The sequence below is a fragment of the Bradyrhizobium sp. A11 genome (genome assembly GCF_042077125.1).
In the GTDB taxonomy this organism is placed as follows: domain Bacteria; phylum Pseudomonadota; class Alphaproteobacteria; order Rhizobiales; family Xanthobacteraceae; genus Bradyrhizobium; species Bradyrhizobium japonicum_B.
This window is the reverse complement of sequence record NZ_CP149509.1, coordinates 3,862,138-3,974,263: the sequence shown is the minus strand read 5'-3', so window position 1 is coordinate 3,974,263 and position 112,126 is coordinate 3,862,138. Positions and strand designations below refer to the sequence as shown.

General features: G+C 65.8%; 111 protein-coding genes, 2 tRNA genes and 2 pseudogenes (2 of these 115 running past the window's edge). 55 read left to right on the top strand and 60 right to left on the bottom strand.

The features are described from left to right. The 3 genes from WI560_RS18575 to blaOXA all read left to right on the top strand — a co-directional run. Positions 1-1,076, top strand: partial view of a flagellar hook-length control protein FliK gene (locus tag WI560_RS18575; protein ID WP_375304340.1) — the 3' portion only. It extends 508 nt beyond the left edge of the window; only the last 1,076 of its 1,584 coding nucleotides appear in the window; its start codon lies beyond the left edge, outside the window; its stop codon occupies positions 1,074-1,076. Further along, positions 1,073-1,336, top strand: coding sequence for an EscU/YscU/HrcU family type III secretion system export apparatus switch protein (locus tag WI560_RS18570; RefSeq protein WP_028136997.1), 264 nt, complete (start codon positions 1,073-1,075; stop codon positions 1,334-1,336). Before WI560_RS18575 ends, WI560_RS18570 begins: the two co-directional genes overlap by 4 nt. Positions 1,337-1,404: 68 nt before the next feature. Next, positions 1,405-2,223: a class D beta-lactamase gene (gene blaOXA, locus WI560_RS18565; RefSeq protein WP_375304339.1), complete on the top strand. Its 819-nt coding sequence runs from the start codon at positions 1,405-1,407 to the stop codon at positions 2,221-2,223. Positions 2,224-2,361: 138 nt separating this feature from the next. On the opposite strand, the gene WI560_RS18560 is transcribed toward blaOXA, so the two are convergent. Further along, positions 2,362-3,357, bottom strand: coding sequence for a dienelactone hydrolase family protein (locus WI560_RS18560; protein WP_375304338.1), 996 nt, complete (start codon positions 3,355-3,357; stop codon positions 2,362-2,364). A gap of 79 nt (positions 3,358-3,436) precedes the next feature. Then, entirely contained in the window at positions 3,437-4,030 is a 594-nt protein-coding gene (locus WI560_RS18555) for a hypothetical protein (protein WP_375304337.1), read from the bottom strand. A 376-nt stretch (positions 4,031-4,406) separates the two neighbouring features. On the opposite strand from WI560_RS18555, the gene WI560_RS18550 reads away from it, so the two are divergent. The 3 genes from WI560_RS18550 (at position 4,407) to WI560_RS18540 (ending at position 6,862) form a co-directional block, all read left to right on the top strand. Continuing rightward, positions 4,407-5,939 carry an acyl-CoA carboxylase subunit beta gene (locus tag WI560_RS18550; RefSeq protein WP_257194200.1) on the top strand — a complete coding sequence of 511 codons (1,533 nt, stop codon included), beginning with the start codon at positions 4,407-4,409 and terminating at the stop codon, positions 5,937-5,939. 138 nt (positions 5,940-6,077) lie between these two features. Next, on the top strand, positions 6,078-6,500 hold the full coding sequence (locus WI560_RS18545) for a hypothetical protein (RefSeq protein ID WP_375304336.1): 423 nt from the start codon (positions 6,078-6,080) through the stop codon (positions 6,498-6,500). Between the two features lie 14 nt (positions 6,501-6,514). Further along, positions 6,515-6,862 (top strand): hypothetical protein, encoded by a 348-nt coding sequence (locus tag WI560_RS18540; protein ID WP_375304335.1) that lies wholly within the window; start codon positions 6,515-6,517, stop codon positions 6,860-6,862. A gap of 28 nt (positions 6,863-6,890) precedes the next feature. Here the strand turns inward: WI560_RS18540 and WI560_RS18535 are convergent, their stop codons facing one another. Together WI560_RS18535 and WI560_RS18530 are read right to left on the bottom strand one after the other, a co-directional pair. Then, positions 6,891-7,043, bottom strand: a complete 153-nt coding sequence (locus WI560_RS18535) for a hypothetical protein (protein WP_257180518.1) — start codon at positions 7,041-7,043, stop codon at positions 6,891-6,893. Between the two features lie 75 nt (positions 7,044-7,118). Beyond that, entirely contained in the window at positions 7,119-7,772 is a 654-nt protein-coding gene (locus tag WI560_RS18530) for a glutathione S-transferase family protein (protein ID WP_375304334.1), read from the bottom strand. Between the two features lie 132 nt (positions 7,773-7,904). Here WI560_RS18530 and WI560_RS18525 point away from each other — a divergent pair, with 132 nt between their 5' ends. Next, positions 7,905-8,219, top strand: coding sequence for a hypothetical protein (locus tag WI560_RS18525; RefSeq protein ID WP_375304333.1), 315 nt, complete (start codon positions 7,905-7,907; stop codon positions 8,217-8,219). Positions 8,220-8,423: 204 nt separating this feature from the next. Then, positions 8,424-8,711, top strand: a complete 288-nt coding sequence (locus tag WI560_RS18520) for a twin-arginine translocation signal domain-containing protein (protein WP_375304332.1) — start codon at positions 8,424-8,426, stop codon at positions 8,709-8,711. Between the two features lie 155 nt (positions 8,712-8,866). On the opposite strand, the gene WI560_RS18515 is transcribed toward WI560_RS18520, so the two are convergent. Continuing rightward, a complete protein-coding gene (locus WI560_RS18515; RefSeq protein WP_257194206.1) occupies positions 8,867-9,115 on the bottom strand; it encodes a GCG_CRPN prefix-to-repeats domain-containing protein in 249 nt (82 codons plus the stop codon). Between the two features lie 258 nt (positions 9,116-9,373). Beyond that, the gene (locus WI560_RS18510; protein ID WP_375304331.1) at positions 9,374-10,072 is read right to left on the bottom strand and encodes an ArsR/SmtB family transcription factor; all 699 of its coding nucleotides are present in this window, start codon (positions 10,070-10,072) and stop codon (positions 9,374-9,376) included. 208 nt (positions 10,073-10,280) lie between these two features. Here WI560_RS18510 and WI560_RS18505 point away from each other — a divergent pair, with 208 nt between their 5' ends. The 3 genes from WI560_RS18505 to WI560_RS18495 are packed head-to-tail and all read left to right on the top strand — an operon-like array spanning position 10,281 to position 11,824. After that, on the top strand, positions 10,281-10,589 hold the full coding sequence (locus tag WI560_RS18505) for an NIPSNAP family protein (protein ID WP_375304330.1): 309 nt from the start codon (positions 10,281-10,283) through the stop codon (positions 10,587-10,589). A gap of 23 nt (positions 10,590-10,612) precedes the next feature. Continuing rightward, entirely contained in the window at positions 10,613-10,963 is a 351-nt protein-coding gene (locus WI560_RS18500; RefSeq protein WP_028136985.1) for an antibiotic biosynthesis monooxygenase, read from the top strand. Positions 10,964-11,014: 51 nt separating this feature from the next. Beyond that, positions 11,015-11,824, top strand: coding sequence for an oxaloacetate decarboxylase (locus tag WI560_RS18495; protein ID WP_375304329.1), 810 nt, complete (start codon positions 11,015-11,017; stop codon positions 11,822-11,824). A 102-nt stretch (positions 11,825-11,926) separates the two neighbouring features. Here the strand turns inward: WI560_RS18495 and WI560_RS18490 are convergent, their stop codons facing one another. Next, positions 11,927-12,319, bottom strand: coding sequence for a hypothetical protein (locus WI560_RS18490; RefSeq protein WP_375304328.1), 393 nt, complete (start codon positions 12,317-12,319; stop codon positions 11,927-11,929). 166 nt (positions 12,320-12,485) lie between these two features. Here WI560_RS18490 and WI560_RS18485 point away from each other — a divergent pair, with 166 nt between their 5' ends. Next, entirely contained in the window at positions 12,486-13,130 is a 645-nt protein-coding gene (locus WI560_RS18485; protein ID WP_375304327.1) for a trimeric intracellular cation channel family protein, read from the top strand. A gap of 48 nt (positions 13,131-13,178) precedes the next feature. On the opposite strand, the gene WI560_RS18480 is transcribed toward WI560_RS18485, so the two are convergent. After that, positions 13,179-14,420, bottom strand: a complete 1,242-nt coding sequence (locus WI560_RS18480; RefSeq protein ID WP_375304326.1) for a c-type cytochrome — start codon at positions 14,418-14,420, stop codon at positions 13,179-13,181. A gap of 282 nt (positions 14,421-14,702) precedes the next feature. On the opposite strand from WI560_RS18480, the gene WI560_RS18475 reads away from it, so the two are divergent. From WI560_RS18475 to WI560_RS18435, 9 genes are all read left to right on the top strand, one after another. Beyond that, positions 14,703-18,194, top strand: a complete 3,492-nt coding sequence (locus WI560_RS18475; RefSeq protein WP_375304325.1) for an indolepyruvate ferredoxin oxidoreductase family protein — start codon at positions 14,703-14,705, stop codon at positions 18,192-18,194. A gap of 910 nt (positions 18,195-19,104) precedes the next feature. After that, positions 19,105-20,262 carry a thiolase domain-containing protein gene (locus tag WI560_RS18470; RefSeq protein ID WP_375304324.1) on the top strand — a complete coding sequence of 386 codons (1,158 nt, stop codon included), beginning with the start codon at positions 19,105-19,107 and terminating at the stop codon, positions 20,260-20,262. Further along, a complete protein-coding gene (locus WI560_RS18465; protein WP_375304323.1) occupies positions 20,262-20,651 on the top strand; it encodes a Zn-ribbon domain-containing OB-fold protein in 390 nt (129 codons plus the stop codon). The genes WI560_RS18470 and WI560_RS18465 overlap by 1 nt, the downstream gene beginning before the upstream one ends. Positions 20,652-20,795: 144 nt before the next feature. Continuing rightward, positions 20,796-21,656, top strand: a complete 861-nt coding sequence (locus WI560_RS18460; protein WP_375304322.1) for a MaoC/PaaZ C-terminal domain-containing protein — start codon at positions 20,796-20,798, stop codon at positions 21,654-21,656. Positions 21,657-21,848: 192 nt separating this feature from the next. Continuing rightward, positions 21,849-22,727, top strand: coding sequence for an SDR family oxidoreductase (locus WI560_RS18455; protein ID WP_375304321.1), 879 nt, complete (start codon positions 21,849-21,851; stop codon positions 22,725-22,727). Between the two features lie 154 nt (positions 22,728-22,881). Continuing rightward, on the top strand, positions 22,882-23,835 hold the full coding sequence (locus tag WI560_RS18450) for a dihydrodipicolinate synthase family protein (RefSeq protein ID WP_375304320.1): 954 nt from the start codon (positions 22,882-22,884) through the stop codon (positions 23,833-23,835). A 4-nt stretch (positions 23,836-23,839) separates the two neighbouring features. Next, entirely contained in the window at positions 23,840-24,655 is an 816-nt protein-coding gene (locus WI560_RS18445) for an NUDIX hydrolase (RefSeq protein ID WP_375304319.1), read from the top strand. 78 nt (positions 24,656-24,733) lie between these two features. Continuing rightward, positions 24,734-25,648: a DMT family transporter gene (locus tag WI560_RS18440; RefSeq protein WP_375304318.1), complete on the top strand. Its 915-nt coding sequence runs from the start codon at positions 24,734-24,736 to the stop codon at positions 25,646-25,648. A 120-nt stretch (positions 25,649-25,768) separates the two neighbouring features. After that, a complete protein-coding gene (locus WI560_RS18435) occupies positions 25,769-28,456 on the top strand; it encodes a PAS domain S-box protein (RefSeq protein WP_375304317.1) in 2,688 nt (895 codons plus the stop codon). Here WI560_RS18435 and WI560_RS18430 read toward each other — a convergent pair whose 3' ends face one another. Next, positions 28,457-28,810 carry a GrlR family regulatory protein gene (locus WI560_RS18430; RefSeq protein WP_028136971.1) on the bottom strand — a complete coding sequence of 118 codons (354 nt, stop codon included), beginning with the start codon at positions 28,808-28,810 and terminating at the stop codon, positions 28,457-28,459. It abuts the gene before it with no gap. Between the two features lie 259 nt (positions 28,811-29,069). On the opposite strand from WI560_RS18430, the gene WI560_RS18425 reads away from it, so the two are divergent. After that, on the top strand, positions 29,070-29,567 hold the full coding sequence (locus tag WI560_RS18425; RefSeq protein ID WP_375304316.1) for a hypothetical protein: 498 nt from the start codon (positions 29,070-29,072) through the stop codon (positions 29,565-29,567). 48 nt (positions 29,568-29,615) lie between these two features. On the opposite strand, the gene WI560_RS18420 is transcribed toward WI560_RS18425, so the two are convergent. Beyond that, complete coding sequence (locus WI560_RS18420; RefSeq protein ID WP_028136969.1) at positions 29,616-29,999, bottom strand: VOC family protein; 384 nt, start codon at positions 29,997-29,999, stop codon at positions 29,616-29,618. A gap of 179 nt (positions 30,000-30,178) precedes the next feature. On the opposite strand from WI560_RS18420, the gene WI560_RS18415 reads away from it, so the two are divergent. From WI560_RS18415 to WI560_RS18405, 3 genes are all read left to right on the top strand, one after another. Beyond that, positions 30,179-30,751: a hypothetical protein gene (locus WI560_RS18415; RefSeq protein ID WP_375304315.1), complete on the top strand. Its 573-nt coding sequence runs from the start codon at positions 30,179-30,181 to the stop codon at positions 30,749-30,751. Positions 30,752-30,922: 171 nt separating this feature from the next. After that, positions 30,923-31,453 carry a hypothetical protein gene (locus tag WI560_RS18410; RefSeq protein ID WP_375304314.1) on the top strand — a complete coding sequence of 177 codons (531 nt, stop codon included), beginning with the start codon at positions 30,923-30,925 and terminating at the stop codon, positions 31,451-31,453. A 148-nt stretch (positions 31,454-31,601) separates the two neighbouring features. Next, positions 31,602-31,678: transfer RNA gene (locus tag WI560_RS18405), tRNA-Arg, on the top strand. Between the two features lie 83 nt (positions 31,679-31,761). Here the strand turns inward: WI560_RS18405 and WI560_RS18400 are convergent. Next, positions 31,762-32,721 carry a helix-turn-helix domain-containing protein gene (locus WI560_RS18400; protein WP_375304313.1) on the bottom strand — a complete coding sequence of 320 codons (960 nt, stop codon included), beginning with the start codon at positions 32,719-32,721 and terminating at the stop codon, positions 31,762-31,764. 450 nt (positions 32,722-33,171) lie between these two features. After that, positions 33,172-33,468, bottom strand: a complete 297-nt coding sequence (locus WI560_RS18395) for a hypothetical protein (protein ID WP_375304312.1) — start codon at positions 33,466-33,468, stop codon at positions 33,172-33,174. 238 nt (positions 33,469-33,706) lie between these two features. Here WI560_RS18395 and WI560_RS18390 point away from each other — a divergent pair, with 238 nt between their 5' ends. Both WI560_RS18390 and WI560_RS18385 read left to right on the top strand, forming a co-directional pair. After that, a complete protein-coding gene (locus tag WI560_RS18390; protein ID WP_375304311.1) occupies positions 33,707-34,117 on the top strand; it encodes a DUF3775 domain-containing protein in 411 nt (136 codons plus the stop codon). Positions 34,118-34,156: 39 nt separating this feature from the next. Beyond that, the gene (locus WI560_RS18385) at positions 34,157-34,618 is read left to right on the top strand and encodes a host attachment protein (protein WP_375304310.1); all 462 of its coding nucleotides are present in this window, start codon (positions 34,157-34,159) and stop codon (positions 34,616-34,618) included. A gap of 31 nt (positions 34,619-34,649) precedes the next feature. Here WI560_RS18385 and WI560_RS18380 read toward each other — a convergent pair whose 3' ends face one another. Next, entirely contained in the window at positions 34,650-34,913 is a 264-nt protein-coding gene (locus WI560_RS18380) for a hypothetical protein (RefSeq protein ID WP_375304309.1), read from the bottom strand. Positions 34,914-35,203: 290 nt separating this feature from the next. Between WI560_RS18380 and WI560_RS18375 the strand changes: the two genes are divergently transcribed. Together WI560_RS18375 and WI560_RS18370 are read left to right on the top strand one after the other, a co-directional pair. After that, complete coding sequence (locus tag WI560_RS18375) at positions 35,204-35,650, top strand: hypothetical protein (protein WP_028136960.1); 447 nt, start codon at positions 35,204-35,206, stop codon at positions 35,648-35,650. A gap of 97 nt (positions 35,651-35,747) precedes the next feature. Further along, complete coding sequence (locus WI560_RS18370) at positions 35,748-36,620, top strand: DMT family transporter (protein WP_028136959.1); 873 nt, start codon at positions 35,748-35,750, stop codon at positions 36,618-36,620. Between the two features lie 58 nt (positions 36,621-36,678). On the opposite strand, the gene WI560_RS18365 is transcribed toward WI560_RS18370, so the two are convergent. Both WI560_RS18365 and WI560_RS18360 read right to left on the bottom strand, forming a co-directional pair. Next, the gene (locus WI560_RS18365) at positions 36,679-36,975 is read right to left on the bottom strand and encodes a histone (protein ID WP_375304308.1); all 297 of its coding nucleotides are present in this window, start codon (positions 36,973-36,975) and stop codon (positions 36,679-36,681) included. A 68-nt stretch (positions 36,976-37,043) separates the two neighbouring features. Then, on the bottom strand, positions 37,044-38,435 hold the full coding sequence (locus WI560_RS18360; RefSeq protein WP_375308866.1) for a cryptochrome/photolyase family protein: 1,392 nt from the start codon (positions 38,433-38,435) through the stop codon (positions 37,044-37,046). 168 nt (positions 38,436-38,603) lie between these two features. Between WI560_RS18360 and WI560_RS18355 the strand changes: the two genes are divergently transcribed. Beyond that, on the top strand, positions 38,604-40,334 hold the full coding sequence (locus WI560_RS18355; protein ID WP_375304307.1) for a methyl-accepting chemotaxis protein: 1,731 nt from the start codon (positions 38,604-38,606) through the stop codon (positions 40,332-40,334). Between the two features lie 139 nt (positions 40,335-40,473). Here WI560_RS18355 and WI560_RS18350 read toward each other — a convergent pair whose 3' ends face one another. Further along, entirely contained in the window at positions 40,474-41,133 is a 660-nt protein-coding gene (locus tag WI560_RS18350) for a peroxiredoxin (protein ID WP_028136955.1), read from the bottom strand. Positions 41,134-41,526: 393 nt separating this feature from the next. On the opposite strand from WI560_RS18350, the gene WI560_RS18345 reads away from it, so the two are divergent. Further along, positions 41,527-42,099 (top strand): hypothetical protein, encoded by a 573-nt coding sequence (locus WI560_RS18345; RefSeq protein ID WP_257180489.1) that lies wholly within the window; start codon positions 41,527-41,529, stop codon positions 42,097-42,099. Between the two features lie 1,004 nt (positions 42,100-43,103). Here the strand turns inward: WI560_RS18345 and WI560_RS18340 are convergent. Further along, positions 43,104-43,385 (bottom strand): hypothetical protein, encoded by a 282-nt coding sequence (locus tag WI560_RS18340; RefSeq protein WP_375304306.1) that lies wholly within the window; start codon positions 43,383-43,385, stop codon positions 43,104-43,106. Between the two features lie 277 nt (positions 43,386-43,662). Between WI560_RS18340 and WI560_RS18335 the strand changes: the two genes are divergently transcribed. Continuing rightward, a complete protein-coding gene (locus tag WI560_RS18335; RefSeq protein ID WP_375304305.1) occupies positions 43,663-44,106 on the top strand; it encodes a hypothetical protein in 444 nt (147 codons plus the stop codon). Between the two features lie 65 nt (positions 44,107-44,171). Here WI560_RS18335 and WI560_RS18330 read toward each other — a convergent pair whose 3' ends face one another. Next, on the bottom strand, positions 44,172-45,011 hold the full coding sequence (locus WI560_RS18330) for a GNAT family N-acetyltransferase (RefSeq protein ID WP_375304304.1): 840 nt from the start codon (positions 45,009-45,011) through the stop codon (positions 44,172-44,174). A gap of 116 nt (positions 45,012-45,127) precedes the next feature. On the opposite strand from WI560_RS18330, the gene WI560_RS18325 reads away from it, so the two are divergent. The 3 genes from WI560_RS18325 to WI560_RS18315 all read left to right on the top strand — a co-directional run bounded on the left by WI560_RS18325 (position 45,128) and on the right by WI560_RS18315 (position 46,791). After that, complete coding sequence (locus WI560_RS18325; protein WP_028136951.1) at positions 45,128-45,832, top strand: SDR family oxidoreductase; 705 nt, start codon at positions 45,128-45,130, stop codon at positions 45,830-45,832. Positions 45,833-45,916: 84 nt separating this feature from the next. Then, positions 45,917-46,303 carry an ArsR/SmtB family transcription factor gene (locus WI560_RS18320; protein ID WP_375304303.1) on the top strand — a complete coding sequence of 129 codons (387 nt, stop codon included), beginning with the start codon at positions 45,917-45,919 and terminating at the stop codon, positions 46,301-46,303. After that, positions 46,300-46,791, top strand: coding sequence for an SRPBCC family protein (locus WI560_RS18315; RefSeq protein WP_375304302.1), 492 nt, complete (start codon positions 46,300-46,302; stop codon positions 46,789-46,791). The genes WI560_RS18320 and WI560_RS18315 overlap by 4 nt, the downstream gene beginning before the upstream one ends. Before the next feature lie 134 nt (positions 46,792-46,925). Here WI560_RS18315 and WI560_RS18310 read toward each other — a convergent pair whose 3' ends face one another. The 4 genes from WI560_RS18310 to WI560_RS18295 are packed head-to-tail and all read right to left on the bottom strand — an operon-like array spanning position 46,926 to position 51,296. Then, the gene (locus tag WI560_RS18310) at positions 46,926-48,146 is read right to left on the bottom strand and encodes an ABC transporter substrate-binding protein (protein ID WP_375304301.1); all 1,221 of its coding nucleotides are present in this window, start codon (positions 48,144-48,146) and stop codon (positions 46,926-46,928) included. 23 nt (positions 48,147-48,169) lie between these two features. Further along, entirely contained in the window at positions 48,170-49,156 is a 987-nt protein-coding gene (locus WI560_RS18305; RefSeq protein WP_375304300.1) for a Bug family tripartite tricarboxylate transporter substrate binding protein, read from the bottom strand. 57 nt (positions 49,157-49,213) lie between these two features. Further along, positions 49,214-50,410 (bottom strand): CaiB/BaiF CoA transferase family protein, encoded by a 1,197-nt coding sequence (locus WI560_RS18300; RefSeq protein WP_375304299.1) that lies wholly within the window; start codon positions 50,408-50,410, stop codon positions 49,214-49,216. Between the two features lies 1 nt (position 50,411). Further along, on the bottom strand, positions 50,412-51,296 hold the full coding sequence (locus WI560_RS18295) for an IclR family transcriptional regulator (protein ID WP_375304298.1): 885 nt from the start codon (positions 51,294-51,296) through the stop codon (positions 50,412-50,414). A gap of 213 nt (positions 51,297-51,509) precedes the next feature. On the opposite strand from WI560_RS18295, the gene WI560_RS18290 reads away from it, so the two are divergent. Further along, on the top strand, positions 51,510-52,352 hold the full coding sequence (locus WI560_RS18290; RefSeq protein ID WP_375304297.1) for a hypothetical protein: 843 nt from the start codon (positions 51,510-51,512) through the stop codon (positions 52,350-52,352). Between the two features lie 17 nt (positions 52,353-52,369). Here the strand turns inward: WI560_RS18290 and WI560_RS18285 are convergent, their stop codons facing one another. Continuing rightward, a complete protein-coding gene (locus tag WI560_RS18285; RefSeq protein ID WP_375304296.1) occupies positions 52,370-53,923 on the bottom strand; it encodes a winged helix-turn-helix domain-containing protein in 1,554 nt (517 codons plus the stop codon). Positions 53,924-54,061: 138 nt separating this feature from the next. Here WI560_RS18285 and WI560_RS18280 point away from each other — a divergent pair, with 138 nt between their 5' ends. Together WI560_RS18280 and WI560_RS18275 are read left to right on the top strand one after the other, a co-directional pair. Next, the gene (locus WI560_RS18280) at positions 54,062-55,039 is read left to right on the top strand and encodes a Bug family tripartite tricarboxylate transporter substrate binding protein (protein WP_375304295.1); all 978 of its coding nucleotides are present in this window, start codon (positions 54,062-54,064) and stop codon (positions 55,037-55,039) included. 22 nt (positions 55,040-55,061) lie between these two features. Next, positions 55,062-55,688, top strand: coding sequence for an MSMEG_1061 family FMN-dependent PPOX-type flavoprotein (locus WI560_RS18275; protein ID WP_375304294.1), 627 nt, complete (start codon positions 55,062-55,064; stop codon positions 55,686-55,688). 153 nt (positions 55,689-55,841) lie between these two features. Here the strand turns inward: WI560_RS18275 and WI560_RS18270 are convergent, their stop codons facing one another. After that, positions 55,842-56,693 carry a fumarylacetoacetate hydrolase family protein gene (locus WI560_RS18270; RefSeq protein ID WP_375304293.1) on the bottom strand — a complete coding sequence of 284 codons (852 nt, stop codon included), beginning with the start codon at positions 56,691-56,693 and terminating at the stop codon, positions 55,842-55,844. 26 nt (positions 56,694-56,719) lie between these two features. After that, complete coding sequence (locus WI560_RS18265) at positions 56,720-58,228, bottom strand: bifunctional 3-(3-hydroxy-phenyl)propionate/3-hydroxycinnamic acid hydroxylase (protein ID WP_375304292.1); 1,509 nt, start codon at positions 58,226-58,228, stop codon at positions 56,720-56,722. A 213-nt stretch (positions 58,229-58,441) separates the two neighbouring features. Here WI560_RS18265 and WI560_RS18260 point away from each other — a divergent pair, with 213 nt between their 5' ends. Then, positions 58,442-59,590, top strand: a complete 1,149-nt coding sequence (locus WI560_RS18260) for an ABC transporter substrate-binding protein (protein ID WP_375304291.1) — start codon at positions 58,442-58,444, stop codon at positions 59,588-59,590. Positions 59,591-59,776: 186 nt separating this feature from the next. Continuing rightward, positions 59,777-60,787: a cytochrome P450 gene (locus tag WI560_RS18255; RefSeq protein ID WP_375304290.1), complete on the top strand. Its 1,011-nt coding sequence runs from the start codon at positions 59,777-59,779 to the stop codon at positions 60,785-60,787. On the opposite strand, the gene WI560_RS18250 is transcribed toward WI560_RS18255, so the two are convergent. Continuing rightward, positions 60,784-61,575, bottom strand: a complete 792-nt coding sequence (locus tag WI560_RS18250) for a DNA-binding transcriptional regulator (protein WP_375304289.1) — start codon at positions 61,573-61,575, stop codon at positions 60,784-60,786. The genes WI560_RS18255 and WI560_RS18250 overlap by 4 nt on opposite strands. 145 nt (positions 61,576-61,720) lie before the next feature. Between WI560_RS18250 and WI560_RS18245 the strand changes: the two genes are divergently transcribed. Further along, a complete protein-coding gene (locus tag WI560_RS18245) occupies positions 61,721-62,704 on the top strand; it encodes a VOC family protein (protein ID WP_375304288.1) in 984 nt (327 codons plus the stop codon). 26 nt (positions 62,705-62,730) lie between these two features. Here WI560_RS18245 and WI560_RS18240 read toward each other — a convergent pair whose 3' ends face one another. After that, positions 62,731-63,393 (bottom strand): response regulator, encoded by a 663-nt coding sequence (locus WI560_RS18240; protein WP_375304287.1) that lies wholly within the window; start codon positions 63,391-63,393, stop codon positions 62,731-62,733. Beyond that, a complete protein-coding gene (locus WI560_RS18235; protein WP_375304286.1) occupies positions 63,390-64,775 on the bottom strand; it encodes a histidine kinase in 1,386 nt (461 codons plus the stop codon). Before WI560_RS18235 ends, WI560_RS18240 begins: the two co-directional genes overlap by 4 nt. Before the next feature lie 190 nt (positions 64,776-64,965). Here WI560_RS18235 and WI560_RS18230 point away from each other — a divergent pair, with 190 nt between their 5' ends. Further along, entirely contained in the window at positions 64,966-65,850 is an 885-nt protein-coding gene (locus tag WI560_RS18230; protein ID WP_375304285.1) for a DUF2380 domain-containing protein, read from the top strand. Here the strand turns inward: WI560_RS18230 and WI560_RS18225 are convergent. From WI560_RS18225 to WI560_RS18195, 7 genes and pseudogenes are all read right to left on the bottom strand, one after another. Beyond that, positions 65,840-66,871 carry an L-idonate 5-dehydrogenase gene (locus tag WI560_RS18225; protein ID WP_375304284.1) on the bottom strand — a complete coding sequence of 344 codons (1,032 nt, stop codon included), beginning with the start codon at positions 66,869-66,871 and terminating at the stop codon, positions 65,840-65,842. The two genes, WI560_RS18230 and WI560_RS18225, sit on opposite strands and share 11 nt — an antisense overlap. Positions 66,872-66,891: 20 nt before the next feature. Continuing rightward, on the bottom strand, positions 66,892-67,659 hold the full coding sequence (locus WI560_RS18220) for a glucose 1-dehydrogenase (protein WP_375304283.1): 768 nt from the start codon (positions 67,657-67,659) through the stop codon (positions 66,892-66,894). 12 nt (positions 67,660-67,671) lie between these two features. Then, positions 67,672-68,079, bottom strand: a pseudogene (locus tag WI560_RS18215) (enolase C-terminal domain-like protein); the annotation flags it as partial. 9 nt (positions 68,080-68,088) lie between these two features. Then, complete coding sequence (locus WI560_RS18210) at positions 68,089-68,325, bottom strand: hypothetical protein (protein WP_375304282.1); 237 nt, start codon at positions 68,323-68,325, stop codon at positions 68,089-68,091. 130 nt (positions 68,326-68,455) lie between these two features. Further along, positions 68,456-69,706 (bottom strand): arsenic transporter, encoded by a 1,251-nt coding sequence (locus WI560_RS18205; RefSeq protein ID WP_375304281.1) that lies wholly within the window; start codon positions 69,704-69,706, stop codon positions 68,456-68,458. Positions 69,707-69,732: 26 nt separating this feature from the next. Then, positions 69,733-71,016 carry an MFS transporter gene (locus WI560_RS18200; protein ID WP_375304280.1) on the bottom strand — a complete coding sequence of 428 codons (1,284 nt, stop codon included), beginning with the start codon at positions 71,014-71,016 and terminating at the stop codon, positions 69,733-69,735. 224 nt (positions 71,017-71,240) lie between these two features. Further along, the gene (locus tag WI560_RS18195) at positions 71,241-73,718 is read right to left on the bottom strand and encodes a PAS domain S-box protein (protein ID WP_375304279.1); all 2,478 of its coding nucleotides are present in this window, start codon (positions 73,716-73,718) and stop codon (positions 71,241-71,243) included. Positions 73,719-73,938: 220 nt separating this feature from the next. On the opposite strand from WI560_RS18195, the gene WI560_RS18190 reads away from it, so the two are divergent. The 4 genes from WI560_RS18190 (at position 73,939) to WI560_RS18175 (ending at position 78,536) form a co-directional block, all read left to right on the top strand. Next, positions 73,939-75,015 carry a putative zinc-binding metallopeptidase gene (locus WI560_RS18190; protein WP_375304278.1) on the top strand — a complete coding sequence of 359 codons (1,077 nt, stop codon included), beginning with the start codon at positions 73,939-73,941 and terminating at the stop codon, positions 75,013-75,015. Between the two features lie 193 nt (positions 75,016-75,208). Then, positions 75,209-77,224, top strand: a complete 2,016-nt coding sequence (locus WI560_RS18185) for an acetyl-CoA carboxylase biotin carboxylase subunit (RefSeq protein WP_375304277.1) — start codon at positions 75,209-75,211, stop codon at positions 77,222-77,224. 149 nt (positions 77,225-77,373) lie between these two features. Beyond that, on the top strand, positions 77,374-78,240 hold the full coding sequence (locus tag WI560_RS18180; protein ID WP_375304276.1) for an oxaloacetate decarboxylase: 867 nt from the start codon (positions 77,374-77,376) through the stop codon (positions 78,238-78,240). Further along, complete coding sequence (locus WI560_RS18175; RefSeq protein ID WP_257180460.1) at positions 78,237-78,536, top strand: acylphosphatase; 300 nt, start codon at positions 78,237-78,239, stop codon at positions 78,534-78,536. Before WI560_RS18180 ends, WI560_RS18175 begins: the two co-directional genes overlap by 4 nt. A 168-nt stretch (positions 78,537-78,704) precedes the next feature. Here the strand turns inward: WI560_RS18175 and WI560_RS18170 are convergent, their stop codons facing one another. Beyond that, the gene (locus WI560_RS18170) at positions 78,705-80,225 is read right to left on the bottom strand and encodes an ATP-binding protein (RefSeq protein WP_375304275.1); all 1,521 of its coding nucleotides are present in this window, start codon (positions 80,223-80,225) and stop codon (positions 78,705-78,707) included. Positions 80,226-80,337: 112 nt separating this feature from the next. Next, entirely contained in the window at positions 80,338-81,189 is an 852-nt protein-coding gene (locus tag WI560_RS18165) for a LysR substrate-binding domain-containing protein (protein ID WP_375304274.1), read from the bottom strand. Positions 81,190-81,299: 110 nt separating this feature from the next. On the opposite strand from WI560_RS18165, the gene WI560_RS18160 reads away from it, so the two are divergent. Beyond that, positions 81,300-81,722, top strand: a complete 423-nt coding sequence (locus WI560_RS18160) for a 4-oxalocrotonate tautomerase family protein (RefSeq protein ID WP_375304273.1) — start codon at positions 81,300-81,302, stop codon at positions 81,720-81,722. Between the two features lie 42 nt (positions 81,723-81,764). Here the strand turns inward: WI560_RS18160 and WI560_RS18155 are convergent. Together WI560_RS18155 and lipB are read right to left on the bottom strand one after the other, a co-directional pair. Further along, positions 81,765-81,899: pseudogene (locus WI560_RS18155) on the bottom strand (DNA helicase); the annotation flags it as partial. A gap of 35 nt (positions 81,900-81,934) precedes the next feature. Further along, positions 81,935-82,684, bottom strand: a complete 750-nt coding sequence (lipB, locus tag WI560_RS18150) for a lipoyl(octanoyl) transferase LipB (RefSeq protein ID WP_375304272.1) — start codon at positions 82,682-82,684, stop codon at positions 81,935-81,937. A 130-nt stretch (positions 82,685-82,814) separates the two neighbouring features. On the opposite strand from lipB, the gene WI560_RS18145 reads away from it, so the two are divergent. Together WI560_RS18145 and WI560_RS18140 are read left to right on the top strand one after the other, a co-directional pair. After that, positions 82,815-83,057, top strand: a complete 243-nt coding sequence (locus WI560_RS18145) for a FliM/FliN family flagellar motor switch protein (RefSeq protein ID WP_018647371.1) — start codon at positions 82,815-82,817, stop codon at positions 83,055-83,057. Positions 83,058-83,239: 182 nt separating this feature from the next. Continuing rightward, positions 83,240-83,324: transfer RNA gene (locus tag WI560_RS18140), tRNA-Leu, on the top strand. 161 nt (positions 83,325-83,485) lie between these two features. Here the strand turns inward: WI560_RS18140 and WI560_RS18135 are convergent. The 21 genes from WI560_RS18135 to WI560_RS18035 form a co-directional block, all read right to left on the bottom strand. Further along, positions 83,486-84,112 carry an FMN-dependent NADH-azoreductase gene (locus WI560_RS18135; RefSeq protein ID WP_375304271.1) on the bottom strand — a complete coding sequence of 209 codons (627 nt, stop codon included), beginning with the start codon at positions 84,110-84,112 and terminating at the stop codon, positions 83,486-83,488. A 3-nt stretch (positions 84,113-84,115) separates the two neighbouring features. Further along, positions 84,116-85,705, bottom strand: coding sequence for an isochorismatase family protein (locus tag WI560_RS18130; protein WP_375304270.1), 1,590 nt, complete (start codon positions 85,703-85,705; stop codon positions 84,116-84,118). A gap of 20 nt (positions 85,706-85,725) precedes the next feature. Beyond that, positions 85,726-86,574: an N-acyl homoserine lactonase family protein gene (locus WI560_RS18125; RefSeq protein ID WP_257180452.1), complete on the bottom strand. Its 849-nt coding sequence runs from the start codon at positions 86,572-86,574 to the stop codon at positions 85,726-85,728. Between the two features lie 26 nt (positions 86,575-86,600). Then, entirely contained in the window at positions 86,601-87,485 is an 885-nt protein-coding gene (locus tag WI560_RS18120; protein ID WP_375304269.1) for an amidohydrolase family protein, read from the bottom strand. After that, positions 87,482-88,603 (bottom strand): VWA domain-containing protein, encoded by a 1,122-nt coding sequence (locus tag WI560_RS18115; protein WP_375304268.1) that lies wholly within the window; start codon positions 88,601-88,603, stop codon positions 87,482-87,484. The genes WI560_RS18120 and WI560_RS18115 overlap by 4 nt, the downstream gene beginning before the upstream one ends. After that, positions 88,600-89,481, bottom strand: a complete 882-nt coding sequence (locus WI560_RS18110; protein WP_375304267.1) for an AAA family ATPase — start codon at positions 89,479-89,481, stop codon at positions 88,600-88,602. The genes WI560_RS18115 and WI560_RS18110 overlap by 4 nt, the downstream gene beginning before the upstream one ends. 10 nt (positions 89,482-89,491) lie before the next feature. After that, positions 89,492-90,514, bottom strand: a complete 1,023-nt coding sequence (locus WI560_RS18105) for a xanthine dehydrogenase family protein molybdopterin-binding subunit (protein ID WP_028136909.1) — start codon at positions 90,512-90,514, stop codon at positions 89,492-89,494. Between the two features lies 1 nt (position 90,515). Then, positions 90,516-92,108: a xanthine dehydrogenase family protein molybdopterin-binding subunit gene (locus WI560_RS18100; protein WP_375304266.1), complete on the bottom strand. Its 1,593-nt coding sequence runs from the start codon at positions 92,106-92,108 to the stop codon at positions 90,516-90,518. Positions 92,109-92,120: 12 nt separating this feature from the next. Continuing rightward, complete coding sequence (locus tag WI560_RS18095) at positions 92,121-92,597, bottom strand: (2Fe-2S)-binding protein (RefSeq protein ID WP_028136907.1); 477 nt, start codon at positions 92,595-92,597, stop codon at positions 92,121-92,123. Positions 92,598-92,603: 6 nt separating this feature from the next. After that, positions 92,604-93,422 (bottom strand): FAD binding domain-containing protein, encoded by an 819-nt coding sequence (locus tag WI560_RS18090; protein ID WP_375304265.1) that lies wholly within the window; start codon positions 93,420-93,422, stop codon positions 92,604-92,606. A gap of 2 nt (positions 93,423-93,424) precedes the next feature. Beyond that, positions 93,425-93,868 (bottom strand): SRPBCC family protein, encoded by a 444-nt coding sequence (locus WI560_RS18085; RefSeq protein WP_257180444.1) that lies wholly within the window; start codon positions 93,866-93,868, stop codon positions 93,425-93,427. 2 nt (positions 93,869-93,870) lie between these two features. Beyond that, positions 93,871-94,308: an SRPBCC family protein gene (locus tag WI560_RS18080; RefSeq protein ID WP_028136904.1), complete on the bottom strand. Its 438-nt coding sequence runs from the start codon at positions 94,306-94,308 to the stop codon at positions 93,871-93,873. A gap of 9 nt (positions 94,309-94,317) precedes the next feature. Beyond that, the gene (locus tag WI560_RS18075; RefSeq protein ID WP_375304264.1) at positions 94,318-97,224 is read right to left on the bottom strand and encodes a flotillin domain-containing protein; all 2,907 of its coding nucleotides are present in this window, start codon (positions 97,222-97,224) and stop codon (positions 94,318-94,320) included. A 26-nt stretch (positions 97,225-97,250) separates the two neighbouring features. After that, the gene (locus WI560_RS18070; RefSeq protein WP_375304263.1) at positions 97,251-98,084 is read right to left on the bottom strand and encodes a phosphoenolpyruvate hydrolase family protein; all 834 of its coding nucleotides are present in this window, start codon (positions 98,082-98,084) and stop codon (positions 97,251-97,253) included. A gap of 3 nt (positions 98,085-98,087) precedes the next feature. Then, positions 98,088-100,304: an ABC transporter permease gene (locus WI560_RS18065; protein ID WP_375304262.1), complete on the bottom strand. Its 2,217-nt coding sequence runs from the start codon at positions 100,302-100,304 to the stop codon at positions 98,088-98,090. Beyond that, the gene (locus WI560_RS18060) at positions 100,297-101,079 is read right to left on the bottom strand and encodes an ABC transporter ATP-binding protein (RefSeq protein WP_028136900.1); all 783 of its coding nucleotides are present in this window, start codon (positions 101,077-101,079) and stop codon (positions 100,297-100,299) included. Before WI560_RS18060 ends, WI560_RS18065 begins: the two co-directional genes overlap by 8 nt. After that, a complete protein-coding gene (locus tag WI560_RS18055) occupies positions 101,072-102,160 on the bottom strand; it encodes a branched-chain amino acid ABC transporter permease (protein WP_375304261.1) in 1,089 nt (362 codons plus the stop codon). Before WI560_RS18055 ends, WI560_RS18060 begins: the two co-directional genes overlap by 8 nt. Position 102,161: 1 nt before the next feature. Next, positions 102,162-103,172 carry a branched-chain amino acid ABC transporter permease gene (locus WI560_RS18050; RefSeq protein ID WP_028136898.1) on the bottom strand — a complete coding sequence of 337 codons (1,011 nt, stop codon included), beginning with the start codon at positions 103,170-103,172 and terminating at the stop codon, positions 102,162-102,164. Between the two features lie 201 nt (positions 103,173-103,373). Then, on the bottom strand, positions 103,374-104,201 hold the full coding sequence (locus tag WI560_RS18045; protein WP_028136897.1) for an AraC family transcriptional regulator: 828 nt from the start codon (positions 104,199-104,201) through the stop codon (positions 103,374-103,376). 127 nt (positions 104,202-104,328) lie between these two features. Then, entirely contained in the window at positions 104,329-105,579 is a 1,251-nt protein-coding gene (locus WI560_RS18040) for an ABC transporter substrate-binding protein (RefSeq protein ID WP_028136896.1), read from the bottom strand. A 223-nt stretch (positions 105,580-105,802) separates the two neighbouring features. Then, positions 105,803-106,561: an SDR family NAD(P)-dependent oxidoreductase gene (locus WI560_RS18035; RefSeq protein ID WP_375304260.1), complete on the bottom strand. Its 759-nt coding sequence runs from the start codon at positions 106,559-106,561 to the stop codon at positions 105,803-105,805. A gap of 170 nt (positions 106,562-106,731) precedes the next feature. Here WI560_RS18035 and WI560_RS18030 point away from each other — a divergent pair, with 170 nt between their 5' ends. The 6 genes in view from WI560_RS18030 to WI560_RS18005 are tightly spaced (at most 22 nt apart) and all read left to right on the top strand, a layout consistent with a single transcriptional unit that may run on beyond the window. Continuing rightward, positions 106,732-107,997 carry an extracellular solute-binding protein gene (locus WI560_RS18030; protein ID WP_375304259.1) on the top strand — a complete coding sequence of 422 codons (1,266 nt, stop codon included), beginning with the start codon at positions 106,732-106,734 and terminating at the stop codon, positions 107,995-107,997. Position 107,998: 1 nt separating this feature from the next. Then, positions 107,999-108,940, top strand: coding sequence for a carbohydrate ABC transporter permease (locus WI560_RS18025; protein ID WP_375304258.1), 942 nt, complete (start codon positions 107,999-108,001; stop codon positions 108,938-108,940). Then, positions 108,933-109,781, top strand: coding sequence for a carbohydrate ABC transporter permease (locus WI560_RS18020; protein ID WP_257180431.1), 849 nt, complete (start codon positions 108,933-108,935; stop codon positions 109,779-109,781). Before WI560_RS18025 ends, WI560_RS18020 begins: the two co-directional genes overlap by 8 nt. Positions 109,782-109,803: 22 nt before the next feature. Next, positions 109,804-110,901, top strand: a complete 1,098-nt coding sequence (locus tag WI560_RS18015; protein WP_375304257.1) for a Gfo/Idh/MocA family protein — start codon at positions 109,804-109,806, stop codon at positions 110,899-110,901. A 10-nt stretch (positions 110,902-110,911) separates the two neighbouring features. Next, on the top strand, positions 110,912-111,556 hold the full coding sequence (locus WI560_RS18010) for a ThuA domain-containing protein (RefSeq protein ID WP_375159994.1): 645 nt from the start codon (positions 110,912-110,914) through the stop codon (positions 111,554-111,556). Next, a protein-coding gene (locus tag WI560_RS18005; protein ID WP_375304256.1) for a LacI family DNA-binding transcriptional regulator crosses the window boundary here: on the top strand, positions 111,553-112,126 show its 5' portion. 476 nt of this gene lie beyond the right edge of the window; 574 of the gene's 1,050 nt are visible here — the first part of the coding sequence; its start codon is at positions 111,553-111,555; its stop codon lies beyond the right edge, outside the window. The genes WI560_RS18010 and WI560_RS18005 overlap by 4 nt, the downstream gene beginning before the upstream one ends.

Sequence of the window (112,126 nt, the reverse complement as noted above, 5' to 3'; positions counted from 1 at the left end):
TGACACAGCAGACGCCGCTCGACCCCGCGCTCGATGGCGGCGGCATCGAATCCGCCTTCCTGAAGTCAGGGCTGTTCCTCGAGGCTTCACTGGTCGCAGGCACGGCACCGTCCTCCGGGGCCGTTCCGGATTTGAAGGCGGCGCTGCTGGTGTTGCGCCAGACCTTGGCCACGATCGGGACGGCCGCGCCGCAGAGCCAGGGCGCCGCGATCCCTGCGGGCTCCACGGCGACACCGCAGGCCGCCGCCGCGCCGGCTCAGCCGGCCGTATCGCCGTCGATCGCTCCCGCAAGTGCGCAACAGCCGCGCAATGCCAATCTCGCAGCGGCGGTGCTGGGCGACCTGGCAGCCGACGCGCCGCAAATGGCGATGCCGCGCATGTCCGCCGGCCTTGCCGCAAGCCTGCTGCAGGAGGTCACGCAAAACCTGCCGCGCCTGACCGGCAATGTGCCCGGCTCCAACAAAGCGGTGCCCGACGGCGAGATCTTCGAGGTGGCGGCGCGTGCGACACCGCCGCCGTTCCGTGGCGCGCTGCCCTCGGCCCAATCCATCGCCTCGCCATCGCTCGCGCCGGATACGCCGCTCGCTGCGACCGTGCATCGCCTGCTCGACGAGACCGACGCCGCGATCGCGCGGCAGACCCTGCTTCAGGTCGCATCGCTCCCCGATCGGGCCGACGCCGGCGGTCACCGCGTTGATCCGAATGTGCCGCAGTGGAATTTCGAGATTCCGTTCGCGACGCCGCAAGGCACCGCGATGGCGCAGTTCGAGATCTCGCGCGATGGCACCGGCGAATCCGCCGATGCCGCCAAGCAAGCCTGGCGCGCGCGCTTCACGCTCGATGTCGAGCCGGCGGGCCCCGTCCACGCGCTGATCACGCTGAGCGGCGACAAGACCTTCGTGCGGATGTGGGCGGAGCGGCCGACAACCGCACAGCAGCTCCGCGCCGGCATCGGCGAGCTCAGCCAGGCCCTAGTGCGGGCCGAGCTCAAGCCCGGCGACATCCTGGTTCGCGACGGCACGCCACCGCAACCGGCGCCGGCCCGCGCCGGCCATTTCCTGGATCGTGCCACATGAGCGACCCGTCCAAGCTGGCGATCGCGCTGCATTACGAGAGGGGCTCCGGCGCGCCGGTCGTCGTCGCCAAGGGCAAGGGCACGATCGGCGAAAAGATCGTCGAGATCGCCAAGGCCCACGACATCCCGATCGAGGAAAACGAGGTCCTGGCCGGCGCGCTGTCCAAGGTCGAACTCGGCGAGGAGATCCCGCCCGACCTCTACAAGGCCGTCGCCGAGGTGCTGGTGTTCGTGCTGCGGCTGTCGGGCCGGGGGCGGTAGCCCGTCATCGTTTCACCACGTGGCGCCTCCATGGTGCCGATGTGCTGCTCAATTCAGGATGTCTCGCTTTGCTGACCCGCCGCTCCACTCTCGGCCTGCTCGCCGCATCTGCCATCCTGCCGCGGCGCGCGCTCGCTCACGTCGCGCCGCCGCGCAACGAGATCCGTGACAGTCTCGCAAAGCGATTCACCGACCTCGGCACATCGGGCACTTTCGTCGGCTACAAGGTGGAGGATTATCTTGTCGTCGCCAGCGACAAGGATCGCTCGGGCGAGGGCAAGCTGCCGGCTTCGACTTTCAAGATCCCGAACTCGCTGATCGCGCTCGAGACCGGCGTCGTCGCCGACCCCGACAAAGACGTCTTCCCCTGGGACGGCGTGAAGCGTCCGATCGAAGCCTGGAACAAGGATCACACGCTGCGCAGTGCGATCGCCGTCAGCGCGGTGCCGGTCTATCAGGAGATCGCGCGCCGGATCGGCCAGGAGCGCATGCAGAAATATCTCGACGAGTTCGACTACGGCAATCGCGACATCGGCGGCGGCATCGACCAGTTCTGGCTCACGGGGGCCTTGCGCATCGATCCGGTCGAGCAGATCGATTTCATCGACAGGCTGCGCCGCCGCGCGCTGCCAATCTCGAAGCGGAGCCAGGATCTCGTCGCCGACATCCTGCCGGTGACCAAGGTGGGCGACAGCGTCATCCGTGCCAAGTCCGGCCTGCTCGGTGCAGAGCGCGGCGAGCCGTCGCTCGGTTGGATGGTCGGCTGGGCCGAGAAGGGCGAGGCGCACACGGTGTTTGCGCTCAACATGGATTGCAAAGAGCCGCGCCTCGTCGCCGAGCGCATGTCGCTGACGCAAGCCTGCCTTGCCGAGATCGGCGCGATCTAGCTAGCGCTGTCTGGAGCAGCCCTCGCAGGGTGGGCAAAGGCGCGTAGCGCCGTGCCCACGAGCTCTTTCCATCATCCGAAATTCGTGGGCACGCTACGCTTTGCCCACCCTACGGCACTGCGTGCGGAGCAGGCGCATTCAACCCAGCTTGAACAACGCCTGCAAGAACTCCTGCACCGCCTTGCGCGCCTCGGCGGCCGTCTTCGGGTTGCCGCCGACATGCGGGTTCAGCTCGACGCAGGAGTCCTTGTAGGTGAAGGGCGCGTTGGTATCGCCGTTCATGAGCACACCGCCGTCACCTTCCTTGATCTTGCAGTTGCGCACCGTCTGCGAATTGGCCGACACCGCAACGGTGCTGACGCCGAGCAGGCCGCTGTCGAATCCGTGGGCACTGTCGGGGTATTCGGTCAGCACCACGTCGCGCCCTGCGGCCTTGAGCCGTTCGACAAACGCCTTGCAGCTGCTGACGGGATTGTAGTCATCGGGCGTGCCGTGGAAGATGCGGATCGGGCGTGCGACGACCCCGTCGTCGCCGACATAGCTCGTCGAGCAATCCGGATAGAACGGGACATAGGCGGCGAACGTGATGCCGGACTTGTTCCAGAGCTTGTTGAAGCGATCGACGCTTGCATAGAGCGTCGCTTGTCCGCCGCGCGAGAAGCCCATCAGCACGATGCGGTCCGGATCGACGCGCGGGTGCTTTGCCAGGATTTCCAGCGAGCGGTAGATGTCGATGATCAGATTGAGCCGGCCGAGCAGGGCTTGGTTCGGGCCCACCATCGTCAGCCCGCGGCCGGTGAACCCGTCGATCACGAAGGTCGAGATGCCCATGGCGTTGAAGGCGCGCACCCAGGCCTCGGTGGTGGCGCCGACGCCGCTGGAGCCATGCATCAGCACCACGACGGGAAGCTTGCCGGTGCCTTGCGCAACGCGGAATTCGGCTGCCACTGTCACCGGCTTGCCTGCGGCGGCATCGCCGCTGAGGAATTGCTGGTCGGAGAGTGTGAGAGAGGGGATCGGGTAGATCTCGGTGCGGGTGGCGACTTCCCTGGGCAGGGATTGCGCTAGGGCGGCTGTGCCGGCGAACAGTGTCGAGATGCAGAGCGCCATGGCGATGCGGAATGCCGTCGGCATCGGATCCTCCCCATTGATTTTGGGCGAGTAGACCAACGCGCCGGCACGCTGTCAATTTGACGCGGGCCACCTGAATGCCTCAGGCGGTGTCCGTCTTCTTCGTGGTCAGCGCCTGGTCGATTGCAAAGCCGCCGATCTCGCTCATCGCCTGCGAGATCACGTCGCCCTTGCGGGCAAAGCCGCTGGAGAGATAATCGAACTGTGTCCGCGCCAGCCGCAGCACTTCGATCGGCACCGAGACCGCGGTCTCGTTGAAGCTGTCGACCGAGGCGCGCAAGCTGTCCAGCTCGGTCGCGAGCTTGACGATATGGCCTTCGGCATCCTGCATCAGGCCGATCAGCCTGCCGCGCTCGGCATCGAAGGCGGCACGCTCTGCTGCGGCTGCCGCGGTGACCTCGGCCAGCTGCGCCCGCAGCACCTCGATCTGGCCAACCATGGCGTCGGAGGCAAGCTCGGCGGCCTCGCGCAGTTCGGCGTTGCGCGTGCTCTCGATCTGCTGCTCGTGATACAGCCGCTCGGCCGACATCGCCCGCTGGCCGAGTTGCTCGATCAGGCTCCCGGCGCGCAGCAGCATCTCGCCATTTCGCCCCGACACCATGCTGGCCATGCGCCGCAGGAAGCCGATGATCTCTGACGATGAGCTCGGTGGCAGGGAAACGAGCGTCGCGGACATGAGTGATGCTTGAGCCAAAGCGTGGTGACCGCCGCCGTACCGACTGGGCTCACGCAACATCCGGCGCCTGATCGCAAGCGCGAAGCAAGCCTGAATCGGCAGTCCCGGTCAACCGGGCCAGGACACCAATTTCGCGGGCAGCGGCCCGGATCAGGCGCTCGTCTGGGCGCCGTCCAGGCCGAGATGGCGAAGCCCGACCGCGGCACGTCCGGTCATTCCCGCCTCCAGCCTCGGCTACCCGGCAAAACTCTGGAATTCCTTGCGCTTTCCCGCTGCCTCAGGGCAGCCCTGCGACGCGGAAAGGCGCTTTCCGGCTTGCAAAATGCCGTGTTAGAACCCCCGGCGTCGCTTAAGGCTTAAGAATTGGCGGGAGCAAATGAAACACATCCTGGACGCCCTTGAAGATCGTCGCGCCGGTGCCAAGCTCGGCGGCGGGGAGAAGCGCATCGAAGCGCAGCACGCCCGCGGCAAGCTGACGGCGCGCGAGCGCATCGAGCTGCTGCTCGACAAGGGATCGTTCGAGGAGTTCGACATGTTCGTCGAGCACCGCTCCACCGAGTTCGGCATGGAGAAGAACAAGATCCCCGGCGACGGCGTCGTCACCGGCTGGGGCACCGTCAACGGCCGCAAGACCTTCGTCTTCGCCAAGGATTTCACCGTGTTCGGCGGCTCGCTGTCGGAAACGCACGCGCTGAAAATTACAAAACTCCAGGACATGGCGATGAAGGCGAGGGCGCCCATCATCGGCCTCTATGACGCCGGCGGCGCCCGCATCCAGGAAGGCGTCGCCGCGCTCGCCGGCTATTCCTACGTGTTCCGCCGCAACGTGCTGGCCTCGGGCGTGATCCCGCAGATCTCCGTCATCATGGGGCCCTGCGCCGGCGGCGACGTCTATTCGCCGGCGATGACCGACTTCATCTTCATGGTGAAGAACACCAGCTATATGTTCGTCACCGGCCCCGACGTGGTGAAGACCGTGACCAACGAGGTCGTTACGGCGGAAGAGCTTGGCGGCGCCTCGGTGCACGCCACGCGCTCCTCGATCGCGGACGGCGCCTTCGAGAACGACGTCGAGACGCTCTTGCAGATGCGCCGCCTGATCGACTTCCTGCCGTCCAACAACACCGACGGCGTGCCGGAATGGCCGAGCTTCGACGACATCGGCCGGGTCGACATGTCGCTGGACACGCTGATCCCCGACAATCCGAACAAGCCCTACGACATGAAGGAGCTGATCCTGAAGGTCGTGGACGAGGGCGACTTCTTCGAGATCGCGGAAGCCTTCGCCAAGAACATCGTCACCGGTTTCGGCCGCATTGCGGGGCGCACCGTCGGCTTCGTCGCCAACCAGCCGATGGTGCTGGCCGGCGTGCTCGATTCTGACGCCTCGCGCAAGGCCGCGCGCTTCGTCCGCTTCTGCGACGCCTTCAACATCCCGATCGTCACCTTCGTCGACGTGCCGGGCTTCCTGCCGGGCACCGCGCAGGAATATGGCGGCTTGATCAAGCATGGCGCCAAGCTCTTGTTCGCCTATTCGCAGTGCACCGTGCCGCTCGTCACCGTCATCACCCGCAAGGCCTATGGCGGCGCCTTCGACGTCATGGCCTCCAAGGAGATCGGCGCCGACATGAACTACGCCTGGCCGACCGCCCAGATCGCGGTGATGGGCGCCAAGGGCGCGGTCGAGATCATCTTCCGCTCCGACATCGGCGACCCCGACAAGATCGCCGCGCGCACCAAGGAATATGAAGACCGCTTCCTGTCCCCCTTCATCGCCGCCGAGCGCGGCTACATCGACGATGTCATCATGCCGCATTCGACGCGGAAGCGGATCGCGCGGGCCCTGGCGATGCTGAAGGACAAGAAGGTCGAAGCGCCGGCGAAGAAGCACGACAATCTGCCATTGTGAGGGACGGGAGACGTCATGGCATTTCGGCGTCGTCGATCGAGATCATGGCGGCGCGCCATCGGATCGTGCGGCCTGATATTGGGTGTTTTGTCCGCAGTCCTGGCGACGGACATCTCCTGCTTCGCACAAGAGAGCGAGATGACCGTCACCGCCCGGACGTCGGAAGAGACCGTTATCGAAGGCTATGCCGATGCGGACAATACGTGCACGCCGGTCGAGCTTCCCCAGCTCTTGCTCATGAAGTCACCAGAACACGGGATCGTCTGTTATCGCATTGAGGATTTCGAGGTGGCCAGCGACAGCGGACGGGATCGAGCCTGTATCGGGCGCTGGATCCGCGGCATAAGCATCTTCTACTTGGCACGATCCGGTTACAGCGGGCCGGATAGTCTGCGCTACGAAGCGATCACCGATCGAAGGCGGGACAGGGTGGCTGTTCGCGTCAGGGTCTTACCCGGCCTTGAAAGGGATTCTGATGCACCTGTCAGTTCTGGCGATTCTTCGCGCGAGCCCGCTATGTCGCTTGGGCCTATCCCAGCATGCGTTGTGCCGGTGTCCTAAGCAGTGGCGTCCTGATGACTGAGAACGGTCCGACCGACGAAATCTCCGACATCGAGGATCGCATCGAGCGGCTGGCCGAGATTGCCGAGCGCTGCCGCAAGTACATCCTGGCATCGAAGATCGCGATCGGTGGCGGGGGCGCGCTGCTGGTGGTGACGATCCTCGGCCTGTTCGGCTTCGGTCAGACCGTAGCGCTCGGCTCGATCGCCCTGGCGTTGGGCGGGATCGTCTCGCTCGGCTCGAACGTGAGCACGCTGCGGCAGACGGAGGAGGCGATCAGCACCGCGGAGGCGCGGCGTGCGGCGTTGATCGGCAGCATCGACCTCCGCGTCGTTGCCGATGCGCCGCTGAAGCTGGTGTAAAGCGCCGCGCACCCGGCAACAGCATGCCTCACGCGGCCTGCTTGACTGTCAGCTCCGACAATTCCGTGCGGCATTCGGCGGCGAAGGCCTGCAGCCGCTCGGCGGTCTGGCGGTCGAGGATGGCTTTGGCCAGCCGCTCGGCGCGGGCGATCTGTCGCTTGAGATATTCGATGCGGACCATGTGTCACCTTTCGATTTGCTTCCGTCCGGTGCTGGCGACTATAGGCCGGGTGCTGGATCGATTATGTGAGGCGGATCACGTTCCACGGGCCTTATCCGCCGCAGCGAAATGCGCCAGCTGGTCGGCGTGCGCCTTGAGGAACGCCGGGCGGCCGGTGGCGCGCGCGACGTAGGCGCGGCAGGCAGGGCTGTCCGCCAGGCCGCCGAAACCATCGACGACCCGCAGCACGTCCGCCATCAGGATGTCGGCGACGGAGAAGGAGCCGGCCAGCCATTCGCGCCCCGCAAGCACCGGCTCAAGGTGCTTCAAGCGCAGCTTGAGGAAGTTGTCCACGAATGCCCACGCCGCCGTGTCGGTCGGATGTCCCATGAACTTCGACATTCCCCAGGGCAGGCTCGCCATCTCCACCGAATTGAGCGCCGCGAACACCCATTCCGTCGTCTCGATGCGGCCGCGCGGACCTGCCGGCATCAGCTTGTCGCTGAGCCCGCCGAGATGCAGCAGGATCGCGCCGCTCTCGAAGATCGAGAGGTCGCCGTCGGTCAGCCACGGCACCTGGCCGAACGGCTGGTGGGCAAAGTGCGCAGGCCCGCGATCGTCGAACGGCGCGCTGGCGACGCGATAGGGCAGGGCGGCCTCTTCGAGTGCCCAGCGCACGCGGAGGTCGCGCACGAAGCCGCGCGGCGGTTCGGGAACCCAAGCGAAGGTGGTCAGGGTGAGGTCGGCCATGTGCTGTCTCCGTGTTCTGGTTCGATGCAGAGGACGGGCGAAGGGCGCCCATTCCGACACCGGTGCCAACTCTTTTTGTCGCGGGCGCCGCAAGCGGCTAGTCTCGGTTCGAACAAGACAGGAGGAAACCCGATGCCCGCAGCTTACTTCGTCGTCCGCGCCGTCGTCCCTGACGCCGAAAAGCGCGCCGCCTTCGACCGATGGTACGAGACGGAACATCTGCCCGACGCGGTGAAGGCGTTTGGTGTCAGCAAGGCGTGGCGATTCTGGAGCCTCGATGATCCCTCGCTGCACCAGGCGATGTATCAGTTCGATGACGAGGCCAAGCTCGCGGCGATGCTGAAAGGCGACGCGCTGCAAAAGCTGGTCGCTGATTTCAACCGCGACTGGCCCGACGTGAAGCGCTCGCGCGAGACCATGGTGCTGGCGCAGGAGTTCGCGACTTAGCGACGTCCTGTAGCCCGGATGGAGCGCAAGCGTAGTCCGGGTCTTGTATGACGCACGAACCTGGATTGCGCTGCGCTCCATCCAGGCTACGAAATCTTCATCTTGGTGGCTGCGAATCTGAACGCACTTTTCAGCTTCGGTTCATGCCGTCACGGCGACACTCCTTCTGCATCACAAGCACGATGATCCAAGAAGGAAGAAGCCATGGAGCGCCGGAATTTTCTGAAACTTGCATTGGGACTGACGGCCGGAGCGGCTGCCTTCGCCGCGACCGCTGCGCAGGCCGCGCCGTTGTCACCGCAGCCGGTCGGCGATCCCAAGCGCATGCGGGAGGACAATCCCGACGCTCATCCTGCCGTCACCACCAGCGAGGAAGCCGCCGAGCTGAGTCCCGAGCAGGTGCACTGGCGCGGCCATCACCGCCACTGGGGCTGGCGCCGCCGTCATTGGCGCCGGCATCACCGGCGCTGGCACCGCCGCCATTACTGGTAAGCCCACGGCAGAGAAGTAAATTAGACGGGGATCGCAGCCAGCGGTCCCCGCCTCATTTTGAGACGCTTCAGCTTCGCGGCCAATCGTCGGCAGCCCCCGGAAAACGAAAATGGCCGCGCAGGCTTTCGCCGCGCGGCCATCTTACGAGGAAGAGATCAGTACGGGCGGCAGCGGCCGGCGTGCCAGTGGAGGCCATAGGGGCACACGCGGGCGCGGGGCACGACGACGACCGGCGGGGCGACATACACGGGGGCCGGGCGCACCACGACCGCGCCGCGCATCGGGCGGCAATTGCCATAAGGACCGCGATAGAACCCTCGGCCGCAGCCCTCGGCGGCGCTGGCCGTCTCGCCGAAACCGACTACCGCGCTGGCAAGTATGGCGGCGGCGAACAGATATTTCATTTGATCTTCCTTCTCGTTCTTGGGGCAAGTCTTTGGGGGGCGGCGCTAGCGGCGCACAAAGAATCAGCAGACGCGATTAGACATGTCGAATCTTGCAACACATCGGCACGACGCGATCCAAACCTGCCAATCATGACCTGAATGCGGCATGAACGTTTCCCGCATGCGGCTTGAGGCGACAGACGTGGCGCCGCCGGCCGGGAAAGCTCCGAACTGCCGTGCGGCTGCAGCGCTCCGGTCCGCAATGGAGCGCGCGGGTCAGTCCTTGCCGCTGCCGAACAGCGCGGCAAACTGCTTCTCGCCGGTGCGGGTGAAATTCACGACGCGGCTGCCGGGCGTCGTGTCGCGTGCCGCCCATTTCAGCTCGGCGAAGCGCTGCATCATGGCGGCCCCCAGCGTGCCGGCGAGGTGATGCCGCCGCTCGCTCCAGTCGAGGCAGGCCTTGCACACCGGGCGCCGCGGGTGGGCGAGCATGTCGGGCGAGATCTGCAGATGCTTGGCAACGAAGCGCTCGCCCTCGGCGGTCAGCTCGATGTCCTGCTTCTTCTGCCTGACCAGATTCCGCTCGCGCAAGGAATCGAGCATCTGCACGCCGAGATCGCCGGCGAGATGGTCGTAGCAGATCCGCGCGCGCCGCAGCGCCGGATCCTTTGGCCCGGTGCGCACCCGCATATGGCCGGTCCGCGCCGCAAGTCCGGCGAGGCCTTCGAGCACGCCGGCGACGTCGTCGTCGGTGAGGCGATAATAGCGGTGCCGGCCCTGCTTCTCCGGCTCGACCAGCCCGCCGGCCTCGAGCTTGGCCAGATGCGAGCTCGCAGTCTGCGGCGTGATGCCGGCCTCCTGCGCCAGCTCGCTCGCGGTCAGCGCGCGGCCGTTCATCAGCGCGGTGAGCATGTTGGCGCGGGCGGGATCGCCGACCAACGAAGCAACCATGGCGATGTCGGGTCCTGATTTCATGCTTCGATGGTAGCCGAAGCATTGAAGTCGGGCAAGGAGGTAGCGTCTCACCAGTTCGTCATTGCGAGAAGCGCGCCCATAGGGTGGGCAAAGCAGCGCAGCGACGTGCCCACCAATCGTCGTTGCGGACGAAGGACGTGGGCACGCTCCGCTTTGCCCACCCTACGAGACCTGCGCTCGCAATGATGCTGGAAACACAGGAGCTATCATGTCCGTCACCGTCTTCATCCGCTACCAGCTCGACCCGTTCAAGCGCGCGCAATTCGAGGATTATGCGAAGCGCTGGCTCACCATCATCCCGAAATGCGGCGGTGACCTGATCGGCTATTTCATGCCGCACGAGGGCACCAACAACATCGCCTTTGGGCTGATCACTTTCGAGAGCCTGGCCGCCTATGAATCCTATCGCGCCCGGCTGCGGCAGGACGCCGAAGGCATGGCCAATTTCCATTTCGCCGAGGAACACAAATTCATCCTCGCCGAAGAGCGCACCTTCCTGCGCAAGGTGGTATTGTAGCCTGTCAACAGCAGGAGATGCCCATGATCGCCGTGATCTTCGAGGTCTGGCCCAAGCCGGAACACCGCCAGGATTATTTCGACCTCGCAGCCGACCTGAAGCCGCTGCTGCAAACCATCGACGGCTTCATCTCGGTCGAGCGTTTCGAGAGCCTGACCGAGAAGGGCAAGATCCTGTCGGTGTCGTTCTGGCGCGACGAGGCGGCCGTCGCCGCATGGCGCAACACGATGGAGCACCGCCGCACCCAGGCCAAGGGCCGCGCAAAGATCTTCGCCGATTATCATCTGCGCATCGCCAGCGTGATCCGGGACTACAGCATGAGCGACCGCGAGCAGGCGCCGAAGGATAGTCGCGCCGTGCACGATGCGCACTAGCGCCGGCGTGAATGCGCGCTTATGTCATCGCGGCAAATAGGGGAGAGAAACATGCATGTGACAACTGCTGACAAGCGCGCGACGTTCAAGAAGATGCACGAGAGCGGGTGCTTCATCCTGCCCAATCCGGTCGACGTCGGCAGCGCCAAGGCATTGCAGCATCTCGGCTTCAAGGCGATCGCCTCGTCGAGCGCGGGCTTTGCCTGGACCATCGGCAAGGCCGACAACCACGTCACGGTCGAGGATGTCTGTCAGCATCTGGCAGCATTGAGCTCGGCCGTCGACATTCCCGTCAACGCCGATTTCGAGGGCGGCTTTGCGGTCGAGCCGGACAGGGTCGCGGACAATGTCGAGCGCTGCGTGCGCACCGGCGTTGCCGGCCTGTCGATTGAGGATTCCACCGGCGACAAAGCCAAGCCGCTCTATGATCGCACGCTCGCGGTCGAGCGCATCAAGGCCTCGCGCAAGGCGATCGGCGACAGCGGCACGTTGCTGGTCGGCCGCTGCGAAGCCTATTTGTGGGGCGTGCCCGATCTCAAGCTCGTCATCGACAGGCTGACCGCCTATGCCGACGCCGGCGCTGATTGCCTTTATGCGCCGGGTCTGAAAACTCGCGAGGACATCAGCGCCGTGGTGAAGGCTGTCGCACCAAAGCCGTTCAATCTCCTGATTGGCGCGTCCGGCTTGTCGCTGAAGGAGGCCGAGGATCTCGGCGTGCGCCGGATCAGCGTCGGCGGCTCGCTGGCCCGCGCCGCCTGGGGCGGCTTCATGCGCGCGGCAAAGGAGATGGCGGAGAAGGGGACGTTTACCGAGCTCGGCAGCGGCTACCCCGGCGGCGAGCTCAACAAGATGTTCAGCTGACCAAACGAAAGCGGCGGGACTTTATGCGTCCCGCCGCTCTCTCATCCTCTCGGTGTCATGCTCCGCGCAGGCGGGGCATCCAGTATACACCGCGGCCTTTCGTTACTTCGCGCCCTCAGCCGGCGGCGTCTGAGCATCCGGGGCCGGCCTGCTCGGCGCCGCGCCCGTGGTCACGCCCGGCGCGGTGTTGGTGCGCGGCGTCACGTCGCGCATGCCGGGAGGCGCGGTCGGATTGGCCGGCTGCGTTTGCGCCGTCTGCGACGCCGGCGGGTTGCTGGCCTGATTGGTCGTGCTGGTATTGTTCAAGCCGTAGAACACGGCGCCAAGCACCAGTGCGATCGCCACGGCGAACAAGGCCACCTTGCCGCTGGAGGCGGGGCCTTCGCCGAGCTGGGGATCGGCCTGAAGGTCGGCATCCCGGCGCGCCGTGCGAAGATACTCATCGTCGGCGAGGTTCGGGCGGTACGGATCGTTGGGAAAACGGTCGTCAGCCATCGATTGGGTCTCCTCGGTTATGACGCCCGGACAACCCGTAGATGCGAGATTCTGTTCCGCGCCTCCTTGTGCTTTCGTCGCATGTTGCTCAACCGTCAGGAATCGGGAACCTGTTGCTATCGGGAACTGAAGGCGAGTTCCCAGGGCGCGCGAGGAGGAACTAGCGATGTGGAGCCTGCCGCCGACCGATAGCGTGCTGCATTTCCTGTCGTTGGTCGCGATAGCCGCACAGGGCATGACGGCTGCGCTGGCCGCCGGACGCCGCAGCATGGACTGGTTGGGAGTCTGCTTCCTCGGTTGCATCACCGCGCTCGGCGGCGGCACGCTGCGCGATCTCTTCCTGGGACATTATCCGCTGGCCTGGGTGCAGAACCCGATCTATCTCGCGCTGGCCGGCGGCGCGGCGTTCCTCACCATCCTGTTCGCGCGCCTGGTGCACCGGCTGAAGGTCGCCTTCATCGTGCTCGATGCCATCGGGCTCGTCGTCTTCACCATGGCCGGCTGCGACGTCGCCTGGCAGATGGAAGCCTCGCTGCCGATCGTCATCGTCTCGGGCATGGTGACCGGCTGCGCCGGCGGCGTGTTGCGCGACGTGCTCTGCAACGACGTGCCGCTATTGTTTCGCTCCGAGCTTTACGCCAGCGTGTCGCTGGTGACCGGCCTGTTCTACGCCACCGCGTTCGGCCTCGAGCTCAACGCCGAGCTCTCGACCATCCTCACCTTCGTGCTCGGCATCAGCTTCCGCCTGCTGGCGGTGCGCTACACATGGGAGATGCCGAAATTCGTGTTCACCGAGGATGAGCAGAAGTAGGCGCGATCGCGCGCGAATAGCGAATGGCGAATGGATCTAGGCAACTCGCTATTCGCTACTCCCCATTCGCCCCTGCTGCCTCGCCTTCGCGACCCGCGCGGGCGTCACCAGCAATCCCGCATTGCCCCAGGAATTGCGGATGTAGTTCGTCACGGCCGCGATCTCCTCGTTGGACAATTGCCCGGCATAGCCCGGCATCTCACCGGTGTTCGGCGCGCGCGGTGTGGTCACGGTGCGGGCGCCGTCGAGGATGATGCGCAAGGTGGAGGATGGGTTGTTGGATTGCAGCAGCGCATTGCCCGGCAGCGGCGGATAGATCCGCGGGGCGCCCATGCCGTCGGCTTCGTGGCAGGCGACGCAGAGTTTGGCGTAGACCGCCTGGCCGGCTTTCATCTCGGCTTCGTCCGGCGGCGTCACGATGGTCTCGCGCCGTGCCGGCGGCAGGCTCTTCAGATACAGCGCGATCGCGCGTATATCGGCATCGCTCATCTTCGAGGTCGAGTTGACGACGACGTCCGCCATCGGTCCGCCGGCATGGCTCCTGGCGTTGCGTCCGCTCTGCAGATACTCCGCAATGTCCGCCTCGCTCCACGATTTCAATCCGGTGCGCGCTGCGCCATCGAGCCGCGGAGCGAACCAGCCCGCGACCTCGTTGCCGGCCAGCGCCTGCGCGTCCCTGTCCGCACCGAAATAATTCTTCGGCGTATGGCAGGCGCCGCAATGGCCGAGCCCGGTGACGAGATAGCCGCCCCGGTTCCAGGCCGCGCTCTTGCTCTGGTCCGGCTCGAACAGGCCGGGCTTGAAATACATGGCGTTCCAGACCCGTATCAGGCCGCGATAACCGAATGGCCAGCGCAGCTCCGGCGGCTTGTTGCGGCTCACGACAGGCGCAAGCGTGCCGAGATAGGCGCGGATCGCCAGCGTGTCGTCCTTCGTCATCTTCGTGAAATAAGGATAGGGAAAGGCCGGGTAATAGTTCGAGCCGTCAGGGGCGATGCCATAGCGCAGGGCGCGGGTGAAATCGGCATCTTGCCAGGCGCCGATCCCGGTGTCGCGGTCCGGGGTCAGGTTCGGCGCATAGATCGCGCCGAAGGGGGTGTCGATGCGCTTGCCGCCCGCGAACGGTCTTGCGGGATCGGCCGTGTGGCAGCCCGCGCAGCCGCCGGCCTCGACCAGCGTCTTGCCGTAGGCGATCAGCTCCGGCGACGGCTCGGCGGCGCGGGCTGCGCTTCCAACTGCACTGCACAACGCCAGGCCGACCACAACCGAGCCAGTCAGAATCGTCCGCATCGAAGCCACTCCTGCGACCAAACGCCCGCATCCGGCACGAGTGAGCGTCCATTCGTTTCACGACGCCGGGGGTATGGTGACACAAATTGAAAACGGCACGCGTGTTTCAGGCCACGAAATTGCGATTTTTACCCGGCGCTCGCTTTGGTCCAGATTTGTGGTGCGGATCGTGAAATATCCGACATAGAGTGGCGGAATTGGTCGGCGCGCCCTAGCTAAAAATAACGGGAAGGCAACGGCTTAAGTGAGCAAGACCTGAACAGGGCGGCAAAAGAGGACAGCATGGGCATCAACCAGGGTCCGATCAGTCTCGATCAAAAATATACCCAGGAGACCGGGCACGTCTTCACCACGGGGATCCAGGCCCTGGTGCGCTTACCGATGGCCCAGATCCGGCGCGACCGCGCCAACGGTCTAAATACCGCGGGCTTCATCTCCGGCTATCGCGGCTCGCCGCTCGGCGGCTACGACCAGCAGCTCTTCGCCGCGCGCAAGCATCTCGAACAGTACAACATCAAGTTCCAGCCTGGCGTGAACGAGGACCTCGCCGCCACCGCCGTCTGGGGCTCGCAGCAGCTCAACCTCTCGCCCGGCGCCAGATATGACGGCGTGGTCGGCATCTGGTACGGCAAGGGCCCCGGCGTCGACCGCTGTGGCGACGTCTTCCGCCACGGCAATGCCGCAGGCTCGGCCAAGAACGGCGGCGTGCTCTGCCTTGCCGGTGACGACCACGGCGCAAAATCCTCCACCGTCCCGCATCAGTCAGACCACGCCTTCATGTCGGCGCTGATGCCGTATCTCTATCCCTCGAGCATCCACGAGATGATCGAGATGGGCCTGCTCGGCATCGCGATGTCGCGCTATTCGGGCTGCTGGGTCGGCATGAAGGTGATCACCGAGACGGTGGAGACCACCGCCGAGATCGATCTCACCGACGAGATGAAGCCGTTCATCATCCCCAGCGATTTCGAGCTGCCGCCCGGCGGCCTCAACCTGCGCTGGCCGGACGACCGTTTCGAGCAGGACCGCCGGCTGCAGGATTACAAGGGCTTTGCCGCCATCGCCTTCGCGCGCGCCAACAAGGTCAACCGCGTCACCATGGACTCGCCGAATGCCCGCTTCGGCATCATGGCCTCGGGCAAGAGCTATGAAGACGTTCGCCAGGCGCTGCGCGAGCTCGGGATCACCGAGGAGGTTGCTGCAAAAATAGGCCTCCGCCTCTACAAGATCGGCATGCCCTGGCCGCTGGAGCCGGAAGGGGTGCGCCAGTTCGCGGTCGGCCTCGAGGAGATCTTCATCGTCGAGGAGCGCCGCGAGATCGTCGAGAACCAGGTCAAGCAGGAGCTGTTCAACTGGCGCGACGACGTCCGCCCGCGCATCGTCGGCAAGATGGACGAGCACGACAAGCGCTTCCTGACCTTCGCCGCCGAACTCAGCGTCGCCTCGCTCGCGACCTCGCTCACCGAGCGGCTGCTTCGACTTAACCTCAATCCTGAAATCGCGGAGATGCTCCGCGTCAAGGCCGACTGGTTTAACGGCCGCCAGGCGACCCAGATGCAGGCGGTCGCACCCGTCTCCCGCACGCCTTACTTCTGCTCCGGCTGCCCCCACAACACCTCGACGAAAGTCCCCGAAGGCAGCCGCGCGCTGGCCGGCATCGGCTGTCACTTCATGGCGCTGTGGATGGACCGCTCGACCGAGACGTTCACGCATATGGGCGGCGAGGGCGTACCCTGGGTCGGCATCGCGCCGTTCACCAACGAGAACCACATCTTCGCCAATCTCGGCGACGGTACCTACTTCCACTCCGGCATTCTGGCGATCCGCCAGGCGGTCGCCTCCAAGGCCAACATCACCTACAAGATCCTCTACAACGACGCCGTCGCCATGACGGGCGGCCAGCGCCATGACGGCGATCTCTCGCCGCAGCAGATCACCCACCAGCTCCACGCCGAAGGCATTCGCGAGATCTATCTGGTCTCGGAGGCGCCCGATTCCTATCCGGCCGACACCGTCGCGCCCGGCGTGAAGAAATATCACCGCGACGAGCTCGACAGGGTCATGAAGATGTGCCGCGAGTTCAAGGGCACCTCGGCGATCGTGTTCGTGCAGACCTGCGCGGCCGAGAAGCGCCGCCGCCGCAAGCGCGGCCTGATGGAGGATCCGGCGCGCCGCGTCATGATCAACCCGGCTGTCTGCGAAGGCTGCGGCGATTGCTCGGTGCAGTCCAACTGCATCTCGGTCGAGCCGCTGGAGACCGAGTTTGGCCGCAAGCGCGCCATCAACCAGTCGTCCTGCAACAAGGATTATTCCTGCCTGAAGGGTTTCTGCCCGTCCTTCGTCACCGTGGACGGCGGCAAGCCGCGCCACCGCGCGCCGGCCGAGCTCAGCGAGATCGGTGCGCTACCGGAGCCGGCCTCGCGCCCGACGCTCGACAAGCCCTATAACATCGCGGTCGGCGGCGTCGGCGGCACCGGCGTGCTCACCATCGGCGCGCTGCTCGGCATGGCCGCCCATATCGAGGGCAAGGCTTCGATGATCCTCGACATGTCGGGCCTGGCGCAGAAGGGTGGGGCGGTGCTCAGCCATGTCCGCCTGTCGGATCATCCGGCGGAGGTGACCTGCTCGCGCATCGTCACCGGCACGGCCGATCTGGTGCTTGCGGCGGATGAAGTGGTCGCGGTCGCCAAGGACACCATCTCGCTCTGCGACTCCAGCCGCACCCGCGGCATCATCAACAGCCACGTCATTCCCACCGCCGATTTCGTCCTCAACCGCGACTTCAACTTCCAGACCCGCAAGCTCAACGCGGTGCTGGAGACAGCGCTGCACAAGGACTCCGTGTTCTTCGACTTCACCAAGCCGGCCGAGCAGCTGCTCGGCGATGCCATCGCCACCAACATGATGATGATGGGCTATGCCTATCAGAAGGGCCTGTTCCCGCTGTCGGCGGAAGCGATCGAGCAGGCGATCGAGGTCAACGGCGTCTCGATCAAGATGAACAAGGAAGCCTTCCGCCTCGGCCGCCTCGCGGTCGCCGATCCCCAGCGCCTGGCCGACATGCTGAAGGGCACGGATGAGGTCGTCGTGCCTAAGACACTGGACGCGATGACGCTCGACGAGGTCATCGAGCATCGCGTCAAGCATCTGACCGCCTACCAGAATGGCCGGCTGGCAAGACGTTATCGCAAGCTGGTGGATCAGGTCCGCGATGCTGCCAAGCAGGGTGGCTATGGCGATGCGCTGCCGCGCGCGGTCGCGGTGAACTACGCCAAGCTGCTGTCCTACAAGGACGAATACGAAGTCGCGCGGCTCTACACCAATGGCGCCTTCGAGCAGCAGCTCCGCGATCAGTTCGAAGGCGACTTCAAGTTCAACTTCAACCTCGCGCCGCCGATCTTGGCAAGCGGCGTCGATGCGCTCGGCCGCCCGAAGAAGCGCGCCTTCGGCCCGTGGATGCTGAACGTCTTCCGCGTCCTGGCGAAGTTCAAATTCCTGCGCGGCACCCCGTTGGACATCTTCGGCCGCAGCGCCGACCGCAAGCTCGAGCGCGACCTGATCGCCGGCTACGAGAAGGACGTCGCCACCGTGCTCGGCCTGTTGTCGCCGGTGACGATCGACACCGCGGTCGAACTGCTGTCGCTGCCCGACCGCATCCGCGGTTACGGCCCGGTCAAGGAGAAGGCGGTGGCCGACGCCAAGGCGCGCTACGCCCAGCTCGCCGCGGATCTGGCGAGCCCGCCGCCCGCGCCAAGGCAGATCGCGGCTGAGTAGGGCGGTCTCGTAGGGTGGGCAAAGGCGCAAAGCGCCGTGCCTACCACCTGCCAATTGATTGCGAGGAAGACGTGGGCACGCTGCGCTTTGCCCACCCTACGACACCATTGCTTGTATTGCCGTCGGGAGAAACACCCACGCGTGGGTCAATCCGTAGCCGCCAAAACATTCCGCTTTACCGAAATTCGGAATTGTCGTATCTGTCCGCCACCTCATCCCCTCGGAGGGGCGTATCGCGATCGTCACGAAACGCGGGGTGAGCGGCGGTGGACGCGGGCTGCGTCGCACGGGCATTGTCTCGTGCACGACGGGGCGCGGTCTCGCGTACGGCAAAATCGTGTGGTCCTGACGCCCGCAGGCTGGCGTCAAGTCTTGCGAGCAATCGCAAGGCGACGGGGGCAATAGTGCAACGCTCCCCGGGGAGAGCGCGACATAAGCCGTAAAGCCACTGCGCAGGGAAGGCCGGATGTTCGGCCGCACCTGTATGCCGCTGTGCAACTGTTCTTCGCGCAATTCGCGCACAGCGGACCGTGGGTGCCAAGCCGGCACCCGGTCTTCCCTGCGCCCTCTGTTTCCGGAGGGAGCGAGACGGAAGCAAAACTCGGGCGAGGTGCGCCGCGAGGATGCGAACGTGTGTCTGGAGAGGCGGTCTCGTGCCCCGGACGCAGCGCAGCGCCTCTCGGCGGTGCGTTGCAGAGCCGGGGCCCATATTGCGACGAAGACGCAGCCGCGTGGGTCCCGGCTCTGCGCAGCAACGCTGAAGCGTTGCAGCGCGTCCTGGACACGTGAGTATCTGCCACTTGCGCTCACCCGCTACCCTCTCGCGGGGCGGAATATTTCCGCGCTTGCCAATCCGCCCGGTGCGGTTCAGAAAAACGGGGCAAGAAGAAACGCGAGCGGAGACCTGAGTTTGACCATCAAGGGCAAGGCCTACATTGCCGGGATCTACGAACACCCGACCCGGCATGCGCCGGATAAATCCACCGCCCAGCTCCACGCCGAGGTCGCCAAGGGGGCGATCGAGGATGCGGGGATCAGCAAGGACGACATCGACGGCTATTTCTGCGCGGGCGATGCGCCCGGTGGCGCCTGGCCGATGGTCGATTATCTCGGACTGAATACCAAGAAGCTCCGCCATATCGACTCCACCGAGACCGGCGGCTGCTCCTACATCATCCATCTCGGCCATGCCGCCGAGGCGATCGCCGCGGGCAAGTGCTCGATCGCGCTTGTGACGCTGGCCGGCAAGCCGCGCACCGGTGCGATGCCGCCGCGCGCCGCCGGCGCCGAGGTCGATTTCGAATCCGCTTACGGTGCGACCACGCACAATGCCTATGGCATGTGTGCCATGCGCCACATGCACGACTATGGCACCACCTCCGAGCAGCTCGCCTGGATCAAGGTCGCGGCCTCGCACCACGCGCAGTACAATCCGCATGCGATGCTCAAGGACGTCGTCACCGTCGAGGACGTCCTGAACTCGCCGATGATCTCCGATCCCCTGCATCGCATGGATTGCTGCGTCGTCTCCGACGGCGGCGGCGCGATGATCGTGACGACGCCGGAGATTGCCAAGAGCCTGAAGAAGCCGCTGGTGCGCCTGATCGGCCATGGCGAAGCGATGAAGGGCCCGCGCGGCGGCAAGGACCTCGACCTCACGTATTCGGCCGGAATCTGGTCCGGTCCGCGTGCGTTCGAGGAAGCCGGCATCACGCCGAAGGACATCAAATACGCCTCGATCTACGACAGCTTCACCATCACGGTCTTGATGCAGCTGGAAGACCTCGGCTTCTGCAAGAAGGGCGAGGGCGGCAAGTTCGTCGCCGACGGCAACCTGATCTCGGGCGTCGGCAAGCTGCCGTTCAACACCGACGGCGGCGGCCTCTGCAGCAACCATCCCGTCAACCGGGGCGGCATGACCAAGATCCTCGAGGCCGTGCGTCAGCTGCGCGGCGAGGCGCATCCGAAGGTGCAGGTCAAGAATTGCGATCTCGCCATCGCCCACGGCACCGGTGGCCTCCTGGGCGTCCGCCATGCCGCCTCGACGGCCATTCTGGAGCGCGTGTGATGAGCGAGACGAAGAAATATCCGGCCCCGGTCACGAACCCCGAGACCGCCGCGTTCTGGGATGCGGCCAAGCAAGGCAAGTTCATGATCAAGCGCTGCACCGCGTGCGGCGAGGCGCATTACTTTCCGCGTTCGATCTGCCCGTTCTGCTACTCCGACAAGACGGTGTGGGAAGAGGCGTCGGGCGAGGGCACGATCTACACCTGGAGCCTGATGCGGAAGTCGCCGACCGGTCCCTACGCCATCGGCTACGTCACGCTGAAGGAGGGTCCGTCGGTGCAGACCAATTTCATCGACTGCGATCTGGAGAAGCTGAAGATCGGCCAGAAGGTGAAGGTGGTGTTCAAGCCGACCGACGGCGCGCCGCTGCCGTTCTTCACGGTGGTGTAGACGGTCCTCATCCTGAGGAGCTTGCAAAGCAAGCGTCTCGAAGGATGGCCACAACGAAGAAGCGTTTCGGGCATCCTCATGGTTCGAGACGGCGCAAGAGCGCCTCCTCACCATGAGGATGAGAACCAGAGGAAACAAACAAAAATGTCCGCCAGATACGAAGAGCTCAAAGGCCTGAAGAACCTCGGCCAGAAATACGCCTACACCGACCGCGAGGTGATGCTCTACGCTTACGGCATCGGCCTCGGCGCCGATCCCATGGACGAGAACGAGCTCGCCTTCGTCAACGAGGGCACGTTCACGCCGCGGCCGCTCAAGGTGGTGCCGACCTTTGCCTCCGTGGCGGCCTGGGGCTCGGGGCCGGGCGAGATGAATCTCAACCGCGTCATGGTGGTGGACGGTGAGCGCGACATCACCTTCCACCAGCCGTTGCCGGTGGCCGCCAACATCACCGCCGATTCCTCCGTGCTCGAAGTCTACGACAAGGGCAAGGACAAGGGCGTCGTCATCGTGCACCAGACCGTGCTGAAGAACGAGAAAGGCGAGAAGCTCGCCACCCTGGTGGCCTCGCGCTTTGCGCGTGGCGACGGCGGCTTCGGCGGGCCGAACCTGACGCAGCCCGATCTGCACAAAATCCCATCGCGCAGCCCCGACAAGACCATCGACATCACGACGCGCCCCGACCAGGCGCTGGTCTATCGTCTCTGCGGCGATCGCAACCCGCTGCACTCCGATCCCGAATTCGCCAAGAAGGCCGGCTTCCCCCGCCCGATCCTGCACGGCATGTGCACCTACGGCATCACCTGCCGCGGCGTGCTGCAGACCTATGCCGACTACGACGCCAGCGCCTTCCGCCAGCACGTCGCGCGGTTCTCTTCCCCGGTCTATCCCGGCGAGACCGTGACCATGGACCTCTGGAAGGACGGCAACGTGATCTCGTTCGAAGCCAAGGTGAAGTCGCGCGGCGTCACCGTGATCAAGAACGGCAAGACGGTGCTGGGTTAGACGGGCACCGGCGTCTCACTCCCTCGCCCCGCTTGCGGGGAGAGGGCGGGGTGAGGGGGAGTCTCCGCAGGGTCGGTGACAGTCGAGTTCGCGGAGGCTCCCCCTCACCCTGAAATCAAGCTGCGCTTGATTTCCGACCTCTCCCCGCAAGCGGGAAGAGGTGAAAGAAAGAACAAACAGGGAGAAGCCACCATGGGACTGCTCGACGGCAAGGTTGCGCTGATCACCGGCGCGGGCGGGGGGCTCGGTGAGGCCTACGCAAGACTGTTCGCGCGGGAAGGGGCCTCGGTCGTCGTCAACGATCTCGGCGGGCCTCGCGACGGCTCCGGCTCCGACAAGTCAATGGCGCAGCAGGTGGTGGACGCGATCAAGGCCGAGGGCGGCAAGGCGGTCGCCAACGGCGCCGACATCTCCACCATGGAGGGCGGCCAGTCGGTGTTCGACGACGCCATCAAGCATTTCGGCCGTGCCGACATCCTCGTCAACAATGCCGGCATTTTGCGCGACCAGACCTTCGCCAAGGCCTCCGAGGCCGACTGGGACAAGGTCATCAAGGTCCACCTGAAGGGCACCTTTTGTTGCACCCTGCCGGTGTTTCGCTGGATGCGGGAAAATGGCGGTGGCGTCATCGTCAACACCTCCTCGACATCCGGGCTGATCGGCAATTTCGGCCAAAGCAACTACGGTGCGGCCAAGGGCGGCATCTGGGGCCTGTCCAACGTGCTGGCGATCGAGGGCCGCAAGTACAACATCCGGGTCTGGACCCTGGCCCCGGGGGCCCTGACCCGCATGACCGCAGACCTGCCCCGCTATAAGGAGAACCCGGGGGCGGCGCTGGGGCCGGACGGCATCGCGCCGGCCGTGCTATACATGGTCAGCGATTTGTCGGGCGACCAGACCGGCAAGGTGCTGGGCGTGTCCGGGCCCCGCGGCGTGCGCGAGATGCGGATGATGGAAATGGAAGGCTGGAAACCGCCGCATTCGGGCTGGAACGCCCAGGACATCGTCGATCACGCCAAGGAGATCTTCTTCTCCGAGGAGCAGATCAAGATGGGGGCGCGGCGGTTTTAGCCTTTTCCGTCATTCCGGGGCGCGACGTAGTCGCGAGCTGTGATACGCAATTGCGTATCTGAGAATCCATAACCACCAGCTGGGGTTATGGATTCCGGGCCTGGCCCTTCGGACCATCCCGGAATGACGACAATTGATAGGACAGAGAGACCCGATGAAACTCACCGCCGATGCCAAGGGCACTTTCGCAATCGCGCCGACGCCGTTCCATGACGACGGCCGGATCGACGAGCGCTCGATCGACCGCCTGACCGACTTCTACGAGGAGGTCGGCTGCGACGGCGTCACGGTGCTGGGCATCCTCGGCGAGGCCCCGAAGCTCGATGCCGCCGAGGCCGAGCAGGTGGCGGTGCGCTACGTCAAGCGCGCCAAGAAGATGCAGGTCATCGTCGGCGTTTCCGCACCGGGCTTTGCCACCATGCGCTCGCTGGCCAAGGCTTCGATGGACGCAGGCGCCGCAGGCGTGATGATCGCGCCGCCTCCGAGCTTGCGCACCGACGACCAGATCATCGGTTACTTCAAGCAGGCGGCCGAGGCGATCGGCCCCGACGTGCCCTGGGTGCTCCAGGATTATCCACTCACCTTGCAGGTGGTGTTCACACCGTCCGTGATCCGCAAGATCGTCATGGACAATCCGAACTGCGTGATGCTCAAGCACGAGGACTGGCCGGGCCTGGAGAAGATCTCGACGCTGCGCGGCTTCCAGAAGGACGGCTCGCTCCGTCCGCTGTCGATCCTCTGCGGCAATGGCGGCACGTTCCTGGACTTCGAGATGGAGCGGGGCGCCGACGGCGCCATGACCGGCTACGCCTTCCCGGAGCTCCTGATCGACGTCGTCAATCTGTCCAAGGCCGGCAAGCGCGATGCCGCGCATGACATCTTCGACGCCCATCTGCCGCTGATCCGCTACGAGCAGCAGCCCGGCGTCGGCCTGACCGTGCGCAAATACGTGCTGCAGAAGCGCGGCATCATCGCCTCCAGCGCGCAGCGCAAGCCTGGCGCGACGATCACGGCGACGGCGAAGGCCGAGGTGGATTATCTCTTGTCGCGGGTCGCCCGTTTCGACAAGCGCGCCAATCTCGGCCCGCAATCCAGCGCAGCAGGCTAGTTGAATGGCCGAGACATCAGCATCACGCCCGGCCTCGACGATCCTCCTGCTGCGCGACGGCGCGCAGGCCGGCGGCAACAGCCGCGGCGAGATCGAGGTCTTCATGATGGTTCGCCATCATCAGATCGAGTTCAACTCGGGCGCGCTGGTGTTTCCCGGCGGCAGCGTCGATGCCGGCGACAACGAGATCGTGGCCCGTTCGGACCTCTATTCGGGCGGCGAGGGCTTGAGCGAGGCGGACCGCGGTTTCCGTATCGCCGCGATCCGCGAGACATTTGAGGAGAGCGGCATCCTGCTGGCGCGATCCAGGGACACCGGCGCTCCCGTCGATGCCAGGCGTGCCGGCGAGATCGCCGACGCGCACCGCATCCCGCTCAACGAGCACAAGATCAGCTTCCTGAACATTCTCGCCGACAACAACCTTCAGCTGGCGCTCGACACGCTGGTGCCTTACGCGCACTGGATCACGCCGGAGGGGATGCCGAAGCGTTTCGACACCTGGTTCTTCCTGGCAGCCGCACCGCCGGACCAACTCGGCGCCCATGACGGCCGGGAATCGACGGATTCGATCTGGGTCTCGCCGCGCGAGGCGGTGGAGGGCGGCGAGAACGGCCGCTTCAAGCTGCCGTTCCCGACCACGCGCAACCTGATCCGGCTGGCGAAGCAGCCGACCGTGCAGGCCGCGATGGAGCACGCCCGCAGCCTGTCGATCGTTACGGTGATGCCGGTCATGACCAAGACCGACACCGGCCGCCAGCTCCGCATTCCCCGCGAGGCCGGCTATGACGGCGAGGTGTTCGAGGTCGGGGCGCTGGGTTAATACACTTCGACGCCTGACGAAGTATTGAGGGTCGCGGTCGCGCTAGGTTCCGTCCATCATGAAGGACGGAGCCAGGCGATGAATATCAGGCAGGACACCAACATCGCCGCCGAGCTGGTGCTGCTGGCCGCGCTGGCGACGCTGTGGGGCGGCTCCTACACGTTCATCAAGCTGGGCGTTGCCACCATTCCGCCGATCACGCTGATCGCGGCGCGAACCGCGATCGCCGGCCTCCTGCTGCTCGGCGTCATGGCGGCACGTGGCATCAGGATGCCCTGCGACGCCGCGACCTGGCGGCGCTTCGCCTTCCAGGCCGTGCTCAACAGCGTCGTCCCCTGGACGCTGATCGCCTGGGGCGAACGCCATGTCGATGCCGCCCTCGCCACCATCCTCAACTCGGCCGGGCCGATCTTCACCTTCCTGCTCACGGCCGTCGTCACCCGCCACGAGGCGACGCCTCCGCGGAAACTGTTCGGCGTGGTGGCGGGGATGGCCGGCATCCTGCTGATCGTCGGCGTCGATGCCTTCCACGACGTCGGCGGCGGCCTCCTCGCAGAGGCCGCCATCGTCGCCGCCACCATCTGCTACGCTTGCGCAGCGATCTTCGGCCGCAGCTTTGGGCGCCTCGATCCGATGGCGCCGGCTGCCGGCTCGCTGCTGGCCGGGGCCGCCGTCCTGATCCCGGCCTCGCTCGTGGTCGAGCAGCCCTGGACGCTGTCGCCGTCGCTGAGCTCCGTGCTGGCGTTGCTTGCGCTCGCCGTGTTCTCGACGGCCGCGGCGTTTGCGATCTACTTCCGCCTGGTCCAGACCCTGGGCTCGGTCGGCACCACCGCGCAGGCCTATCTCCGTGTGCCCATTGGCGTGGCCATCAGCGTCGCCTTCCTCGGCGAGAGCCTGAGCCGGACCGCCTGGGTTGGGCTGGCCTGCGTCGTCCTCGGCGTCGCCGCCATGACGATCCCGGCCCGGCGGCTTGCGCGCGTCAAACCGTCATAGGGCGGGAAGGGGCTCCGGGACCGCGATATTAAGCATAATCGGCCTCCGGAGGCATGTTCCCCCCGGGCGGCAATACGTCGTATATTAGGCCTCCAATAGCTCGGTCCTTTCATCACCCCAATGTCCGCCGAATTGACGCCGACCCCTGAGAAAAAGCGAACCTTCTCGCTCTCCATCGGCCAGCTCACCTTCGGCAGCTTCCTGTTGGTGCTGGCGGTGATCATCGTCACCTCGACCGCGAGCGTGATCGCGATCCGGCACATCGACACGACCTTCGCCGAGCTGCAGCGGCTTCAGAGCGTCGGCGACCTTGCCGAGGACATTGACCGCCGCATGAACGAGCTGCGGCTCGCCGCGCGCGACTTCGTCACCGATCCCGGCGCCGGCATCCAGTTCCAGCAGGTGGGCGAGGCGGCCTCGACGCTCAGCGACATCCTGAAAAAGACCCGTATCGAGCTCGCGCCCGAGCAGCAGGACATGATCGACGGGGTCACCGAGCGCCTCGCGACCTATCGGACCGGCCTCGAGCGGATCTCGACCCTGATCGACCGCCGCGCCCAGTTGCTCGCCGGCCTGCCGCCGTTGCGCGAACGGTTCGATGCGGCCGTCTCCGGCACCGCCGACCGGGAGCTGGCCTCGCGCCTGTCGGAGACCCAGAGCCGCATCGCGCTCGGGCTGCTGGCGCGCAACCCGTCCGCCGCGGAGCAGGCCGCCCAGAACATGCGGGCGCTGAACATTGGCGACGCCAGGCTGAAGGACGCGGTGAACGACTATGCCGAGGCCATCATGGCGGTGGCCGTCCGCGAGCGGCAGATCGCCGATATCGACCGCGAGGTGCTGGGAACCGAGGGGCGGCTGATCGGCCGCGTCACCGAATTGCTGCGCGAAGTCAGCGATCGGCGCGGCCATGTGCTGTCGCGCGACTTTGCCCGCACGCTGACGGAGGCGCGATGGCAGAGCATCGTGCTCGGCAGCATCGGCGTTCTCATCGGCATTCTCGCGGCCGGCTTCGTGGTGCGGCGGACGGTTCGTCCGCTCGCTCAGATCGCACGCTCCATCCGCGCGCTTGCGGCGGGCCGGAAAGACACCTCCATCCCGTCGGCCGACCTTGACAACGAGATCGGCGACATCGCGCGGGCCGCCGAAGTCTTCCGCCGCGCGCTGGAGGAGGCCGACACGGCACGCGAGGCGGCGGTGCACGCGCTCACCGAGCAACGCCTCGCCGAAGAGAGCTACCGGAAGCTGTTCGAGGGCTCGATCGACGGCATCTACGTGACGACGCCGGCCGGCGAGCTCCTCAACGCCAATCCGGCGCTGGCGCGGATGATGGGCTACGACAGCCCCCAGCATCTCATCGCCAGCATCAACGACATCGCCCACACGATCTACGTCCATCCCGAGGCACGCGCCGAATACCAGCGGCTGATGGCGCGTGACGGCATGGTGCGCGAATTCGAGTACCAGGTGCGCCAGCGCAGCGGCGACATCCTGTGGCTTTCCGACAGCGCCACCGGCGTGCGGGACGAGGCGGGCAACATCGTCCGCTACGAGGGCACGCTGCGCGACATCACCGACCAGAAGCGGGCGGAAGACGCCATTGCCGAAGGCCGGCGCCTGCTCCAGCAGGTCATCGACACCGTTCCGGCGGTGATCAATGTCAAGGACCGCGACCTGCGCTATGTTCTGATGAACCGCTACATGGCCGGCATCTTCGGCATCGAGCCCGGCGACGCGCTCGGCCGCACCACGGCGGACCTGATGTCGCGCTATGGCGCGGCCAAGACCGACGAGAACGACAAGCGCGTGCTGGCGCTGCGGAAGGGGCTCGGCTTCTACGAGGAAGAGTACAAGGACGTCTCGGGCAACATGCGGCAATGGCTCGTCAACAAGCTGCCGCTGCTCGATGCCGATGGCGAGATCGAGCGCATCGTGACCGTCGCGCTCGACATCGGCGAGCGCAAGCGCGGCGAGCAGGAGATGCGCAAGGCCAAGGAAGCTGCCGAGACGGCGCTGCGCAATCTGCGCGAGACGCAGGCCTCGCTGATCGAGGCCGAGAAGCTCGCCGCGCTCGGGCGCCTCGTTGCCGGCGTCGCCCACGAGGTCAACAATCCCGTCGGCATCAGCCTCACCGTCGCCTCCGCGCTGGAGCGCAAGACCGCGATGTTCACCGCCGAGGTCGAGCGCGGCGAGCTCCGCCGCTCCACGCTCAACGATTTCCTCAGCACCAGCCGCGATGCGTCCTCGCAGCTCGTCTCCAATCTCAACCGCGCCGCCGAGCTGATCCAGTCGTTCAAGCAGGTCGCCGCCGACCGCAACTATTCGGACCAGCGCACGTTCGATCTCGGCGACCTCACCGAGCAGGTGGTGATGAGCCTGCGACCGGGCCTGCGCAAGCATAATCTGACGCTCAATGTCGAGTGCCAGCCCGATCTCGCCATGAACAGCTATCCCGGTCCCTACGGCCAGGTGCTGACCAATCTGTTCCTCAACTCGGTGGCGCACGCCTTCCCGGACGGCCGGCCGGGAACGATCGACATCCAGGTGCGGGAGTCCGGCAAGGACAATGTCGAGATCATCTTCTCCGACAATGGCTGCGGCATGTCGCTCGACGTTCGCCGCCGCGCCTTCGATCCGTTCTTCACGACGCGGCGCGACCAGGGCGGCACCGGCCTCGGATTGCACATCGTCTACAGCATCGTCACCAACCGGCTCGGCGGCCGGCTCGATCTCGATTCCGAGCCGGGCGGCGGCACGCGCATCCAGATGATCTTGCCGCGGGTGGCGCCGCTGGAGCAGGCGGCCGAATAGCTAATCGACGTCAGCGAGCTTGTGCAGTGTCGCGCCGAAGATCAGGCTGGCCTTGCCGACCAGCGCCGTGCCCGTCATCTCAGCGCGCGTGTCGGTGTAGGTGCCGCTGACACCGATGCCGACCGGGGCTGGGCCGCCGAACAGCGGATTGTCGTCGCCCCGCGGCGAGGTGTGCCGCTGCACCAGCACCTCGCCTTTGAAGGTGGTGTCGTCCTTCACCACGTAGCTGCCGGTGTAATAGAGGTAGGCATCGCCGCCAAGAATCTTGCCGTCGCGAAAAAGGATCACGCCGCTACCCTTGCCGGCTCGACCATCGAGCAGGGTCACGTGAATCGAATAAAGCCCGTTCTTCATAACGTCCCACGGGCCGGCCGCCATCGCCCAATGGCGTAACCGGTCCGGCATTTATGCCAAAGCGTCTCGCCCCGCGCAACGCGGCAGTTTGCCGGCCGGCCGCGGAGGGTTGTCGCCGTGAGCCGTAGTTGTCCCGACTTGTGCGTGACGCCGTCATGACGGCCTGATGATGGGGCGAGGCCGGTCGTTGCGAATCAGAGTTGGCCCGCAAAATGCACAACAATTTGCTGCACTGGCCGCGGGGTGCTGGAGCAAGACGATGAGCAACTGGATCGATTCCGGCGGCGATGAGCCGTGTCTGTTCTGTGCGCGTCCCACGAATTGCAAAACGAAACGACGCCGCTCCGGCAGCGCAACACGCTGGCGAGGCCTGACGAGACTGGCGGGGGCTTTGGTCCTGGTTGCGCTCGCAGTCCCCGTCGGCCAGGCACGCGACCGCGGCCAATTCGCCAACATCAATGCGGATTTGAAAGCCTGGTTCGACGGCCTGCGCAGCGGCAAGGGGCCATGCTGCTCCGATGCCGACGGTTCGGCGCTCTCGGACAGCGACTGGGACAGCAAGGACGGGCACTATCGCGTCCGTCTCCCGCGCTACGGCTCCGGGCTGGAAGGACAGCCGCAGGAGCTGGTCTGGGTCGATGTCCCCGAGGACGCGGTGATCTCCGAGCCGAACCGGGTGGGGCGCACCATGGTGTGGCCGATCTACGGCTACATGGGCGTCACTGTCCGCTGCTTCATGCCGGGCAGCATGACGTAGCCGCGTTGGCTGCACGTTGCCCGGTGAGTTGACGCGGCACGCGCGGTGTCAGGTATATTTTGTGTCCCGCTCGAGCAGCTCGATGGAGATGCCTTCGGGGCCGCGGATGAAGCAGATGCGCACCCCCGGCCGGATCGTGGTCGGCTCGCGCGTGAAGGTGACGCCCTTGGCCTTGATCTCGGCCGCGACGGCATCGATGTCCTTTACCGTCAGCCCGAAATGGTCGAGGCCCTGATGCGGGTGCGGAGGCGGCGGGTTGACCGCGCCGTCGCCCTCAAGCGGCGCGATGAAGATCCTGGCGCCCCCAAGGTTCACGTCGATCCGTCCCGGCGCGTGGACGATCTCGCCACCGAGGATGTCCCGCAGCCAGGCTGCGGTCGCCTCCGGATCGGGGCTGCGCAGGTGGACGTGATCCCAAGTGACGACTGGCATTTCGATGTCTCCCGATGCTGCTTCGCGATGTTGCAGTGCATGTTAGCGGCCGTGATCGGCGATCGCCACCGTCCTTGCCGGATTCGCAAGCGGGCGGGAACCTTAAGTCGTCTTCCGGATTAAGGTAAGCAGTGGCCCATTCCGTCGTCCGACGGCTTCGGCTGCGATCGGTGAAGCAAATGAACGCCAGGCTCGACCGGATCGGATTGGGGCGCTTTGCCGGGATCGGCGAGCGACTGGCGCGGGCCGTCACGATCGCGAGCGTCTCATTCGGCCGCAGCCTTCTGTGGATGCTGGCCGCCATCATCGTCGGCTGCGGCGTCTGGATGCTGCTGCCGCTGTCCAAAGGCAATAGCGCCGAGCAGGTCAAGTCGGAGGTGGCAGCCGTCGAGACGGCTCCTTCGGGCGATCCGGCCGCGTCGGCGTCGCTGGCTTCCGAAGCTCAGGTCCCGGCCATGGCGGACCTTGGTCGTCTCAGGATTTCCTCGCAGACCTGGCGTCGCGGCGGCCTCGGCTCGAAAGCCTTGGTGACGTTCACGCTGCGAAACGACAATGACTATGCCGTAAAGGATGTCGAGATCGTCTGCGCCTTCGCGCGGCGTGATGGCAGCCATCTCACCGATCGTAGTCGCGTGCTAGCCGACCCTGTCGGCATGAAGAGCCGCAAGACCTTCGCGCGGTTACCCGTCGGCTTCGTCAACGTGAATGCCGATCAGGCGAAGTGCTCGTTGGTTGCGGCACGCCGTGCATAAAGGCCGCATGTTCCGGTAGCGGAAAAGTTACCCTCCGCGGCACTCCGCGACCCCTTGGCCAAAAAACCTCGCGTCGCCATTTGAACCGAACGGCTGGGCCAGGAACCAATTGAGAGATCGCCTGTTGAGGCGGAGAGCCCACGCGGGGATGCGGGGGGCGGAGCGCGGCCAATGCCAATCTTTCGATATTTCGTCTTCGTCGGTGGAGCTTTGCTCGCACTGCTGCTCGCAGTGGACTTCGTTCTGCCATCGCAGCCGGTCGCGCAGGCCGTCGCCACCACCGTAAGCAATGACCAGCCGCTGATCCGGATTCGCTCCAACCGCCACCTGCCCGAGCGCGTCGTGCTCGACACCACCCAGCCCACGATCAGGCCGCCTGCGGTGACAACCGCCGCTGTCGTTGCGCCTCAGCCGCCGGTGCAGGACAGCACGGCAGCCCTCGCCGAGATGTCGGCCAAGGCGCGGGTGCGCGAGACGTTCGCCCAGTTCACGCCGGCAGGGTCGAAGGCGGGCGCCGCCGTCGCCGCGACCAAGGCGGACGCCAAGCCGCAGGTTCAAGCGAACGCCCAGCCTGCTCAGGCGCCTCAGGCGCAGCCGCCGAAGCGCAAGACCGCCAGGGTGTATTCGGCGCCGCAACAGCAGGACCGGCCGATGATGGTCGCGCAGCGCCCGCAATTCGGCTTCTTCGGCAACACCTGGTAAGAACGCTACGCCCCGCTTCGAAACGAGGCGGGAAGGGCTTTTTATTGGTCAGTCTCTCTGCTAATTCCAATCCATCCGAACGCCCATCGGAACGCTGGCTCGCCAGCCGCGGTGCGGTGTTTCCCGGTTCTGGCCCGATCGGGCCCAGGCGCTCGTAGCTCAGCTGGATAGAGCATCGGATTTCGATTCCGAGGGTCGGAGGTTCGAATCCTTCCGAGCGCGCCAGGCCTCATCGGCGTTCCAGATATGTCCCGAACCGGAGCTGAGGGGCCGCGCACCGTCGCAAGGGCTCGCTGGATCAGTTAGCCCTAGCGGACGCCGCTTTGCCGTCCGCGCGCCAGCGTGTCGGAGGGCGTCTCGTGGAAGATCGCGCGGTAGGCCGCGGCAAATTCACCCAGATGATGGAAGCCCTGGGCGCGCGCAGACGTGGCGACCGTGGCGCCGCCGCCCCTGAGGAGGCGGGCGCGGGTCGCCCACAGCCTCTTGAGCCGGATGTACTGGTGCAGGCTCATGCCCCGCACCCTGCTCACCGCCCCGCCGAGCGTCCGGATCGAGACGCCGAACTCGCCAGCGAGATCGGCGGTATAGATCGGCGCGGTGGGACGGGCCGCGACGTACTCGTCGATCCGCTGCACGAGCTTGATCGCCCGCTCGGCCTGCACCGAGGCGCTCAGGTCCGACATCGAATCGATCCGAAACAGATCGTCGAGCGCGAGCAACAGGCCCTCCTGGAGATGGAGCGCAACCTCGGTGGTTTCGAACAGGAGCGGCTGCACTGAGGCGGTCCGCAGGATGTCGAGCAGGAGCTGCCGCGTGTGGAGCAGGGCGGGCCGGTTCGCGACACGGGCCCGCAGATCGTCGGCGCGATCGAACCAGCCCCGGTCTTCCAGCTCGGGGGAGAAGATGATCATGGCATAATGATTGGTCTGCGGCTCGACGAAATGGCATTCATCGCTGCCGCGGAGCGCAATGAAGAAGCGCGCATCGAGATCCAGGCCCTTGAAGTTGGCCTGAAGATCGTCGGTCATCGGCAGGATCACCATCCCGCCTGGCATCCGATAGGCCGTGTCCAGGATGCGCGCGAACGATCTCATCATGATGATGCGGCACGCCGGAAGGGAGACGGCGGCACGGACCGCGGCGAAGCTCGGGATGTCGAGCGGAATGCTTCTGGCATCCTCCATCGACTCGATCGGTCGAAACGCGTCGACGTCGGCAAAGCCGATCAGCTGAAGCGCGGAGGACGGAGTGAGAGCGTCGAACAACATGGGTCTGGCCGCCGCCGAAATGTGACAATCAAATGAACGTCGATGCATCGCCATCAATGGCGAAACATCGCGTTCCAGTAAATCGAATTTCAGGCCGTAGTATTGCGGACATCATGCCATAATGTCCATCGGATCAATGTCACGGTCCACGCTCCTGGCCCATCGGCCTTCCGGTAGCGAGGTCGACGAAATGCAGCCGCGGGCACACGGGGCAGGCAAAGGATGCAAAGCTTCGCCCTTCCGTTCTCTCCTGCTTCTCCAGATGCGTCTGCACGTTCATGCCCGTCTCGGGGCATCGAAAGACGATCAACTCGGCCATCGCCATAGAATGACGGTGTGGGCAGTTTCATCTTTGATCTGGATCAGTCTTGCAATCGCCCCGGGCTGGCGACAACGGCGCAAGATGTTATCTCGCAAAAGCGAGGGGGCCCTCCAGGGCCCCCTCACATGTTACCAGCCGCGATAGCCGTAATAGCGCGGGCCGTAATAGCGTGGCCCGTAATAGCGCGGCGGCCCATAATATCGAGGGCGGTAATATGGCCGGGGCCCGTAATAGCCATAGTAGTTCGGGCGCCACCAGCAGCGCCCCCAGACGTCGCAGACCATACGCACCTGCTCGACGCCGGCGACGTCAGGTGTTGCAGGCTTGGGTGCGATAGGCATGGCGGACGCCGTCGGCGATGTCGCCAGGGCACCGAGCATGGCACCGAACAGGCTTGCGGCGACGAGGCCAATCTTGCGAGTCATGATGTCTTCCTCCGCTTATGCAAGACAGGGTATCGAAGGTGTTCGGATCAAATTGTGGCGGAGCCGAAATGTAATGCTGATGAACAGACCTTCAGCAAATCCGCCCAGCCGGGCTGGTCCTGGCCGCATGGCCAATGCCGTGCCGACCTTGATCCTGCGCAATTCGCAAGCCTGCCTCGGCTCATAGTGTTGCTGGGTGGCAGCAGCATGGGGCTCGCTGCCGGGCAAGGTGAAGTGGATGCGAGTCATTCCGAATCTGTCGATCTCGCCGGAGAAAGTCTTCTTCGTTATCTCGAAATCGCGCCGGTCCGACAGCGAGGCGGCCGGAGGTGGCGTCATCCTGGACTCGGGCGACGATGACATGAGCTACGGCCGCAATGGGCGCGGCGGGACCACAGACCGTGCGGAGCTCGCGGGCTTTATCCGCGATCTCAATATCGACGAGCAGATCGATCTTGTGGCGCTGACCTGGCTTGGTCGCGGCGACGGCGATCTCTCCAATTGGCGCGAATTGCATGCCCAGGCCGCGCAGGCGCACAACGAGCGCACGGCGTCCTACCTGATCGGCACGCCGATGCTCGCCGACCATCTGGAGGAGGCGATGGCGCAATTCGGCAAGTCGTTCGAGGAATTCGAAGAACATCTCTGATGCCGGATACGGCGTCGGCAAGTTTCAAGGAGAGCTGCAATGGATAAAATGAGAATCGACAAGGGTGACTGGCTGGTGGTGTGCGACGGGCGCAAGGCGCTGATTCTGGAGAACCTCGGCGACGAGATGTTTCCCAACCTTCACACCAAGGAGGTGCACGAGCAGCCGAACCCGTCGACCAGCGCGCAAGGCAGCGATGCGCCGGGACGATTGTATGCCGCTGCGGGCGGCGCCCGCAGCTCGGTCGAGCAGACCGATTGGCACGACGAGGCCGAGCGCGCCTTCCTGCGAAGCCTGGCCGGCCGGCTCGATGCCGCCGTCAGCTCCGGCGAGACCACGGCCCTGACCATGGTGGCCTCACCACGTGCGCTTGGCATGATCCGCGCCGACTATTCGGACCTTGTGCGCAAGGCGCTTCAGGGCGAGGTCGGCAAGGATCTCGTCAAGCTGCCGGTCTACGAGATCGAGAAGCAATTGCTGCTGTCGGGCACGCCCAAATAGGCGCGCCCGGAAACAGGCCGCGCCGGCGCCCTCAGTAGCAGGGGTGCCGGCGGCGGTCCTGGCCGAGATAGGCGGCCGCGCTCTGGTAGCAGTGATTGGTCGAGGGACCGTCGTAATAGGCGAAGGTGCCGGGGGTGATGCCGGGCCCGTAATTGTGCAGATAGCTGATCGGGTAGGGCAGCGGGTTGGCGTAGGCGCGGTGGTGCCGGTGACGACCCCCTGCCTCCGCCAGGCCAGGGGCTAGGATTGCGGCCGACAGGGCCGCAATCGCGGCGACTAGCGTCAACTTGCTCATCTGATTCTCCGGGACCCGCGCGAATAGGTCAGCCATCTATAGCCATTTCGGACCGCCGGGGCACCCGTCCGGCGCCTGGAAATCCCGGATAAACCCGCGGATTCCCGGGTGGGTGTGACAGAATTGCCGAGATGGCGGCCAGGCCTGCCCATTTTTGGCCTTCTCAGGATGCTTAACGAATTCCCCACACAAGTATGACCAAAAACTATTCGGTTAAGAATCCTGTCGCCGGCCTTTTGGGGGCTCCTTCGAGGCCGGTGCATTCTGAAGGCCATCGCCGTCACCTCGCCATGCGCATCACGCTCCTGAGCCTGCTGTTGCTCTGTCTAGCCGCCGCCACGCCGGCGCGGGCCGAGCTGCATATCACCCGCGACCACGGCGGCTATGTCGAGGAATACAAGGCCAAGTACAAGCGGGTCCGCGAGAAGGGCGAGCGGGTCATCATCGACGGCATCTGCAATTCGGCCTGCACGCTGGTGCTCGGCATCGTGCCGATGAACAAGATCTGCGTGACGCCGCGCGCAAGCCTTGGTTTCCACCAGGCCTATTACGACAAGGCCTTCACCTTCGGCATCAAGGTCACCAGCTCCGAGGGGACCTCCGACCTGATGTCCTACTATCCCAATACGGTGAAGGACTGGATTCGTCGCAATGGCGGGCTCACGACCGACATGAAGAAGATCAAGAACGGCGTCGAGCTCTGGAAGATCGTCGATCCCTGTCCGGAAGAGTGGTGAGCGGCTGCGCTGAGACGCCATCGTCCGTCGCAACGCAGCATCGTCCGGACGAAATTCGCATTGCCGCATAGCCCCCGCTGGGGCAATGAGGGCGGCAATGAACCATAATCAAGAAGCCCTGACCGCCCGCGCCGCGCCGATCCTGTTCGTCCTGCTCTGGAGCACCGGATTCATCGGCACTAAATACGTCGTCGACAACGCCGATCCCCTGACCTATCTCGCCATCCGCATGGCCATCGTGGTCGGCCTGATGGCGATCATCGCCGGCCTCGCGCGGCCGAAATGGCCTGACAGCACCGGCATCGCGCATAGCGCGGTCGCGGGCATTCTCGTCCATGGCTTTTATCTTGGCGGCACCGCGATCGCGATCGCGCATTCGATTCCCGCCGGGCTCTCCGCGCTGATCCCGGGCCTTCAGCCGATCCTGACCTCGACCATCGCCAACCGCTGGCTCGGCGAGAAGGTGACGCCGGTGCAATGGGCCGGGCTCGTGCTCGGCCTCGGCGGCGTGGTGATGATCCTGCACAACCGTCCCATGACCGGGGACGCCGGGCTGGGCTGGCTCGCCTCGGTGGTCTCGCTGATCAGCATCACGCTCGGCACGCTCTATCAGCGCCGCTATTGCAACCAGATCGACTGGCGCGCGGGCAATCTCGTGCAATATGTCGCGGTCACCATTTTCTTCGCGATCGGCGCCTTCCTGTTCGAGGACCGTGTGGTGCACTGGACGCGGGAATTCGTGCTCGCGCTGGCCTGGCTCGCTGTGGCGCTCTCGATCGGATCGATCGGGCTGCTCTACTGGCTGATCCGCCACGCCGCGGCGACCTCGGTCGCGAGCCTGTTCTATCTGGTGCCGGCCGTGACGGCGCTGATGGCCTACCTGCTGTTCGGCGAGAAGCTCGATGCGCTGGCGATCGCCGGCATGGCGATGTGCGCCGCTGCGGTGTTCGTGGTCAACCGCCGCTTCTAGCGCGGAGAGGAAAGAGTCTCCGGAGGCGCTCGCATCCGGAGACCCCGCTGAGCGCCGATCAGCGCTTCGCCTTCTTGGCCTTCTTCTTCGTCTTTGCAGCTTTCTTGGCGGTCTTCTTCACGGTCTTCTTGGCCGCTTTCTTCGAGGATTTCTTGCTGGCCTTCTTGGCGGCCTTCTTCGAACTCTTCTTCGCGGCCTTCTTCTTGGAAGCCTTCTTCGGCGCTACTTTCTTCGCGACCTTCTTGGCGGCTTTCCTGACCTTCTTGACGGCGGTGACTGCCGCGTCCTTGGTCGCCTCCACGGCATTGGTGATCGTCTCCATCGCCTGTTCGGTGATCGGCTTGTCGTCGTCCATATCGTGTCCCCCACGGTTTGTATGGCGCGACGACGATAGCGCGTTTCATAATTGTGTCAAAGCAGCGCTCAACCTTTGCGGATCTTCGCGTAGGCTGCGAGCGCACGTTCGCGTCCACTGGCATGATCGACGATCGGGTGCGGATAGGTCTTGCCGAGCGTGATGCCTGCGCCCGCAAGCTCGATCGGCGTTGCCTGCCAGGGGCGGTGGATCAGCTTGGCCGGCAGCTGTTTCAGCTCCGGCACCCAGCGCCGGACATAGGTTCCATCCGGATCGAACTTCTCGCCCTGCAGCTGCGGATTGAACACGCGGAAATAGGGCGCTGCGTCGGCGCCGCAGCCGGCGACCCATTGCCAATTGGCGGGATTGCTGCCGGCGTCCGCATCGACCAGCGTGTCCCAGAACCAGGCCTCGCCCTCGCGCCAGTCGATCAAGAGGTGCTTGACCAGGAAGGAGGCCACCACCATCCGCACCCGGTTGTGCATCACGCCGGTGTGCCAGAGCTGGCGCAGGCCGGCATCGACGATCGGATAGCCGGTGCGGCCGCGTTGCCAGGCGGCGAGCGCCTTGATGTCGCGCTTCCAGGGAAAGCCGTCGAAATTGGCTTGAAGGTTTTCGGTGGCGAGGTCGGGGTGATCGTGGAGCAGGTGACGGCAGAACTCGCGCCAGCCGAGTTCGCTCAGGAATTTTTCGATGCCGGGCCGGAGTGCCGGATCCTGGTCCGCCGCGAATCGTGCCGCATGCCAGATCTGGCGCGGGCTGAGTTCGCCGAACCTCAAATGCGGCGAGAGCCGTGAGGTCCCGTCCCGGTCCGGACGGTCGCGATCGCCGACATAGGCGCGCGCGGCGTGCTCGAGGAAGTCGCGCAGGCGCGTCCGGGCCGAGGCCTCGCCCGGGGTCCATGTTTCGCGCAGGCCGCCCGCCCAGTCTGGCTTGCCTGGTTCCAGTGCCCAGCTCTCCAGCACATCGCCGGCGATCTTCGGCGCGGGGCGCAGCTGTTTCGGAGCAGGCAGCGGCTTTGCCGGATCGCCGAGCGACAGCACGCGCCGCCAGAACGGCGTGAACACGCGCAAGCCGCGGCCCTCCTTGGTGCGGATGGCCGAGGGCGGGGCGAGGAGATCGCCGGAGAAGCTTTGCGAATCGACACCGAGCTTTGCCAGCGCCGCCGCGAGCCGGCTCTCGACGGCCTGATGCGGCGCCTGCGCAATTCCATTCCAGTAGACGGCGCGGGCGCCGCTTTCGCGCGCCACGTCCGGAATGATCCGGGCCGCCGGTCCCTTGCGCAGGACGAGCGATCCGCCGCGCGCAGCGATTGCGGCACCGAGCGCCCGCAGCGACTGCGCCAGCCACCAGCGCGTCGCGGCGCCGGGCGGTCGGGCGAGGCCGTCATCAAGCACGTAAAGGCAGACCACCGGCGCACCGCTCTTCGCAGCGGCAAGCAAGGCAGGATGGTCGGACAGGCGAAGGTCGTCGCGGAACCAGACGACGATGGGCGGCACGCTCGGTTCGGTCAGGGGAATCCTCGTTTACGATTTGGAAAGCATGCCGGGCTCGGCGGTATAATCATCATTAAGGGGACTGTAATACCACTGCACGATTATGCAGGGATTACGGGGGTAGTTCCATTCATGTCCAAGATTTCGACTGGGAAGTTCCTGCCGCAGTTCAAGCTGGGCACCAAAGCGGTTCTGTGCGCCGTGTTGCTGATCGCCGTGAACACGGCACTCGTGGTCGGCGCCGGCTATTGGTCGCTGACCTCCGCCTTCAATGACCGCGCCTCGCGCGACATCGAGGTCAACCTGCGCACGCTGGCGCTGGCCTTCACCGAGATCGTCCCGGCCGCCAAGATCACGATGCGGGACGGCACGGTGGTGCGCGCCGAAATTCCTGCGATGCCCGAGATCAAGGATCACGCCATCGTCGACCGCGCGGTGTCCTATGTCGGCGGCAATGCGACCCTGTTCGTGTTCGACGATGCGAGCGGGCAGTTCGTCCGCCGCTCCACCAACGTGAAGAAGGAAAACGGCGACCGCGCCGTCGGCACCCAGCTTGCCGCCGACCATCCGGGACAGGCGCCGCTGCGCCGCGGCGAGGCCTATAAAGGTCCGGCCACGCTGTTCGGCAAGACCTTCATGACCGCCTATTTCCCCATCGCGAACGCGGCCGGCAAGGTCGTCGGCATTCTCTATGTCGGCATCCCCATGGTCCAGTACGAGAGCATGCTGGCCCGCGCGATCGAGAGCATGGCTGCGGCCGCCGGACTTGCCGCGCTTCTGGTGCTGGGCCTGACCCTGCTGGTCGTCCGCCGCGTCACCCGACCACTCACCTCCGTGACGCACTCGCTCACCGCACTTGCCAACGGCCAGAGCGACGTCACGATCGAATGCGAGGACCGCGCCGACGAGATCGGCGAGATCGCCCGCACGGTCGCCGTGTTCAAGAGCAATTCGCTGGAGCGGGCGCGCATGCGCAGCGAGCAGGCGGCGGCCGCGGCCGCGGCGGCCGAGCAGCGCAAATCCGACCTGCGCAACTTCGTCGAGGAGTTCCGCGGCAGCGTCGGCGGCATCCTCGACAAGGTGCTGACATCGTCGGGCGAGTTCGAGCGCGCGGCGCGACAACTGACCGACGTCGCACGCTCCACCGCCGATCTGTCGGCGCAGTCCGCGGGCGCTTCCGACAATGCCTCCGAGCACGTGCGTTCGGCGGCCTCGGCCTCCGACGAGCTGTCTCAGTCGATCACCGAGATCACCCGGCGCGTGCAGGAATCGAACGAGATTTCCGCCGAAGCCGTGCGGCAGGCCGAGGCCACCGACCAGCGCATCGCCCAGCTCTCGGAAGCCGGCGCGCGCATTGGCGACGTCGTCAAGCTGATCACCTCGATTGCCGAGCAGACCAACCTCCTGGCGCTGAACGCCACCATCGAGGCCGCACGCGCGGGCGATGCCGGCCGCGGCTTTGCAGTGGTGGCTCAGGAGGTCAAGACGCTGGCCGGTCAGACCGCAAAGGCGACCGACGAGATATCGAACCAGATCGAGAGCATGCAGCTTGCGACCGAGGAATCGGTCGCCGCCATCAAGGCGATCAGTCAGACCATCGAGCGCATCAGCGGGATCGCCGGCTCGATCTCGGCTGCGGTCGAGCAACAGAAGGGCGCGACCCAGAACATCGTGTCGAGCGTCCGCGCGGCGGTCTCTGGCACGGCCGAGGTCGCCGTCAACGTCCGGCACGCCGCCAAGGGCGCCAGCGAGACCGGCGAGACCTCGAGCCGGATGTTTGCCTCGGCCCAGGCGCTGTCCGGCGAGAGCCTGCATCTGAAGGCAGAGGTCGACGGTTTCCTCGACCGCGTGCGGACGGCTTGATCGCTATGGTCATTCCGGGGCGGTCCGGAGGACCGAGCTCCGGTGCGCAATTGCGCACCTGAGAATCTCGAGATCCCGGGTCTGGTCCTACGGACCATCGGGATGACCTTTTGCAGTCGCTATGCGCGACTGCAAAAAGTCACTTCGGCTGCGGCACGATGCGCAGGTAGGGCTTCGGCTCCTTCCAGCCCTGCGGATAGATCGTCTTGGCCTCGTCGTTGGAGACCGAGCCCGCGATGATGACGTCGTCGCCCTGGGTCCAGTCGGCAGGGGTCGCGACGCGATGCTTGGCGGTGAGCTGCAGCGAGTCGATGACGCGCAGGATCTCCTGGAAGTTCCGGCCCGTGGTCATCGGATAGACCAGCACCAGCTTGATCTTCTTGTCGGGCCCGATGATGAAGACGTTGCGGACGGTCTGGTTGTCGGCGGCGGTGCGCTTGAGGGGATCGCCCGAGATCGCGGCCGGCAGCATGCCGTAGAGCTTCGAGACGTTGTAATCGGTGTCGCCGATCATCGGGTAGTTCGGCGCTGCGCCTTGCGTCTCCTTGATGTCCTCTGACCAGCGCGCGTGGTTGTCGACCGGATCGACCGAGAGGCCCATCAGCTTGACGCCGCGCTTGTCGAATTCCGGCTTCAACCTGGCGAGGGCGCCGAGCTCGGTCGTGCAAACCGGCGTGAAGTCCTTGGGGTGCGAGAACAGGAGCGCCCAGCTGTTGCCGATCCAGTCGTGGAACTTGATCTTCCCTTCGGTGGTCTCGGCTTCGAAGTCGGGTGCGGTGGCGCCGATCGGAAGTGTCATGATGTTACCTCATCGCATTGAACTGACTGGGAAATTCGTCTCTGGCCGTCACCCACATTATAGGGGCCTTGCCAGACCAAGTGAACGCCCGCTGAACCGGTTCGAGTAAAATGTGAATTCCTTCCTTGAAGGCCCGATTTCCTAGCAACTTATTGTTACAGCAGCGCCTGCGGCGAAACATCTCCACCCGGGGTCGCACGGCCTCGCTCGCCCCGATAATGCCTTTTATGACTTCCATCACGCTCGCCCGGCGCGTCCGAGAACCAAAACGGTCCTGACAGCGACCAATTGGCAACCATCTCGAAAAGTCGCGATCGCCGTATCGAATCGTTAACCACCCCTTTACGCCGGCATGAAAATGCTGGCCGGTCAGAAGAAGTCTGGAAGTGAACTATGTCTGCCGCTGCGCCTAAATCTGTCGAGCCCTCGTCCCTCGAACCGTCCTGCCGCGATACCGCGGCCCATGCACTCTCCATCGTGCGTGACGGCGTGATCACCGGGGAGGGGCCGACCACCAAGGGAAGGGTGCACTTCTCCCGTTCGCTCGATGCCGATGACACCGCCTGGTGCACGCGGATCCTGACGGCCACCGCCGTCAACGACCAGCCGGTCAGCCGCGCCGAGGCCGAGGTCCTGTTCGAGATCAACGAGGCCGCGACCGAGCGCAGCGATGGCGGCCGCTTCGACGATTTGCTCGCCAAGGCCGTTGCTCATTATGCCGCCAGCGCCTCGGGCCTGAAGGTTCCGCCGCGCAGCGTCGCGCTGTCGGCCGACACCGAGATCGAGAGCTGGGCGCCGTCCTATGCCTCCAAGGTCAACAGCGAGATGCTGGAATGGATCGCCGGCCAGATGCGCGGCAAGCGCCACAACAACCGTCGCCTGATGGCGATGGTGGCGACCTTCCTCGGCGCAACCGCGCTGCCGCTGGCGGGCCAATTGCCGAACGTGTTCGACATCGGCATGTAAGACTTTTTGCATGTAAGACTCGGGCATGTAACATCCACGCGTGTCCGATGAAGACGCGATCGAACGGCGGGGGCATGTCCCCGCCGTTTTTTCTGTGCCGGCGTCCTGCTCGAGGCCGACGGAGTGTGTGGTGATTGCGCGCGTCTCTCGCGTGTCCCGGACGCGCTGCAGCGCTCTTGCGCTGCTGCGCAGAGCCGGGACCCAGCGAGCCGCAGCGCTCGCTGATGCATGGGCCCCGGCTCTGCAGCGCATCACTTCGTGCTGCGCTGCGTCCGGGGCACGAGCGTCGGTGAATGATTGACATGGGATCGCATCCTCGCGGCTTGCTTGCCCGAGCTTTGCCTGATCGCTTCGCCCTCTGAATTGAAAGAAGGCGCAGGGAAGGCCGGGAGCCGGTGGCTCCCATGGACCGCCATGCCAAGGGCAGACTGCGTGTGCTGCTGCATAGCGGAGAACAGGGCAACCGGGACATCCCGGCCTTCCCTGCGCAGTGGTTGGAACGGCTTATGTCGTGCGCTCCCCGGGGAGCGTTGCACTATTGCCCCCGTCGTCTTGCGGACGATCGATGCGCGGGCCCGGTCGGGCCGCCGCATCACCGCAACACTTGGCGCACAGACCCCGGGCGCCAGGACCACACGATTTTGCCGTACGCCGATTGCACCGGTCGTGTGCGCGACGGCCTTGCTCACGGTTGCCCGCCCTGCAAGACCCTTCGCGCCGATGCCATCGGCGTCCACCGCCGCCCGGCCCGCGTTCGTGACGATCGCGATACGCCCCTCTTCCTTGGGCCGGGTTGCGCGACACATACGTCATTTCCGAAATTCGGTAAAGTGGAATATTTTCGGTAGCGCGGATTGACCGAGGGCTTGGGTGTTTTGCCGTCGGATAGCGCAAGGGATTGGGGAAGAACGCTCGATCCGGCGCGCGGTCAGCTGCGCCGGAAGCTGCTGACGCACGAAGGCCCACCGTCCGGTGTGGACGGTGGGCCTTACGCGTTCGCGGCTCTACCAGCGATAGCGGCCGGTCAGCGTGCCGTTATTGTTGCCCTCAGGGCCGACGTCGCCCTGCGACGAGCTCGGTGTCGGGTGGTTGGTGCCGTTGAGCGCGCCATAGGGGCTTCCGACATCAGGATAATATGCGCGCGGCTGGACCGGCTCGTAGGCGGGGGCGCTGTGGTCCCAGCCCATGCGGGATCCGTTCCAGTCGTAGCCCTGCGCCGAGGCTGCCGCCGTGCCGGCGACGAGCGATGCCGTGACCAGGCAGAGGAGTTTTGACGTGTTCCGCATTGGGAATGCTCCTTGCTTGTGTCGGGGGCCAACGGTTGCACTGCGGGAGCGTTCCGGAACCTGGCTGGCGCAGGCGATCAAGTCCGATCAACTGGTTATGAGACGCTGTTTCAGAACGAAGTGCTTATCGGCGGCAATCCGGGCGCTCTTTGCCGCACCGGTTCCCCGGCTAATCCCGTGCCTTAACCAATAATTAATTATACGTTTGCGGCTGGGCGACGGCCCGGCCTAGCGTAGCTGCGGGGAGCCGCCGAAGCCAAACGAGTTGGTGCGTATCATGATGTCCAGATCATATGGGGCGATGCTCGCCTCGCTCAGCGCAGCCGCGCTGCTCCTTAGTCTCAGCGATAGTTCTGCTCAACCCGGCGGCGCTGCGCCGCACGGGCTGAGTGCGGCGCCGTCCGGCGCGATCGCGCGTCCGCCCATCGCGCCGGGCGCCCGGTTCCACCGGCGCAACACCCCCTTCGTCTACTGGCCCGGCGGCGGCTTCTTCCACGACAGCGGCGGCAACAGCCAGTCTTTCGTCGATATCGCCCAGTCGCTTTCCGCCGACGTGCGCTACACCTACACGTATGACGTGCCCTGGGATTGGACGCATCGTTTCCCGCCGAACGTCGTGCCGTCCGACCGGCCCTACGTGCCGAGCTGCCCGACGGAGCAGGTGAGGGTGCCCGGCCGCGGCGGCAGCGAGCACACGGTCAACATCACGCGCTGCTACTGAGCGGTGCCAAGGCATGATCCGGAAAACTGCGCAGCGGTTTTCCGAAACGGATCATGCGCAAAGCTTTAGCCGAGCTCGAAGCTGGTCACGCCGAAGACGCGATCGATGCGCAGCGGCGGGATCGCGCCCGTGTACATCCGCGCCGTCTCGAACACCGGCTTGAGCCCGAGCGCCTCCGCGAGCGCGATGGCCTCGCGATTGACGGCGGGGACGTCGAGAAACACCTCGCCATCCACGCTTGCCAGCAGGGCCTGCACGATCGCCTCGGCCGCCGTGCGATCGTCGGCGACCAGCGGGCCGATCTTGGAGCCGGTCCGGCACGGCCGGATCACGCCCCAGGCGGCGAGCTTGCCGTCGCGCAAGAGCGCGCGGCCGACATGGCCCGGTGCATTGATCCAGGCGCGCAGGAAGGCGCTGCGCCGCGCCGGGAAGATAGTGGTGTCGTCGGCTTCCACGAGTGCAAACGGGATCGTGTCGAGCGCGACGACATCGGCTGGCGGCTTCACGGGCGCGGCGACGACGCCGCCATAGCGGATGTTGGCGTAAGCGAGCTGGAAACCGGACTTCCTGTAATTGTCCTGCTGCGCCACCACGCCGTCGAGCCCGATCACGCGGGATCCCGCATGGGCGATCGCCGCGTTCCAGATCCGCAGGCCGTGGCCGGAGCCGCGAAGGTCTGCACGCACGATGTAGAACCCGAGGAAGGCGAAGCGGTCGTCATAATTGACGCAGGAGACGGTTGCTGCCGGCTCGCCATCGATCTCGCCGACGAAGAAACCCTGCGCGTCGGGGATTGCGAAGCAGGCGGCATCGTAGCGGCCGGGATTCCAGCCCTCGGCCGCGGCCCATTCGATGGCGAGGGAGATTTCATCGGGGCGCAGATTGCGGATCTGCAAGTCATTCATCGCGCGTTGCTCATCGGATGCGTCCTTCGACCATGGACCTGCCGACAGGTCTGGCTGTAGAAGGCCGCATGATAGGCCGAGCCTGCGGCTCGCCTCAACTCAAGGGATGATGGCTCATGGCAGCAGAGAAGGTTGCGCTCGTTACCGCCGGCGGCAGCGGCATGGGGGCAGGGGCTGCGCGGCGGCTGGCCGCGGACGGATTTCACGTCGCGATCCTGTCGTCCTCCGGCAAGGGCGAGGCGCTGGCCGCCGAGCTCGGCGGGTTCGGCGTCACCGGCTCGAACAAGGAGAACGACGACCTCAAGCGTCTCGTCGACGGTGCCATGGCGAAGTGGGGACGGATCGACGTGCTCGTCAACAGCGCCGGTCACGGGCCGCGCGCTCCCATCACGGAGATCACCGACGAGCAATGGCACGCCGGCCTCGACACTTATCTGCTGAACGTGATCCGCCCGACGCGGCTGGTGACGCCGCTGATGCAGGCGCAGAAGGGAGGCGCCATCATCAACATCTCGACCGCCTGGGCGTTCGAGCCCAGCGCGATGTTCCCGACCTCGGCGGTGTTCCGCGCCGGCCTTGCCGCCTTCACGAAGATCTTCACCGACACCCATGCGGCCGACAACATCCGCATGAACAACGTCTTGCCGGGCTGGATCGACAGCCTGCCGCAGCAGGACGCGCGCCGCGACAGCGTGCCGCTGAAGCGCTACGGCAAGGTGGAGGAGATCGCGGCGACGATCTCGTTCCTGGCCTCCGACGGCGCCGCCTACATCACCGGCCAGAACATCCGCGTGGACGGCGGGCTGACGCGCTCGGTCTGATGCCGCCGCTGCGCCTCTAAAATTACTTAGCTTGTGAGCTAACTATTGTTGACGGCGCCCAGCTGTGGCACTATAGTTAGCTTCATGGCTAACCAATTGACCCGCCTCGACCAGGTTTTCGCAGCGCTTGCCGATCCGACCCGGCGGGCGATCGTGATGCGGCTGTGCGCCGGCGAGGCTTCGGTCGGCGAGCTCGCCAATCCCTTCGACATGGCGCTGCCGAGCTTCATGAAACACATCCACGTGCTGGAGACGAGCGGTCTCGTTCTGTCGGAGAAGACCGGCCGCGTGCGCACCTGCCGCCTCAGCCCGGATGCGCTGCTCGGCGCCGAGGACTGGTTCCAGCAGCAGCGCGCGGTGTGGGAGGCGCGGCTGGACCGCTTCGAAGCCTACGTGATGAAGCTCAAGAAGGAGAGGGCGGCCGCCAAGCGGCCGTCCCGAACAACCAGACGGAAAGGTTCTGAGTCATGACGAAATCAGCCAATCCCGCTTTATCGCAATGGTCGCTCGACCGCGAGATCGTGATGTCGCGCGTGATCGACGCGCCGCGCGATCTGGTGTTCGAGGCCTGGTCCGACCCGAAGCATCTGCCGCAATGGTTCGGGCCGAAGGGGTTCAAGGTGGAGACCTTCGAGATCGACGTGCGCGTCGGCGGCGTCTGGCGCTTCAACATGATCGGCCCCGACGGCACGGTCTATCCGAACCGGATGCGCTTCCGCCGCATCGAGCGGCCGTCCCTGATGGAGATGGATCACGGCCACGACCAGGACGACGATCCCGGCATGTTCCGCTTCACTGTTACCTTTGCCGAGCAGAGCAACGGCAAGACCGTGCTGATGATGCGGCAGCTGGCTTCGAGCACCGAGCAGCGCGACGGCATGATCGGCTTCGGCGCCGTCGAATACGGCTATCAGACGCTGGACAAGCTCGCGGCCTACGTGGCGGCCATGAAGCGGTGAGCTACAGTCTTGGTCGTCATGCCCGGGCTTGTCCCGGGCATCCACGTTATTCGTGCTGCGCGGTTAGGCGTGGATGGCCGGGACAAGCCCGGCCATGACGAGAGGTGTGGAGGAACGGCGCCTAACCCGGGTCCTCACTCCTTCGCCTCGTCCGACACGATGTCTCCGAGCTTCTGCCAACGCTGGCCGTCGAACTGCACCATCTGGAACTGCTTGTTGACGCGGTAGTCGGTCGGCGTCGTCGTGACGGAGATTCCGGGAAGCGTCAGATCGAGCACGACGTCCCTGAGGCTCGCGGCCTGCCGCATCACGTTCTCACGCGTCAAATCGTCGCCGCATTGCTTCAGCACCTGCACCAGCAGCTGGGCGGTGATGTAGCCGTAGACGTTCAGGTTCGAATCCCTGTCGCCCTCGGGATAGTATTTCGCCATGAAGGCGAGGTAGCGCTTCATGCCGGCATCGTCCTTCCATTCGGGATCGGCGGCGTCCTTGACGTAGCCGACGCTGATGACGCCCTTGGAATTGTCCAGACCCGCCGGCTTCAGCACGGCGCTGAGCGAGGAGGCATTGATGTCGATGATGTGCAGCGGCTTCCAGCCGATCTCGGCGACCTTCTTGATCGCCTGCGCGGCCTGCTTCGGCGTCGTGGCGCTGAACAGCACGTCGGCGCCGGCGTCCTTCAACCGCAGGATCTGCGAGTCGATGGTCGGTTCTGAGATCTCGTAGGAGGTCTCGGCCACCACCATCTTCGCCTTGTCGCCGAGGCCCGCCTTGAGGCCGGCGAGATAATCCTTGCCGAGGTCGTCGTTCTGGAAGAGCACGCCGATCTTCGCGTTCGGATGGTTCTTCAGGAGATATTGCGCGTAGATCCGGCCCTCGACGAGGTAGGAGGGGTTGAAGCCCATGGTCCAGGGAAAGTTCTTGGGATCGGTGAAGCGGGCCGCGCCGGTGGCCGCGAACAGCTGCGGGATCTTCTTGGCGTTGAGATATTTCTGCACGGCGACGTTCGGCGCGGTGCCGATGATCTGGAACGTCAGCAGCACCTCGTCGCTTTCGACCAGCTTGCGGACCTGCTCCACCGTCTTCGGCGGCGAATAGGCGTCGTCATATTGGATCAGCTCGATCTTGCGCCCGTTCACGCCGCCCTGATCGTTGATCATCTTCATATAGGCCGCCTGAGTCTTGCCGATCACGGCGTAGGCCGAGGCGGGCCCGCTCAGCGGCACGGTCTGTCCGACCTTGATCGCGGTGTCGGAGGCGCCGGGATCGTATTTCTTCTGCGCGTGAGCCTGTGCGATCGACAGCGCCAGAACGAGAGCGGAGGCGGCGATGCGTTCGAGAAGACGGTTCTTCATTTTCATGCCCTGTTCGCACACTGTCATTCGCCCTTGAGCCCGGCATCGCGGATCAGCTTGGTCCATTTCTGCGTCTCGGCATCGATGAACTTGCCGAACTCTGCGGCGGTGCCGGCGCGCACTTCGAGGCCTTGAGCCGTCAGCTTGTCCTTGATGGCCGGCTCGGCGAGCGCGCGCAGGACTTCGGCCTGGAACTTGTCGACGATCGCGCGCGGCGTCGTCGCCGGCGCCATGAAGCCGTACCAGCCGGCGGCCGCGACGTTCGGGAAACCCTGCTCGCGCAAGGTCGGCGCCTGCGGATAGAGCGCGCTGCGCTCGGGCGAGGCGACGCCGAGCACGATGAACTTGCCGCTCTGGATGTAGGGCAGGGCGGTCGGCAGCGCCGTCAGCGTGGCATCGACGCGGCCGGCGAGCAGCTCGGTGTAGGAGGCGGCATCGCCCCGGAACGGGATGTTGAGGCCCTTGACGCCGGCGTCGCGGAACAGCAGCTCTCCGGCCAGGTGCGGCTGCGAGCCGGCGCCGGGAGAGGCGAAGGTCAGCCCATCGGGCTTCGATTTGCCGTAGGCGATCAGCTCGGGAAGCGTCTTGAACGGTGCGTCCGCGCTGATGATGAGAAACAGCGGCGCGATCACGACCATGGCGACCGGCTGCAGTTCCTTGCGGTCATAGGTCAGCTTGCCGAACAGCGCCTCGGCGGTGGCGTAGGGCGCCGCGACATACAGAAGCGTGTAGCCGTCGCCGGGCGCATGGGCGACCATGTCGTTGGCGATGCGGGTGCCGGCGCCCGGCTTGTTCTCGACAATGAACTGCTGACGCAGACTGCGGCCGAACTCTTCGGCCAGCAGGCGCAGCGAGATGTCGTTGGAGCCGCCGGGGCCGTAAGGCGAGATCAGCCGTACCAGGCGCGACGGCCAGGCGTCTTCGGCATGCGCTGCCAAGCCCGATCCTGCTGCGAGGCCGCCTGCGATCGTGCCCAGCAGGGTTCGGCGTGTGACCTTGAATGATGCCACCGTTTTCGTCCTCCCTTTTGTCGTTGGTCTTCTTGTGTCGTTGGTCTTGCTGCGACGTCAGATCACCTTTCGTTGGGTGAGCCGTTCAATCTCCTGGTCCGACAGGCCAAGCCAGTCCCGGAAGACCTCGTCATTGTCCTGGCCGACGTCACCTGCGGCGTGACGCATTCGCGTCGGATCGACGCTGAAGCGAGGAACGACGTTGGCCATGGCAACCGTGCCGAAATCGCGGTCGGCTACGCGGGTGATCACCTCGCGCGCCTTCACTTGCGGATCGTCGGCGATCTGGTCGATCGAATAGATCGGCGCGAGCGTTCCCTGCGCGGCATTGAACCTTGCGAGGACCTCGTCGAGGGGATGGGCGGCGCACCAGCCGGCGAAGATGTCGTTGAGCTCGGAAGCGTGCTTGACGCGGCGGTCGTTGGTGGCGAAACGCGGGTCCTCGATGAGGTCGGGCCGCTCGATCGCCCGGCAGTTCGCCGCAAACAGTGCGTTGGTCGAGCCTGCGAGCGTCACCCAGTGACCGTCGCTCGTGCGAAACACGGCGGCCGGCGCCGAATAGCCGTTGGCGTTGCCGATCCGCTCTCGAACGGCGCCGAGCTGATCGTGCTCGATGGCGAGAACGTCGAGCAGACGGAAAGTGGCTTCAGTCAGCGAAAGATCGATCTCCTCGCCGGGGGCATTGGGGTCTCGTGCCCGTTTCCACAGCGCCGCGAGCACGCCGACGGCGCCGAACAGGCCGCCGATCGAATCTCCGATCGGGTATCCGGGATGGGTCGGCTCGCCGTCGCTCTCGCCCGTGATGTAGGTGAGCCCGCCCATGGCCTCGAAGATGCGGGCAAAGCCGGGCCGCTCGCGATAGGGGCCATCCTGCCCGAAGGCGGTGGCGCGCAGGATCACCAGGCGCGGCTGGATCGACCACAGCACCTCCTTGGGCAAGCCCCAGCGATCCAGCGTTCCCGGACGGAAATTCTCGATCAGCACGTCGAAGCGCGGAAGCAGCTGCTTGAACAGCGCAAGTCCTTCCTGCGTGCGCAGATCGAGCGTGGCGAACTTCTTGTTGCGATTGGCCGCTTTCCACCACAGCGGCTTGCCGTCCTTGAACGGCGGAAACGACCGTACGCCGTCGCCTTGGCCCGGCATCTCGATCTTGAGCACCTCGGCGCCGTAATCGGCCAGCAGCGTTGCGGCAAAGGGCGCTGCGATGATGGTCGCGATGTCGAGAACCTTCAATCCTTCGAGCGGTCCAGCCATGTCACGCCCCGGTCCTTGCGATCTTCTTGGTCTTGCGCGGCGGCGCGAGCTCAGCCTGCCCGACGATGGCGCGGATGCTGTCGGCGAGCGCGGCGATGCGCGGACCGATCTCGGCTTCCAGCTGGCCCGGCTGGAGGCGGAATGCCGGGATGCCGCAATTGATCGAGAACGACTGCTTGGATTCGCCGGCGTGAAACAGCGGCGCCGCGACGGCATGGATCGAGGCCATGTACTCGCCCCAGCAGGTGCAGAAGCCGCGGCTTCTGCATTGCGCGATCCCGGCGCGGTACTTGTCGCGAAAGGCCGACCATAGCTCGGCGTCTTCGGCCGCGATGTTCCGCTCGAGCCGGTCGGCGTCGGCCGCCGGCAGGGTTGCCGCCGCGGCGCGTCCCATCGCGGTCAGCACCACGGGAATCGGCATGCCGATGTCGGGCACGTGCGGTCCGACGTCGCCGGAGCGCGCGGTCTCGACATAGATCATCGAGGTGGCGTCGAGCAGGCCGATCGAGACCGTGCCGCGGACGCTGAGCGCCAGCTCCTGCATCATCGGCCGCGCAACCTGGCGGAACTGCATCCCGGCGAGCAGAGGATGCGCGATCCGCAGCGCCCGCGCACCGACGCGGTACTTGGCCCGCTCGGCGTCGTAGCGGAGGTAGCCGAGCTCGGCCAGCGTGTGGGTGAGCCGCGCCACCGTCGGCCGCGGGATGCCCGTCAGCGTCGACAGCTCCATGTTGCCCAGCAACGTGCTCCCGGCCCTGAAGGCTTCGAGCACGACCAGCCCTTTGGCCAGCGTCGTGGCGAAGGCGGCGTCATCGGCGCTCTCCGCCAGCACGGCGGCGGCGGAGGAGAGCAGGTGTCGCGGCTTGGATGAGTCTGTTGGCGCCATGACCTAACTATCAGACGGGGCGATGAGTGCTGTCCAATAGATTCGACGATCCCCACAAAATTGTCCGATATGTGGACAGGCGCGTAGACCCGGGCATTCCGCTGGAAAGCGCGCGCGACAGAGCCAGCGCACAGATTTTTGTCGTGATTGCACGCCGTCTTGTGACAGGATTATTACGACGACATGTCAGATCGATTATTTGCGGAGCGGCTCATGTTGCAGTGGCAGGCGCGGTCAAATCCCCTTGCGTGGTGGTGGGGATCTCTCACGCTTGTGAGCGGCGCCAATATCCTCGTCTGGTTTTTGCTGTACCGCGAGTTCTACCCGACGCCGTCGGGCAATCTCAGCGGCGGCTCGGACGTCGGGCTGATGTTCCTGCTCTGCGCCGGCTATGTGTTCGGCTGCGCGTTCCGCTCGTTCCTGCCGCGCGCCGACGTGCAGCGCATCTGCCTGTTCGACACCTGGCTGTCGAGCGTCGTGGTCGGCCGGACGGTCGCGACCGTGGCCGAGCTCTGCTTCGTGGCGCAATGGGCCATCATCCTGCATCAGCTCGGCAAGATGACCGGCGCGGAGACCGCGGTGAACATCGCGCTCGTGATCGTGCCGATCATCATCATCGCGGAATGCTTTTCCTGGTACGCGGTGGTGACGACCAACTTTCTCTACAACGCGATCGAGAACTCGCTGTGGGCGGTGACCTTCTTCCTCGCCGGCATCGCGCTATGCCGCCTGATGCCGGAATTCCAGGGCGTGGTGCGCTGGGCGCTGATGTCAGGCATCGTCGGCATCGCCTGCTTCCTCGCCTTCCTCGTCACCGTCGACGTGCCGATGTATCTCAGCCGCTGGCGGGCAGGGCACGCCGAGGGCAACACGTTCCTCGGCTTCATCGAGGGACTGCATGACGTCTCGACACGCTGGGTGGTGACCCACGACATCGCGCATTGGAAGGGCGAGCTGACCTGGATGTTCCTGTATTTCAGCGCCGCGGTGTGGTCGAGCCTCGCGCTCTGCGCGCTCTATGCGATGCAGGGCTATCTGGCGCTCTATCTGGCCTAGCACGAGCTGGTCGTCGGCTATTCGGGCAACCCGGCATTCCTCATACCTTCGATGAATCTCTGCATATGTTCGGGCCGGTGGAGGAATATCTGCTCGTGTAGATTTGATAGCTGCAAGGTGGGTTGCAGTGCGCGTAGCCGCGTCATCGCCTGTCGTGTCAGGCGGTCACGGCCGGCAAAGGCATGGCTCATCGCCGAAACGCGCAGTGCAACGGGCCAGTCCGGCCGCATCTGCAACGCGCGGTCGGACCATGTGGAAGACTGGTCAAGGTCGCCAAGAAGGAAATAGGCGAAGGCCATGGCGCTGTAGGCCAGATGCATCAGCGGGTCGAGTGGACTGAGGCGCATGGCGTTGTGCAGGTGCTCGATCGCCACCTCGCATTCTCCCGCATAGACACGGATCCAGCCGCTGCGCTGCCAGGCGACGGCCAGGTTCGGGTTCAATCGCAGGGCATGATCGATCAGAGCAATCCCAGCCTTGATGTCGCCGACGACGTGAGCCAGCGCATGTGCGCTCCAGGCGAGCGCGACGGCATCCGCCCGGCCAAGGTCGGCGGCCAGTCGTGCAAGCCGATTGGTCTCGGCCGTCTCGGCAGCGCGATCGACCACCCAGCCATTCGACTTGCGCATGAGAAAGCAGCCCGCGGCGAGCGCATGCGGTCTTGCAAATGCCGGATCGAGTTCAATCGCGCGATAGAATCGCCTTAGCGCGGCATCGTGACCGGCTCTGGTCCAGTCGTGCCAACCGGCCATGCCGCGCAGGAAGCAATCATAGGCGCTCAGGCTTTCCGTTGGTTTACGTTTGGCGCGCTCGATTTCGGCTTGTTCCAACCTGGGAGCGATCGCGCCCACCACGCTGTGCGCCATCTGATCCTGCAGCTCGAAAATATCTTCGAGCGAACTTTCGAACCGATCTGCCCAGATGTGCTTTCCGCTTTCGGCATCGATCAACTGGCCGGTGATCCGCACGCGCTTCTCCGCCTTGCGCACACTGCCTTCCAGCGCATAGCGGACGCCGAGGTCCCGCCTCACGGCCCGGACGTCGACCGCCTGTCCCTTGTAGGTGAAGCTCGTGTTGCGCGCGATGACGAACAGCTCGGAGAATCGAGACAGCTCGGTGGTGATGTCCTCGACAATTCCATCGGTGAAATAGTCCTGCAGCGGATCGCCACTCAGATTTGCAAACGGCAGAACGACGATCGAGGGGTGCTCCTGCGAGGTGAGGCTCGGCGTAACCCCGGCCAGGACGGTCTTCGACGTTCCTTCCTCGTGAACCTCGCCGACGAAGCGAAATCCCTTGCGGGGAAGCGTCTTGATCAACCGTTGTTCCTCGCCACTGTCGCCAATCGCCTTCCGGGCGCCATTCAGCCGCGTCGTCAGCGCTGACTCTGAAACGATGCGTCCGCCCCAGATACTGGCGATGAGATCGTCCTTGCTAATGACACGCTCGCGATGGCGGATCAGAAAGGAGAGGATATCGAAGACTTGCGGTGCAAGGTTTACCAGCTTGCCGCCATGCCGAAGCTCCCGGCGGTCGGTGTCCAGCGCATATTTTTCGAACCGGTACAGCAACTTGCACTCCAGCACAGGCAGGACCGTGCTCGTCAAATGAAGGCCAAGGTAAGGATAAAGTAAGCCATTCGCAAAGCGGGAATGCCGAGAGCCTGGCATGATTATCGCGACACTGTTGCAGCAAAAAGGGCATAGCTCATGACCATTGCGCGCCGCAGACTGCTTCAACTCGCCGCGGGGATTGCCGCTCTACCAGTCCTGGCATCGACCGCGCTCGCAGAGGCGTATCCGACGCGGCCGATCCGCTTGATCGTGCCGCAAGCCGCCGGAGGCGCCGCCGACATCAGCGCACGGCTCATCGGCCACTGGTTGTCGGAGCGTCTCGGCCAGCCCTGCACCGTCGAAAACCGACCGGGCGCGGGCGGCAATATCGGGACCGAGGCGGTGGTGACGTCGGCGGCGGACGGCCACACCCTCCTGCTGGCCGGATCGTTCAACGCCATCAATGCGACTCTCTATGAGAAGCTCAGCTTCAACTTCGTCCGAGATATAGCGCCGGTCGGCGGCATCATGAGCAATCCGCTCGTTATGGCGGTGCATGCGTCCATTCCGGCCGGCACCGTGTCCGAGCTGATTGCCTACGCCAAGGTCAATTCCGGCAAGCTGAATTTCGGGTCTGCGGGCATTGGCAGCCCGCAGCACATGGCGGGTGAGTTGTTCAAGATGATGACCGGGATCGACCTGGTGCATGTGCGCTATCGCGGCTCGGCACAGATGCTGTCCGACCTTCTGCGAGGCGAAATTCAGCTGGCATTCGACCCGATCTTCTCATCGCTCGAACACGTCAAGTCCGGCAAGCTGCGCGCACTGGCGGTAACGACCGCGACCAGGTCTTCGGCGCTGCCTGACATCCCCACCGTCGCAGAGACCGTGCCGGGCTACGAGTCGGTCGGCTGGGTCGGCATCGGAGTGCCCCGGCACACGCCGATTCAGATTGTCGAGCGGCTCAACGCCGAGATCAACGCGGGTCTGGCGGATGCTGCCATCAAGGCCCGGCTGACGGGCCTCGGCGGGGCGCCGCTACAGGGCTCCCCGGCCGAGTTCGGCAAGCTCATCGCCGAGCAGACCGAACGCTGGGGGGACGTGATCCGCACCGCGCAGATCAAACCGGAATAATCCCGCGCTGCCGGAGACCACCATGTCCGTGAGGTTCGACGAGTTCATTACGACGCGGGAGCGTTTGCGCGAGGTCTGCAATTCTCCGAGTTATCGTGCCAGCAACAAGGTCATCGACCACGTCGACGAGATATGCCGCCAGTTCATTGCGGCGAGCCCCTTCGTGATCGTGGGGTCGCGTGGGGCCGATGGACGGATCGACGTCTCACCCAAGGGCGATCCGGCCGGTTTTGTCGCGGTTCTCGATGAGAGGACGCTCGCGATTCCAGATCGACTGGGAAACAATCGCCTCGACACATTTGAGAACCTGCTCGTGCATCCCGAGATCGGACTGATGTTCATGATCCCCGGCCACGGCGACACGTTGCGCATCAGCGGGATCGGAAGGATCGTCCGCGATTGCGCGCTGCAAGAGCGCTTTGCCGTCGATGGCAAGCCACCGAATCTGATCCTGGTGATCGAAGTCGGCGAGGTGTTTCTCCATTGTCCGAAGTGCGTGTTCCGTTCAAGGCTTTGGAGCCCGGAGCATTGGCCCGATCGATCAAGCCTGCCGTCGCTGGCCCATGCGATCGTGACACACGCCAAATCGGGCGAAACGGAAGCGGACGTTCAAGCGGTCATCGATCATGGCATCGCCAATCTCTACTGAACGCGATTGAAGGCGCCTCGATCAGCTTCCGCTTGGATTACCTTGGAAGGACGCAGCTTGTGGCCGCTTCGTACCTTCCGAACCCGCATCCGCGGTGCAATCGGCCCTTGATTTCGGCGCGTGCGGCATTTCCCGCGAGCGCGAGTGGCGTGGTCAGGCCGGCTCGGCGATCACCGTGTTGCGCAAGATTCCGATGCCGGAAATCTCGACCTCGACAATGTCGCCCGGGCGCATCCACAAGGGCGGCGTGCGCCTGGCACCGACGCCGCCGGGCGTGCCCGTCACGATGACGTCGCCGGGGTCGAGCGGGCAGATCGTGGAGATGTAGGCGATCAGCTCGGGGATGGCGGTGATCAGGAGATCGGTGGTGGTGTCCTGCACCACGGTGCCGTTGAGGCGCGTCTGCAAGCTGAGCTTTGACGGATCGGGAATCTCGTCGGCCGTCACCAGCCACGGACCGAAGCTGCCGCTGTCGGCAAAGGTCTTGCCGGACAGGAACTGGCTGGTGTGGCGCTGCCAGTCGCGGACGCTGCCTTCATTGTAGCAGGAATAGCCGGCAACGTGCCCGAGCGCGCGGTCAGTGGGGATGTGGCGGCCTTGCTTGCCGATGACCAGCGCGAGCTCGCCTTCATAGTCGAAATCGTCGCTGACCTTCGGCTTCACGATCGGCCGGAGATGGCCGACCTGGCTACAGGCAAAGCGCGCGAAGAGCGCCGGCTTCTCGGTGACGGTACGGCCCGTCTCCACGACGTGGTCCCGATAATTGAGGCCGACGCAGATGATCTTGCCGGGATCGGGGACGACAGGGAGGAAGGTGATGCGCTCGAGCGGATGATCGGGCGCCGTGGACGCGACCAGCTTTGCCGCCTCGGCCACGCCGCCGGTTTCGAGCAATTGCCGCAGCGTCGTGCAGCCCTTCATCCGCGCGCCGAGATCGACAACGCCATTGTCCTTGACGGCGCCGAACGAGGTGCGGCCGTCAGCGATGAAAGAAAGCAGCTTCATGAGATCATCCCTGGGAAAATGTTGAGTCAGGCCGCGGACGGCACGCAGGTTAGAGGCTGGACGGCGGCGATCAACTGGTCAAGCTCGGCTTCGTTGCGGGCGGTACCGCGCACATAGCGGTCGGGGCGTACGAGCGCGGCGATGATGTCCTGCTTGCGCAGCCAGTCGCCGATGGCCGGCGCGTCATCGCCAGTCAGGATCTTGAGTCCTGCCTGGGCAAGCGCCGGGCGTGCGGAGAGGGCGGCCGCGTTTGCGACCAACAGCACGTGGCCGTAGCCGACCTGGTCGTCGCTGCGGCTGCCGTCCCGCAGCTCGAACTGCGGCGCCAGATCTCCGGCGAGAGGCACCTCGCGCGGTGCCAGCCCGGGGCCGAGCTTGGGCTTCTTCACCTCGAGCTTCACCGGCGCGTTCTCGCGCGGCTCGCCCGCAGCCAGGCCCGCTTCGATCGCCTTGGTGTTGATCAATCCGCCGAGGCGAATGGCGAGCTCGATGAATTCGCGCACATGCGGCAGGCGCTCGCTCTGATAGGTGTCGAGCAGTTCGGACCCGGCGCCGCCCCGGATGACGGCGTCGAGCTTCCAGGCGAGGTTCGCGGCATCACGGATGCCGGCGCACATCCCCTGGCCGAGGAAGGGCGGGGTCTGGTGTGCGGAATCGCCCGCGAGCAGCAAGCGTCCATTCCGCCATTGCTGGGCAATCGCGGAATGAAAGGTGTAGACCGCAGCGCGCTCGATCTCGGCATCGTCGGGCGTGATCCAGCGCGACAGCAGGTTCCAGACCTTTGCAGTCTGCACGACCTCCTGGGAATCCTCGTCCGGCAGGATCGTGATCTCCCAGCGCCGCCGCACGCCGGTGCCGCGCACATAGGTCGCGGGGCGCGCGGGATCGCAATGCTGGAGGCTGTAGTCGCCGAGATCGTCGCGCGCGCGCTTGAGCAGCACGTCGATCACCAGCCAGCGCTCGTGGAAACCGAGATCGTGCATGCCGGAGCCGATGAAGCGGCGGACCAGCGAGCGGGCGCCGTCACAGCCGATCACATAGGCTGCGTGGACTTCCTTGAGTTCTCCAGTTGAGAGGTCTTCATAGCGGACGCGCACGCCGCGCTCGTCCTGATCGAGCGCGAACACGTCGCAGCGATTACGCAAGGCGACGTGTGGCCAGCGGCAGAGGCCGCCGATCAGGACATCCTCCAGATCGGGCTGGTGGAAGCGGTAGCTGAGATGCCAGCCCATCGGGGTAAGCGTCTGCGGACGGGACCAGTCCAGCAGCATGCGGCCGTCGGCGTCGAGAAACAGCATCCCCGGGCTCAGGATCACGTGCGGTAAGATGGCGTCGGCCAGGCCGATGCTCTGGAACACGCGCATGCATTCGTCGTCGAAATGCACCGCGCGCGGCAAATGATAGGTCCGCGCCTCGCGCTCCAGCACCAGCGTGCGTATGCCGCACAGGCCGAGCAGATTGGCGAGCGTGGCGCCGACCGGGCCGCGGCCGACGATCACGACGTCAAAGTCTTCGGGGGTGGAGCTATCTTGCATGGCTTATCTCTTCCCCGAGCTGCGCCGCAGCATCAACGCCGCCGGCCGAAGTGTCCGCCCAGCGGACGCCGGTCCCACCTTCTCCCTCTGTCCACCAGCCGGACAATTCGACGATCGGGCTAAGCACTTCAGGCTCGGTGTGGCTAAGGAGGGTCAGTGCAACAGCAATAAAGTGCAGGCTGCCCGCGAGGCGGCCGCCGGGAGGAGATGGCGATGCTGCGATCGATATTGGGCGTGTGCCTTGCAGTGCAACTCTGGACCGCGCCGGGTTTCGCTGCCGATATCAACGTCGGGATCATCCTCTCGGCAACCGGACCGGCGGCAGCGATCGGCAATGCCGAGCGGAACGGCACGGCTTTCGGCCCGACCGAGATCGCCGGCAGGAAGGTCAACTATCTCTTCCTTGACGAAGCCTCGGATAGCACCGCTGCGGTCAGCGCGCTGCGCAAGCTCTACCAGGAGAGCAAGATCGACATCCTGGTCGGGCCGACCTCGACGCCCGGCTCGTTTGCCGTGATCGACCCGGCGGTCGAATACAAGCTTCCGGTGATCACGCTTGCGCCCGTCAATGCCTTGGTGGCCCCGGTCGATGCCAGGCGGCGCTGGATATTCAAGACCACGACCAATGACGATCACGAAGCCGCGCCGCTGTTTGCGAACATGAAGAAGACCGGCGTCAAAAGGCTCGCGCTGATCGGCTTTGCCGATTCCTATGGCGATGCCTGGAGCAAGGTGAGCGCCGACATGTCCGCGGCCGCCGGGGTCGAGCTCGTCGCCAACGAGAAATACGCCCGAACGGATACCACGGTCGTCGGGCAGATCCTCAAGATCATCGCAGCCCGGCCGGATGCGGTTCTGATTGCGGCCTCGGGCGCACCGGCGGCCCTTCCGCTGCTGCAATTGCGGGAAAAGGGATATGAGGGGCAGATCTACGGCACCCTCGGTGCCACATTCGGCGATTTCCGCAAACTGACCGGCACGCAAGGCGACGGCATTTTCGTGCCCCTGAGCCCGGCCGTGGGCGCTGCGTCTTTCCCGGACGATTATCCCGCCAAGAAGGCGGCGCTCGAATTCATCCAGCGCTACGAGGCCAAGTTTGGACCCGGCAGCCGCAACATCTTTGCCGGTTCTGCCTACGACGCGTTGATCCTGATCGAGCAGGCGGTGCCCGCGGCATTGAAGATGGGAGAGCCGGGAACCGCAGAATTTCGGGAAGGTCTGCGCAGCGCCATCGAGGGGCTGAAGGGCGTCGCGGGATCACGCGGCGTCTACAATTACGGGCCGAACGACCACACCGGACTGGACCCGAGCGCGCTGAGGCTGGGCAAGCTCGACAAGGGCGAATGGATTGCAGTGCGCTGAGCAGCAGAACGGAGCGGGGTCATGACTGTCGCGGAATGTCCGGTCTATGACGTCGATCTCTACGCCGACGACGTCCTGCGCCAACCCTATCAGCACTATCGCGCGCTGCGCGATCTGGGGGCCACCGTCTGGCTCCCGCGCAACGGGCTCTACGCGGTCGGCCGTTTCGAGGACGTCCGCGCAGCCTTGCGCAACCCCAGCCTGTTCTCCTCGGCCCAGGGCGTTGCCGCCAACGATCATGTCAACGAGATGTCGCGAGGCACGACGCTCGCGAGCGATGCGCCGTTGCACGATCGCTTGCGGGCAATCATCGCCGCTCCCTTGCTGCCGAGAGCGCTGGAGCAGATCGGACCCGAGATCCGGGCGGAGGCGCGGCGACTCGTCGAGGATCTCGTGAGCCGGGGGCGGTTCGACGCCGTGACGGATCTGGCGCAGCATCTGCCGCTGACCATCGTATCCAAGCTCGTGGGTCTGGAGGAGTATGGGCGCGGCAGCATGCTGCGATGGGCGTCAGCGACGTTCAACGTGCTCGGTGCGATGAATGATCGCGCCTGCGCGGCCATGGCCGATGTGCAGGAGATGCGTCATTATCTCGGCGGTTCCGCCGTCCGCGAGCGCCTGCGGGCAGGCAGCTGGGGCGACAGGATCTTCGCGGCCGCGGACCGTGGCGAGATCGAGCCCGAGCGTTGCCCGGTCCTGATGCGCGATTATCTGGGGCCGAGCCTCGACACGACGATCTTCGCCACGGCGAACCTGATCCTGTTGTTCGGCAAATATCCCGATCAATGGGATCTTGTGCGGCAGGATCCCGCCTTGATTCCGGGCGCGATCAACGAAGCATTGCGCCTGGAATCTCCGATACGGGGATTCACCCGCCATCTGACCGATGACGCGACGATCGGGGACGTTACCCTCCCGAAGGCAAGTCGCGTGCTGCTGCTCTATGCATCGGCCAATCGCGACGAGCGGAAGTGGCAGGATCCGGAGCGGTTTGATGTGCGTCGCCGTGCCAGCGATCATCTCGGGTTCGGCAATGGCACCCACATGTGCGCGGGCCTGCATCTGGCCCGGTTGGAGATGACCGCGCTTCTCGAAGTTCTGGTCGAGAAGGTCCGGCACTTCGATATTGGCGAGCCTGTGCTGGCGCTCAACAACGTGTTGCGGGGCCTGGCATCCTTGCCGGTGCGGGTGAGCTAGGCGCCGACCGGGATCGCCTCGGAGGTATCGCGCATCGGGCCGACAAACTGCGCAATCGCGTCCTCGATCGCCAATGCCGAGCGAATCCAGATGATGGAGATGCAGCCGAACACCGCGCCGCCCCGCACGATCGGCACGGCGATCGACGCGGTCTTCGCATTGTACTCTCCCTCGCTGCGGATGGCGTAGCCGCGCGATTGCGTCTCGGCAATCATGCGGGCGAGCCGACCTGTCTCGAGGAAGGGGCGGTCGTCCGCCTCGTCGATGCGGCGCAGGTGATTGAGGATCAGCTCGCGCTCGTGGTCGGGGCAGGCGGCGAGATAGGCGCGGCCGGCCGAGGTGCGCAGCATCGGCAGCCGCTTGCCGATCATGCCGCGGTCGATCGAGAGCGGGCTGCGCGCGTGAGTGGTCTCCTGCACGACCATCGCGGCATTCTCATACGTGGAGAGATCGACCGGCCAGACCAGGGTCTTGCTGAGCTCGGCGAGATAGGGCGCCGCCGCCTGGCAGATCACCACGCCGGGATCGTAGCCGTCGCCGAGGCTCAGCGCCCGCCGGGTCACGCGAAACCGGTCGTCGCTGGCGCTGCGGGCGATGTAGCCGAGTTCCTCCAGAGTTTCGAGCAGGCGATAGACGGTGGGGCGGGGCAGGTCGAGCGCGCGGGCGACATCGCCGGCACGGATGCCGCCGGAGCGGTTGACCTCCCGCAGCACGTCGAGCCCGCGCTTGAAGGCGCGGACGCCTTCCGACTGCCGCGGCGCTCTCGGCCCCGTCCGCTCCTTGGACACTTCGCATTTCCTCCCTTGTGGTGCACGGTCCCGCGATTATCGTTGCGAGCGCGAAGCGATTGCGGAGCGCCACGTTAAGATCGTGCGCGGCCGGTATCAAGTTCGCCGCATGGCGGCACACGCGATGCCTTCGGGAGGACTTTCGATGGAAATCACCGCGCTCGGCTACATCGGAATCAAGTCGTCACAGCTCGACCAGTGGGGCCGGATGGCGACGGAGCTGCTCGGCATGCAGCAGGTCGACCGCGGCGGCAAGATGCGCGCCTTCCGGATGGACGACCGCAAGCAGCGGCTGATCGTCGACGGCAGCAGCGATGCCGGGCTTGCTGTGATGGGGTGGGAAGTTCCGTCAAGCGCGGAGCTCGACCGCCTCGCCGGCCGGCTGGAAAGCCACGGCGTGAAGGTGACGCCCGGAGCGCGCGCGCTTGCCGATGAGCGGCATGTCACCGAGCTGATCTCGTTCGCCGATCCGGCGGGCAATCGGCTCGAGGCCTTCTGCAAGCCCGAGCTTGCGAGCGAGCCCTTCACGCCGGGCCGGCCGATCTCGGGCTTTCGCACCGGCGCGCTGGGCATGGGGCACGTCGTGCTCAATGTGGAGGATGTCGAGCTGCTGTTGCCGTTCTACCGCGACGTGCTCGGCTTTCACGTCTCCGATTACGGCTTGAAGCCTTACGGGCTGTACTTCTTCCACGTCAACGGCCGCCACCATAGCTTTGCGATGGTCGGCTCCGGGCGCAAAGCGATGCATCATTTCATGGTCGAGCTCGGCAGCCTCGACGACGTCGGCCAGGGCTACGATCTGGCGCAGCTGGACGAGGGGCGTGTGGCCTACACGCTGGGCCGGCATACGAATGATCACATGACGTCGTTCTACGTGAACACGCCCTCCGGCTTCTTCATCGAATATGGCTGGGGCGCTCGCGTGATTGATCCCGAGACCTGGCAGCCGCACGAGACCTTCGACGGGCCGTCGCTGTGGGGCCATGAGCGGCTCCATATGCCGGAAGAACAGCGCAAGCGATTGCGCGACATGCGGCTGGATGCAGCCGCGCGCGGCGTGCGTGTCGCCGATCCGCGCGTGCCGCCGCTGAACTGCGCGTGGCTGGACCAGGTGGTCGCGCGCGAATGATCGTGGCCGCGTGCGACGCCTGAACGTCAGGTCTCGCCAAGATCGGGCTCGGTCAGCAGGCCCTGGCGCAAGGCGAGTCGGACCAGCTCGATGTCGGAGCCGACGCCGAGCTTGTCCTTGATCAGCGAATGCAGGTTGGCCACCGTCTTGGGGCTGACGTGGAGCGTGCCGGCGATCTCGTCCGTCGTCTTCTCGGCGAGCAGCAGCCGCAGCACCTCGAACTCGCGCGCGGTGAGGACGTCGGCGGCCGAGCTTTCGCCGCCGAGCCGGCTCAGTGCGAGCTCGTGGTCGATGTCGGGACTGATGGCGATCTTGCCGGCGAGCACGTCCATCACGGCGCGCACCAGCGTTTCCGGCGGGCTGGTCTTGGTGACGTAGCCCCTGGCACCGGCGCGGATCGCCTGCACGGCGAAGCCCGCATTCTGGTGCATGGTGAAGATGAGGATCCTGGCGCCCTTGTCCCATTGCCTGATCCGCCGGACGGCCTCGATGCCGCCGATGCCGGGCATGCTGAGATCCATGATGACGAGATCGGGCGACTCGGATTTGTACAGCCGGTAGGCCTCGGCGCCATCGGCCGCCTCGGCGATGACGCGCAGGCCCGGCTGCTTCTGGAGCACGGAACGATAACCCTCGCGGACGACGGAATGGTCGTCGACCAGCAGGATCGACGCATCGGCCACGCTCATGCCGCGTGCTCCAGCACCTGCGGTCCGGTGGCGGCGAGCGGAATGACGACGCGCAGCGCCGAGCCGCCGTTGGGGCCGACCTCAAAGCTCATCCGGCCGCGCAAGGCCGCCACGCGCTCGCGCATGCCGAGCAGGCCCATGCCTGATTTGCTCGAGGCATCGCCGGGCCGGCCGTCGTCGTCGATCGCCAGTGCGATCTCCTCTCCGGCCATTGTCAAATGGACGCCGACCTTGGTGGCGCCGGCATGCTTGGCGGCGTTCGTGAGCGCCTCCTGCACGATGCGATAGAGATTGGCGCTGATCGCGGCGGGCAGGGTCTCGAACGCGCCGTCGAACTGGATCGTGAAGCGCGTCTCGCCGCGGCTGCGGCCGTTCCAGCCGGCGACGAGGCCTTCCAGGCTCGCCACGAGGCCGAGCTCCTCGACGTCGGGCGGCCGCAGCCGGAACAGCGCGCCACGCAGCGTCTCCATCATGCCGGTCGCGGTGCGCGCGATGCCGTCGCATTCCGACAGCAAAGCCGGGCAGTCCTGCGTCGCGGTGTGGCGGGCAGAGGAGGCCAGCGCGCGGATGGCGGCCAGCGACTGACCGAACTCGTCGTGCAGCTCGCGGGCGAGATGGCGGCGCTCATCGTCCTGCAGCGCGATCAGCTTGCGGGTCAGCTCGTTGCGTTCGGCCAGCGCGGTGTCGAGGCTTTCGGCGAGATGGTTGAAGCCGTCGCGGATCGCGGACAGCTCGGCGAGATCGAACGGCGGCAGCCGCGCCGTGAGGTCGTTGGCCGCGATCCGGTCGAGGCCGGTGCAGATCAGGCGAGTCGGGCGCAGCGCGCGCGCCAGCGCGGCGTAGACCAGGAGGCACAACAGCGGCAGCGCGATCGCAAGCGCGATCGTCAGACGGCCGGCGTCATGCCAGGCCTCCGCCGTCCGCACCGCCGGATCGACCGACACCACGATCTCGCCGAGCCTGGCGCCGCGCACCATCACGGGCCGTGCCGCCTCGCGGCCCGGATCGAACAGGCTGCGATAGAAGGCCGCGAAGGCCTGCGGCGGCGGGCTCTCCGGGGCCGGCGCACCGCTGCAGAACCGCTGGAGCATCTCGCCGCTCGCACCGCGGAATGCCAGGCACAGGCCGGGTGTCATCACATAAGCCGCGACGGGGTCAAGGTTGGGAAAGTCCGAGCGCGCACCCGCCACCCATTGGATTTTGCCTTGCTGCAGCTCCAGCGACTTCGCCACGATCGCGGCGACGCTGTCGATGCGGGCATGGGCGTCGCGGTCGGCGGCGATCAGGAAATAGGCGGAGATGACGGCGAAGCAGGCCGCGGTGATGGCGGCCACGCGCAACGTCAGACGGACCTTGAGATCGAATCTCGGGCGGTTCCACATCGGGGCACCTTGCGCGAACGGTTTGTCGCCTCGGCATTAAACGGCAGAACGCCGCCCGCGGAAAGCGCCGGGCGCTACCGCAGTGCAACGTCGTGAAATTTTCCCGGGCCTCGCCGGGACGGTCCCCGTTGCAGGGGCTCGGGCTGGCCGCCGAGATTTCCCGATCGCGCCAATCTGCGAGGCTCCGCTCATGCACGTCTCCCGCTCGATGCTTGCTGCCGTTCTCCTCTTCGTCCTGCCCCATGCTCCTGCTGCGGCCGAGGCCGCCATTGGCGTTGCCATGGAGGATTTCAGCTATACTGACACGTCGGGCGAGCCGACCAACCAGATTGCGGCCCACGAACGGCGGCTCCAGGCGTTCATGGCCGCGCTCAGGCGGGATATCGGCGCGGGTGGGCGCTATCGGCTGGTGCCGTCCGCCCAGGACGGCGCCGCGTTCAAGGTCATCGGCGGCATCCAGAAGACGAGCACGCTGGTGCAATGGGCCAAGGTCGCGGTGATCGACGTCGGCGCCAAGAGGCTGGTGATGGACAAGCTCTACAGCTTCCGCGGCGACAATGATGAAGCCTGGGAGCGCGCCGAGATCTTCGTCTCGCGCGAGGTCATGGCTGCGCTGGCAAGCCCTGCGCCGGTCGCGCTGGCGGTGTTCGAGTTCGAGCTGGAGGATACGACCGCAGCTTCGGTGGGCGCGTCAGCTGCCTCGGACGCATCGCACCTCGCGGAGGTCACCGGCGCGGTGCGCGAGGCGCTCGGCCAATCCGGCCGTTACCGCATCGTCGATGTCGGCCGGGAGGCGGCGACGGCGGGCGGCTTGCGCGATTGCGGCGGCTGCGAGGCGGCAATGGCGAAGAAGCTCGGCGCGGATCAATCGCTCATCGGCGTGGTGCGGCGGGTCAGCCGCACCGAATACACGCTCGGCTTCCAGTTGCGCGACGCCGGCACCGGCGCGGTGCTGGCCCGCGGCGACAGCGGCCTGCGCCTCGGCGCGGATTATTCCTGGAAACGCGGCGCGGTTCGGCTGGTCAGCGACCGGCTGATCGACAGCCAGCAGGCTGCCGAAGGGATTAGAAAGTAAGCTGCACCTTCATCGATCGCGAGCGGTCGCTGGCGAGCTCAAAGGCGGCGACCGCGCTCTCGAACGGCATGGTGGCCGTGATCAGCGGCTTGACGTCGATCAGGCCTTCGCCCATCAGGCGCACCGCCAGCTCGAACTCGGGGTCGAAGCGGAAAGTGCCGCGCAGCTGCAATTCCTTGGCGACGATCGAGTTGATCGGCAGCGTCATCTCGCCGCCGAGGCCGAGCTGCACCAGCGTGGCGCCCGGCCTGAGCACGTCGAGCGCGGTGCGGAGCGCCGCCTGGTTGCCGGAGGCTTCGAACAGCGTGTCGAACACGCCCTTGCCGGCGCGCCAGGGATCGAACGCGGTGGCATCGGCCGCGACGTTGATGGCGTGACTGGCGCCGAGCTTTCGCGCAACTGCAAGCGGCGCCTCGGCGACGTCGGTCACCACGATCTCGGCCGCGCCGCCGAAGCGCGACACCAGGATCATCAACGCGCCGATCGGGCCGCAGCCCGTGATCAGCACGCGCTTGCCGAGCAGGGGGCCGGCCTGCTTGCCGGCATGAAGGCACACTGCCAGCGGCTCGGCGACCGCAGCCTCCGCGAGCGAGAGCTTGTCCGCGATCGGTACGGCTTGCGCGGCGTCGACCGTGATGAACTCGCGGAAACCGCCTTGCACGTGAGGAAAACGCATCGCGCTGCCGAGGAAGCGCATGTCGAGGCATTGGTTGCGCATGCCCTCCTGGCAATGCAGGCACTGCCCGCACGGTCTGCTCGGATTGACCGCAACGCGCGTGCCCGGCTTCACGCCGGTGACGCCGTCACCGACGGCGGCGACGACGCCGGCGATCTCATGCCCCAGCGCCATCGGTTGCTGGATGCGGACGACGCCGAAGCCGCCGTGATGGTAGCAATGCAAATCGGAGCCGCAGATGCCGCCATTGGCGATCTTGACGCGGACTTCGCCGGGGCCGGGCGCCGGATCGGGATAATTGTCGATCCGCAGGTCTTTCGGGGCGTGAATGACGACGGCGCGCATGGTTGCTTCCTTGTTCGCGATTACATCGCGGCGATCATGCCGCCATCGACATAGATGATCTGGCCGTTGACGTAGGTGGAGGCGTCCGACGCCAGGAAGATCGCGGCCCCCACCAGCTCGTCCGGCCTGCCCCAGCGCTTGGAGGGGATGCGGCCCATTAGCCAATTGTTGAAGTCGGGATTGTTGACCAGCGCCTCGTTCATGTCGGTCAGCATGTAGCCGGGGCCGATCGCGTTGGCCTGGATGCCGTGCTGGGCCCATTCCACCGCCATCGAGCGGGTCAGGTTCCTGATGCCGCCCTTGGCCGCGGTGTAGGGCGCGATGGTGGGGCGGGCGAGCTCGCTGCCGAGCGAGCCGATATTGATGATCTTGCCGTGCTTGCGCGGGATCATGCGCTTGGCCGCCTCGCGGCCGATCACGAAAGCGCTGGTGAGGTTGGTCTCGATCACCTTGCGCCATTCGTCGGTGGTGAACTCGACCAGCGGCTTGCGGTGCTGGATGCCGGCATTGTTGACGAGGATGTCGACCGCGATGCCTTGCCTGTCGAAGTCGTTGAACGCGGCGAGGATGGCGGGCTCGTCGGTGACGTTGAACGCGGCGCCTTCGGCCTGATGGCCGGCGGCACGGAATTCGGCGACGGCCTGCTCGACTCGCTTGGGGTCGACGCCGTTGATGATGATCCTGGCGCCGGCCTTGGCCATGCCCTCGGCGATGGCGCGGCCGAGACCGCGGGACGAGCCGGTCACGAGCGCGGTGCGGCCGGAGAGATCGAACAGGGAGGTGCTCATGTCGAGAGGTCCTTAGACGTTGGAGCGGCGCTCGGTGAGATCGGAGCGGTCGAATACGGCGGGCAGAAGGTCGACACCGAGGCCGGGACCTTCCATCGGGTAGACGAAACCGTCCCTGATGTCGGGCATCGTGGTGACGAGCTCATTGTACCAGCCCTTGTAGAAGGCGCGCACCGATTCCTGGATCAGCGTGTTGGGCTGGCTGAACGACATGTGGATAGCGGCGATGAAGCCGATCGGGCCGATGCAATCGTGCGGCGCAAAGGGCCGGTAATAGGTCTCGGCCATGGCGGCGATCTTTCGGCCTTCGGTGAGGCCGCCGGTCCAGCACAGATCGGCCATCACCACGTGCATGGCGTCGCGGTCGAGCATGTCCTTGTAGGGGAAGCGCTAGCCCAGCGTCTCGCTGGCGCAGACCCAGGCCGGCGACTACGGACCCAGGAAGACCGGATCGATTCCCGTGCCATGGCCGAGCAGGCCGATCGCCTGAAGCTGGGCGGAGTGGAGGTCGATCTCCACGATGGCGAACAGGGTGAACAACACCAATGCGGAGATGACCAGTAGGGGGTGGGCGGTCTCGGCGCCGCTCTCGCTCGATGCGGTGAAGCTCCGGATCGCGCGGCGCAGATAGGAGCTCCGCGGCAACGCCTTCGATTGGATCGGCATGATAAACCTTCCTTGCCGCGCGATATCCCTCTGATTTGCGCGACGCTGGATTCTTAGCCACGGTGTCGCCGGCGGCATTGACGCACCGCAAATAGCTGCGCTTCTTTTCGAAAGCTTCGTCCAGCCCGTCTTACCTGATGGCCGCCGCCAAGGCGGCGATCAACGCGGGCGGCGTCACCAGGAGGCCGAGCTTGAGAAACGGCCAGGCGCCGACCTCGATCTTTTCCCGGCGGAGGGCGACCAGCCAGAGGATGGTGGCGAGCGACCCCGTCACCGACAGGTTGGGGCCGAGGTCGACGCCGATCAGGATGGCGCTGACCACAGGTGCGGGCAAATGATCGCTGGCGGCGACCGAGCCGGCGACGAGGCCGACCGGCAGGTTGTTGGCGATGTTGTCGGCGAGCGCGGTGGCGATGCCGACGCTCCAGGCCGCCTGCGGGACCGATTGCGCCACCGCTTGGTGCAGCAATGCGCTGAGCTGCGCGATCACACCGGTCCTGATCAGCGCCTCCACCATGACGAAGAGCCCGCCGACCAGCGGCAGCACGCTCCAGGACACGCCCCGCAGCACCGGCAAGGGCGACTGCCGGCTGAGCAGCAGCACGATCGCGGCCGTCACGCCGCCGCAGATGAAGGTCGGCAGGCCCAGTTGCCTGTCCAGCGCCGACGCCGTGACCAGCACGACTCCGATCGCAGCGATGCCGACGGCCGTCAGCTTGCCGCCGCGGCCGAGCTTGGGATGCGGCACGCTGCGGGCGATCGTCTCCTCCTTCAGCGCGCGGTGCTGGGTGAGGCGCAGCACGACGTAGGTCAGCAGGATCGAGGCCGCCGAGGGCAGGGCGAACAGGCGCAGCCATTCGGTCAGCGGCGGCATGCGCGCGCCGAACACGACGAGATTGGCCGGGTTGGAGATCGGCAGCACGAAGCTTGCGGCATTGGCGATGAAGGCGCAGACGAACAGATAGGGCAGCGGCTTTGCGCCGGCCGCGCGCGTCGCGGCATAGACGGCGGGCGTCAGCACGATCGCGGTGGCGTCGTTGGAGAGCAGCACCGTCACCAGCGTGCCGACGAGATAGATCAGCAGGAACAAGCGCTGCGGCGAGCCGGCCGCATATTCCACCGCGAGCGCAGCGAGATAGTCGAACAGGCCCTCGAGCCGCGCCAGCTCGGCGATCAACATCATGCCGATCAGGAAGAGGTAGACGTCGATGCCTTTCTCGATACCGGTGAGCGCGTCCTGCCATGGCAGCAGGCCGAGCAGCACCAGCGCGCTCGCGCCGATCACGGCCCAGACCGCCTCGGGCAGGCGAAACGGGCGGATGATGACGCAAGCGGTCGCGACGACGATGATGCTCCAGGCCCAGATGGCGTCAGACGGCACGGTTCAGTTCTCGAATGAGGATGGATTCATTCGGCAGCGATAACCGATGCGGGCGCCGCTGTCTTCCCCCGCGGGCGCGGATCGCCGTCGCCGCTTTGCCGCGTCTCGGGCAAGGCGAGGAGGCAGATCACGGCGCCGATCGCCGCCACGGCACCGAGCGTGATGAATGCTGCGCTGTAACCGGCGCCGACCACGACGAGGCCCGCCAGCGTCGTCGACAGCGCCGCGCCAACGCTCTGGGCCGTGATGACGGCGCCCTGTGCGACGTTGAAGCGGCCGGTGTTTCGCATGAGGTCGGCGACGATGACGGGAAATATTGCCCCGAAAATGCCGGCGCCGACGCCATCCAGCAGCTGCACGCCGACCAGCCAGAATGGATTGTCGGAGAGCGTATAGAGCGCACCACGGATCGGCAGGATCAACAATGCGGCAAGGAAGAACCGCTTGTGCCCCCAGCGGTCGGCCCGTGCGCCAACCAGCATCGCGAACGGCACCATCACCACTTGCGCCGCAACGATGCACGCCGACATCAGGCTGGTGCCGAGGTTCTTGTCCTGGAGCGCGAGCTTTTGCCCGACCAGCGGCAGCATCGCCGCGTTGGAGAGGTGAAACAGGACGACGCAGACCGCGAAGATGAGCAGCGGGCGGCAGGTCAGGAGCACGCCAAGGCCCGAGGGTTGCTCGGGTGCGCTGTTGATACGAGACTGGTGCAGTCCGCGCGCCAGATCGTGGTCGATGGCCCGTTCGGGGATCGCCAGGAGGCTGACGAGGCTCGCGATCGCCATGGCGCCGAGAAGGTAGAACACGACGGTCGGTCCGAACCAGTAGGCGGAGAGGCCGGCGATGCCGGCCGCGACCGCGTTGCCGGCATGGTTGAAGGTCTCGTTGCGGCCGATGCGCCGGGTAAACGCGGCATGCCCGAAGATGCCGAGTGAGACGGCGGCGATCGCCGGCGGGAAGACCACGGCGGCGGCTTGCGCGATGCCTTGCGAGATCATCACCGGCAGGAGGCTGGGGAACAACGGCAGCGAGAGCGAGGCGAGCGTCACCAGAATTGCAGCGGCCGCCATCACCGGCCGCTTCGCCCGTGTGGCGTCGACCAGTGCGCCGGCCGGCGTCTGCGCGACGATGCCGGCGAGCGTTGCGATCGACATCACGAGGCCGATGCGAGCCTCGTTCCAATGCTGCTCGGTGAGAAGATTGACCGCGAGATAGGGGCCGAGCCCGTCGCGGACGTCGGCGAGGAAGAAATTGGCCGCATCCAGCGCGCGGCCGGCGCGCCTCGCCTCGTCGGGATTCTCGCTGGACATCGGTTTCTCGATCGTCGTTGTGTGGATCGCGACCCGCCAAACACTCAGCTGTCGTCCCGGACAAGCGCAAGCGCAGATCCGGGATCCATAGTCACAGGATGAAGTTGGGTGAAGATTGTCGGCTACCAGCTCACGCGACAACGTCCGTCTGGGAGTATGGGTCCCGGATCGGCGCGCGCATTTTGCGCGCTTGTACGGGACGACGGCGCGTTCTTGGTTCACATTCACCGCGCAACGGATAGCTTCTCCGTGATCGCCTTGCGCAGGATGCGCGACAGCGATTCGACCGAATACGGCTTCTGGATCAGTTCGAAACCGCGATGGGCGTTTTCGGCGAGCACGTTGCTGTAGCCGGAGGTGAGCACCACGGGCAGGCCGGGATAGCGCTCGCGGATGATGCCGGCGAGCTCGACGCCGTTCATGCCGGGCATGATGACGTCGGAGAAGACGAGGTCGACGGCGAATTCGTTCTCGCCGAGGATGGCGAGGGCCGCGTTGGCGTTGGCGACGCGGCGGACGACATAGCCGAGATCTTCCAGCAGCTCGGTCGAGAACTGGCCGACATCGTCATTGTCCTCGACCACGAGCACGCGGTAGCCGCGCCCGGTGGTCGCGGCCTCATGGGTCAGCGCCGCGGCTTCCTTCTCGGCGACAGGGCGGTGGGCCTGCGGCAGGTAGATGGTGAAGGTCGCGCCCTTGCCTTGCGTGCTCGTCACCGCGATGTCGCCCTCGGACTGCTTCGCGAAGCCGAAGGCTTGGCTGAGGCCGAGGCCGGTGCCCTTGCCGACCTCCTTGGTGGTGAAGAACGGCTCGAAGATCGATTCGAGATGCTCCGGCGCGATGCCGCTGCCGGTGTCGGCAACGGAGATGGCGACGTAGTCGCCGCTGCGCGCAGACTGTGCGCGCAAGCCGGGGATGCCAGCGACCTTGCGCACGGCGATGGTGAGACGGCCTTCGCCGTCCATGGCGTCGCGGGCGTTGATGGCGAGGTTGATCAGCGCGGTCTCGAACTGGGCGATATCGGCGACGGTGAAGCAGTCGGCGTCGTCGATCTCCACCGCGATGTCGATCCGGCCGCCGACCAGCGGCCGGACCAGTTGCGCGACGGCCTCGACCTGGGTGCCGACGTTGAAGATCTGGGGTTTCAGCGGCTGCCGGCGCGCGAATGCCAGCAGCTGCGCGGTCAGCTTGGAGGCGCGTTCCACCGTCTCGGAGATGGCATCGACATAGCGGCGGCGGCGCTCTTCCGGCAGCTCGCGGCGGCGCAGGAAATCGGTGGCCGAGCGGATGATGGTGAGGAGGTTGTTGAAGTCGTGCGCGACGCCGCCGGTGAGCTGGCCGATCGCCTCCATCTTCTGGGACTGCCGCAAGGCTTCCTCGCCGCGGCGGCGCTCGGTGATGTCGACGGCCTCGGGCACCGCGCCGGTGATCTTGCCGTGACGGTCGAGCACGGGGCGCATGCCGAAGTCGAAATCGCGCTCGCCGATGGGAAGGCGCAGGCGCATCTCGAGCCGCACCGCTTCGCCTTTGAGCACGGCGTGGAAAGCCTCGCGCACGGCGGCGCTCATGCCGTCGGTGCCGGTGAACCACGGCGTGTCCCAGAACGGCTTTCCGATCACGTCCGCAGCGCTCGCCCTGATGCCGTCGAGCGCGGTGCGGTTGGCATAGAGCAATTCGCCCTCGAGGTTGACCAGGCCCTGATATTGGTTGCTGGTGGCGAGGATGGCGCGGAGCCGGGACTCGTTGGACTCGAGCTCGGCAGTGCGCTCGGCGATGCGCTGTTCCAGCGTCTCGTTGAGTTGTCGCAGCTCGATCTCGGCCTGCTTGGCGACGGTGATGTCGTGGGCCACGCCGATGAAGCCGATATGCTTGCCGGTGGGGTCCCAGCGCGGCTGCGATTCCGAGCGCAGCCAGCGCCATTCGCCGCTGGCGTTCCTGTAGCGCGCTTCCAGCACGAAGGGCTTGAGCGACGCTTCGCCCTGGACGGATTGCTGCAGCACGTGCGGCAGGTCGTCGGGATGCAGCACCTTGCGCCAGTCGAAGTCGATGGCTTGGTCGTAGGGCAGGCCGACGAAGTCGACATAGGCCTGGTTGGCGAAGGAGCGCTTGCGGTCGAGCTTGGTCACCCAGATCGGCACCGGTGCGCTGTCGGCGATCAGGCGGAAGCGCTCCTCGCTCTCGCGCAGGGTCTCGCGGGCGAGCATCTGGTCGGTGATGTCGATATGGGCGCCGACGAGGCGGAGGGCGCGGCCATCCTTGTCGCGTTCGATCTTGGCGACGACCCGAATCCAGCGGGTCTCGCCGTCATTGGGGCGGATGATGCGGTATTCCGCGGTGTAATCTTCGCTGGTGCCGGCGAGTGAATCGATGAAGTGCTTGACGGCGGCGTCGCGGTCGTCGGGATGGAGACGATTGACCCAATCCTCGTGCGACTCCTCGGCCGCTTCCGGCGGCAGGCCGTGGATGATCAGATACTCGGGTGAACGGCGATTCTTGAAACCCTCGCGGAAGTCGACCTCGACGCCCCCGACCTTGCCGATGCGCTGGATGCGCGCCAGCTCCGCCTCGCGCTCCTGGAGCGCGCGATAGGCGTTGTCGCGCTCGCGCGCGACGTCTTCGAGGTGTTGGCGCAGCCTTTCGGCGGCGATGGTCTCGGGCAAAGGATCGTTCAAGGCATCGGCCGTTGTCATGCGGGAGCGCACGTGCCGGACCGATCTTCACACAGACGGCGCGTGATGGCCATTGCCTACGAGGGAGCGCGTCGCGGGAAAATGTGACTTGTGCGGAACGGAAAGACTACGTCATGCCAATGCCCGGCCTGGCATTTTGTTCCAGAGACTGGAACGATCAGGCGGCGGACGCGTCGTCGCGAGGCGCAACGAGCAGCTTCCATGAAGCTCTCCTTTCCGAAGAGGCTAAATCTTGAAGCTCTTTCTCTGCCAGTCCTGCGGCAACGTGCTGTATTTCGAGAATCGCGCCTGCGAACGCTGCGGCCATCGGGTCGCGTTCCTGCCGGAGCAGGAGACGATGTCGGCGATCGAGCCGGACGGCGAGGCCTGGAGGATGCTGGCCAGCAAGGGCGAGAGCCGGATGCTGTGCCGGAACGCCGAGTACGACGCCTGCAACTGGCTCACGGATGCGGGCGACGCCACCGGCTATTGCCGCGCCTGCCGCCACAACGGGATGGTGCCGAACCTCTCCGATCCGGCCCAGCTCGCCGGTTGGCGCGAGTTGGAGGTGGCGAAACACCGTCTGTTCTATTCCCTGATCCGCTGGAAGCTGCCGCTCCGGACCCGGCAGGAGGACCCCGAGCATGGCCTGATCTTCAATTTCCTCGCCGACGATCCAAACAGCGGCGAGAGGATCCTGACCGGCCACGACAACGGTCTGATCACGATCGCACTCACCGAAGCCGATACCATCGAACGCGAGCGGCGCAGGCTCGAGATGGGCGAGCCGTACCGCACGCTGCTTGGGCATTTCCGCCACGAGGTCGGGCACTATTTCTGGGACGTGCTGGTGCAGGGCGGCGGCAAGCTCGAGCAATGCCGCGCGGTCTTCGGTGACGATTCCATCGATTACGGCCAGGCCCTGCAGCGCCATTACGCCGAAGGCCCGCCGCCGGACTGGCAGCAGACCTACGTCTCGGCCTACGCCACGACCCATCCCTGGGAAGATTTCGCCGAGACCTGGGCGCACTATGTCCACATCGTGGATGCGCTGGAGATGGCCGGCGAGTTCGGCATGGAGGTGCGCCCCAAGGTCGACCGCGACGGGGAGTTGACGGCGCGCATCCGCTTCAACCCCTACGAGGCCCGCGATGTCGAGGCGCTGGTGAACGCATGGCTGCCCTTCACCTTCGCCATGAACAACGTCAACCGCGCCATGGGCCTGCGCGACCTCTATCCCTTCATCCTGTCGCCCGCGGTGGTCGGCAAGCTCGGCTTCATTCACGGCCTGGTTCGGGACATGGCCAAGCCCGCGTCGAGGCCCGGCTAGGCATAGGGCGCCGGGCGGCTCGCCAGCCCGTTCCCAAGCCGGTTTCGGTCTTGCGCTGGTACGCCAGAGCGGCCGGATTTAGACCGTTGCCTCCGGCCCATTTTGATGTACCACGGAAGCCACACGGCCCGTCCCCCATAGGCCCCAACGGTCAGGGAAGGGTCCCGCCCAAGGTCGAGACTCAAGAAAAAGCATGTTCAAACGCATTCTGATCGCCAATCGCGGCGAAATCGCCTGCCGGGTCATCAAGACCGCTCGCCGCATGGGAATTGAGACGGTTGCGGTCTATTCCGAGGCCGACCGCGATGCCCTCCATGTCGAGATGGCCGACGAAGCCGTGCTGATCGGCCCGCCGGCCGCCGCCGAAAGCTATCTGGTGATCGAGAATATCGTCGAGGCCTGTCGCAAGACCGGCGCGCAAGCGGTGCATCCCGGCTACGGCTTCCTGTCCGAGCGCGAGGCGTTTCCGCGCGCGCTGGAGGCGGCCGGCATCGTCTTCATCGGCCCGAACCCCGCCGCGATCGCGGCGATGGGCGACAAGATCGAATCGAAGAAGGCGGCTGCCAAGGCCAAGGTCTCGACCGTGCCGGGCTATCTCGGCGTCATCGAGGACGGCAACCATGCGGTCAAGATCGCCGACGAGATCGGCTATCCCGTGATGATCAAGGCCTCCGCCGGCGGCGGCGGCAAGGGCATGCGCATCGCGCACTCGAAGGCCGAGGTCGCCGAAGGCTTCAATCTCGCCAAGGCCGAGGCGAAGGCCTCCTTCGGCGACGACCGCGTCTTCGTCGAAAAGTTCATCGTCGATCCCCGCCACATCGAGATCCAGGTGCTGGGCGACAAGCACGGCAACGTGATCTATCTCGGCGAGCGCGAGTGCTCGATCCAGCGCCGCAACCAGAAGGTCATCGAGGAGGCGCCGTCGCCACTGCTCGATGAGGACACCCGCCGCAAGATGGGCGAGCAGGCCGTCGCACTGGCCAAGGCCGTGAACTACGATTCCGCCGGCACCGTCGAGTTCGTCGCCGGCCAGGACAAGAGCTTCTACTTCCTGGAGATGAACACGCGCCTTCAGGTCGAGCATCCCGTCACCGAGCTCGTGACCGGCATCGATCTCGTCGAGCAGATGATCCGGGTTGCGAGCGGCGAGAAGCTCGCCATCGCGCAGAAGGACGTCACGCTGACGGGCTGGGCGGTGGAATCCCGCCTCTACGCCGAAGATCCGTTCCGCAACTTCCTGCCCTCGATCGGGCGGCTCGTGAAGTATCGTCCGCCGGCGGAAGCAAGCCAGGACGGCATCACCATCCGCAACGACACCGGCGTGCAGGAGGGCGGCGAGATCTCGATCCATTACGATCCGATGATCGCCAAGCTCGTCACGCATGCGCCGTCGCGCGCGGCCGCGATCGAGGCGCAGTCAACCGCGCTGGATTCGTTCTATGTCGACGGCATCCGTCACAACATCCCGTTCCTGTCTGCCTTGATGCATCATCCGCGCTGGCGCGAGGGGCGGCTGTCGACCGGCTTCATCGCCGAGGAATTCCCCAAGGGGTTTGCGGTGCGCGTGCCGGAAGGCGAGGTCGCACGGCGCATCGCCGCGGTCGGCGCCGCCATCGATCACGTGCTGGGGGAGCGCAAGCGGCAGATCTCGGGCCAGATGGGCGGCCGCGTCGTGCAGCGCGAGCGGCGCCGCGCGGTCTGGCTCGACCGCCAGGAGATCCAGCTCGAGATCGCACGCGAGGGCGAGGCCATCGCGATCCGCTTCATCGATGCCAACGGCAAGGCCGGCAACGCGCATCTGCTGGCCTCGCCATGGAAGCCGGGCGATCCGGTCTGGCAGGGCACCATCGACGGCCACCTCGTCGCGGTGCAGGCGCGCCCGATTCCGAACGGTATCCGCCTCGCGCATCAGGGTGTCGAGGTGCCGGTCTATGTCTGGACCGAAGCGGAGGCGACCTCTGCGCGGCTGATGCCGGTGACGACGGCCTCCGACAGCGGCAAGAAGCTGCTCTGTCCGATGCCCGGCCTCGTGGTCTCGATCGCGGTGGCCGAGGGGCAGGAGGTCAAGGCCGGCGAGACGCTCGCGGTGGTCGAAGCCATGAAGATGCAGAACGTGCTCCGCGCCGAGCAGGACGGCACGGTGAAGAAGATCCACGCCAGTGCCGGCGCGACGCTGGCGGTGGACGCGCTGATCTTGGAGTTTGCGTAAGAGCGCTTCAGGCACAACAGAAGACCCTCACCCTGAGGAGCCGCGCCTTCGCGGCGTCTCGAAGGGCGAGGCCACCAGCCGGGCCTGCATCCTTCGAGACGCCGCGAAGGCGCGGCTCCTCAGGGTGAGGAACTTGGAGTGAGGCATCCATGGCCTTTCGTTCCCGCCGCGAGAAACTTCGCGCCATTCTGTCGGGTGCAGCTTGCGTCCATCCCGGCTCGGTCTACGACGCCATCTCGATCCGCATCGCCGAGGACCTCGGCTTTCCGCTCGGCATGTTCGGCGGTTCGGTCGCCTCGCTCGCCGTGCTCGGCGATCCCGACGTCACGCTGATCACGCTCACCGAGCTTGCCGAGCAGATGCGCCGGATGTCGCGCGCCGCCGCGCTGCCCGTGCTGGTCGATGCCGATCACGGCTATGGCAATGCGCTCAATGTGCGCCGTACCGTGCAGGAGCTGGAGGCGGCGGGCGCCGCCGGCCTCACCATCGAGGACACGCTGCTGCCGGCCGCCTTTGGCGAGGCGAAGACGCAGCTGATCTCGCTCGAGGAGGGCGTCGGCAAGATGAAGGCGGCGCTCGGCGGCCGCGGCGATGCCTCGCTGGTGATCATGGGCCGCACGGGAGCGGCTTCGATCACCTCGCTCGAGGACGCGATCCGCCGCGCCAAGGCCTATGAAGATGCCGGTGTCGACGCGCTGTTCTTCACCGGCATCAAGTCGCGCGCCGAGCTCGAGGCGGTGAGCGCTGCGACGCGCCTGCCGATCGTGCTCGGCGGGGCGCCCGAGGACCTGAACGCGCGCGACTACCTCGCGGGTCAGCGCGTCCGCATCGCGCTCCAGGGCCATGCACCGATCGCGGCCGCGACACAGGCCGTGTACGAGACCCTGAAGGCGCTCCGTGAAGGGGCGTCGCCGAAAAACCTCAAAGGACTCGCATCGTCGGAGCTGACGGCCCGTGTCATGCGCGAGGCCGATGTCAAGGCGCGCAGCACCGAGGTCCTCGGATTGAAAAAATGAGCCGGGCGATTCTCCAGGTGATGATCCGCGGGCGCGTGCAGGGCGTCGGCTATCGGGCCTGGGTCGAGTATCAGGCGACGGCGAGCGGCCTCGAAGGCTGGGTTCGCAACCGCCGCGACGGCAGCGTGGAAGCGCTGTTCGCCGGCGCGCCCCACCACGTTGCCGACATGGTCGCACTGTGCCGCCACGGCCCGCCATCCTCGCGCGTCGACAGCGTGACGAGCGAGACCGCCGGTGCGGATGAGCTGAATCTGCGCCGGGCAGGGGAAGCGTTTTCGGTGTTGCCGACGGTGTAGGTCTGCTGCGAAGCGAACGGTGCGCTCCCTCGCCCCGTTCTTACGGTGAGAGGGTTGGGGTGAGGGGCCTCTCTCCACGGGCGAGATCGGCGTGAGTCCAGTACCCCCTCACCCGGATCGCAAGTGCGATCCGACCTCTCCCCGCAAGCGGGGAGAGGTTAAGAAGCCTCACCTCGGCAGCTTGGCGATGGCCTCGCTAAGCTCGTGGATCTCATACGGCTTGCGCAGGATCGGGAAGTCGCCACGCACGCCGGCGGCGACCTCGCTGTAGCCGGTGGCGAGCAGGATCGGCAGGCCGGGGCGAATCTGGCGGAGATGATAGGCGAGGGTGAGGCCGTCCATCTTTCCGGGCATGACGATGTCCGAGAACACGAAGTCGACGCCGTTGGTCTCGATCTCGCGCAAGGCCGCTTCGGCGTCGGCGACCCGGCGCACCTGGTAGCCGAGCTGCTCCAGCAGGCCGATGCTGACGAGGGCGACGTCCGGATTGTCCTCCACCAGCAACACCGTGCCGCTGCCCCGAAACGCCGGCTCTCCCTGCGTGTCCTGCGATGGCGCATCTTCTCCGCGCGGCAACAGCACGGTGAAGGTGGTGCCCTTGCCGAGTTCGCTTGCGACCTTCACGGTGCCGCCGGCCTGATGCGCGAAGCCGTGCACCTGAGACAGGCCGAGGCCCGTGCCTTTTCCGATCGGCTTGGTCGTGAAGAACGGCTCGAAGATCTTGTCGAGCACGTCGGAGGGGATGCCGAGCCCGGTATCGGTGACGTCGATCGCGACGAAATCGCCGGCGAAGGATGCTTCGTCGAGCACGACATTGCGCGCGCCGATGGTCACCGTGCCGCCGTCCGGCATGGCGTCGCGGGCGTTGATGACGAGGTTGAGCAGCGCGGTCTCGAGCTCGGAGGCGTCGGTCTTGATCGGCCAGACGTCGCGGTCGATGTCGAGTGCCAGCCGGACGGAGCTGCCGACGCCGGCATCGAGCACCTCGCGGATCGCGGCGATGCGTTCGGCGAAATCGATCGCCTGCGGGTTCACGCTCTGCCGCCGCGCGAAGGTGAGCAACTGGTTGGTCAGCGCCGCGCCGCGCCGGGTCGCGGTCTCGATCGCCGAGATCGCGCGCTGGAGCTTGTCCGCGTCGTCGGCGCCTCGCTTCAGCATGTGGAGGCTGCCGCTGATGATCATCAGGAGGTTGTTGAAGTCGTGGGCGACCCCGCCGGTGAGTTGACCGAGCGCGTCGAACTTCTGGGACTCGGCGAGCTGCTTGTGCATCGTCTCGAGCTTGATCTGGGCATTGCGGCGTTCTGTGATGTCGCGCGTGATCTTGGCGAATCCGACCAGTTCGCCGTCCTCGTAGATCGGATCGATCACGACGCTGGCCCAGAAGAACGTGCCGTCCTTGCGGACGCGCCAGCCTTCCTCCTCATAGCGGCCCTTTTCCCTGGCGATACCGAGCGCACGGGCCGGCTTGCCGTTGGCGCGGTCGGTCTCGGTGTAGAAGCGGGAGAAATGCTGGCCGAGGATCTCTTCGGGCGAATAGCCCTTGATGCGTTCGCCGCCGATGTTCCAGCTGGTGATGATCCCCTTGGGATCGAGCATATAGAGGGCGTAGTCCGCAACTCCCTCAACCAACAGCCGGAAACTGCGTTCGCTCTCGAACAAGTCTCTCTGTTGACTGAACTTTTCGACCATTCCCGGACCCCGCCTCGACGGGGACAAACGCCGCAGGCGGCGAATGGTTCCCTCCGGGTGTGACATTTTTGGGCAGGTGTCCCGTAAAGGGTTACCAGAGCGCCCCCTATCGTCAGGCCGCCACGCTCCGGAAGGTCGCCGCGACCGTACGCAACGCAGCAAGCTTGGCGGGATCGCTGACCTTCGAATGCAGCATCACTTTGGAGCTGCCGAGCTCCGGCAGCTTGAGCACCGGCCCGATGTCGACCAGGCCGGGAGGCGCGATCCGCCGCGCCAGCGGTGCGATGGCAAGGCCGGCGAGCGTGGCTGCGACCACCGCGGTGACACCGCCGCCGACAAAGCGCTCGCGCCAGGCGATGCCGGCCTTGTCGAGCGCGCGCACGGCGAGGGCGCGGACGCCGCAGGGCGGAGCGAGCGTCGCCAGCGGCAGCGGCTCGCCCTTCGGCACGGTGAAGCGTCGTGCGGCGAACCAGCCGAATTCGTCCTCGGTCAGCGTCTCGCCGCCGCGGCGGCTGCCTTCCTGGCGGACGATTACCGCATCGAGCTCGCCTGCATCGTAAGCATCCTGCATCTCGCGCGAGAAGCCGATGGTGACGGCGAGGGTGAGATTTGCTGACATTGCGTGCAGCCGTTCGAGCAGCGGCACCAGCTCCGGCCCCGCCGCATGATCGGAGATGCCGAGCGAGAGCGATTGCGCGGCCGGTGCCTGATCCGAGAGCGCGCGGTCATGTGCCGCGATCAGCACACGGGCACGTTCGAGGAAGCTGGCGCCGTCGGCGGTGAGCCGGACCGCGCGCGGCGAGCGCTCGACGAGACGTTTTCCCAGCAGCGTCTCCAGCCGCTGCAGCTTCAGGCTGACCGCCGCTTGCGTCGTGCCGAGCGCTTCGGCGGTCCGCGTGAAGCTCCGGAGGTCGGCGACCAGCAGGAAGGCCTGGACGGTGGCGATGTCGAGCGTGGGCGTCATTATGAAGTCTTATCATTGATATCAATAGAGATAAGATACAAAAATGACGAGCGGGGGTCTAGCTTCTCGCCAACGCCGCCTGACCGGGCAGCATATCGAGGAGAGCCACAATGCCCCTGATCGCCGTGTCCTACACCACCTCCCGCCAGTCGCCGTCCCTGAAGGCCGACATCGCGAACGCGGTGTCCGAGCTCACCGCCGAGATCTTGCACAAGGATCCCAAGGTGACCGCCATCATCGTCAAGGCGGTGGACGCCGATGACTGGTTCGCCGGCGGCAAGTCGCTGGCCGAGCAGAAGCTTGCCAGCTACTGGCTCGACATCCACGTCAGCGAAGGCACCAACACCAAGGACGAGAAGGCGGCCTATCTCGCCGCCATGTTCAAGCGTATGGCCGAGATTCTCGGTCCGCTGCATCCCGAGACCTATCTGCATGTCGACGAGGTCAGGGGCGACGCCTACGGCTTTGGCGGCCTCACTCAAGAGCGGCGCTACATTGCCGGCAAGCTGGAGGTCGCGCTGAGGGCAGCATAAGGCGGAGGCCGCGGGCGAGGTATCTCACCCGCGGTCTTATCGTCAGCTCACGGCGCGGAACTGAACTTCGGAATTGTTCAGGAAACAGGTCTTGTCGAACAACTTCAGGTCCAGCGGGTTCGGCGACCTGATATCGCCGAGATCGGGGCCGATCTGCGAGATGAAGACGACGATCAGAGAATGCGGGACGCCGCGTCTCCAACCGGAAAGCTTCAGGCGGCCGCTTCCGGCAGCAGCGCGCGGGTCGGTCCGAACAGCTGTTCGAACGCCTGGCGTAGCGCGATGTCGACGTCGGCCATGGTCACGAGCTGGCCGAGATCGACCAGCGAGGTGACGCCGTAGCGGGGATCGACGACGCCGCACGGCACGATGCCGGCGAAATGCGAGAGCTCCGGCTCGACATTGATCGCGATGCCGTGGAACGAGACCCAGCGCTTCAACCGCACGCCGATCGCCGCGATCTTGTCCTCGTGGTCCGCACCCTTGTCGGGCCGCTTGACCCAGACGCCGACCCGGTCCTCACGCCGCTCGCCGCGGACGTTGAAGGCGGCGAGCGTTCGCAGGATCAGCTCCTCCAGGCTCGCGACATAGGCCCGGACGTCCGGCCGGCGGCGCTTGAGGTCGAGCATGACATAAGCCACCCGCTGGCCGGGCCCGTGATAGGTGAGCTGGCCGCCGCGTCCTGTGGCGAAGACCGGGAATCGGGGATCGCGCAGGTCGGTGTCCTTGCCCGAGGTGCCGGAGGTGTAGAGCGGGGGGTGCTCGAGCAGCCAGACCAGCTCTCCGGCTTCGCCCGCCGCGATGGCCGCGACCCGGGCTTCCATCGCGGCCACCGCCTCCGGATAGGGCACCGGCGTGTTCGAGATGCGCCACTCGACCGGCTCGCCGCCGGCAGCGGAAAACGGCGTCAGATCGAGCCCTTCACGCTGGTTTTGACGGGGGTTTTGCGGCGAATTAACCATTGGCTAACCATAACGTGGTGATCATCTCGGGGGCAAATGCCAAGGCTAAGTCGAAGTCCAAGTCCTTGGTCGGTCCCACATTCCAAGTCCAAGTCCCAAGTCCCAGTCCTAAGTTGCGGCGGTCCTGACAGTGCCCACCCTCGATAAAGTCACCGTGGATCTCATGGTCGTGCTCGGGACGACCACGATGCCGATCCATCAGGTATTACGTCTTTCCCGCGGCGCCATCATCGAGCTGGACGCAACCGAGGCCGACGAGGTCAAGGTTTTGGCCAACAACCTGCCGGTCGCCTCCGGCGTCGTGCTGGTGGATCGCAACCGAATCGCGGTCGAGGTCAAGCAGATGCTGCCGCGCTCACCGGGCACGCGGTAGCGGCCTTGGCACCTGGTAGCGGCCCGGGCACCGGGGATTGGGCCGATTTGGAGCGGGGCCCGAACTTTCCTGCAAAGCTTGTGGAATTCAGGGCCTTTGCAGGCTTGTACCCCCCTGATGGATTTGTTAGATCGGCGCCGTTGATCCGGCCGGCCTTCAAGCCTCAAGCCGGCATCCCCAAAGCGCTCGTGGCGGAACTGGTAGACGCGCTGCCTTGAGGTGGCAGTGAGTAAAATCGTGGGGGTTCGAGTCCCTCCGAGCGCACCAGACGCGTAACTCATTCAAAAACCAAGCTTATTCTAAGTCGCCCGAGGACGGCCCTTTCCCGGCGCAACTCGCCGAGATTCCCGGCGTCGTCGTCAAGAAATGAAGGCCGGCAGCTTCTCCTCAGCGCGTTCCTCTACGGCCACCGGATGCGCAAGAGCTGATCAGAACCGCGTAGCGATTTGACCCAGTTGCCGATATGCCGCCTCGCGCGCAATGCGGATTGGCTCGGTCGGTCCTGTCGTCGGTCCGATCGGCACGAAGCGCACGTCGCTGACGCCGATGAAGCGAAGCGCTTCGCGCAAATAGGGCGTTGCCATGTCGATGCGACCGCGATTCATGCCGGTGGCAAAATCGCTGCCCGAAGCGAGGATGACGATGGTTGGCCGGTCCTTGAGCAGCGGAAGATAGCCCTGCGCCGGATCGAACCGGAACGTCAGGCCGGGCTGGATGACGATGTCGAACCATTGCTTCAGCTTGTAGGGGATGCCGAAATTCCACATCGGCGTCGAGATCAGCACGCGATCGGCCAGCGAGAAACGCAACGCGATCCGCTCCGCCTCGGAGAAGCTGCGGCGCTGTGCGTGGTCGAACGCCTGCGCCTTCATGCGCGCATACTTGGCCTCGACGATGGGCCCGATGAATTCCGGCAGCCGCTCGCGCCAGAGGTCCATCACGTCGATGTCCCAGTCGGGCCGCGCTTGCCGAAACCCGTCAAGGAAGACGCGCGCACCGGCGCTCGACTCGGAGTCGGGGCGGGGCGAGCAGGACAGATGCAGGAGCTTCGCCACCGGTCATCCCAACGCCCGGATGACGGCGTCCGCCCGGGTGACGATCGCGACGTTCTGCATGGCGAAGTTGATCGAGGCGTTGTGCCAGTCGGCATTCATGGTCGAGCAGCAATCCTCGGGCACGATCATGAAATAGCCCTTGTCGGCGCCGGTGCGGGCGGTGTGCTCGATCGACATGTTGGTCCAGGCGCCGGTGTTGATGATCATGTCGCGTCCGGTCGCCTTCAGGATCGTCTCCAGCCGCGTGCCCTCCCAGGCGCTCATCCGCATCTTCTCGACGACGAAATCGCCGGGCCTTGGCTCGAGACCCGAAACCGGCGCCGCGCCCCAGCTCCCGCGCACCATCGCCTTGCTGTCGACCAGGCCTTCGAACAAAGGGGCGTTCAGCGTCACCCCGGGCGCGCCGGGCTCGACGACGAACCAGACATGGATGATGACGATTCCGCGGGCCCGCGCGGCCTCGGCAAGACGGCGAACGTTCTCGACGACGTGCTGCTGCCGCGCATGCTCCGGTGCTCCGGACTCGGCAAACGCCCCGCCGGCCATGATGACGTCATTCTGGAGATCCTGGATGATCATGGCACAGCGCTGCGGATCGAGATGCATCTCGCCATCGGCAAGGATGGGGGCGGCAGGTGCGGAGCCGGCAGCCGCGGGGCCGCTGCCAGGTCGGCCGCTGCCAGGTCTGGCGTTCATATAGGGCTCATGGCGCGGGCCGACCTTGGTCGGGATGGCGTAGACCGAATGCGTCGAGGTCAGATACAGCGTGCGGAAATCCGGACCGCCCCAGGCAAGGTTGGCGACGAGCTCGGGAAGGCGGACCTTGCCGAGCAATTCGCCGCGCGGTGAATAGACCCAGACGCCGCCCGGCGCGGTGACCCAGACATTGCCGTGCTGGTCGCACTTCATGCCGTCGGGCAGTCCGGGTTCGAGCTCGGAGCGGATGCCGCTGGCGAACACGCGCGCATTGGACAGCGAGCCGTCGCCAGCGACCTCGAACACGCGGATCAGCGCCTGGACCGTGTCGTTGACATAGAGCAGCTTCTCGTCCGGCGCGAAGCACAATCCGTTCGGCTGGTCGAACAAGGTGCGGTCCACAACGAGCTTCGGCTCGCCGCCGGGCACGACGCGATAGACGCCCTGGAAGCCGAGTTGCCGCGGTCGTTCGACGCCGTAGACCGGCATGCGGCCGTACCAGGGGTCCGAGAAATAGATCGCGCCGGAGGAGTGCACGCAGACGTCGTTCGGGCTGTTCAGCTCCTGACCCTGGAAGTGCGAGGCGAGCACCTCGCGCCGGCCGTCCGGCCGCTCGCGGACCAGCTGCGAGGTCGCGTGCTCGCAGACGATCAGGTTCAGCTGGGCGTCATAGGTCATGCCGTTGCATTTGTTCGACGGGCGCTTGACCTCGGCGACGCCGCGCCGCGGGTCCCAGCGCCGCCGCACGTCGCCAGGCATGTCCGAGAACAGCAGATAGTGATCGATCGGATGCCAGACCGGCCCCTCCGTGAAGTCGAAGCCGGTGCCGACCTGCGCGACCGGCGCGTAGGGATCGATCAGGGTCTCGAACTCGCTTCGCAAGGTGACGTGGGTCATCGCTCGATCCTTAGGTCACGTCACGCCGGAAACCAGTTGCGCGCCGGCAACGATTGCACGACCGGTCCGGGGACCTGATCGTGCAGGCGCCCGACCACGTTGCCGCCTTCGATCTTGGCCGGACGGTCGTGCACGGGCAGCAGGTAGCGCGAATTGCTGAGCAGCTTCTTGATCGAGGCCTTTTCCGCGCGCTTGCTGGTGCCGTGGTTGCCGGTGGTGCGCGGCTCCCAGTCGTGGATCTCGTTGAAGGGCGTGACGATCTGGTCGTTGAAGTCGTAGATCACATCGCCACAGATGGTCGCGATCCCGTCGGCGGTCTCGACGATGACGTTCATCGATCCCTCGGTATGCGCATTGGCGGCGTCGCAATAGACGCCGGGCATCAGCTCGATCGGGCCGGTGATCTCCAGGTCGAGGAATCGCAGCGCGCTCTTGGTATGCAGGCGGTCGATCAGGTGCTTGATGTCGGGCGCCGGGTACTGCGGATGCATCAGGCCGGAGACGGAATATTCCAGCTCCTTGCGGTTGAGGACCACGGTCGTGTTCATCGGAAACAGATCGTCCTTGCCGGCATGGTCGATGTGCAGATGGGTGTGGCAGACGAAGCGGACGTCGCCCATGCGCACGCCGTGGCGCGCGAGCTGGTTCTCGATCATGTTCTCGTGGTACTGGAGGCCGCGCATGCCGAGCGTCTCCATGATCTGGTTGGAGCGATAGCCGGTGTCGACCACGACCGGATATTTCCCCCCGAGGATCAGGAAGCCGAGGGTGAGGACGCGGCGGGTGCGGCCGCAGTCGCGGCCGAGAACCAGAAAGCTCGATTCCAGTTCGATATCGCCATAATCCAGGATCTTGATCTCCAGCGCCATTCGTTGCTCTCCCTGTCCCTTGCCTGTCAAAGCCGGTAGACGCGCATTGCCGTCGTCTTGAAGATCGCGTCCTTCTGCTCGGTGCTCAGCGACGCAGCGGCTGCGCGAAATGCATCGACGAGCTCGCGATAGCTGGTCCACAATTTCTCGATCGGAAAATTGGAGCCGAACAGGCAGCGTTCGGCGCCGAAGATCGCGACGGTGTCGGTGACGACGGCGGCAATATGCGCTGGATCGTTGCGATGGATGAAGGTGCCGAGCCCCGACAGCTTCGAGACCACGTTCGGACGGGCTGCCAGCTGCGCGATGCCGGCGCGCCAGGCTGCGCGGCCGGCGGGCGACAGGTCCTCGAGCATGCCGGCATGCTGGAGGATGAAGGTGACGGCAGGGCAGGCTTCCGCGAGCGCCGCGGCCTGCGGCATTTGCGGCGTGAACACCTGCAGGTCGAAGCTCCAGCCATAGTCGGCAAGGTGCGCAATGTTGCGCTGGATCATCGGATCGGCACAGAGATCGGCGCGGGCTGCAAAGCGGTAGAGCGGGTTCTCGTGCCAGTGCAGCTGCATGCGCACGCCGCGCACCAGGGGATAGCGCTTCAGGCGGTCGAGCTGAGGTCGCACGTCGTCCACGGCGAAATTGGCGTAGGCGACAATGGCATGGGGCCAGCCATGCGCGTCGGCGGTTTGCTGGACCCAGGCGGCTTCGTCCTCGAAACGGTCGTTGGCCCAGTTGGTCTGGACGTAGACCGAGCGGGTGACGCCGGTGCCTTTGAGGTCGTCGAGATATTCCTCGATCGGATAATCGCGCCGGATCGGCTCGTAGGGTCCGAAAATGCGGGGCTGCATTGGGCCGACCAGCCAGGGCAGGTCGGCCTGCCGCCAGATGTGGTGGTGCCCGTCGATCATATCGGTCACGCCGCTCTCCTTCGTCCCAGCGCCAGAATGTGCGCGACGATCGACGCGCTCGAGCCGCCGTCGACGAGGTCGTCGACGAAGCGCTCGATGGCCATGAGCGCCTCGGTTTGGGGGCGGAAGGCGGGGCCTGTCGCCAGCGGCGTCAGCCAGCTCACCCGCCAGGCCCGCCGTGACAGCTTTGCGACCGCATCGCGCAGCGCGTCGGGTTCGCCGCGCTCCAATCCGTCCGAGATGATCACGACAGCGGCGCCGCGGGCATAGCCGCCGAAGCGGGGCACGGCGAGAAAGGCCTGGAGCGCGTCGCCGATGCGGGTGCCGCCGTCCCAATCGCTGACCAGATGCGCGGCCGCGTTCAGTGCCTGCTCACGGCGCTTCAGCCGCAGCGGACGGGTGACGCGGGTGAGCCGCGTGCCGAAGGTGAACACCTCGACATTGGGCGCGGCCTGCACCAGCGCATGCGCGAGCTTCATGTTCTCCTCGGTGCGGCTCTTCATCGAGCCGGAGACGTCGATCAGCAGCAGCATCTTGCGCGGGCGCTGACGCCGCTTCATGTGGCCGAGCCGCAGGATCTCGCCGTCGCTGCGAACGCTGTCGCGCAAGGTGCGGCGAAGATCGGCGAACGGACCGCGGCGGGTCCGCATGCGACGGTGACCGCGGCGCCGCGGCAGGCGTCGTGGCGCCTCGCGCGCCAGGCGGCGCAGGGCGTCGGTCGTGGAGAGTTGCGCGAAGCGGCGCTCGACCAGCGCCTCGGTCCGTGCGGCAGTCAGGCCGGATTCATTGGCGTCATCGGACAGCAATGGTTCCTCGTCGCCGCGGCCTTCTTCCTGGAGCCGAACGGTCTCGTCGTCTTCGCCGTCGTCGGCGCGCTCGATCGCCTCGCTGCCACTGAAGTGCAGATCGAACAGCCGGTCGAAAGTGGCGCGGCGCTCAGGCGGCGGGGCGAGGGTGGCGAGCGCCGCCTGCCTGATATCCTCGAGGTTACGCGGGCCGAGCAGCTCGATCGCGGTGAGGAACGCGGTGGTCTGCTCCGGCGCGACCGCAAAGCTGTTGGCGCGCAGCAGCGCAACGAAGGAAACGAAGACGCGGGCGGCGCGCGGAAGCCGGGGCTCGGTGTTCATGCGGTCGCCTCCGCGAGGATGGCGTCGAGCCGGGGCGAGATGAAGTGCAGATCCTCCTCGTCCTTCAATGCCACGCCGATCGACCGCTTGAAGGCGTCGGGCCAGCGCGCGCCGCCCTTGTTGAGGAGCGTCGCTGCTTCGGCCCAGTCGACGGCCTCGGCGATGCCGGGCGCCTTGCTCAGGGGCTCGCGCCGCAATCTTTCCACGGCGGCGACGACGGCGCGGGCCGTGGCCTCGGCGACGCTGGAGGCGCGCATCATGATGATCCGCGCCTCGCGCTCAGCGGTCGGATAGTCGATCCAATGATAGACGCAGCGGCGGCGCAGGGCCTCGTGGAGATCGCGCGTCCGGTTCGAGGTCAGCACGACGACAGGCCGCTCGGCGGCGCGCACGGTGCCGCGCTCGGGAATCGAGATCTGGAAGTCCGAGAGGAACTCGAGCAGGAACGCCTCGAACTCCTGATCGGCGCGGTCGATTTCGTCGATCAGGAGCACGGTCGAATCGGGTGCGCGCAGCGCCGCCAGCATGGGACGTTCGATCAGGAAGGCCTCGCCATAGATATCGATGCTCTCGTCCCCGGCCTGGCGGATCGCCAGCATCTGGCGCGGATAGTTCCACTCATAGAGCGCGGCGGAGGCGTCGATGCCCTCGTAGCATTGCAGGCGGATCAGGCGGCGGCCGAGCACGGCAGCGATCGCCTTTGCGGCTTCGGTCTTGCCGACGCCCGGCGCGCCCTCCAGCAGCAGCGGCTTGCCGAGTGCGAGGCCGAGATAGGCAGCTGTCGCCAGCCCCTCGTCGGCGAGGTAATAGGCGGCGCGCAGCGCTTTCTCCAGCGCCTCCGGGCTGTCGATACCGACGATGTTGCTACGGATCGCCACGGCCGATCCCCTAACGCCGCGCCTGCGGCCGCGCGCCACCCTGGGCCTTGATCGCGCGCAGCACCTTTTCGGGCGTGATCGGCAGGTCGTCGATGCGGACGCCGACGGCGTTGAAGATCGCATTCGCGACGGCCGGCAGCACCGGATTGGCGCACATCTCACCAGGTCCCTTGGCCCCGAAGGGACCATCGGGCGCCGGACGCTCCAGCACCGCGATATCGTGCGGGCAGATGTCGCCGGGGCCGGGCATCAGATATTCGACGAAGTCGCGGGGCCCATGGACGGGATCGGGATAATACGGCTCCGGGGTCTCGTAGAGCGCGTGGCTGACGCCCATCCAGGCGCCGCCGACCAGTTGCTGCTCGACCAGGCGCGGGTTGAGCGCGCGGCCAAGCTCATAGGCGGAATCCATCCGCACCATCGCGACTTCGCCGGTCTCGTCATCGACCTCGACTTCCGCGACCAGACAGGCATGGGCGTAGCAGGTAGCCGGCGACATCTCGCCGGTCTCCGGATCGACATCGGAGAGCGGGACCAGGAAGATGCCGCGGCCCGAGATGGTCTTGCCCTGCTTGAACTGCGCGGCAATCGCGACGTCCTTGGTCGAGATCGAGCGGTGCGGCGCGCCCTTGACGTGGATGTTGCCGCGCCCGTCGGTGTCGAGATCGGCGGCGTTGACCTCGAGCTCCTCGGCGGCGGCTTCCATCATCACCCCGCGCGCCTCGCGGGCGGCGGCCATCACCGCATTGCCGACGCGGTGGGTGCCGCGGGAGGCGAACGAGCCCATGCAGTGCGGGCCGGTGTCGGAATCGGCGGTGTCGACATAGACGTCCTCGACGGGAACGCCGAGCGTTTCCGCGCAGATCTGCCGCGTCACCGACTTCATGCCCTGACCGAGATCAATCGACGACAAAGCCACGGTGAACTTGCCACTGGGATTGGAGTGGACCAGGGCCTGGCTCGGATCGCCGCCGAGGTTCATGCCGATGGGATAGTTGATCGACGCCATGCCGCGTCCGCGATGCCGGGTCATGTCAGCGTCTCCTGGTCCCGAACACGGATGAGAACCGCGTGGCGCCGTGCGACGGCGCGGCTGGGCGCGGCGGGGGAGGGGGCGGCGCCGGCGGCGGTGGATCGCGCGGCGGCTCCCGTGTCGCGGTCACCGGCGCGCGGTCATAGCTGGTGCGCTGCTGCACCGGCGCCGGCCTCGCGCGCGAAGAATCCGTCGGCGTCGGCGGGATCGCGGCGCGGCTGCCGCCGCCGTCCTTGCGCGAGGAGGCGCGCTTGAACTCGTCGCGGATCGGCCATTTGGCCTTTTCGGCGGCGACTTGGACGCATTCGATCAACGCGGTGTTCTTGGCTTCGCGCCGGTGTGCCTTCATGTCGCCGTCGCGATAGGCGTTGAGGATGCGAAACTCCATCGGGTCCATGCCGACGAGATTTGCGAGCTTGTCCATCTGGCACTCGATGGCAAAATCCATCGCGGTGACGCCGAAGCCGCGCATCGCGGTCGCCGGCGTGCGGTTGGTGAAGACGCAATAGACGTCGCCATAGACGTTGGGGATGGTGTAGGGGCCCGGCAGATGCGCGGCGCATTTTACCGCGGCGTAGCTGGACAGCCTGGTATAGGCGCCGCTGTCGAAATAGGCCCTGATCTTGCGCGCGACGATGCGGCCGTCGCGCATGACGCCGTCCTTGATGTAGATGCGCTCGGCGCCGCGTGGCGGGCCGTACTGCATCTCCTCCTCGCGCCCGAACACGTAGCGCACCGGTCGCCCGGTCAGCATTGCGCCGAGAATGGCGAGCGGCTCGGTCAGGGTATCGACCTTGCCGCCAAAGCCGCCGCCGACCGTGCCGCCGATGAAGTGGAAGGTGTTGGAGGGCACATCCAGGATCTTGGCGCAGGTGTCGACCGAGAAGAACAGCGCCTGGGTCGAGGTGTAGACGACGTAGCGGCCGTTGGTATCAGGTGCGGCAATGGCACCGTTGGTCTCTGTCGGCGCGTGCTCGATCGGCGACATCTGGTAGCGCTGTTCGAGCACGTGGTCGGCGGTCGCGAGCGCCGCGTCCGCATCGCCGAAGCGCAGGCGCTGGTGGTCGTAGACGTCGTGATAGATGAAGGCGTTCTTCGGATAGGTCTCGTTGACCACGGGTGCGCCGGGCTTCAGCGCGTCCTCGACGTCGAACACGGCCGGCAGCGGCTCGTAGTCGACCTTGACCTTGGCGATGGCCTCGAACGCCTCCCGTTCGCTGTCGGCGACGATGGCGAGGATCGGCTCGCCCTTGTAGCGGACCTTGTCGACCGCAAGCGACGGCTCGTCGTCCTTGCCGAAGTTGATCAGGCTGAGAAGCGTGTTGAGGTTGACCGGAACGTCGGCGCCACGAATGATCCGGCGGACGCCGGGCGAGCGTTCCGCGTCCGTGGTATCGATGCGGCGCAGCCGCGCATGGGCCTGTGTCGAGCGCAGGACCTTCAGGTGCAGCATGCCTTGCAGCTTATGATCGTCAAAATAGCTCGAGGTGCCCGTGACGTGCCCGAGCATGTCCTGGCGCTGGGTGCCCTTGCCGATTTCCTTGAGGTTGTCGTCGCGCTCGTCGGCGAAGATGTCCTTGCGTAATTCCAGCATGGCGTGGCGTCCTTAGGCGCTGACCCGGCCGCCTGCGGCGGCGAGAATGGCGTTGATGATCGGCTCATAGCCGGTGCAGCGGCAGATGTTGCCGGAGATGGCCTCGATGACCTCGTCGCGGCTCGGCGATGGATTGCGGTCGAGCAGGGCTTTTGCGGCCATCAGCATGCCCGGCGTGCAATAGCCGCACTGGGCGGCGAAATTGTCGGCAAACGCACGCTGGAGCGGATGCAGGTTCGGGCCCTGCTTCATGCCGTCGAGCGTTTCGATCGAGCGGCCGGCGACCGTCTCGGCGAGCGTCAGGCAGGACAGGTGCAGCTCGCCGTCGACCAGCACGCTGCACGCCCCGCAGCCGCCCTGGCCGCAACCGAATTTCGGCGTCATGTCGCCGATCAGCTCGCGCAGCGCGACCAGCAGATTGGTGCCGCCGTCGACGAAGATCGCGACGTCGCGGCCGTTGTGACGAAATTGTAGCGGGATCTTTGCCATGGTGATCTATTCCTGTCCTGACAGCAGGCGGCGCAGGTGGACGCCGACGATCTCGCGGCGATACCAGGCGCTGCCGAGCGCATTGTCGGACGGCGACGTTGCTTCGGTCGCTGCGGATGCAGCCGCCGCGATGGTGGGGGCATCCAGCGAGCGGCCCTCCAGCGCCCGCTCGGCGGCACGGGCGCGGATCTGCGTCGGCGCCATCGATCCCAGCGCGATGCGAGCGCCCGCGATCCGGCCGCCGCTGATCGGCAGATGCGCGGCCAGCGTGATGACCGAGCCGCCCTTGGGTTTGATCCGCGCGATCTTGCGATAGCGGAACGCTTCGGTGCCGGCAGGCCGGGTGCAGGACACCGACAGCACGAGCGTGCCGGCCTGGCGGTCGCGCGCCTGCAGGAACTCCTCGATCGGAATGTCGCGCGCGCCAAAACCGCCTTGCACGGCCACGGTGGCATCGAGCGCCAGCAGCGCGACGGTGAAATCGCCGTAAGGGTTCGGCGCAAAGAGGTTGCCGCCGACGGTACCCATGTTGCGCACGGCCGGCCCGCCGATCGAGCGGGCAGGAGCATGCAGGAAGGCGAGATCGCGTTCGGCGAGGATGCGGGCAAAGGTGACGCCGGCACCCAACGTGATGCGCGGACCCGATGCGTCGATCCGGGTGAGGGCCTGATCCTGCGCGCGGACGACGGTCGAGATCGACACGTCGCCCTCGTTCAACGCGCGCATCACCAGCGTGCCGCCACCGAGATAGCGCGCGCTGCGATCCGAGGACAGCGCGCCGGCGGCCTCGCTGGCGCTTGTAAAGGTCTTGACCGTCACGGCCATGATTATGCGGCCTCCCTCAGGTGTCGGCGGATCGCATCGAATCCGGCCTGATAGATGTCTTCGGCGACCATATGGGTGATGCGGTCCTTGTCCTCGGGCCTGGTGGTGAAGCGGGACTCCCAGTGCCAAAAGGTGCGGTCACCATCGGTGACCGGCAGCAGGCGGACATGGGCGACGTAATTGAACATCGGGATCGGGGTATCGAGCAGGCAGTAGCTGAAGCTCTGTTCGAGGTCGGACAGCGCCAGCAATTGCTCGCGCAGCTCGGAGCCGTCCTTGAGCCTGAACCGCCTGACGCAGCCGATCTTGTCGGAGGATTGCGCGCGCTCGATGGAGGAGGTCGCAACCGCCGGATGCCAGCGATCATGCCCATTGAAATCGCGCAGCATGGCCCACGCCGCATCGGTCGGCGCGTCCAGGATCGTGCTCTTGACGATATGCGGCACGGTCAGCCTCCGAACACACGCTTCAGCGCGTCGAACCCACCCTGGAACACGCCGCCGCCGATGTTGCCGACGAGCTCGGTCTCGCGCTCCGGCGCGCAATCGAACTCGGCGGTCCATTCCACAAAGGTCTGGTCGCCGTCGGTGACCGGGGTCAGCCGCAGCGTCGCGACGTAGTTCTCGACGCCCATCGGAGATTCCAGGATCGAGTAGGTGCAGAACATGTCGTAGTCGGAGAGGCCCAGGAGCTTCTCGCGGATGCGGTCGCCGTTGCGCAGGCGGAAATCTCGGACGCAACCGATCTTGTCCGAGGGCTCCCCGCCTTCGATGCGGCTTTCGGCGATGGCCGGATGCCAGTTCGGCAAGCCGTTGAAGTCGCGCACCCGCGCCCAGACGCGGTCGTTGCGGGCGTTGATGACGGTGGAGACATAGACGCGGGCCATGGTGCGATCTCAGCTCTTCTTCCGGGGCCCGCGCTCGGTCGGCGGTTCGCTGCCTTCGGCCGCAGGCGGGGAGGCGGCCGGCTTCTCGCCGCCACCGCCGCTCTTGCGTGCGGACTCCTTGATGCCCTGCATGTCGCGGGCCTCGCGGATCAGGCCCGGCATTTTCGAAAGACTGCCGCCCTCGACGCCGATGTCGGACAGGATGGAGTCGATCAGCGGCGCCTGGACCCGGTAGCGCAGGGCGGAATCGATGACCTCGTCGGTGGCGCTGCGGCCGCCATTGCCGTTTCCGTGGCCGTTGCCGTTGAGGCCGTCGACCTGGAGGATGCGGATGCCCTCGATCTTCTCCATCGGCTTGACGCTTTCGCGCACGATGCCCTCAATCCGGTCGAGCAGCTTTCTGCGGAACAGGGAATAGCGCGCCTGGTCGGTGAGCACGTTCTCGGCCTCGTTGAGCATCCGCTGCGCCTCGGCTTCGACGGCCGCGCGCACGCGCTCGGCCTCCGCGGCGATGCGGGTCTCCTCGGCCTGCTTCTCGGCGAGCAGCACCTCGACAGTCTTGCGGCGCTTTGCAATTTCGCTCTCGCGGGCGGTAATGACGCGCTCGGTCGCCTCCGTCGCGCGCATCCGCGCCTCCTCGGCCATGGCCTTGGCTGCGGATTCCTCCAGCGACTTCTGGTGAATGGCGATCGCCTTCTCCATCAGGACCGTCTCGACCTCCTTCTCCCGGTTGACCTCGAGCTTGCGCAGCTCGCGCTCGCGGCCGACGCGAGCCTCGTCGAGGCCGCGGTCGGAGGCGATGCGGGCCCGCTCGACCTCTTCGCGGGAGGCGATCTCGGCCTCCTGCAACGACTGGACGCGGGCGACCTCGAGCTGCTCGATGGCGCGGCGGCGCTCGAGCCGCGCGGCTTCGAGCGCCTGCTCGCGCGAGACATCCGTGGTCTCGACCTCCTTGCGGGCAACGATCTCGGCCTGCCGGACCTGGCGGTCGGCATCGATCCGTTCCGACTTTTTCGCGGAGAGCGCGATGACGCGGTCTTCGTCGGCAATCTCGATCGCCTTCTTCTGCTCGATGTTGAGCACCTCGCGCTTCTTGGACGAGTTGATGCGCTCGGCTTCGAGCGCCAGATCGACCGTTATACGTTGGCGCTCGATGGCGTCGCGTCGCTTCAGCTCGGCGGCCTCCAGCACGCCGGTGCGCTCGATCTCCAGCGAGCGCGTGTCGCGCTCGGCCTGGATGCGTTCGGCCGCGACCGCCTTCTCCTGGGCGATGCGCGCCGCCTCGATCGCCTCGCGGGAGGCGATGTCGGCTTCCTCGACGGCGCGGTTGCGGGCGATCTCCAGCGAGCGCACGCGCTCCTCCTGGGCGATACGCGAGGCCTCGGTGGTCTCGCGCGCGGCGATGCCGGCGACTTCGAGGGCCTGGTTGCGCTCGATCTCCAGCTGCCGGGTATTCTGCTCGGCGGCGATGCGCTCGGCGGCAAGCGTCCGCTCGCGGGCGATGCGGGCGGCCTCGACGGCGCGCTGCGCCTCGATCTCGGCCTCCTGGATGGTGCGCACCTGGTGGATCTCCAGCGCGCGGGTCCGCTCGTCGGAGGAGATGCGCTCGACGTTGACGATCAGGGTCTGGGCGATGCGTGCCTTTTCGGTGGCCTCGCGGGCGGCGATCTCGGCTTCATCCACGGCGCGGGTGCGCTCGATCTCGCGGCGCCTTGTCTCCTCCTCGTTGGCGATGCGGGCGTCGGTGACGACGCGGTCCTGCTGGATGCGGGCCTTCTCGATCGCCTCGCGCGCGGCGATCTCGGCTTCCTCCACGGTGCGCATCCGCTCGATCTCGCGCTGGCGGACTTCGCGTTCCGACGCAATCCGCGTCGTATCGATCGAGCGCTGGTTGGCGATCCGGGTCTTCTCGATCTCCTCGCGCGCCAGCAGCTCCTTCTCCTCGATGGTGCGGGTGCGCTCGATCTCCTTCTGGCGGGTCTCGCGCTCGGAGGCGATGCGGGCCTCCGCGATAGCCTGCTCATTGGCGATCCGCGCGCGTTCGATCGCCTCGCGCGCCGAGATATGGGCCTGCTCGGCCTCGGTCTCGCGCAGCGCGCGCTCGCGGGCGACTTCCGTGCGCTGGAGCGCGCGGCGCATCTCGATGTCCCGTTCCTGCTCGAGCCGCGCGGTCTCGCTTTCGCGCTCGATGTCGAGCGCCTGACGCTCGGCCTCCAGATTGCGGGTGCGGATCTTGATCATCGAGTCCTGCTCGATGTCGTTGCGCAGCTTGCGCCGGGCCTCGATGTCCTCCATCAGGCGGGTCAAGCCTTCGGCGTCGAACCGGTTCGAGGGGTTGAAGAATTCGAGGTCGGTCTGGTCGAGATCGGTGATGGCGACCGATTCCAGCTCGAGACCGTTCTGGGCGAGGGCTTGTGCCGCATTGGTCTTGACCCGCTCGACATAGTCGCCGCGCCGCTCGTGCATCTCCTCCAGGGTCATTTCCGAAGCGACGGAGCGGATCGCGGAAATGAACTTGCCCGCCAGCAGCGCGTGCAGCTGCTCCGGCTCCATGGTGCGGCGGCCGAGCGTCGCGGCCGCGATCGAGACGGCTTCGCGGGTCGCCTGGACGCGGACGTAGAAGTCGGCCTCGATGTCGACCCGCATGCGATCGCGGGTAATCACCGCATCCTGCTTGGAACGCACGATGCCCATCGGCAACACGTTCATGTTGACGGAGGTGTAGTCGTGGATGAATGGCAGCACGAAGGCGCCGCCGTTGATCACCACGCGCTCGCCGAGGAAGCCGGTCCGGACGAACGACACCTCCTTGGAGGAGCGGTGGTAGAGCCAGTTGACGATGTAGACGCCGACCACGATGACGACGACTGCGACGATCAGCCAGAGGATAAGCTCGCCGACCAGGATCCCTGACATGTTTCTCTCCCTCGATCGTTCCGGCGTTACTGCGCGCCGATCGCCTTGAATTTGCGCACCTGCTCCGTCAGAGCCCGCTCGACCGGCAGCCGCTCCATCGAAGAGGCGCCGTAGAAGCCGTGGCAGTAGCGGGTGTTCTTCATGATGAAATCGGCATCGGCGGGATCCGCGATCGGGCCGCCGTGAGCGAGCACCAGGATATCGGGATTGACGCTGAGCGCGGCGGAGGCCCAGACGTCGATGCGCGCCGGGCAGTCCTTCAGCTTTGCTGCGGTCTGCGCGCCGATCGTGCCGCCGGTCGTGAGCCCGAGATGACAGACGATGATGTCGGCGCCGGCGAGCGCCATCGCGGCGGCTTCCTTCTCGCTGAAGACGTACGGCGTCGTCAGGAGGTCCTTCTCGCGCGCCTTGGCGATCATGTCGATCTCCAGCGCGTAGGACATGCCGGTTTCTTCGAGGTTGGCGCGGAACACGCCGTCGATCAGGCCGACCGTCGGAAAATTCTGCACGCCGGCAAAGCCGAGCGTTTTCAACTGGTCGAGAAAGACATCCATGTCGCGGAACGGGTCGGTGCCGTTGACGCCGGCGAGCACCGGCGTCTTGCTGACCACGGGCAGAACTTCGCCGGCCATCTCCAGCACGATGGCGTTGGCGTCGCCGTAAGCCATCAACCCCGCCAGCGAGCCGCGACCGGCCATGCGATAGCGGCCGGAATTGTAGATGACGATGAGGTCGACGCCGCCGGCCTCCTCGCACTTGGCGGACAGGCCGGTGCCGGCCCCGCCGCCGACGATCGGCTCGCCGCGCTTCGCCATCTCGCGGAATCGTTTCAGGAGTGCAGCGCGCTCAAACCGGGCCATCGGTCACCTCGCTAATCTCCGCCGCGCCCCGGTGCGGCCGAACAGGGTTCGGAATGCACTGACGATGGCGGCGGCGAAATCGGGATCGTTGATGTTGTTGGGAATGCGGATGAGCTGGCGGTTGCCGGTCTGCCGCACGTCACGCTCCAGCGCGCGGAACAGGGCGGCATCGGCGTCCGGGTCCCAGAATGGCTGGCCGCGCGCATCGAGTGCGGAGACGCCGCCCTCGGGCAGGAAGAAGCGGACCGGGCCATCCATCTGGTTGAGCCGCTCGGCGATCCAGAGGCCCATCCGTTCATTCTCTTCGACGGTCGTCCGCATCAGCGTCACCTGCGGATTGTGGACGTGGAACTTGCGGCCGCGATAGCGTTCGGGAATGGTGTCGGGCGCGCCGAAATTGACCATGTCGAGCGCGCCGACCGAGCCGACATAGGGCAGGCGGGTGCGGATGATCGCGCCGAAGCGATCTTCGGTGGCGGGAAACACGCCGCCCATCAGCAGGTCGCAGATCTCGGTCGTCGTGATATCGATGACGCCGGCGAGCTGGCCGGATTCGACCAGCTTCTCCATCGAGCGACCGCCGACGCCGGTGGCGTGGAAGACGAGACATTCGAAGTCCTCGCCCAGATCCGCCGCGATCTTCTGGACCGCCGGCGTCGTCACGCCGAACATGGTGATGCCGACCGCAGGCGGTGCTGCGCTGGCGGCGCGCTGCCCCGTCTCGCGCTGATCGAGGCGCGCCTTGACCATGCCCGCGATCGCGTTGGCGCCGTTCGACAGCACGGCGCGCGAGATCGAGTTCAGTCCCTGAATGTCGGTGACCGAGTGCATCATGGTGATGTCGGCGGGGCCGACATAGGGCCCGATATCGCCGGAGGCGACGGACGAGATGATCAGCTTGGGCACGCCGACCGGCAGGGTGCGCATGCCCGGGGCAACCAGCGAGGCCGCGCCCGAGCCGCCGGCCGAGATCACGCCGGCGACATTGCCCTGGCGCCGCAGCCAGTTGGCGAACGCGTTCGCCATCGCCGTCACGGCCGCGCCGCGATCGGCGCCGAACACCGCAGCCCCGCCGCGGCCATGGTTCAGCGCGATCTCCTGCGCGGAGACATCGCAGCTGGAGTGCCTGCCGCTGGTGGAGACGTCGACCAGCCGCGTGCGCAGGCCGGTCTCGGCGACGATGTCGCGGATGAAGCGGAGCTCAGTTCCCTTGGTGTCGAGCGTGCCGACGACCAGCACGACCGGCGGCCCTGACGACTGCGACGTCGCCGGCTCGCGCTTGCGCCGCGCCGTCTCGTCGAGGCGCGATACCTGCGTCGAGAGCGTCCGTGCCGCCGCTTCGATCCGGGCGATCGGCGCGGGTTGGGACCAGCGTGTCGGCGGCGTCGGGTTGGAGATGTAGATCCGGATCGGGCCGCTCGGTCGGGCGGCCTGCGGCGCCGGCTTCGCGTCCGAGCTTGCAGCCGGCACGTCGAGATCCGGCGTAAGCTCGGCATGCAAGCCGACGCCGAGCAGACGCTGCTGCAACTCGCGGTCGGCGGCGAGCCGCGCCGAGTCGATGATGCGGTTGATGCGGCCGTTGACCATGATGGCGACATTGCGCGAGATCGCGGTCGCCACGCCGATATTCTGCTCGATCACGAGCACGGACATGTCGTCGTCCTCACCCAGCCGCAGCAGCATCTCCTCGACCTGGGCGACGATGACCGGCGCGAGGCCTTCGGTCGGTTCGTCCATGACGAGGAGCTGCGGGTTGGTCAGCAGCGCGCGCGCGATCGCCAGCATCTGCTGCTCGCCGCCGGAGAGCTGGCTGCCGCCATGGTCCTTGCGCTCGGCGAGGCGGGGAAAAGTGTCGTAGATGCGCTCGATGGTCCAGGCACCCGACCGCATCCCGCCAGCAAGTTGGAGATGCTCGTCCACGCTGAGCGAGCGCCAGAGGCGGCGGCCCTGCGGCACATAGCCGACGCCGAGACGCGCGATGTGAGCGGGCGGGCGCCGCGTGATGTCCTCGCCGCGGACCCGGATCGAGCCGCCGCTGACCGGCACCAGGCCCATGATGGCCTTGCACAGCGTGGTCTTGCCCATGCCGTTGCGGCCGACGACGGAGAACACGCCGCTCTCCAGCGAGAGATCGACGCCCTGGAGCGCGTGCGAATGGCCGTAATAGACGTCGAGGCCCCGGACCTCGAGCGCAGCGGCACTGCGGCGGGCCTCATTCATGGCCGCCTCCGAGATATAGCTCCTGCACTTCGGGATCGGACTGAATCTCTTCCGGCGGGCCTTCCTTGAAGATGCGGCCGTTGTGCATCATCGTCACGCTCTCGACGACGCGCAGCGCCACATCCATGTCGTGCTCAATGATGATGTAGCCGATATGGGCCGGCAGCGAGGTCAGGATCTCGATCAGCTCGGCGCGCTCGGTCGGCGAGAGGCCCGCGGCCGGTTCGTCGAACAGCACGAAGCGCGGGGCGCCGGCGAGCGCCAGCGCGATCTCGAGCTGGCGCTGCTGCCCGTGCGCGAGTTCGGCGACGCGCTGGTCCTTGACCCCGGTCAGGTGCACGGCCTGCACCAGGCTGTCGGCGGCGTGCATCAGCGCGTCGTTGTGGCCGGGGCGCAGGAACGAGAACCGTCCGCGCGAGACACCGCGGCAGGCGAGGTAGACGTTGTCCTGCACGGTGAGGCCGGGAAACAGGGCGGAGATCTGATAGGTGCGCCGCAGTCCCCGGCGGATGCGCTCATAGGGCGGGAAATGCGTGACGTCTTCGCCGAAGAAGCGGATCGTGCCCGATGTCGGCGGGAAGTCGCCAGTGATGCAGTTGAACAGCGTGGTCTTGCCGGCGCCGTTGGAGCCGAGCACCGCGCGGCGTTCGCCGGGACGCACGGTGATGGTGACGTCGGTCAAGGCCGCCAGCGCGCCGAACAGCCGCGTCACGCCGCGCAGTTCCAGCGCTGCGCCGGCGCCGACGGCGGAGAGGCGCTGGGCGACGCTATCCATGGCCGCGCCCTCCGCCCTGGCGGCTCGTCTCGCGAAGCCGGCTCTGGCGCCAGCGCTGCCAGAGACCGATGACGCCGTCCGACGACCAGAACACGATGGCGAGAAAGCCGAGGCCGATCAGCAGGCGGAAGCGGTTGCCGTCGAGCCCGATCTTGACCAGGAAGTCGAGCGCGAAGGTGCGCAGGAGCACGAAGACCAGCGCGCCGATATAGGGTCCGACCGGGCGGGTGATGCCGCCGACGACGGCGATGATGAGGATGTCGATGCAGGCGCCGACGCTGACCGAGCCGGGCGAGATCTGGCGGTAGTTCCAGACCTGGAGCACACCGGCAAGGCCCGCGATGAAGGAGGCCACCGCATAGGCCGCGACGCGGTGCGCATTGACGTTGAAGCCCAGGGCGGACATGCGGCGCGGATTGTCGCGCACGCCCTGGAGGGCGAGACCGAATGGCGCACGGGAGATGTAGTGGACCGCGAAATAGCAGAGCCCGGCTGTCGCCAGCACGACATAGTAGAAGGGAATGTCCGCCCGCCAGTCGACGCCCCAGAAACGCGGCGTCGAGACGTTGTTGATGCCGGTGTGGCCGTTGAAGATCGCCCAGTTCTGGTTGGTGAAGTAGTAGAACGCGGCGCCGATCGCCAGCGTGATCATGATGGTGTAGATGCCCTCGGTGCGCACCGCCAGCGCGCCGCCGAGCGTGCCGAAGACGACAGCCAGCGTCAGCGCCATCGGCACCGCCAGCCACCACGGCCAGCCGAGGCTGATATTGGCATTGCCGCTGACGCCGAACACCGCGACCATGTAGGCGCAGAAGCCTGCGATGGTGAGCTGCATCAGGCTGACCATGCCGCCATATCCGGCCAGGAACATCAGGCTGAGCGCGACGGTGCCGAGGATCAAGGTGGTGGCAAAGATCTCGATCAGGAAGAAGCTGTTGGCGATCAGCGGCATGATCAGCAGGATGGCCGCCACGATCCAGGCCGCGGGATTGTTGATGTCGGGCCAGGCGCGTGCAGCGGGCCGTCCCACGGTCGACGCGGGCCTGTGAACCTGAACGCGGGCGTCATGAGTGACGGACATGTCAGCGCCTCGCCAGCAGGCCCTGCGGCCGAAGCGCCAGCACCAGCACCATGATCAGGAAGGTCACGACGATGGCGTAGGTGGGGATGTAGACCGAGCCGAGCTGCTCGGCGAGGCCGATGATCAGCGCGCCGAGCGCGGCGCCGGGGATCGAGCCCATGCCGCCCACGATCACGACGACGAGGGAGGCGAGCAGGAAACGGATGTCCTCGCCGGGCGAGAGCGACTGGAACGTGCCGCCGACCACGCCGGCGATGCCGGCAAGCCCAGCGCCGAGCGCGAAGACGAGCACGAAGACGACCTGGATGCGGACGCCGGTCGCGGCGAGGATGTCGCGGTCGTCGACGCCGGCGCGGATGATCATGCCGATCCGGGTGCGGTTGAGCGCGAGCCACATCGCGATGCCAATGACGGCGGAGGCCAGGAAGATCACGAGCCGGACCAGCGGATAGCGCAGGTAGACCGGCTCCCCCGAGGATTTCACCGCGGTGAGCAGCGGCAGCTCGATCGGACCGATCAGCCAGTTCGGAGTCTGGATCTGGTAGAAGTCGCCGCCGCAGGCCCATAGCATGAGGTCGGCGAACACGATCGAGAGCCCGATCGTCACCATGGTCTGGCGCAGGTCCTGGCCCTCCATGCGGCGGAACACGAGAACCTGGAGCAGCACGCCGACCAGCGCGGTCAGGACGAAGGCGACGATGAACGACAGCACCCAGGAGCCGGTGGAGGCGCTGATGGCATAGCCGACATAGCCGCCGAACAAATAGAGCGAGCCGTGCGCGAGATTGACGTTGCGCATCAGGCCGAAGATCAGCGTGAAGCCGCTGGCGACGAGGAAATAGAGACCTCCGAGCGTGATGCCGTTGAAGAGCGCGTTGAGGAACACCCGCTTGCGGCCGACAGCCTCTTCGAGGCCCGGCGGCCATACCGCGAAGATCAGCCACAGCGCCACCGCGACCGCGATGATGACGATCAATGCCCAGGCGGGATGGCGCTCGACGAAGCGGCTCACGATCGCCGCTCCGCCTCAACGCCGATCCAGCCCTCTCCCTGCAAGCGAGGTGAGGGGGCGCGCAGACCGTCACCGGCCGCAAGCCCTGCCATGAACGTGCGCTCCCTGTCGACCGCGGTCCTCTTGTCGGGACCGCGTTCCGCACATCCTAATGGGGCTGATGGGGACGCATTTGATCGTGAGTATCTTTTCGCGCGCCCGTCAGGCGCGCAAAACCTTGGCGGCGCGGCGATAATCGGTCGGGGCCATCCCGACATTGGCGGCGAAAAAACGCGTGAAGCCGCTTTGCGAGGAGAAGCCGAGATCGAAGCCAATATCGGCGATCGGCGCCTCGCTCGCCACCAGCGCCTCCAGCGCCTGCTCCATCATCAGCGTGTTGAGATAGAGGTGCGGTGTCACGCCGGTCTGGGTGCGGAACAGCCGGTAGAAGTGCGGTCGCGACAGGCCGGATTCGCGCGCGATGGTGTCGAGCTCGATCTCGGCGCCGGGACTTTCCGACATCATCTTGATGCACTTGCGCACGCGAAAATCGGTGACGGAGCCGTTCGCGCGCGGATCGCGCGCGGCCTCCGCCTGTTGCCAACTCTCGTCGTAGCAGATGTCGATCAGCCTTCTCAGCTCGCCATCGAGGCTGTTGAGCGAGGGTGCGCCGCAGACGAGGGCGGCTGCGTGCCTGATATGCTTGTCCAGCGCGACCGACCGAGTGAACTGGGTCCGGCCGAAGCGCAACCGGTCGGTGCCGGGCGCATCGGGCGCAAACCATTCCGCGTTGACATAGAGCACGAAGAAAACAGCGCCGCCTTCGAGATCGGACGGCAGGAAATTGTGCGGCTCCCATGGATTGACGGCGACGACGGAACCTTCGGTGAGTTCGTAACGTCCATCGCTGACATCGATGCATGCGGGACGCCCCCCGACATGGAAGATCAAATGACCTTCACGATGCGCGTGGATGTTGAAAGGGCGGTTCAACTGATAGACCGTCGCCCGGCCGAAGCGGCCGTGGAAGACGGCGAGCGCCCGGCTCATGCCTTCCCTCCCAGAAGCTCTTCGTTTTTCCGATAGCGTTCAACAACCGGGGAGAGAATGCAAGTGCGCCACGCGTCGCGCCTTTACAAATCTCTCCCCGGTCAGTCATCGTCCGCGATGGGACACGTCAGTACTTCTTACATTCCGGTACTGTACGGCTTGGCAAACCGATCTTGGCGAACACTGCAGGATCATAGCCCAGCGTCTGGTTGACGTTGGGGATCACCTTCACGACCTTCGAGAACAGCGCGCCCTTGCCGTCGTCGACGACTTCGGTGACGAAGTTCGTGCCGATCGCCTGTCGGTTGGAGTCGAGCTTGATCTTGCCGTTGGGCGCATCGATCTCGATCTTGGCGAGGGCTTCCTTGTACTTGGCCTGGTTGTTGGAGAGGTCGCCATTGACCTGACGCAGCGCCAGGATCAGCGCCATGGTCGAGTCGTAATAGTTGGTGGCGAGCAGTGACGGGCTGGGGAAGCGCTTGTTGGGCGGGAAGGCGTCCTGATAGGCCTTCACGAATTTCTGCCAGCCCGGATCCTCCCAGGTGTCGGCCTGGCCGCTCGCCGCGATGGTGCCGATCAGAGCGTTCTTGGCATTGCCCTTGGACGACAGGATGGTCTGGTCGATCATGATGGAGCCGCCCATCAGATGCGCCTTGCCGCCGGCCTGCTGATATTGGTTGAGGAAGTTGACGGCGTCGGCGCCGCCGAGGCCCAGATAGATCGCATCGACATCGTCGGGCAGCGCCGCGATGACCGAGGCGAAGTCCTTGGTGCCGAGCGGCACCCATTGCCGGTTGGTGACCTGTCCGCCGGCGCCGCAGAATTCGAGCACGAGGCCGAACACCTGGGTGTAGATGAAGGAATAGTCCTCGCCGACGGTCGCGATCTTGCGATACTTCTTCTCCTCATAGGCGTATTTGCCGAGGCCCACCTGCCACTGCGCGCCGTCCATGTTGTAGCGGAAGAAGTTCGGGGCGGGATCGACATAGGTCGTTTCCTGGGCACCCGAGGCGGCGTTGATGAAGGTCAGCTCCGGATGGGTCTTTGCGAAATTCTTGACGGCGATGCCTTCGTCACCGGATAGCGGGGACAGCAGGATCTGCACCTTGTCCTGCTCGATCAGTTTGCGCACGGCACGGACCGCGGAGTCGGGCGTCGCGTCGGTGGAGGCGATGATGAACTCGAGCTCCTTGTCGCCGACCTTCTTGCCCAGCACGTTGAGCGCGGTCTGATGGCCGCGGATACCGTCCTCGCCGAGCACCGTGTAGGTGCCTTCGAGCGTGGCGGTGACGCCGACCTTGATCTTTTCCTGCGCGATCGCCGCGCCCGAAAGAAACAGGCTGCTCAGCGCGAGCAGTCCCACACTGCATTTCGACATTTTGCTCCTCCCTGTATCGCAGCTTTGTTGCCGCGCGACGCCCCGTGGCTCTCGAACAGCCCGCGGCTTTGGAGGGAAGCTAGCCGAAGTCGAATGCGCCTGCCCGCGTGCGCGCCTCGTCCGGTTTAACGGGCAGTCTCATTTTTGAATGGTGCGGCGCAAGTTGTTTTGCAGTGCAAGCGGCCACCAGGCTGTGCCTCGATGCATCGCCGTCCCCGGTATCTCACACCCAGCCGCCATCCACGATGTAGTGCTGAGCGGTGCAGGCGGAGGCTTCGTCGGACGCGAGAAAGACGGTGAACCTGGCGACCTCGTCGGGCACGAGCTTGCGCTTCAGGCATTGCCGCTGCATCAGTTCCACCTCGCCCTCCGGCGTCATCCATTTCTCGAGCTGGCGCTCGGTCATGATCCAGCCCGGCGCGATCGCGTTCACGCGGATATTGTAGGGACCGTAGTCGCGCGCCAACGAGCGCGTAAGACCGATGACGCCGGACTTGCTGGCCGTGTACGCAGCCATGCCGCCTTGTCCGGCGATCCAGGACACCGATCCGAAGTTGATGATGGCGCCGGCATTTGCCGCCTTCATGTCCGGCAGCACGGCCTGCGCCGCAAAGAACTGGTGCTTCAGGTTCACCGCGATGCGATCGTCCCAATGTTCCGGAGTCATCTCCTCGGTCTTGTGCCGTTCGTCATTCGCCGCATTGTTGACGAGGATGTTGATCGCGCCGTGCGCGCTGCGCACCTCCGCGATGCCGGCCCGCAACGCGGCGATATCGGTCAGGTCGACGTGCTGGAAATGCGCAGCCAGACCCTGATCGGACAACTCGCTCGCGAGGCGTTGACCTTCCTCGGCCTTGATGTCGAAGAACACGACCTCGGATTTCTGTTGCGCGAAGCGCCGCACGATCGCAGCGCCAATTCCCGATGCGCCACCGGTGACAAGAACGACCTTGCGGGCGAGGTCGGAATAAACGGCGGTCATGGACACCTCTCGAGTTGCGTTTGCGGGACGGCGCAGGGCGCCGCCCATCTCTCCCTGGACCAACCTTAGCTGTTCCCATCTGAGGTCCATAGATCAGAATTTTAGTTGCGCACCTCAAAAATCGAAGGCAGGATTGCGATCAACGAATAAAAGCCGGTGGGAGGAATGTGATGAGACTGCTCGGGAAGCTGCGACTCGCCGCTGCCGCCTGTCTGCTCTGGGCCAATTCCGCGGCAGCCGACACCACGATCAAATGGCTGCACATCGAGGTCAACCCGGCCCAGGTGAAGATCTGGGAGGAGGTCGCACGCAGCTATGAGGCGTCGCACCCCGGCGTGAAAGTCGAGATGCAGTTCCTCGAGAACGAGGCTTACAAGGCCAAGCTGCCGACTATCCTGCAATCGAAGGACCGGCCGCACATCATCTATAGTTGGGCGGGCGGAGTGCTGAAGGCGCAGGTCGAGGCGGGCGTGCTGGAAGACATCACCGACTCCGTGAGGAGCGGCGGCTACGGCGACACGATCGCACCGGCGGCGCTCGCCGCCTTCACCCAGAACGGCCGAGTCTTTGGACTTCCGATCGCGCTATCGCAGGTCGGCTTCCTCTACAACAAGGATTTGATGGCCAAGGGTAACGTCGATGCAAGTAAGATCAAGACATGGGACGATCTGCTCGGCGCAGTGAAAACGCTGAAGGCCGCGGGTGTTACGCCGATTGTGGTTGGCGGTGCCGATAAATGGCCGCTGCATTTCTGCTGGACCCATCTCGCAGTGCGCGTCGGCGGCAAGCCGGCCTTCGATGCAGCGCTGAAGGGAGAGAATGGTGGCTTCGCCGGGGAGACCTTCCAAAGATCCGGCGAGCTGTTCAAGCAGCTGGTCGATCTACAGCCGTTCCAGAATGGCTTCCTCGGCTTCAAGAACCCGCAGGCCGTCGGCTATTTCGGTGACGGAAAGGCCGCGATGATCCTGGCCATCTCGTCCTTCTATCACACCCAGCGCGCACTCGCCGCCGACAAGGTCGGTCTCGGCGACGACAAGCTTGGCTGGTTCGATTTTCCGGTCGTACCCGGCGGCAAGGGTGAGCCGTCAGACACGCTCGGCGGCATCACCGGCTGGTTGATCACCAAGGGGGCGCCCAAGGAAGCCACCGACTTCCTGAAATTCTTTATCTCCAAGGACGTGCAGGCGCGGCTTGCCGCCGGCAACTTCATCGTTCCCGTCGTCAAGGGCGGCGAGGCCGGCCTCAACAGCGCATTCATGAAGCAGATCGCGGCCAATCTGGCGAAGTCCAACTATCACCAGAACTTCTATGACCAGAGCCTGGGCCCCTCCGTCGGCCGCGTCGTCAATGATGTCACCGCGGAAATCGCCGGTGGCAGCATGAACCCGCGGGACGCTGCGAAAGCCATCGAGGCGGCGTGGAAGCAGGGCAATTGAGGTGGCGCGACGGATCGCGATCGCGCCGGCGATGCGCGTTGCCGCCGAGACGGCGCCGCGGGCCGCTGTTCGCGGCCCGAGCTGGGACGGCCGCTTCACGGTCCTGATCCTGTTCCTGCCGCCGGCGCTGCTGTTGTTCACCTTGTTCGTGGTGTTGCCGATCGGCGAGGCAGCCTGGTACTCGGCCTTCAACTGGAACGGCTTCGGCAGGCCGACCAACTGGATCGGATTCGACAATTACCGCTTCGTTCTGGAGACGCGCGCCTTCTGGCTCGCACTGCGCAACAACGGGCTGATCATCGCGGTCTCGCTCGCGATCCAGCTGCCGCTTGCGCTGACGCTGGCCCTGATGCTCGCCGAGCGCTTTCGGGGAGCCGTGGCGCTGCGCATGCTGTTCTTCATGCCCTACATCCTGGCCGAGATCGCGACCGGGCTGATCTTCTCGTTCGTCTATGACGGCGACTACGGCCTGGTCGCCTCGATCTGGCGCAGCTTCGGCGCCGAGCCGCCGCATCTTCTGGCCTCGACCGACACGGCGATGCTGGCGGTGCTGATCGTGATCGTCTGGAAGTATTTCGGCTTCCACATGATGCTGTTCATCGCCGCGCTCCAGGGCCTCGACAAGAGCCTGGTCGAGGCGGCGAGAATCGACGGTGCAACACGCTTGCAGGCGCTGCGTCACGTCGTCATCCCCTTGCTCTATCCGACGATCCGGCTCTCGGTGTTCTTCGCCATCGTCGGCTCGCTGCAGCTGTTCGACCTGGTCATGCCGCTGACGCGCGGCGGCCCTGCGGATTCCTCCAACACCATGGTGAGCTTCCTCTACAACAACGGCATCTCGCGCATGCGGGTCGGCTATGGCAGCGCCATCGGCGTGATCCTGTTCGTGATCTGCGTGACCTTTGCCTTCACCTACAAGCGATGGTTCATGCACGATGAATAGTGCCGAAACCGCCCGCGCGCCGTTCGATCCCGCCGTGCCGCTCAAGACGGTGTTCCTCGCCGTCGTCGCCGTCTTCGTGCTGGTGCCGCTGCTCGCGACCGTGCTCGGAGGCTTCAAGTCGCTCGGCGAATTGCGGGTCAATCCGTTCGGCTGGCCCATGCACTGGGAATGGCAGAATTACGCCGACATCCTGTTCTCGGCGCGCTACTGGCAGCTCCTGCGCAACTCGCTGATCATCTCGACGCTCACGGTGACGTTGACCCTGATCGTCGCATCGATGGCGGCCTTCACCTTCGCGCATGTCAAGTTCTACGGCAGCTCGATGCTGCTGAGCTACCTGACGCTCGGTCTGCTGTTTCCGGCCGCGACCGCGGTGCTGCCCTTGTTCATCAAGGTGCGCGACCTCGGACTGCTCGATACCTATTTCGGCGTCGCGCTGCCGCAGGTGGCCTTCGGCCTCGCCATGAGCGTGCTGCTGCTGCGGCGCTTCTTCAAGGACATTCCGCACGAGCTGCTCGAGGCCGCGCTGGTCGACGGCTGTAGCTACATCAAGTTCTTCCGCTACGTGACATTGCCGCTGTCTCGGCCGATCCTGGCGACCGTCGGGACCATCACGTTCGTCAACAGCTGGAACGCCTATCTGCTGCCGCTCGTGATGCTCAACACCGATGCGCTCTATCCCTGGCCGCTCGGCATCATGATCTACCAGGGCGAATATTCGTCCGAATGGCACCTGATCCTGGCCTTCATCACGCTCACCATCCTGCCGACGATCATTCTGTTCCTGCTGGCACAGAAGCACATCGTCGCCGGCCTCACCGCAGGCGCGGTCAAGGGATGAGCAGGACTTCACGGAGAACGCAATGAGAAAAGTCGGCATCGGAATCATCGGCTGCGGCGTGATCAGCACCGCCTACCTCAAGGCAGCGCAGCGCTTCCCGGTCATGGAGGTGAGAGCGCTGGCCGACATGCGCAGCGATATGGCGGAGCGGCAGGGTGCCGCCTTCGGGCTGCCGGCGATGCGGGTCGATCAGCTGCTCAAGCGCGACGACGTCGAGATCGTCATCAACCTCACGGTGCCGCTCGCCCACACCGATGTCAGCCTCGCGGTGCTGAATGCCGGCAAGCACGTCCATTCCGAGAAGCCGCTCGGCATCAACGTCGCGGAGGCCCGCAAGGTGATGGATCTCGCCGCGCAGAAGAATCTTCGTGTCGGCTGCGCGCCCGACACGTTCCTCGGCGGCGGACACCAGACCGCGCGCAAGCTGATCGATGACGGCGTCATCGGCACGCCGGTGGCGGGCAGTGCCTTCTTCGGCTGTCCGGGCCACGAGCGCTGGCATCCGGCGCCGGGCTTCTATTACTTGCGCGGTGGCGGCCCGATGCTCGACATGGGCCCGTACTACATCACCGATCTCGTGCAGCTGCTCGGACCGGTCGCGAGCGTGATGGGCTCGACCGCGCGCCCGAAATCCGAGCGTCTGGTCACCAGCCAGCCGATGAACGGCAGCTTGATCCCGGTCGAGGTTTCGACCCATGTCGCAGGCACACTCGAATTCGAGAGTGGAGCAGTCGTCTCGATCGCGATGAGTTTCGACGTGCCGAAGCACCGGCATGCGCCGATCGAGATCTATGGCGACAAGGGCAGCATGCTGGTGCCGGACCCGAACCGCTTCGGCGGCGAGGTGCAGGTCGCCAAGACCGGCGGCGAATGGGAGACGGTGCCGTTGACCCACGGTCATGTCGAGGGTGAGTTCCGTTCCATCGGTGTCGCTGATATGGCCGCCGCGATCCTCGACAACCGGCCGCATCGCGCCAGCGGCGCGCTCGCCTTCCACGTGCTGGAGGTGATGGAGGCGTTCCAGACCTCCGCCGACGAGGGACGTCGCGTCAAGATCGAGAGCCGCGTCGAGCGGCCGGCGATGCTGCCCACGGGGCGTGAAACCGGACAGATCGATTGAGGGAATGACCATGCGCAAGGCAATGATTGTTTGGGGCGGCTGGCCGGGACACGATCCGGATCTGTGTGCCTCGATGATCCGCGGCTGGCTCAGGGCGGAAGGTTTCGAGGTCCGGATCGAAACGACGACGGAAGCGTTCGGCGATCCGGCGATCCATGATCTCTCGTTGATCATCCCGATCTACACCATGTCGAAGATCGAGAAAGCGGACGCGCTGAATCTCTGCGCTGCGGTGCGCGGCGGCGTCGGGCTCGCCGGCCATCATGGCGGCATGTGCGATGCCTTCCGCGAGTCCGTCGAATACCAGTTCCTGTGCGGCGGGCAATGGGTCGCCCATCCCGGCAACATCATCGACTACAAAGTCGACTTGACGAAGCCGGACGACCCCATCATGAAGGGCCTGAAGAGTTTCGAGCATCGTTCCGAGCAGTACTACATGCATGTCGACCCCGCCAACGAGGTGCTGGCGACGACGACCTTTACCGGCGAGCACGCGCCCTGGATCGAGGGCGTGGTGATGCCCGTGGTGTGGAAAAAGCGCTATGGCGCGGGCAGGGTGTTCTATTCCTCGCTCGGCCACCGCGCCTACGAGCTCGACGTGCCGGAGATCCGCACCCTGATGACCCGCGGCATGCTGTGGGCGGCGCGCGAATGAGCGCTGGCGCGACGCAGCCGGTCGTTCGCGCCACGCTCGAGGATGTCGCGCGGGCCGCCGGCGTTTCGCTCGCAACCGTCGACCGCGTCGTTAACCGGCGCGAGGGCGTGCGCGCCAAGACCGTCGCGCGTGTCGAGGCCGCCGTCGCCAAGCTGGGCTACCGCGCCGACGTGGCGGCGGCGCGGCTCGCACGCGGGCAGAGCTTTCGCTTCGCCTTCGTGCTGCCGACCGGCAGCAACAGCTTCATGACCAATTTGGCCGAGCAGGTCCAGCGCACCGCAGACTGGCTTGCCGGCCAGCGCGGCTTCATCGACATCCTCCATGTCGATGTGTTCGATCCTGACGTGCTGGCCGGCACGCTGGAGGACTTGTCGCCGGCCTATCAGGGCGTCGCCGTCATCGCGCTCGACCACCCAAGGGTACGCGCTGCGATCGACGAGCTCACCGCGCGCGGGGTCGCCGTGGTGACCCTCGTATCGGACGCGCCGAGCTCGCGCCGCCTGCATTATGTCGGCATCGACAACCCGGCCGCGGGACGAACTGCCGCAACGCTGCTGGGGCGCTTCCTCG

Coding starts and splice junctions, on each gene's coding strand:
- WI560_RS18570 (WP_028136997.1), top strand. CDS start 1,073: ATGAGCGACCCGTCCAAGCTGGCGATCGCGCTGCATTACGAGAGGGGC.
- WI560_RS18560 (WP_375304338.1), bottom strand. CDS start 3,357: ATGCCGACGGCATTCCGCATCGCCATGGCGCTCTGCATCTCGACACTG.
- WI560_RS18555 (WP_375304337.1), bottom strand. CDS start 4,030: ATGTCCGCGACGCTCGTTTCCCTGCCACCGAGCTCATCGTCAGAGATC.
- WI560_RS18550 (WP_257194200.1), top strand. CDS start 4,407: ATGAAACACATCCTGGACGCCCTTGAAGATCGTCGCGCCGGTGCCAAG.
- WI560_RS18545 (WP_375304336.1), top strand. CDS start 6,078: ATGACCGTCACCGCCCGGACGTCGGAAGAGACCGTTATCGAAGGCTAT.
- WI560_RS18540 (WP_375304335.1), top strand. CDS start 6,515: ATGACTGAGAACGGTCCGACCGACGAAATCTCCGACATCGAGGATCGC.
- WI560_RS18535 (WP_257180518.1), bottom strand. CDS start 7,043: ATGGTCCGCATCGAATATCTCAAGCGACAGATCGCCCGCGCCGAGCGG.
- WI560_RS18530 (WP_375304334.1), bottom strand. CDS start 7,772: ATGGCCGACCTCACCCTGACCACCTTCGCTTGGGTTCCCGAACCGCCG.
- WI560_RS18525 (WP_375304333.1), top strand. CDS start 7,905: ATGCCCGCAGCTTACTTCGTCGTCCGCGCCGTCGTCCCTGACGCCGAA.
- WI560_RS18520 (WP_375304332.1), top strand. CDS start 8,424: ATGGAGCGCCGGAATTTTCTGAAACTTGCATTGGGACTGACGGCCGGA.
- WI560_RS18515 (WP_257194206.1), bottom strand. CDS start 9,115: ATGAAATATCTGTTCGCCGCCGCCATACTTGCCAGCGCGGTAGTCGGT.
- WI560_RS18510 (WP_375304331.1), bottom strand. CDS start 10,072: ATGAAATCAGGACCCGACATCGCCATGGTTGCTTCGTTGGTCGGCGAT.
- WI560_RS18505 (WP_375304330.1), top strand. CDS start 10,281: ATGTCCGTCACCGTCTTCATCCGCTACCAGCTCGACCCGTTCAAGCGC.
- WI560_RS18500 (WP_028136985.1), top strand. CDS start 10,613: ATGATCGCCGTGATCTTCGAGGTCTGGCCCAAGCCGGAACACCGCCAG.
- WI560_RS18495 (WP_375304329.1), top strand. CDS start 11,015: ATGCATGTGACAACTGCTGACAAGCGCGCGACGTTCAAGAAGATGCAC.
- WI560_RS18490 (WP_375304328.1), bottom strand. CDS start 12,319: ATGGCTGACGACCGTTTTCCCAACGATCCGTACCGCCCGAACCTCGCC.
- WI560_RS18485 (WP_375304327.1), top strand. CDS start 12,486: ATGTGGAGCCTGCCGCCGACCGATAGCGTGCTGCATTTCCTGTCGTTG.
- WI560_RS18480 (WP_375304326.1), bottom strand. CDS start 14,420: ATGCGGACGATTCTGACTGGCTCGGTTGTGGTCGGCCTGGCGTTGTGC.
- WI560_RS18475 (WP_375304325.1), top strand. CDS start 14,703: ATGGGCATCAACCAGGGTCCGATCAGTCTCGATCAAAAATATACCCAG.
- WI560_RS18465 (WP_375304323.1), top strand. CDS start 20,262: ATGAGCGAGACGAAGAAATATCCGGCCCCGGTCACGAACCCCGAGACC.
- WI560_RS18460 (WP_375304322.1), top strand. CDS start 20,796: ATGTCCGCCAGATACGAAGAGCTCAAAGGCCTGAAGAACCTCGGCCAG.
- WI560_RS18455 (WP_375304321.1), top strand. CDS start 21,849: ATGGGACTGCTCGACGGCAAGGTTGCGCTGATCACCGGCGCGGGCGGG.
- WI560_RS18450 (WP_375304320.1), top strand. CDS start 22,882: ATGAAACTCACCGCCGATGCCAAGGGCACTTTCGCAATCGCGCCGACG.
- WI560_RS18445 (WP_375304319.1), top strand. CDS start 23,840: ATGGCCGAGACATCAGCATCACGCCCGGCCTCGACGATCCTCCTGCTG.
- WI560_RS18440 (WP_375304318.1), top strand. CDS start 24,734: ATGAATATCAGGCAGGACACCAACATCGCCGCCGAGCTGGTGCTGCTG.
- WI560_RS18435 (WP_375304317.1), top strand. CDS start 25,769: ATGTCCGCCGAATTGACGCCGACCCCTGAGAAAAAGCGAACCTTCTCG.
- WI560_RS18430 (WP_028136971.1), bottom strand. CDS start 28,810: ATGAAGAACGGGCTTTATTCGATTCACGTGACCCTGCTCGATGGTCGA.
- WI560_RS18425 (WP_375304316.1), top strand. CDS start 29,070: ATGAGCAACTGGATCGATTCCGGCGGCGATGAGCCGTGTCTGTTCTGT.
- WI560_RS18420 (WP_028136969.1), bottom strand. CDS start 29,999: ATGCCAGTCGTCACTTGGGATCACGTCCACCTGCGCAGCCCCGATCCG.
- WI560_RS18415 (WP_375304315.1), top strand. CDS start 30,179: ATGAACGCCAGGCTCGACCGGATCGGATTGGGGCGCTTTGCCGGGATC.
- WI560_RS18410 (WP_375304314.1), top strand. CDS start 30,923: ATGCCAATCTTTCGATATTTCGTCTTCGTCGGTGGAGCTTTGCTCGCA.
- WI560_RS18400 (WP_375304313.1), bottom strand. CDS start 32,721: ATGTTGTTCGACGCTCTCACTCCGTCCTCCGCGCTTCAGCTGATCGGC.
- WI560_RS18395 (WP_375304312.1), bottom strand. CDS start 33,468: ATGACTCGCAAGATTGGCCTCGTCGCCGCAAGCCTGTTCGGTGCCATG.
- WI560_RS18390 (WP_375304311.1), top strand. CDS start 33,707: ATGCGAGTCATTCCGAATCTGTCGATCTCGCCGGAGAAAGTCTTCTTC.
- WI560_RS18385 (WP_375304310.1), top strand. CDS start 34,157: ATGGATAAAATGAGAATCGACAAGGGTGACTGGCTGGTGGTGTGCGAC.
- WI560_RS18380 (WP_375304309.1), bottom strand. CDS start 34,913: ATGAGCAAGTTGACGCTAGTCGCCGCGATTGCGGCCCTGTCGGCCGCA.
- WI560_RS18375 (WP_028136960.1), top strand. CDS start 35,204: ATGCGCATCACGCTCCTGAGCCTGCTGTTGCTCTGTCTAGCCGCCGCC.
- WI560_RS18370 (WP_028136959.1), top strand. CDS start 35,748: ATGAACCATAATCAAGAAGCCCTGACCGCCCGCGCCGCGCCGATCCTG.
- WI560_RS18365 (WP_375304308.1), bottom strand. CDS start 36,975: ATGGACGACGACAAGCCGATCACCGAACAGGCGATGGAGACGATCACC.
- WI560_RS18355 (WP_375304307.1), top strand. CDS start 38,604: ATGTCCAAGATTTCGACTGGGAAGTTCCTGCCGCAGTTCAAGCTGGGC.
- WI560_RS18350 (WP_028136955.1), bottom strand. CDS start 41,133: ATGACACTTCCGATCGGCGCCACCGCACCCGACTTCGAAGCCGAGACC.
- WI560_RS18345 (WP_257180489.1), top strand. CDS start 41,527: ATGTCTGCCGCTGCGCCTAAATCTGTCGAGCCCTCGTCCCTCGAACCG.
- WI560_RS18340 (WP_375304306.1), bottom strand. CDS start 43,385: ATGCGGAACACGTCAAAACTCCTCTGCCTGGTCACGGCATCGCTCGTC.
- WI560_RS18335 (WP_375304305.1), top strand. CDS start 43,663: ATGATGTCCAGATCATATGGGGCGATGCTCGCCTCGCTCAGCGCAGCC.
- WI560_RS18330 (WP_375304304.1), bottom strand. CDS start 45,011: ATGAATGACTTGCAGATCCGCAATCTGCGCCCCGATGAAATCTCCCTC.
- WI560_RS18325 (WP_028136951.1), top strand. CDS start 45,128: ATGGCAGCAGAGAAGGTTGCGCTCGTTACCGCCGGCGGCAGCGGCATG.
- WI560_RS18320 (WP_375304303.1), top strand. CDS start 45,917: ATGGCTAACCAATTGACCCGCCTCGACCAGGTTTTCGCAGCGCTTGCC.
- WI560_RS18315 (WP_375304302.1), top strand. CDS start 46,300: ATGACGAAATCAGCCAATCCCGCTTTATCGCAATGGTCGCTCGACCGC.
- WI560_RS18310 (WP_375304301.1), bottom strand. CDS start 48,146: ATGAAGAACCGTCTTCTCGAACGCATCGCCGCCTCCGCTCTCGTTCTG.
- WI560_RS18300 (WP_375304299.1), bottom strand. CDS start 50,410: ATGGCTGGACCGCTCGAAGGATTGAAGGTTCTCGACATCGCGACCATC.
- WI560_RS18295 (WP_375304298.1), bottom strand. CDS start 51,296: ATGGCGCCAACAGACTCATCCAAGCCGCGACACCTGCTCTCCTCCGCC.
- WI560_RS18290 (WP_375304297.1), top strand. CDS start 51,510: ATGTTGCAGTGGCAGGCGCGGTCAAATCCCCTTGCGTGGTGGTGGGGA.
- WI560_RS18280 (WP_375304295.1), top strand. CDS start 54,062: ATGACCATTGCGCGCCGCAGACTGCTTCAACTCGCCGCGGGGATTGCC.
- WI560_RS18275 (WP_375304294.1), top strand. CDS start 55,062: ATGTCCGTGAGGTTCGACGAGTTCATTACGACGCGGGAGCGTTTGCGC.
- WI560_RS18270 (WP_375304293.1), bottom strand. CDS start 56,693: ATGAAGCTGCTTTCTTTCATCGCTGACGGCCGCACCTCGTTCGGCGCC.
- WI560_RS18265 (WP_375304292.1), bottom strand. CDS start 58,228: ATGCAAGATAGCTCCACCCCCGAAGACTTTGACGTCGTGATCGTCGGC.
- WI560_RS18260 (WP_375304291.1), top strand. CDS start 58,442: ATGCTGCGATCGATATTGGGCGTGTGCCTTGCAGTGCAACTCTGGACC.
- WI560_RS18245 (WP_375304288.1), top strand. CDS start 61,721: ATGGAAATCACCGCGCTCGGCTACATCGGAATCAAGTCGTCACAGCTC.
- WI560_RS18240 (WP_375304287.1), bottom strand. CDS start 63,393: ATGAGCGTGGCCGATGCGTCGATCCTGCTGGTCGACGACCATTCCGTC.
- WI560_RS18235 (WP_375304286.1), bottom strand. CDS start 64,775: ATGTGGAACCGCCCGAGATTCGATCTCAAGGTCCGTCTGACGTTGCGC.
- WI560_RS18230 (WP_375304285.1), top strand. CDS start 64,966: ATGCACGTCTCCCGCTCGATGCTTGCTGCCGTTCTCCTCTTCGTCCTG.
- WI560_RS18225 (WP_375304284.1), bottom strand. CDS start 66,871: ATGCGCGCCGTCGTCATTCACGCCCCGAAAGACCTGCGGATCGACAAT.
- WI560_RS18220 (WP_375304283.1), bottom strand. CDS start 67,659: ATGAGCACCTCCCTGTTCGATCTCTCCGGCCGCACCGCGCTCGTGACC.
- WI560_RS18210 (WP_375304282.1), bottom strand. CDS start 68,325: ATGCCGATCCAATCGAAGGCGTTGCCGCGGAGCTCCTATCTGCGCCGC.
- WI560_RS18200 (WP_375304280.1), bottom strand. CDS start 71,016: ATGTCCAGCGAGAATCCCGACGAGGCGAGGCGCGCCGGCCGCGCGCTG.
- WI560_RS18185 (WP_375304277.1), top strand. CDS start 75,209: ATGTTCAAACGCATTCTGATCGCCAATCGCGGCGAAATCGCCTGCCGG.
- WI560_RS18180 (WP_375304276.1), top strand. CDS start 77,374: ATGGCCTTTCGTTCCCGCCGCGAGAAACTTCGCGCCATTCTGTCGGGT.
- WI560_RS18175 (WP_257180460.1), top strand. CDS start 78,237: ATGAGCCGGGCGATTCTCCAGGTGATGATCCGCGGGCGCGTGCAGGGC.
- WI560_RS18170 (WP_375304275.1), bottom strand. CDS start 80,225: ATGGTCGAAAAGTTCAGTCAACAGAGAGACTTGTTCGAGAGCGAACGC.
- WI560_RS18165 (WP_375304274.1), bottom strand. CDS start 81,189: ATGACGCCCACGCTCGACATCGCCACCGTCCAGGCCTTCCTGCTGGTC.
- WI560_RS18160 (WP_375304273.1), top strand. CDS start 81,300: ATGCCCCTGATCGCCGTGTCCTACACCACCTCCCGCCAGTCGCCGTCC.
- lipB (WP_375304272.1), bottom strand. CDS start 82,684: ATGGTTAATTCGCCGCAAAACCCCCGTCAAAACCAGCGTGAAGGGCTC.
- WI560_RS18130 (WP_375304270.1), bottom strand. CDS start 85,705: ATGACCCACGTCACCTTGCGAAGCGAGTTCGAGACCCTGATCGATCCC.
- WI560_RS18125 (WP_257180452.1), bottom strand. CDS start 86,574: ATGGCGCTGGAGATCAAGATCCTGGATTATGGCGATATCGAACTGGAA.
- WI560_RS18115 (WP_375304268.1), bottom strand. CDS start 88,603: ATGAACACCGAGCCCCGGCTTCCGCGCGCCGCCCGCGTCTTCGTTTCC.
- WI560_RS18105 (WP_028136909.1), bottom strand. CDS start 90,514: ATGACCCGGCATCGCGGACGCGGCATGGCGTCGATCAACTATCCCATC.
- WI560_RS18100 (WP_375304266.1), bottom strand. CDS start 92,108: ATGCTGGAATTACGCAAGGACATCTTCGCCGACGAGCGCGACGACAAC.
- WI560_RS18095 (WP_028136907.1), bottom strand. CDS start 92,597: ATGGCAAAGATCCCGCTACAATTTCGTCACAACGGCCGCGACGTCGCG.
- WI560_RS18090 (WP_375304265.1), bottom strand. CDS start 93,422: ATGGCCGTGACGGTCAAGACCTTTACAAGCGCCAGCGAGGCCGCCGGC.
- WI560_RS18080 (WP_028136904.1), bottom strand. CDS start 94,308: ATGGCCCGCGTCTATGTCTCCACCGTCATCAACGCCCGCAACGACCGC.
- WI560_RS18075 (WP_375304264.1), bottom strand. CDS start 97,224: ATGTCAGGGATCCTGGTCGGCGAGCTTATCCTCTGGCTGATCGTCGCA.
- WI560_RS18070 (WP_375304263.1), bottom strand. CDS start 98,084: ATGGCCCGGTTTGAGCGCGCTGCACTCCTGAAACGATTCCGCGAGATG.
- WI560_RS18065 (WP_375304262.1), bottom strand. CDS start 100,304: ATGAATGAGGCCCGCCGCAGTGCCGCTGCGCTCGAGGTCCGGGGCCTC.
- WI560_RS18060 (WP_028136900.1), bottom strand. CDS start 101,079: ATGGATAGCGTCGCCCAGCGCCTCTCCGCCGTCGGCGCCGGCGCAGCG.
- WI560_RS18055 (WP_375304261.1), bottom strand. CDS start 102,160: ATGTCCGTCACTCATGACGCCCGCGTTCAGGTTCACAGGCCCGCGTCG.
- WI560_RS18045 (WP_028136897.1), bottom strand. CDS start 104,201: ATGAGCCGGGCGCTCGCCGTCTTCCACGGCCGCTTCGGCCGGGCGACG.
- WI560_RS18040 (WP_028136896.1), bottom strand. CDS start 105,579: ATGTCGAAATGCAGTGTGGGACTGCTCGCGCTGAGCAGCCTGTTTCTT.
- WI560_RS18035 (WP_375304260.1), bottom strand. CDS start 106,561: ATGACCGCCGTTTATTCCGACCTCGCCCGCAAGGTCGTTCTTGTCACC.
- WI560_RS18030 (WP_375304259.1), top strand. CDS start 106,732: ATGAGACTGCTCGGGAAGCTGCGACTCGCCGCTGCCGCCTGTCTGCTC.
- WI560_RS18020 (WP_257180431.1), top strand. CDS start 108,933: ATGAATAGTGCCGAAACCGCCCGCGCGCCGTTCGATCCCGCCGTGCCG.
- WI560_RS18015 (WP_375304257.1), top strand. CDS start 109,804: ATGAGAAAAGTCGGCATCGGAATCATCGGCTGCGGCGTGATCAGCACC.
- WI560_RS18010 (WP_375159994.1), top strand. CDS start 110,912: ATGCGCAAGGCAATGATTGTTTGGGGCGGCTGGCCGGGACACGATCCG.